We start from the raw sequence: 112,466 nt of genomic DNA, 5'->3' as shown, positions 1-112,466 counted from the left end.
CGAAACGCCCCGGTGGTGGGCACAAACTTGCCGGTGTAGCCCTGAATGCCAAACTCATAGAACTGGCCTGACGCTGTTTTAAAAGGCTGTGTGTAGCGGGCCACGGTGTGCAGCCCGTCGTTGGTGTCGCGCCGGTTCGAGCCCTGGCCGTTGTAAAGGCCCAGAGCAAACTGACCATAGTTGCCAGAGTGTTTCAGGCCTGCTTTGGAGATCTCCGAAAACAGCTTCTGCACTTCAGTGGGGGTGTAGTAATAGAACACACCCGTGTCACGCTCATCCCTGACCGCACTGTTCAAGGCATCTGCACGGTCCAGTGTCAGGCGGTTCTGGCTGGATTGCAGGTTTTCGAAACCGTATGGCACTTTGGATTGACCCACCCGGAAGCGATGAACCTTTTCCTTGTCCAGTGCGATGTCACCGTAGGCGTCGCGCAGCTGGAAGAAGTTGTTGTTGCCGGTGCCCGCGGCGGATGCAAAGTCCGGTTGAATGTAGTAACTGAACTTGTCGCCAATGTCGCCTTGGAACACCAGACGACCCCTGCGAATCAGGAAGTTGTCAACGTTGTTGGACAGGGAATTCGTGTCACCCACCGAACGGTCGGTCCACAGGTCGATGGCTTTGTCACCACCGACCAGGGTTGAATAGCGCGCTTGCACATAGCCACGAATCTTGATGCCTGAGGCTTGTGTTTTGGAGTTGTTGTCGGCAATTTTTTTGTCAACTTCCGCAAGTATCTCCTGCTTGCTCACAGGGGCAGCTTGTGGTGCTGACGCAGGGGCTGCATTGTCCACAGCGCGAAACTTGCCCATGGGTACGCGGCCTTCACCGGGCTCAGCAAAAATCTGCTTGGTGCGGGTGTCTACATACAGTTCAAGGTCGGAAGCCAGCAGGGGGCTGGCTGCGGTGATGCCCAGACTGCACACAACAGCCCAGGACAGTGTCGTTCGTACTGCTTTCATTCGTTTCATCCTCAAGCGAATACAGAAAAATCTGCGTGAGGAGAGTGTGTTGCAGTCCTGTTACAGTGCGAATATGAACAGATGAAAGGCGGAGCTACTCTAGATGAACGCGAGATGAACAAAAAGCCGGGCCTTGAGTGGAAGGTGGACTCAAGGCCCGGGCCGTGCCTCACGCATCAGCGTGCGGACTTGGCAAAGGAGCTGTTGTCAGACTTGCGAACCCATGGAGTGATGACTGTGCCGTCGCCCACACCCACATACTCATACTGATCCATCTTGGCCTGCATTTCCTGACGGCTGGCCTTGCTCAGGGGGGCCTCGAACGTCACCACTGTGGCGTCGCCTTGGAATCCGCGGTCTGCAGGCACTTGGGCCAGCACTTCAGCGCGGGTCAGGTTGGATTTCAAGTTGGTCGGTGGCAGGTAGGTGCCATCGCCGTTGGGTGTTCCGAAAGCGTGGGCTGTACCCATGGTGACCATCAACAGGGCCAGTGTGCTTACAGTGCGTGTGATCATGGTGTTACTCCTTGGTGGTTGATTTTCAGTTCACGACACGTTTGTCGTTGAGATCATTCTGCGATTGCTGGCTGACTGAACGCTGCGCAGTTTCATGAATGTCAGACATGCGTTGTATGAACAGAAAGTGAACGTCAACCCGGCTTGGTTGAGCTTTGATATCGTGTCCCCGTTTCTTCAAATGATGAGAAAAGAAATGGGAATGATTGGCGTTAACAAAGACAAGTGGTTGCGGAGCTGCTTGGGTGTAACCCCAGCGATGCTGGCCTGCACCTTGGCACACGCCAATGAGCCACCCGTTGAGCCCAAACCGTTGGCCACAGTTCAAGTGATTGCAATCGGTGGTGACGCTGAACCGTTGGGCAATGCGCAAGTACTGCAGCAGGCGGACCTTGATCGGTCCCGGGCCTTCACCGTCAATGAGGCTTTGCGAAAAGTTCCAGGCTTGAATGTGCGCGATGAGGAAGGCTTTGGTCTGCGGCCCAACATCGGTTTCCGGGGTTTGAACCCAACACGTTCCACCAAAGTGACCTTGCTTGAAGACGGGCTTCCTTTGGCCTATGCGCCGTATGGTGACAACGCCAGCTACTACCACCCACCGATTGACCGATACGCCCGGATTGAAGTGCTCAAAGGCGCCAACACCCTGCGTTTTGGTCCACAGACCATCGGCGGCGTGATCAACTATGTGACGCCTGAGGCGCGCCAAGCGCCCGGCGGCTATGTCCAGATGGCCGCTGGTAACCGAGGGTTCAAGAATCTGCGAATGAACTGGGGCAACGGGGGGTTCGCGGCTGATTTCACCCGCAAGGCTGGTGACGGTGCGCGCGACAACACGCGGCATCAACTTGATGATTTAAACCTGAAGTACACGGCAGCCTTGAATGATCAACATGCGTTGACCCTGCGCGCGAACCTGTATGAAGAGCAGTCCACAGTCACCTACGCAGGTTTGACTCAAGCGGAATTCGAGCGGCAAGGGCCGCGTTACAACCCCTTCAGAAACGACGAGTTTTCAATTTTCCGGACGGGCTTGTCGGCTACGCATGACTTTTTGCTGGACTCGCAGACCACATTGACCAGTAGCGTGTATTACTCCCAATTTGACCGCGATTGGTGGCGGCAAGCCAGCAGCAGTCAGGATGCCCAATGTGGGCCTGCATTCAACCAAGCCCGTTTGGCAGGCGATGTGGTTGACCCCGGGGTCTGCAATTCCGTTCAAGGGCGCTTAAGGTTTTATGAAACCTGGGGTGTTGAGCCTCGCCTGATCGCGCAGAACAGCTTGGGCGAGTTTCAGTTGGGCTTGAAAGCGCATGTGGAGACGCAATCGCGTCAGCAGGTCAATGGCCTTGGCCCCAACGCACGCACTGGGGCGCTGTCTGAAAACAACGCCCGCGAAACCACAGCCTTCGCTTTCTTTTTGTCCCAACGGTTTGATTGGGGCCCTGTGAGTGTGACACCCATTGTGCGCCACGAGTCGATTGACGTTCGGCGAACCAACAGGCTTAACGGCACAGGAGGGCAAACAAGCCTACAAGCGGTGTTGCCCGGCTTGAGTGCCGATTGGCGGCTGAACCCAAAGTGGACTGCGTTTGCGAGTGTGCATCGTGGTTTTGCACCGCCACGTGTGGAGGATTTGATCGGCGTCTCGGGCACCGTCACCGAGGTGGATGCCGAGGAGTCTGTTCAGTTTGAGGCGGGTGCCAAGGGCAAGCTGGGGGACAACGGCTGGCTGAACGCCACGGTCTTTCGAAATGATTTCGACAATCTGATCGCTGTGGGTTCCATCGCTGGCGGCAGTACCCCGCTATCACAAGGCCAGGCGCTGTTTCAGGGGTTTGAGTTGGACCTCAAGAGCATCATTGCCCAGGGGTGGAGCAGCAAAGTGGCCTACACCTGGTTACCCGAGGCCCGTCAGAGCACCGCATTTCGTAGCGTGGTCGATGGCAGCGCAGTGGGCTTTGCGGGTCGTCGTCAGCCCTACGCGCCCGAACACACCTTGACCGCCGCGTTGCGCTACGAGCAAGGGTGGGTGGCGACAGAACTCGAAGCCCAGCACATTGGCCGTCAGTTTTCTGACTTTGCCAACACCGTGGCTTCAAGCCCGGACGGGCAACGGGGTGAAATACCCGCCAATACCCTTTGGAATGCGTCGGTGAACATTAAAGTAGACACCTCGACCACGGCCTTCATCGTTGCCAAAAACCTGCTGGATACTGTGGCGATCGTTGACCGCACCCGGGGCATTTTGACGGCAGTGCCTCGGTTGATTCAATTTGGAGTGCGCTACCAGTTCTAGCTGCCCAAAACAAAAACCCGCCCAGGGTGAGGGGGCGGGTTCCTGCGCACAGAGCGGTTACGCGCTTACTGGGCTTGGCTCGCTGTGGCCGTTGCGGTTGGGCTGGATTTCCTGACCCACGGGGTGGCGGTGGTGCCGTCACCTGTGCCCACAAATTCGTAATTGTCCATTTTCCGCTGCACTTCATCACGGCTGACTTTGCTCAGCGGTGCTTCGGCTGACTTCACCGTGCCGTCGCCTTGAAAGCCACGGTCGGCCGGAATGTTCGACACCACATCAGCGCGCTTCAGTGTGGATTTCGCCTTGGGGGGTGGCAGGTAAGTGCCGTCACCATTCGGTGTGCCAAAGGCGTGAGCAACGCCCATGGTCGAAAATGCGATCAGCAGTGTGCCCAATGTACGTACAACCATGATGTTCTCCTTGTGAATCTCAGTTTGGGGTGTGTAGCGACAACCTTGTCGTTAAGAGCATTGTGGGTGGGTGAACTGACAGCACCCACCGCATTCCCATGAACAAAGGCCGATGGTTGTGTGAACAGAAGATGAACAAATGAAGGGAGGGTGTTGAACTTTAATCAATCGTTTGATACATTTAATCAATCGATTGATTTAGAGATTCACATGACTCGAAGCGCTACGCCTGTGAATGTGCGCGCTGCACTGGTTCAAGCGGCACTTGAAATTTTTGCGGAAAAGGGCTTTGAAAGCGCCTCTACGCGGGAAATTGCCGACCGTGCCAACACCAATATTTCCTCAATTCGCTACTACTTTGGCGACAAAGCCGGGCTGTACCGGGCCGCGTACACCGAGCCTTTGTCGGGTGCTGATTTAACCCCACCCCCCGACCTGTTTGAAACGCACAGCCTTCAGCAAGCCTTGGAGATTCTGTACAAGGCGTTTCTTGAGCCCTTGAAGCATGGTGAAACCCTGCGGCTGGTGATGAAACTGCACTTTCGGGAAATGATCGAGCCCACCGGGGCTTGGGAACAGGAAATCGACGCGGAGATTCGCCCCCATCACCACATGCTGGTTCATGCGCTAAGCCGCCGTTTCGGCTTGGAGAAACCCGATTTGGATGTGCACCGCCTTGCGTTCTCCCTGGTGGGCATTGCCGTGCATTACATGATTGGTCAGGACTTGGTCGATGCTTTTTGCCCTGCGGTGCTGAAGTCCCGCCGGGCGGTGGATGTGTTGGTGCAACGTTTGGCTGGGTATGGCTTGGGTATGGTCCACGCCGAGTACCTGCGGCGTGGTTTGCCCGTGCCTGGCGACTTGCTGGCCAGCCTGTCAGCCCAAGGGGGTGCGCAATGAAGTGGCGTCCTTATGCTGTGCTGGGCAGTGTGGCCTTGTTGCTGGCCTTGTCCGCCTGCAGCCATTTTCAGCGGCCAGCCACCAAGCCACAGGCCGCATTGCCTGCGCAGGCTGTGCCCGCTGCGTGGTTGGCGTCGCCTGTTCCCCAAACCGCAAGCAGCACCCCCACAGCGCAACCCATTGAAGACCCACTATTGGCCGCCCTGCAAGCGCGTGTGTTGGCCAACAGCACCAGCCTGGCGCAGGTCAAAAACAACGTGGCCACGGCGCGGGCTGCGCTCACCAGTAGCCAAGCCAACGCTTTGCCGCAACTGAATGCCAATGCCTCGTTCAACCGCAGCGCATCAGGCTTTCTGGGCAACGTGTTCATCAGCAACCAATCGCAGGCCGGGTTTCAGGCCAGTTGGGAACTTGACCTCTTCGGTTTGATTGCACGCCAGTCTGAGGCGGCCCTGGCCCGTCTTCAACAAAACGTCAACCTGATGGCTCAGGTGCAGGAGTCGCTTCGCTCCGAGACTGCGTCCCTGTTGGTGCAGCGCCGCCTCTGCGAGGCACAGTTGGACATGCTGAAGCAAGAGTCAGCCTCGGCAAAGACTGTGTTGTCAGCGCTTGAAAAAACCCGCGCTGTTGGCTTGCGCAGCGAAAGCGATGTGTTGAAGTTCAAGTCACAGGTGGTGGATTACGACAACGCAGTCACCCAACAACAAGCCAGCTGCGACGCACAGGTGAAAGCGCTGGTGGCTTTGAGCGCCTACCCTGAAGGCGAACTGCGCGCCTTGCTCAAGCCCGCCCATGGGCTACTGCCCAAGGCTACGGTTGCACCCGTGGTTGTGGTGCCTGCCGATGCCTTGTCCAACAGGCCAGATGTGCGTGCCTTGTTGTGGGCCGTGGATGCCGCCAGTGCAGACTTGGGTGCAGAGCAAGCCGCCCGATACCCCCGCCTTAGCCTGAGTGGCAGCATCGCCCCCACCCGGTTTGAAAGCGCCCAATTCGGTTCATTCAACTACCGCGCATGGAGCATTGGGCCCAGCGTGTCGCTGCCCGTGTTCGATGGTGGCCGACGCAAGGCCAGCATTGAAGCCGCCAAGTCCGCCTATGAACTGGCTCGACAAGAGCTTGAAGCCAAAGTGCGTGACGCTGTGAAGGAAGTCGAACAGGCCTTGGTGGACCTGAACTCACAGGACCAACAGTCCAAGGTGCTTCAAACCTATCAACGCGACTTGCTTGCGCAAACCCGCCGTTCAGAACAGCAGTTCACCGTGGGGCTCATCAATGGCCTTGACCTTGAGCAGGACCGTCGCAACCAATGGGCCGCCCAGCGGCAGGTCAATCAAAATCAGGCTGCTCAAATTCTCGCCATGCTGAATCTGCATCGCGCTTTGGGCGGCACTTGGGCTTATTCGGAGTAAACACATGAAGCAGTTTTCTTATTCACCGCGTACCCTTTGTGTCCTCGGTTTGGGTTTGCTGTGGGCGGGTGTGTCGGCGGTGAATGCAGACACATCCAATCCCAAAGCCGCCGTCAAACCTGCACTGTCAGTGCAATTGACTGAGGCCAAATCCAGAAACCTCACAGTGTCCATTCAGGCCAATGGTGCTGTGGCCCCTTGGCAGGAACTGGTGGTTGGCAGTTTGACCAGCGGCCTTCGGGTGGAAGAGATTGGTGTGGAAGTGGGGCAGGTTGTGAAGAAAGGCCAAGTGTTGGCCCGTCTGGAAGACGACTCGGTGCGTGCAGATTTGGCGGTTGCACAGGCCACCCTGATGGAAGCACAAGCCAACCTGGACGACCTGCGCGCCACAGCCGACATGGTTCGCCAACTGGATGCACCGGGTGCACTCAGCCAGCAGCAAATCAACCAAGCCTTTGCCAATGAGAAGCTGGCCCTGGCCCGGCTTAAGTCCGCCCAAGCCCAGGTGGCCCAGCAGGAGCTGAGGCTGAAGAACACCCGCCTGTTGGCACCGGACGACGGGGTGGTGTCTTCACGCAGCTTGGTGGTCGGCAAAATTGCCAACCCCGGCGAAGAGTTTTTCAGGCTGATTCGCCGTGGCCGCCTTGAATGGCGGGCCGAGTTAAGCGACGGCGACCTGGCCCGTGTTCGCAAAGGGCAGGCTGCGGTGGTTCGGCTGGATGCCCAATCCATTCGAGGCACTGTGCGTGCTGTGTCGCCCGCTGTGGACAGCCAAGCGCGTGTTGGCTTGGTCTATGTAGACCTCCCTTCTACCGCAACAGGCCTAAGGGCAGGGGCCTATGTCAGCGGCCAATTGGAATTGGGTCAGCAACCCTGCTTGGCCATTCCTGCCACAGCGGTGGTGGAACGCGATGGCTTCAGTGCCGTGTACAAAGTCAACACACAAACCAACCGTGTACAGCGCATCAAAGTGCAGTTGGGTTCGCGGCAGGGGGATTGGGTGGAAGTGCGTTCAGGCCTGACCGCTGGCGACCAAGTGGTGCAGTCGGGTGTGGCTTTTCTGGCGGACGGTGACTTGGTGAAGGTGGTTCAATGAACGTCTCTGCGTGGTCCATCCGAAATCCGATCCCGGCGATCATGCTGTTTTTCATGTTGACCCTGGCGGGTTACGCCGGGTTCAAGTTCATGAAAATTCAGAACTTCCCCGACATCGACTTGCCCACCGTCATGGTCAGCGCCAGCCTGCCCGGGGCTTCCCCGTCGCAACTTGAAAACGACGTTGCCCGAAAAATCGAAAACTCCGTGGCCACCTTGCAAGGGGTCAAGCACATCACTACAAAAATTCAGGATGGGCTGGTCAGCTTGATGATCGAGTTCCGTCTGGAGAAAGACACGCAAGAGGCTGTGGACGATGTGCGCTCAGCCGTGTCCCGTGTTCGGGCCGACTTGCCGGGCGAACTGCGCGACCCAGTCATCAACAAACTCGACCTGACCGGTGCGCCGATACTGGCATACACCATCCGTTCCGACCAAATGGATGAAGAAGAGTTGTCCTGGTTTGTGGACAACAACATCACCCGTAAATTGTTGGGCGTGAAAGGCGTCGGGGCCGTGACGCGGGTGGGTGGGGTGACCCGGGAAGTGCAGGTTGAACTGAATGCGGCACGCCTGCTGGCCTATGGCATTACTGCGGCCGATGTATCTCGCCAACTGAAGGCCACTCAGCTTGAATCAGCAGGCGGGCGTGCCAACTTCGGCACCATCGAACAACCGCTGCGCACCCTGGCCACCGTGGGCAATGCCGACGAGCTTCGCCGTTTTCCGCTGGCCATCAGCGGCGGTCGAACACTGGTGCTGGGCGATGTGGCCGACATACGCGACACTGTGGCCGAACGCCGAAGTGCAGCGCTGCTCAATGGCAAACCGGTGGTGGGTTTTGAAATCACGCGCAGCCGTGGGGCCGGTGAAATTGAAGTGGGGCAAGGCGTGAAAGCGGCGTTGACCGAATTGCTGGCGCAACGGCCCGACGTGGAACTGACCGAAGCATTTGACTTCGTCACCCCCATTGAAGATGAATTCGAAGCCAGCATGGCCATGCTGTACGAAGGGGCCATTTTGGCGGTGGTGGTTGTGTGGCTGTTCCTGCGCGACTGGCGTGCCACCTTTGTGTCGGCAGTGGCGCTGCCGCTGTCTGTCATTCCCACTTACATGGGCATGTACTACCTCGGCTTTTCTTTGAACGTGGTGACCTTGCTGGCCATGTCGCTGGTGGTGGGTATCTTGGTGGACGATGCCATTGTGGAAGTGGAGAACATTGTTCGCCACCTGCGCATGGGCAAAACACCCATGGAAGCCGCCCGCGAAGCCGCAGACGAAATTGGTTTGGCAGTGATCGCCACCACCTTCACCTTGATTGCCGTGTTCTTGCCCACCGCATTCATGAGTGGTGTTGCAGGCAAATACTTCAAACAGTTCGGCTGGACAGCCGCCATCGCCGTGTTTGCTTCCTTGGTGGTTGCTCGGCTGCTGACGCCCATGATGGCGGCTTACATGCTAAAGGCCGCACCCAGCCACGACGAGCCTGAGGACGGGCCAGTGATGCGCCGTTACCTGGTGTGGGTGCGTTGGTGTTTGAAGCACCGCCTGCTCACCTGTGTCTTCACGGCCCTGTTTTTTGTGGGCTCCATGGCCTTGGTGCCCTTGCTGCCCGCAGGCTTTGTGCCGCCCGACGACGTGTCCCAAAGCCAGGTGTACATTGAACTTCAGCCGGGCACCACGTTAAGCCAAACCACCCAGGCGGCCGAGCGTGCCCGCGAGTTGGTGATGAAAGTGCCGCACGTGCGCAGCGTGTACACCACCATTGGTGCGGGTGCGGCGGGCTCGGACCCATTCGCCAGCCTTGGCGGTGGCGAGGTTCGCAAAGCCACGCTGACCATTCTGCTGGACAGTCGGCAAGAACGTGAGGTGGTCAAGCAGGTGATTGAACGCGGAATGCGGGAAGCCCTGCAAGACTTGCCCGGTGCCCGGTTCAAAGTGGGCTTGGGCGGGTCAGGCGAAAAGTATGTGCTGGTGTTGACCGGTGAAGACGGGAAAGCACTGGCTGAGGCAGCCCAGAATGTGGAGCGTGACTTGCGGTCCATTCCGGGGTTGGGGTCTGTTGCGTCCAGCGCGGCCCTGGTGCGGCCCGAGCTGTGGGTGCGCCCCAACCTGGCCAAAGCGGCGGAGTATGGGGTGAGCACCCAAGCCATTGGTGAAACCCTGCGCGTGGCCACACTGGGTGATTACGACGCCGCCCTCAGCAAAATGAACCTGGCCCAGCGGCAAGTGCCCGTGCTGGTGCGTTTGGATGAACAGGCGCGTGGCTCAGTGGACGCCTTGCGCAACCTCAAAGTGCCGTCCAGCAACCCAGCCATTGGTGCTGTGCCCTTGTTCATGGTGGCTGATATTCAAAGCAATGCAGGCCCCGCCGTCATCGACCGGTACGACCGTTCGCGCAACGTGACCTTTGAAATTGAATTGTCGGGCCTGCCACTGGGTGAAGTGACGGCGGCGGTGCAGAAACTGCCCGCCATTCAAAACCTGCCCATGGGCGTGAAGCAGCAAGACGTGGGCGACGCCGAAGTGATGGCCGAATTGTTCAGCAGTTTCGGCTTGGCCATGCTCACCGGCATTGTCTGTATTTTTGTGGTGCTGGTACTGCTGTTTCGCGACTTCATTCAACCGTTCAGCATTCTGGCCGCGTTGCCACTGTCCCTGGGTGGGGCTTTCGTGGCGCTGTTGGTGGCGGGGAAAAGTTTCTCCATGCCCTCGCTGATTGGCTTGATCATGCTGATGGGTATTGCCACCAAAAACTCCATCCTGCTGGTGGAATACGCCATCGTGGCCCGCCAAGAACGCGGCATGAGCCGCTTCGACGCCCTCATCGACGCGTGTCACAAGCGAGCCAGACCGATTGTGATGACCACCATTGCCATGATCGCCGGTATGCTGCCCATTGTGGTGGGCCTGGGCGGTGCGGACAACAGCTTCCGCAGCCCCATGGCCATTGCCGTGATTGGTGGTTTGATCACCTCAACCTTCCTCAGCCTGTTGGTGGTGCCTGTGGTGTATACCTTAATGGACGACCTCGAGGGCTTTTTGGGCAAAGCAAAAAGGTTGTGGGTGCGTGGTTCTGCAAAGGCTGATGGAGCGCTGTAATGGCTTGGATTTACCTGATTTTCGCAGGCCTTTTTGAAATTGGCTGGCCCGTGGGGTTGAAAATTGCCCAGCAACCCGAAACCCGAGTGGTGGGCATTGCCGTGGCGGTGTTGTTTATGGTCATCAGCGGCTTTCTCTTGTGGATGGCCCAACGCACCATCCCCATAGGAACCGCTTACGCCATTTGGACCGGGCTTGGCGCAGCAGGCACCTTTGTGGTCGGTGTCTGGTATTTCGGGGATGCGGCTTCGCTCACCAAATACATCGGTGTGGCGCTGATTATTGCGGGGGTGGTGACGTTGAAGGTGGGGTCTTAAACAAATATATGTGAGGCCCGTCGGTGCTTGATACTCGGGTTGACCTGCCTTGCGAAATTTAACGAATGGTGGATTTCATTGATTTCTTGAGGGGCGCTCCCATCCTGCATCGTACTTACCCATAGAAATGGTCACCAAGTAACGCTGTTCATTCGGATGGCGGTTGTCCTTATAGCAGCTTGCAACCACCATCAACTGATACTTCGGGCTCGCATCCCAGTGCGTGCTACTTGCAGAGCAATTCTTAAGCTCATCAATCCATTTTTGGCTATTTTCGTAAGCTGGGTAGTCCACAGGATCGAACAAAGTCCAGCCCGATTTTCTCCATTGGTCCTGCAGGTTCAAAATGATGTTGAGGGCGTCTTGAAGGGGGAGGGGCTCCAGTTGGGGGGACATACGGATAAACTCAACTTTCCCCTTGCCATCAAAGGAGACTGTAAAAAATTTCGCGGGTGGAGTGATGAAGCTGTACTGGGTATCCGCGAAACGAAGGTAAGCAAGTTGCTTGGGTTCTCGATACCAATTGTGGCCAGGAATCTCATCACCGATTGTTGCCGTAGAGCGCGCCTGCATGTCCTTCCAAGGCTCACCGATGATCAGCGCGATTTCTTTGGGCGGAGTCAAGTAGTCGATAGCCTGGCAAGCACCGGCATAAGTCAGCACCACTAGCAGCACAGAAAAAAACCAATGCTGTTTAGCCCAAGTCAAAAGCTGTTTTGCGTTGTTCATCGTATTGGACTGCCTTGCGAAATTTCACGGATGGTGAATTTAATCGCTTGCGGAAAGGCCTTTCCAGACCTTTGTCGTACTTGCCCATGGAAATCGTCACCAAGTAGCGCTGTTCATTCGGATGGCGTTTGTCTTCATAGCATGTAGCCACAACCATTAACTCATACTTTTCTCCGGCATCCCATTGCGTAGTTCTTGCCCGGCAGTTTTTTAGCGCATCTATCCAAAACGGGGCGTTCTCGTAAGCTGGAAATCCAACGGGGTCATCCAAGTCCCAGCCCGATTTTCTCCATTGGTGCTGCAGGTCCAAAATGATGTTGAGGGCGTCTTGAAGGGGAAGGGGCTCTACTTGGGGGGATATACGGATACTGTCAATCCTCCCTCGATTAAAACCGATTGCAAAAAACTTCGCGGGCGGTGTGGTAAAGGCGTATTGAGGATCTGCGAAACGAAGGTATGCGCGGTCAATGGGTTCTCGAAACCAAATTTCATCGGGGATGTCATCACCGATTTGTGCAGTGGAGCGCGCCTGCATGTCTTTCCAGGGCTCACCGATGATCAATGCGATTTCCTTGGGTGGGGTGAGGTAGTCGATGGCTTGGCAAGCACTGGCATAAGTCAGCACCACCAGCAGCACAGAAAAAAACCAGTGCTGTTTAACCCAACTCAAAATCCGTCGTGCCTTGTTCATCGGATCGGGCTGCCTTGCGAAATTTCACGGATGGTGAATTTCATCGCTTGCGGAAAGGCCTTTCCACATCTTTGTCGTATGGACCCATAGAGATGGTGACAAGATACCGCTGTTCATTTGGATAGCGTTTGTCTTCATAGCATGTGGCCACCACCATCAACTCATACTTTTCTCCGGCATCCCAATAGGTACTGTCCGCTGTGCATTTCTTTAGCTCCTCAATCCACTTTGGACTGTTCTCGTAAGCTGGAAATCCAACGGGGTCATCCAAGTCCCAGCCCGACTTTCTCCATTGGTCTTGCAGGTTCAAAATGATGTTGAGAGCATCTTGAAGGGGAAGGGGCTCTACTTGCGGGGATATACGGATAAACTCAACTTTCCCCTTGCTGTCAAAGGAGACAGTAAAAAATTTCGCGGGAGGAGTGACGAAGCTGTACTGGGTATCCGCGAAACGAAGGTAAGCAAGTTGCTTGGGTTCTCGATACCAATTGTGGCCAGGAATCTCATCACCGATTGTTGCCGTGGAGCGCGCCTGCATGTCCTTCCAGGGCTCACCGATGATCAGCGCGATTTCTTTGGCTGGCGTGAGGTAATCGATGGCTTGGCAAGCACCAGCATAAGTCAGCACCACCAGCAGCACAGAAAAAAACCAGTGCTGTTTAGCCCAAGTCAAAAGCTGTTTTGCGTTGTTCATCGTGTTGAGCTGCCTTGCGAAATTTCTCGAACTGCCTTTTTAATCAATGAGCCTCAAACCAAGGTCGAGCAATGGCCAAATTGATCAGGAAGCGTTGTTCGTTGGGATACCGATTGTCCTTAAAGCAGATAATGCCCACGGTGATTTGATACCGCTTCTCGGCTCCAGAGTTCCAGAAGGTTGTGTCTGCTCGACAGGCGGTGATCTGCGATTTCCAGTGCTCGGTGTTTTCATGTGCAGGGTTGTTTTTTGGGTCAACGACCACCCAGCCACCTCGTCGCCATTGCTCTTGAAGGCTTAATACGATGTTGAGCGCATCCTGAAGGGGAAGGGGCTCTACTTGGGGGGACATGCGAATACTGTCAATCCTCCCTCGATTAAATCCGATTGCAAAAAACTTCGCGGGTGGTGTGATAAAGCCGTATTGAGGGTCTGCGAAACGAAGGTATGCGAGGTCAATGGGTTCTCGAAACCAAATTTCATCGGGGATGTCGTCACCAATTCGTGCAGTGGAGCGTGTCTGCATGTCTTTCCAAGGCTCCCCGATGATCAGCGCGATTTCCTTGGCTGGGGTGAGGTAATCGATGGCTTGGCAAGCACCGGCATAAGTCAGCACCACCAGCAGCACAGAAAAAAACCAGTGCTGTTTAACCCAACTCAAAATCCGTCGTGCCATATTCATCGGATCGGGCTGCCTTGCGAAATCTCACGAATGGCTTTTTCAATCTGTAGCCGGGTTGGGCTATTCAGCAAGGAATGAAATTGTCGTGCTGCACGGAGTACAAACGGCATACGCTCGTCAAAGTTGGCTAGGTTAGCCGTTGCGTCTCTGCTGAATTCGATACTTCGGCCATCGGATACAGGTTTGCATTGATTGGCAAGTGTTAGCTGAACTTTCTCTTCAAAGCCGAAGGATATACCAGTTACATAGGCAAACGAAGTGGCTGCTTGATTACCTCTAAGCAAGGCAGCCATCAGACCATCGTCGTAAATGGTGGGCTGTAGGATGTTGAGCTGTTCATGACGCGCCAACAGGCGGACGCTTTCAAAGATATCCCCGCGCTCGATCGCCTCAAATGCAGGAATAATTTCAGGAAAAGCAAAGCCAAATTTAACTTTATCGGGTACAGTCCAAAGCACGGGAAACTTCGGATTACTGTCAATTTTCGTACGAATCCCCATACATTTCTTCATCTCCGCCAACCCACGCTTGGCATAAAACATATGCAGCGGGTAAATGTCCAGAAATAGCGTTGTGTTGCCCAGTGCCAAGGTGTCATACACATACTTCACTCCGCTCCCCATCGCAGCAATCGACCCGCTTACCATACCCGCCCCAGCTTGTTGCGCGGGTTCCAGAGCGACGTTTCTAGGAGGGGTGGCCATCCGTTGCCGCTCACGAAGGCTGTTCATGTTGTCTGCCGCATGCAGCAGCCCACAGCCCACCTGCTTGGACGCAAAGGCGGCCAAACCCGCCCATTCAAAACGCGGATCGCTGAGCCACAGGGCGGCATAAGCGGCATTGATTCGCCTGTTGCGGGCGATGGGGTCGGCAATCAACACACCGCCCGGTGCCACAATGCGCTCGGCCTCGCGTTGGTAAATGCGCCACAAGCAGTCGCAGGTGAGTACCGGTACTTCAGCCACCCAGCGGTCTTGGCCGTCGTAGGCCAGGGTGTTGTGGCAACCGCAATCGTCGAGGTCGCGGGTGCCTTTGTGCAGGGCCATTTTGTCGCTGGCCAGGCGTTGAAAGGTTTGGCTCATGGGGCGGACTGCACCACCAACGTGGCTTCAATGGTTTTCTTCACCAACAGCGGCGCGGTTAAGCCGTTGCTGTCAGAGTGGCCAGTTTCCTGCCCGCCATTGGACAGTTTGATGGTGTAGGGCACACCTGCCAAGGGCTCGCGGGTTTCATGATGGCGCAGTTTGAATTGCACCACCCGCTCATCAGGCTGCTGCGCCAAAGGGCTGATCGGCAACTGTTCGGGTGGCAACTGGGTGTTGTGGCCGGTCATGGTGCTGTGCACGGTACTGGCTTGCGAGGGAAGAAGGCTGGCCCCACAGGCTGTTTTCATGCCCGCATAGGCCAAGGGTATTTGGTTGAAGGTGTGGCTGGGGTTGCCTTCCACAATGGGGAACACGCCTTTGCATTTGGGGCAAGCCACCTTGTGGCCCAAGCCCGCCACGGGCCTGCCTTCCACCACATACACCGGAAAGCCCTCCAGCACGGTGCCCCCGTGGCTTGTGGTGTCGCCTAAGCGGATCATCAAGGGCATGGTCGTCGCGTTCCAAACGTCGAAACCTCCAACGCTAGCACGGCACTTTGCTTGATCAAAAAGGCATCACCCGCTGTGGGTGGTGAGGGTTGGTTCTGTACTGGGCCTAGGCAGGTGGCCAGGAACACAATCTATTAATCGATAGTGAATTCTAGGGCTACAGAGTTGTGCAAGTAGGATGTTCTCGCGGGGAGTCTAAAAGTGTGAGTTGAAGTGAGTCAAATTTACGGAAACCACGCTGTATTCTTGCATACGAGGTGCTGACCTGGCTTACTAGACTGCGTACGGCATGAGTTTTCTCAATCGCTTGTACGGCGATGAACACCCGGAAACAATGCGGTGGAAAGGGCCGCCATTTCTCAATCGCCTGTGCGGCGATGAACTCAACGTGACTGAGGCAATCGAAGAAGGTCCATTTCTCAATCGCCTGTGCGGCGATGAACTTCCTAGTGGCATGCCACAGGATGTCGCTGATTTTCTCAATCGCCTGTGCGGCGATGAACGTGACGCTGTACCAAAAGCACGGCTGGCAGATTTTCTCAATCGCCTGTGCGGCGATGAACCCTCAAGGCTGTCACCTTGGGTAATAGCTTCATTTCTCAATCGCCTGTGCGGCGATGAACATCCGGCTCTACCGCTGCGTCAAGAACCACTTTTTCTCAATCGCCTGTGCGGCGATGAACTGTACGCAGCCTCAAACGCTGCTTGATCTTCTTTTCTCAATCGCCTTTGCGGCGATGAACATACTGAAGCTCACAATCGTGCCGCCACGGCGTTTCTCAATCGCCTGTGCGGCGATGAACGATCCGGGGTACAGGCCGGTACCGGTCGGGTATTTCTCAATCGCCTGTGCGGCGATGAACGAGAATCTGCAGTTTGGGTGCTGGGAGAATCGTTTCTCAATCGCCTGTGCGGCGATGAACGCGCCTCTGACGCAGGCCGAGTATGACCTTATTTTCTCAATCGCCTGTGCGGCGATGAACGTGTAAATCCTCTATCGCAGCCACGGTGCAAATTTCTCAATCGCCTGTGCGGCGATGAACCTGCAGCTTCAGCAGGCTGCCGATGTTTCACATTTCTCAATCGCCTGTGCGGCGATGAACCGCTGGGTTTACTGCGTGAGCAGCTTGAGTCGTTTCTCAATCGCCTGTGCGGCGATGAACGCAACGGCTTCACCGTGACCGGCGAGAGCGCCTTTCTCAATCGCCTGTGCGGCGATGAACCCATTCATTGTGCTTAGAACAAACTGCGGATCTTTCTCAATCGCCTGTGCGGCGATGAACTACAAACGCTCTTCCATCACACCAAGGCGCGTGTTTCTCAATCGCCTGTGCGGCGATGAACATCATGGCCATCAAAGGCATGTAATCGGGCAGTTTCTCAATCGCCTGTGCGGCGATGAACGCCAAGGTGCTGCGCGCCCATCTGCTGAGAATTTTCTCAATCGCCTGTGCGGCGATGAACATAATCCAGTGCTGCGAACCCTCACGGCGCAATTTCTCAATCGCCTGTGCGGCGATGAACCCCACATCACCGTCCAGCTTCGGATATGTACGGTTTCTCAATCGCCTGTGCGGCGATGAACCGGGCCGCGCCCGATTCAAACTGTTCGCTCCAGTTTCTCAATCGCCTGTGCGGCGATGAACGAGCAGTATGTGCGGAACCGGAGGGGGGAGAATTTCTCAATCGCCTGTGCGGCGATGAACGCGCCTCTGACGCAGACCGAGTATGACTTGATTTTCTCAATCGCCTGTGCGGCGATGAACTTCAAGCCGGTAGCTTTTGAAACTTCTGCCGTTTTCTCAATCGCCTGTGCGGCGATGAACGTATCGTCGGGATCACGAACGCGAACCAGGTATTTCTCAATCGCCTGTGCGGCGATGAACAGCATCATGCTATCAAATTGTTAAAGAACTTCAGCAACTTAGCTGAAAAAGAGGGATAAAACCTTCGACTTGAGGGTGGATATGCAAGTCATTGATTTTTGGGTATTTTTTCTGGAAGCTCAGAAATGAAGTTCATACAATGGTCCAACACATGGTACTGAAGTGCCAGTTCAATGATTCTTGCCCTGAACTTGTTATCAGGTGTGTTTCGAACGCCTGCATCAAAGGCAGCCGGCATCACTAACCAATCCTTGAACAGGTCGGCAATATCGAAGACCAAGGCGCCACGGCGCGTCTTTCCATGAAGTACGGGCAGAAAATAGGGGACCCCCATGCCATGCAGGGAGACTGCCGCATAGCCATAGGCCAGGTAATTGCCATGATCAAGAAATGCATTGACCCGTTGAATGGGCGTCTCTTTTTTCTTCGCACCGGCGGTTCTGGTGAAGTCGCTGAGGCGAAATGATGCGGCAAGACATGCGTAGAGGCCTTTGGCATACGATGCCTCCGCCATTAAAAGATCTGTGTTTGATTGGCAGGTGGCTATCCTGGATTCGAATGAATCAAACAGCGCCTGAGGCACTTCAAGGTTAAGTTTTGGGAACATTAGCCGGTTCCAGTCAATTCGCCTTTTCAGTAGGACCTGTCCCATCGCAGTGCGTTTCTCTTCGTTTTGCCAAAGGGCAAACCACCGTTGGGCGTGGTCGGTCGGGCGATATTCGTCCTGCGGTAAGAGGAATGTAACATCCATCTCCGCAAACAGCGGTGAACCCCCCGAGCCGCAAAAACCGAGAATTACATTGGATTCGGACAGTTTCCTGACTGCTGCATCGGTGACTGATGTTCCTTTGCCAAGCAGGATGAACGATGTATAAGCGAACATGTTCAAGGTAGAACACATTCGCTCTTTTTGAAATCATGACAGCCTGAGGCCTTTTCTCAGCCTTCATGGCAGAACGGGTAAGGCAATGATCTGAGTTGGACGGGATACACCATATCCGTTGGGCTCGCCTGTGTCCGATTGGGTGGCATGAATTCTCTCAAGCCGAAGACAAAATTGCTTGCCAGTAGAGCTCAAAATTTTGATGTATGGCAGCGATTGAGCTTTGGCCATGAAGGCCATTTTTCTTTGCGCTCGGGTCTCCCTGATTTTGTCCAGGCCAATACCCTTGCGGTCTTTAATCACACCGCCACCAAAACTGTGATGAAGTAGAGCGTGATATCCCTTAACCTCTTTCACCGTTCTAATACGTCCACCTTCTACCTCATCTTCAAACCAAGAGCATGCTTCAATCGAGTCGTAGAGTTGATTCAATGAGTTTGATTCTGAACCAAATACACGAATGCGATCGCCCAGCGAAAACCCTTCTCGCATCCATTCCGGGAAGTCGATGGCAAATTTGACGTTGGTTTGAGTGGCGCCAACATGCAGGGCACGGATGAGTCTTCCGAATCGGTCCCAATTCGTGATTTCGTCCGCAGATGGCCGCAACTTCAGGTCGAAGTAAGACGAGCAGATCATTTGTCAGATTCCTCGCTGAACACGCCACCACGGATGATCAAGCCAATCAGGAAAGCGGCGTCTGTGTTGAAACTTTCGGTTGGATGCATGCTATCGATCTCTGGCAGCAAGGCCTTGGAGCCCGATTTTTTGCGTTCAACTGAATTCAGTTCCAAGCTGGCGCCGTTGGGCTCGATGGCAATCGGTTTGCCATTGAAACCTGGGTACCATGTATCGATGGTTTTGATCGCATTGCTGATCTTCTGATCCCTAAGCGCTGCATAGCCCATGCGTATCATGTCCGCAGCAAACTCCCCGGCACTTTCTCCATCTTTTGCCGCTGTTCCTAAAATAGCGCGCAAGTCTGAAACCGAGATGGGGTCTACTTTGTACAGTGAGCGAGCAAACCCTTGAGGTTTTCCGGTGACCATATTTTGGCTGGGAAAGACCTCTACAGCGCCTGTGAATCCGAAGTTCACCTTCCCTGTGACTTTCAAGGGAATCATTGAACCCGTTAGTCCAGCGGCAATCACGTCGTTTGCCAATTCGATTTCGTCCTTGGTGTAGCAATCGAAGTCACGCTGCCGGGTTCCCTTTGAGGTGTAGCTCACTCCCCCCGCACTTGCTTCAACAGTGACATCCCCCAGCATTTGGTTGCGCCAAAGCCAGCGCCCATTCAGTATGTTTCTTGCCATGCGGCGGCATACCTCATCAAACTCGGCAACGCCTGGTTTGAAAAATCGTGCGATGAAGCTGTTGAGATGCTCTCGGTAGTGGGAGTCTGCGCAAGCAAAAAGTAGGCTGTCCGCAGGCAGGGTACGGTAGTTGAAGCGGACCACTAGTGCAGAGGCATCTGGGTCGGTTTTGGCAGTTTCTGTACGTTGAATCAGCCCTGGGGTTTTGCTCTCATCTTTTGGGTTGATATTGATTCCTCGAATGCCATGGCGTACCACGTTGATCGGGATAAGTGTTTGTTCTCCGCCCTTCTTTTCAATCAATGAAAACATCATTCCGTCAGTCAGAATGAAGCCGCGTTGGGAGGCAAGTACCGGGGGCATTTTTAAAGTCATGAGGGGCTCTCTTACGTGGGGTGGGGTTATTGGGCAGTGATTTCTTCGGTGCGTTGTGGGGCCAGTTGAATACTTGGATTGTTGGTCACCAGAAATTCGTCATTCACCCATCCGAATCGCCAAAAGTGGTTGACATTGATGAGGCCATTCTCCTTGGCTTGGCGAATGGGGACGAATTGCAATAAGCCAATTAGATGTTCCGCATAGGCATGGTCGCAGGGTATGCCTTGAATGTCCCGGCTACCACTGCGGGCCACAGGGCTTGCCAGAAGGCTGTAGCCAAGATTGACGGGCACTGTGAACGGGTTGATTGTATGGCTGGTGAGCTGAAGAAGCCGCTCTGCAGGGTTGGTCGACACGGAGTGCGCTTTTTCAGGTGGTTCCTTCAGTTGGTCCGAGGCGTCGTTCAGCCAATAACCGGTTCGCAGCTGTTTGCTCAATTCGTCCAGCGAATCAAAGCACCCAACGTGAAGTCGTTCTTCATTGATCTGTCCGCCCGCAAACCGCATGGTGTATACAGCAGATTTAACCTGTTCTTTGTCGACGCCATTTTTGCATGCCAGCAGGATGGACCACTTCAGATCAGTCAGGGCCATGGGCTGCAAGGGCGTGGCTTGCGGTTTGGCAATGCTGTCGAATAAGTAAGCACCTCGGCGTTGAACAAGCACAGGGTCGAGGTAGCCGTCATTTTTGGTGGGGTATTCAATCCAGGGGCGGTGGTCATGGTGGATAAGCCCGACACCCGTAATGCCAAGTTGTTTGTTCAGTTTCATGTCAAGTGCATGCATGGCCATCACCGCTGCAAACACCGGCGCAGGCGTTATGAATGATGGGCTTTGGAGCATGTTTGCCTTGGACACTTCAACATAGAGTTGGATGTAAGTCATCATGGTTCGCTTCATTGAATCGGGGCTGAGAGCGTTTTAAGAATGGCAGCGGTGGTTCTTTCACGTTCTACCGTACTCATTGGGAACCCGCTGTTGAGCCTTAACGCAGCACGATTCAGGATTGATGTGATCGTGTCTGCCAAGGCGCTCATAAATTCTTGGCCGAAGTTTCCGTTCACTAGAAACAAATCTAGGGCGGGTATGTCATTTGCTTTGGGCCGCAGTCTGTTCAGCAGGTCTTTATTGATTTCCTCTTCAACACCGTCAACCTCGATGAGCCCTTGCTCCAGGGCGGCTGAAAACGCTTTGGCCTGTGTGTAGGAAGAGCGTGCAATTTGCGCAAGCTGGCCCGTTGCCAAGACTTCTACGGCTTTCATTGACACGGAGTCATGCAAGGCTGCAGAGGACTCCATTGAGGCCAATTGAGCAAAGAAGCCTTTGATCAAATTGGAGTCGATGGATGGTTTCCAATGCCCTCGATACACAAAGTGATAAGCAGTAGACACCGCTTTGCGCCGCATGGGTACATTGAAGTAAAGGGGCCTTTGAAATGCCTGGTGTGTCCAGTGAATGGTGGCGTTTCTGGGGTTTGCCCCCCCAATTTCAAACTTCAACTTGTTGGGTTTGAATAAAACAGGTGCTGCTTCCTTTTCTGTTTGAGGCTGCGCCTGTGGTGTTGACGGCTTGGCTTCATGGAAAGTGCGCCATTGTTGGTAGAGTGTTTCAGCTGCGTCACCCACCACCACGCTAATGCCTGCACTACCCATTGGACTCAAGGCGATATAGGAATCCCCCGAGGGAACAAGTATTTGCTTGAGTCGATGGTCTACTGATGAGTCTTCGTTAAGTCGGGCGTGTTCGATACCCTCCGCAATGCCTTCTTGGATTGCGTTGAGAATGGCTGACGGTATTCCGGCTTGGACAACCATTGGATCCTCAGACATGATCTTGACCAGTCGCTGATAAACGCCTTGAGAGTCGTTCTTCTTTTGATCCAACGGAATGTTGATCGACGACGCAGCCAGTGAACGCGCGGAAAGATGAGGCAGTGCGGTCGGTTTATTGGCGGCAAACGAGCTGCCTTTGGCTGATGAATGAATGAGTTTGGCTGAAAAATGAGTGGCGAACTCGCGGGTTTTTCGGGAAGCCAGTGCTTTGGCATCTTTTGGCTCTATCGCCGCGATGAGCTGAGTTGCAAAGCGTTCAGCACATTCGATGTAACTTTGGGCTGATTTTTCATCCCCTTCAACAGGTTCTCCAGGCATGGCCTCTACGAATGAATCGTATAGCCCAAACAAAGTGAGTCCGAAGCTGATCTCCGGCCGGTTTGCCACAATGATGGCGCATGCGTGTCGGGTGTCCGCTGCGCAGAGAAGGTCGTCAACTTTCAGTTTGATGTTTCGTTTTGGGCCGCTTTTGCACAGGTCCGCCAGCAGTCCGTAATGCGAGTTTTGAAGCAATAGCTGGGCTTGTTCTTTGTTCATGAGGAGGTGGGTGTGTGGGCATCGAAGAAGAGCTTACACAAGTTGATATCGCATTGCAAACCAATAGATATTTTCAAAACGAAAATATAAACCAAGAAAATGCTATATTATTCATTATGAAAGAGACATTCGATCCAATAATTTTTGTCTTGAGACGGGCCTGGACGCTTGGAAAGTGCGACCGGGAAGCGGTTGACCGCGCATTTGGAACTGGAGGTTCGCCCGCTAGGGCTTCCAAAATTCTTGGCGATGCGACAAGGCATCCTTCTGGTTCCTTGATGTGGGTCAAGCGGGTAGGCGTGGTTCCGAAACACGGTGCAGCTTGTCCCGCTGAAGCATCAATTGATCTGATTCTCGAGAAAATTGCTCGTGGTGAGCCCCCCCAATCCACTGGAATTTTCGACGACGATGGGGTTGGAATCGTCCGGCCCAAGATTCGGGCGCTATCAACCCTGTCGGAGGCGGCAACCAGGGTGGTTGTGGAGGGGGCACTCAGGGATGAGCCGATTCAAATTCTTTACGTCGGGCTAAAAAAAGACGAAACAGCCAAGTGGCGGACAGTATGGCCGTGCACTCTGGAATACACCGGGAAAGGTTTTCGCCTGCATGCACATGATTTGAATGACCCTGAAGCCCAGTACCCCGTGAAGCTCTTCCTATTGAGTCGGATCCTGGATGCCCAGAAACTGGATGTGAAGGCGACCAAGAAGTCGCTTGATCAGAAATTCGTGAGGCGAGGTCATATTGGTGCAGACGTCAGCGTTCATGTATCACTCAATCAACTGTTAACCCCCGATCAGGAGAAGGTGGTGAGGCATGAGCTTGGGATCAATGCGAGCGGAAAAGTTCGAATACCGCGTCATTTGCTGTATGAATTCCGCAAGGAGAACGAAGGTTTGAAGTCTTCGGCGCTCCAAGTGTGGCCGTTACTCAGCAGTGTAGTAGTCGGTGAGTAGCGCATGCATGTCGTTTTTATCTCCAACTGCGAACTGAAGGCGTTGCCGCGGACACGGGCTTTGCTTGATCGCTATGCCTCTCGAATTGGGGACAGGCCTTGGTTTACGCTGATTACACAAGATGCGCTTGATGAGGTCTACAGCGCCTCAAGAAAGAGTGCCACACGGCAAACGTCAATCGCCTGTTATCGAAACGATTCCGTCTTGGGTATGAGGCTTTTGTGGGTGGTAGGGAACAATAAATCCTATGACATCCACGGGCGTTTCGCGGTATCAACGCAGACCAAAGAAACCCTCAGAATGCCGAGTTATTTGCGGCTGGCTGCTTTGGTCGCACAGTTGGCCGGGTATGTTCACGACCTAGGCAAGTTGACGCAGTGGTTTCAAGAAAAGCTGTGTAACAGCACAATGCCCATAGGTGCAAAAGGGAAAAGTAGCACACCGCCACTGAAAGATTACATTCGCCATGAATGGATTTCGGCCTGGATCATGAAACGGCTTGAAAGTGCTGAGGCGCTCGATAGTGAATTCATTAACCGCGTTTTCTCGGACTGGTATAACCAGCGGTCTGCTTATTTCCCAGCGTTTAATCAGCCCACCCCGTTGGAGCGCAAGGTTACAGGGGGGCTGTCTGCGATGCGTTGGGCAGTAGCCACGCATCACGGCGCGGTGGGTGGGGAACTACAATCTGGGGCGATCAACTGTTCCAGGCACTTGAGGCCGACCGACAATACCAATCAAATCAAAAAGAATCTGACTCTTTACGGGGCTGGCGATTTCGATGTTTTTAGTGGGGGGGTGGTAGACAAGAAACGATGGGCCGAGCTTTTCTCAAAAATCAACGCGCTAACTCGTCGTATATCTGCTATTCAAAGGGATGAGTTGGCGTGGGAAGGCGTAATGGTCGCGGCCAGGGCCGCACTCATCATGGCCGATCACAAGGTGTCAAGCGAACCATTTCTGGGTTCCAGGGAGGCAAAAATTGCGTATGCCAACACCAAGCAATCCAGCGAGGTCGGTTCTAAACCATCGCGCCGATACCTGGACCAGCCCTTGTCTTGGCACTTACTTGAGGTTGGGCATAGGGCTCCTCAGTATTTGAGGATTCTTGCCGGCGACGAGTTACCCGCCATCGATCCATTGTTGGTTCAGGCATTTCTGACTGACCGGGCTGCAAGCGACTCAAGATACGCATGGCAGGACAGAGCTGCCGACGCATTGTCCTCACTCACCGAGTCGACCGGCAAACTGGTGTTCAACGTCGCTTCCACTGGGGCAGGTAAGACGCTTGGAAATCTTAAGCTGGCCATGGCTGCGCGCCCCCGGAGTTGTCGAATCGCTGTAGCGTTTAACCTAAGAACGTTGACGACACAAACCTATGATGCCTTCAAGCATCACTTTGAGTGTTTACCCAGTGACATTCAGCCCTTGTTTGACCGCAACTTTGCCTGTTTGGTAGGTGGCAAAGAAGCGCCTCGAGACCAGGCAGTCGAAGACGAGGATGACTTGGACTCAAGTGAGGAAATTGAGCTTGAAGGTGCGTCAAGCCTTGAGCCCCCGTCTTGGATGAACAAGTTGGCTGCGGACAGTGCATCGACGACCCTCAACAATAACCTGATCAAGTTGCTTGTCGCCCCTGCCTTAATCTCCACAATTGATTGGATTGTGTCCAGCGGCGAGCCGGGTCAGCAGGACAGGCATGCAAAAGCATTGATCAGGGTTGCAAACAGCGATTTGATCCTGGATGAGGTGGACAGCTACGATCCAATAGCAGCGGTTGCTGTCATGCGTGTTGTGAAAGTGGCTGCAACCTTCGGTAGAAATGTGATTGTCTCCAGCGCGTCGCTTAGTCCTGAGCTTGCATGGGGGATAGCCACTTCTTATGAAGCAGGAAGGCGTGTTTACAGTGCAATGATGGCTCAACCGCATCAGTGGGCCCTCAGCATTGTTCACGATACGCCCGACTTCTCAACTGTCACGCTTGAGAACCCGGATTTAAGCAAGGCTGATGCTTTCTATCGGACTACCATGAAGGAGTTGATGGCCAAAGTTAAATCTGGGCCTCATACCAAGCGTTGGGCAATGGCTGAGGTGACTTCTTTTGATCAAATGAAGTCAACGATTGCAGACAATGCCGAGCGCCTTCACTCCAGTTTCTGTATATCCCCGGAGGGCATGGCCTGTCGTATCTCGATTGGTTTAGTCCGGGTGGCCAATGTGAACCCCTGTATGGACATTGCTGAGTATCTGAGGGCTGATACGCGCGAAAGGTTCATCGTGACTGCATACCACAGCAGAGACGTCAAAGCGCGTAGGTCATTCAGGGAGCACTGGATGGACCAAATTTTGGACCGACGCGACAATCGTTGGCTAGATGCCCTGGTTCAAGTTTGCCCATGGGTGAAAGACTTCAAGGGCGATGTGCGATTGATTGTGGTGGCTACACCGGTTGAAGAAGTCGGTAGGGATCATGATTTTGATTGGGCAATCATCGAGCCATCCAGTATGCACTCCATCATTCAGACGTCTGGGCGAGTCAATCGCCACAGACGAGTGCCCATAGCGGATGACTTGTCCAATATCGTGATTCTTTCCAAAAATGTGCGGGCGCTGAATAATCCAAATGCGGCGTGTTTCGTACGCCCAGGGCTTGAGATCAAGGACTCGGCCGCGAATGTAGCCACACACCCCTCTTACGACATGGCTGATTTGCTCATGACCGAGGAGGGTAGCTTCATGCATGTAGTCAACGCATCCATGATTTTTGATGAAGGGCAGAACAGGACACAATTTGCCCTGTGCGATTCAGCAGGTGTCAAGCTGGTCATTAATAAGGTGGAGCAAATCCTTGGTAGAAGCCGTGGGTTTGAGAGTGCCTTCATGATGGCTGGCTTTGCGTCAAAATATCCGCTTCGATCAAGGGAAGATGGTTTTCTGGATTTTGACTTGAGAATCGACATGGCGAATCGTGAGTTTTTCTACGTGAAATCTCCGGGGCGGCGAAGTGCGAAAGACCGATTGAGTAAGGCACCGGATGGTAGGGTCCTGGTGGAAGCGGTTCCTGAGCGCACTTGGCTTTGTGGTCAGCTAAACCCGTCAATGGTGCACGAGGCCTCAATCAAAGTACCGGAATCGAAAGAGCTGACTGGTATTCGCGTGTTGTGGTCTGGCATTAAGGTGTAATACCCCCACTTTGTTTACCTCGTTCGCCCTCGCCTAATCCACTCGGCAGTGTTCTTCATGGCCAAGCGATAGCGTGCGCAGTTGTAGGGCTGAAGCGCTTCCAGTTCTTCCTCAAGCATGTTGAAAAACACAGTGCTGTCGGGGGCGGGTATGGCCATTTCAGATTTCACCTGCGTCAGTGTTAAGCCATAGAACACGATGTGGCGAATGGCCTCACCCAATTCATCGCGGTACTTGACCCGTAACGGGTCGGGGCCACCCATCGCTTCAATCACCACCTGGTAGCGTTCAATGGAGCGGCGATACGTCCATTCAAACAACTCCGCCGCCAAGGTGACATCACACTGCTCGTACACCGCCAACATGGCCAGGGCGTAATCCTGCTGAACAATGTCCAAGAACGACAGCGGGGCGCAGTTGCAGAGCATCAAAGGCATATTGGCCGCCAAACGGCTGGTGCGCTTGTTGCCGTCCACAAACGGTTGAAGGTAAGCAATGTTGACCCACAGAAAAAATGCGGCCTCCACCGGGTTGTGTATTTCACAGGCCTTGCTGACGATCTGAGTCAGCATGTCCTCCAACAGTTGCGGTGCTTGGCTGGGCAGGTACACCGTGTCCTGAATGTTCACAATTCTTTTGCGAATGGCACCCAGGTCGTTGGGGTCGTCCAGTAAGTCGCGCATCAACATGCTTTGAAGGTTGCGCAGCACAGGCACCGTGATGCCTTCAGTGGGCACTGCGTCGACCAAAAACTCGATGGCCTCTTTGTGGTTCAGCAGCATCACTGAATCCCGATCGGCATATTCGGCTCGGCCCTTTTCAAACAGCTCACGGGTGTCGAGCAGGCTTTTTCTGTTGCCTTCCAGCCGTGAAGATGACCATGATAAATCAATCAACAACTGCTCAAGCACCTTGCGTACATAGGTGCCAGCGGGCAGTTGGTCTTTCGCCCTGCCAGCATTGAACAATTCAGTGGCCAATTGTGGCGGGAGCAGGCTGGATTCATTGGGCGTGTATCCCTTCACGAACGACCGCTGATAGGTAATCGGTTTTCGGGATCCCAATGGTTTGGACAGTGCTGTGACAATTGCCCGTGCATGCCTGCTCCACTGAAAGCCCGCTGATGATTCCTCCGCAGTGTTGCTTGGTGTTGCCTTGGGGCTTGCGCGGCTTGTTGGGTGGCTGTGGTGTTGAGCTTGATCAGACAGTGAGTAGGCAGTTAATCGACCTGCGCCGGACCTGACCAGTTGCCCGCTGTCGACAAGCCTGGCCAGCGCACGGTTAACCGTGGGGCGAGGGCGGTTAACCTTGAGTTGAATCAAGCCAGCCGATGCACCATCCACGTTGGATTTCCCGAGTTTTGCCACGCAGGCCAGAATGGCATTGTCCAGGTCGGTGGTGCTCATTGGTTTCTTCTCATCATTTGTTGCTTATCAATAATGATAAATTATCATTTGTGATAAGAAAAGGGGCTTCCCTCAGCCTAAATCATGGGGAAGCAGGTCGTAATTGTTTATGCCCCAACTGTGCCAGCAGGACATACCAAGTCCATGCTGATGACAGTTGTCGATGCTGGCCTTGCCTTACCTCGGAAAATGCGTGACGTCCGAGAACACCTTCACCAAGTGGTCGTACACCACCCGAATGCGCGCAGGCACAGGGCCCCGCTGGGGGCGGTACACGTTCAGCGTCCATGGTGTTGGGGCCAGTTTGGGCAGCAGCTCCACCAGTTGGCCGGTGCGCAGGTGGGGAATGGCGAAGTAGGCTGTCAGTTGGCCAAAGCCCATACCCGCCAGCACGGCTTGCACCTCGGCCCGCCCGTCAGTGGACATGAACACCGGGGCCTTGGGGTGCCACTGCCGCCCCTCGGACAGAAACCACGGCCACGGCCTGCCGGTGTTTGGGTCCAGCGTGACTGTGGTGGGCTTGTTCTCCAGGTCGTCCAGGTTTTTGGGTTTGCCCACGCGGGCAACAAGGCCCGGTGTGCCCACAATCAAAAACGGGATGTTGCACACCGTGCGGGCCACGAAGCGGCTGTCGCGCATGAAGCCCACCCGAAGACCAATGTCGATCTGCTCGTCCACCACATCGCTGACTTGGTCCGATAGCCGCACATCAAACCGCAGACCCGGGTGCAGCCCGGCCAACTCCGCCAGTGGGGGAACAAGGTAACCGTCACCCAGTGTGGACGGGGCGGCAATGCGCACAAGGCCAGTGGCTTCTTTGTCGCCCTTGTGTTGGGTGGTGCGAAACAGCTCATCAATGCCCTGTACCCGGCTTTTGGCGGCGGTGGCCAAACCCTCGCCAAAGGTGGTGATCTGGCTTTGCCGCGTATTGCGGTGAAACAGCAGCTCACCAAACTGCCCTTCCAATTCCTGAATGGCGCGGGTGACAGCCTGGGGCGAAATGCCCAAACGCTGGGCAGCCTCCTTGAAGCTGTTTGCCTCGGCGGCTGCACAGAAAATTCTCAGCAATTCCAGACGATTGGCCAAGGCGGCGCCCTCACAACACGGTGCAATCAATTATTCCACATTCAGGAATTATGAACTCAAATCAATTTCATTTATTTGTGTGCTGGTTCTTGGAATACTCACCCCTATCGCGAGAACGGCTCGCACCCAACTGGAGAACACCATGAGCACATTGATTGAAGGCAAAGTTGTTGTAATTACCGGGGCCAGCAGCGGCTTGGGCGAGGCCACAGCCCGCCACCTAGCAGCCCTTGGGGCCAAAGTGGTGTTGGGCGCACGGCGCACCGACAAACTGGCAGCCATCGTGAATGACATTATTCAGGCAGGTGGCCAAGCCGTGCACCTGAAAACCGATGTGACCCAACTGGCCGACATGCAAGCCTTGGTGGGCATTGCAATTCAAGCGTTTGGCCGCGTGGACGTGATGGTGAACAACGCTGGCCTGATGGCCATTGCACCCATGGAGCAGGCCCGTACTGACGAATGGGACCGCATGGTCGATATCAACATCAAAGGCGTGCTGTACGGCATTGCCGCCACCATCCCTGTGTTTGAGAAGCAGGGCAGCGGCCACATCATCAACATTTCATCGGTGGCTGGCCTGAAAGTGTTTGCGCCGGGCGGCACCGTGTATTCCGGCACCAAATTTGCAGTGAGCGCCATTTCAGAAGGCCTACGCCAGGAAATGGCGGGCAAGGTGCGCGTCACCTCCATTGAGCCGGGCGCTGTGGACAGCGAATTGAAATTCGGATCGGGCGATGAAGCCAGCCGCAACTTCGTGGTCGACTTCTACAAGCAAGCCATTCCAGCCAGCGCCGTGGCCCGCGCCATTGCCTACGCCATTGAGCAACCCGCCGATGTGGCCATCAATGAAGTGGTACTGCGGCCTACCGTGCAGCAGTTTTAAGGGGGTTAAGGGCAACAGGCTTGGGTTCAACCAATCAAGCTGGCTGATTGCTTACTTCAATAGCTTTTCTGCAGCTTGGTTGGTCGGTTTGTGCGAAAGCAGTTGTTGCCCAAATTCACATGAAAAATGCTGCGCAGGTTGTTAGGTGTTTCATGGTTGTTTTTGTGGATGTCGTGGTTGTTCTTGGCTTATGAGTCTTTGCGTTTGCGGGCGAGTACGCCCCCAGCAATGGCGCATGCAAGCGAAGCAATCTGAATGATCAGCAACGAGATCATGTAGTAAGGGCGAGCGTATTTATCTCCCGCGAACTTCAAAGGTAGAAAGCTAGCCCTTCTCTTACTCACCAAACGCAGGTGCATTGGAAACATTGATTGGCTTCAGCGGAAGCTCTTATCTCTCATCCATTCAAAGTGCTGGTCCGACCTGTGCAGATTCCTCTGAGGCATTACAGCACCTCAGTGACCTACTGCTGAATGCGCTCTTGGTTGCGACAGCTCCTAGGACTCGAATCCAGATCTCCGTTGGGACAGGGATACCGAGCGGAGAGAACCAAGCCTGGGACGAATACAAGTCCGATCCCCGTGAGCGCAACATAAATGCCAAAGACTTTGATGCTGGTACTGGCTGGCTGCATGGGGCTCTCCGTTGTGAATGAAGCGCGCTTGGTGGGGTTGGGCCTAGTAGCGAAAGGGTAGATGGGGCTTTAGTGCTGCCTAGCGTTCTAGCTATCCGGCACGCCGCCGAAAGGCGGAGCGTCCGTGTTGAGCGAAGTGTTAGCTGGCAGCCGTTCGTATGCATCGTACGGCGCAAGGAGCGAAAAGTCGTTCAGATCAAGGCATGCGAACTTAGAGCCTTCGTATGAGAGAAGGGGGCGGCCAAAGTGCGCCACATACTTAGGTTCATGTCTAGGCCAAAGAACGTTGATAGGCAAAACGTTCGCATGAGGGTAAACCTTAACCACCTGTGGGGGGCCACCAATGGCATCAAAATCTGGGGACTCGCTCATTTCAGTTAAAACCTCTAACGGCTCCATGTCGAGATGCCCGGTAGTGAGCTTCTTTCTCTCTTGTAGTTTTTGATAGAGACTTCAAAGCGTCGGGGATATTGTCTCCAATGAAGAGGAAAGGCTTTGTACCTTTGGTCCGCTTCGTATGAAAAGAAAGCGGATGATGATTGAACTGCTTTGCCGCCTTATCAAAGTGCAAAGACCATGCCTGAAATTTCTGGAGCTTAGTGGAATAACCAGCGAACAATAGCCTGAAGTCGGTTGGGTCAATTCCACTGGTTCCCTTCGGTAAGTCCGTGACAAGACTGCACATGCTGTTGATGACCTTAATGAAGTGCGGACGGAGATCCGTAATATCCATCTCCCTCGATAGGGCTTTCTCGTAATTCAGAATTGCATTGACCAACTGCAACAACACTGGATACGCAAAAGCAGTATCGCCACAGAAAGCCAACACTGAGTCTTTTCTTGCCAATGGGAAAACTTTTGGACAGCAGTCCCATCGGGCGCCAAAAGATAGCCTGCTATCTGAGGCCACAACGAGTTGGTCTCCACTGGGTAATTGTCTAATCCAAGCTGCGACGAGCGTCATGGGCTGATAGCTAATGTTTGAAATCAGGGGTAGCCGGAGCCGCAGGCGAAGAGAACCACAAGCGCAGCTTGTGGCTGTCTCTCTCGATGGAATTGTTAGGTGGTGAGTGTTTGCAAATACTGGTTTGTATCGAATTCTTTAAATGCCCAAGCATACTGAAGCCGCGATGGATGGCGGGGATGAGCGGACTTTGTTAATGGACCGAAATGCTGCCAACACGTGCCGTGCTTTTTCAACCGCTCAATCAGTTCTTTTGTGGCTGTAACGAAGTAGTCTCTCGCGCGAATACTTTCTCCCCACGCGGCCCAGACTACTGGATTTGGTTCAGCAGCAATGAGTGCTTCTATCCGATTTATGTTTTCTGAAAACGCCTCGGGATCTACTTCAACTGGCAAGGCGTTGTAATCGGTTGAGCGGATGGGGTAGAGGTTGAGCATGACAAAACCATTGAAGCCATTTCGCTGCGCGGCATCTTCGACTTTTGCAACAGTCGTGTCGGACTTATCCTTCGTCGCGGTGCTTGGGTTAAGCCCAATGGTGAAGAGTTTTCTTGAGCCGCTTTTCCCAAGAGTGAAGCGCCAAAGATCATTGTGCGAGTTGGAGTAGATGTCATACATGGTAAGCACCTAACGTGAAGGTAACTGGCCTCGCGCAGCTTTTCGTGCAAGGTCCGTATTGACCGCAGGGTTAGCCGTCATTTCTCCTCCGTGAGTTGTTTGAGGAGATCACTGGAAATCTTCTGTTCGTAGTCGCCATAGGTCGTTCCATCCTTTAGGCGCCAAGCATCTCGACCGTTTATTGCGTAACCGACAAGCACGGCAGCTGCTTGTGACGGACTACTAAAGAGTTGATCCTTAGTGAGCCGCAATTTGCCATTGGCTGGCTCCAACGTTCCTGCCAATAGCAACTTCTCTCTCAGCGCACGATAACCACCCGAGAGACTTCCTTGTGCATTTGTGATTGCTTCCGAGCCAGCAAGTACGACTAGACCTTCGTCCGTTCGCTCAGCCGTTGCGCTGATACCTCCGATGTGCAGAGCAAACAAGACGGGCACAAAAGTTTCGGGTTGGAGTTCGGGTGGTTTAATTTCACCCTGCTGTGGTTGCATTGGGGCTTTGCTATCAGCAAATGCGGAGGTATGTGCAGGCTGGGTGTACGGATCCAGTACACGGTGCCCCAGAACTCCGAGAAGAGCACGCACCGATATCAGATACTCTTCCATCGAGTCTTTATCCGCACGCGGTAGAGCAGGAAGCTGAGGTGACGCAGTGTTTGTGACCTGATATCGGTTTGCTGATGAAGCAAGCTGAATAAGGCGCGACTCAAGGTATTTGACATGCCCCTTCGTTAGGTTGTCGTCCTTGCTTGTGAATGCAATCAACTCACTCCAAAAGTTCTTGCCGGTGAGATGCGCAGATAGACGATCAAGAACCACCTCGGACTCTCCGATGTAAACCGCATCTTCACCGGACTCTTCATTGGTTCCAAGCAGAAAGTACACCCCGGGACGTTTGATCTCACCCCAGTCCTTCAACTCGGAAAATCGTGGCCTGGGGCATGCTAGCGCTTGGCCAGACCAGTTCGTGATCTCGGCATGACGTATCCCGGTCGAGGTTCCGTCGGCGAGATAAATCCGAATCTGCTTACCCATATCGTATGACTCGAAAGCTAAGTATGGCCCGTAACGGCTAACGTTTGAGGCAAGGGGCTCGCGACAATGGTGGCACAAACCTCGTTATTGATAAACATATCATAGAAGTACCTTTTGGCCAGTCCCGCTTGGCTGAAGGGTTAGGTACGGCGCGTAGAACAGACATACCCTAATGAAAGCTCAAGAAAACTGACGACTGGAAGCACGTATTCAGCCACCCACGCCACTCTTTGAGCGGGCAGCAGAGGCCTGGGGATGGTTTGCCAATCCGTGGGAAGTGAATAACCAATCGAAAACGATATTGACTGCGCCAGCGATGCAAGGGCAGATAAGGCTACGAGTGATGCGGATAAGCGCAAACCTCGGCTGAAAGCTAGGGCTGCTGCAATAAACCAGACCGTAGGGGCTCCCCAGATTAGGCAGCTATAGAGGATGCTGGACTCGGTTTTCATCACTTGTACCTAACGCCCCGGTTCAGCGGCGGGCCGCGCAGCGGTACGTCCGCTGCAACCGGTTGTCATGCCGTAGCATCCGAAAAATGCAATCACTGACCTGGCCAATCCTCGGGAACAAGCGCTGGGGGTTTAGTCCACGGTTTCTCGACCAGCGCCTCTTGGAACCACTGATCGCGAAGGTTTGCATGCTCAGTAACGATCAGTTGGAATCCTTGAACATCATCTTGGGTGAACTTCAGCAACAACTCGAACAGCCGGCGCACAGCATCAAGGTCGGCGTCGGATTCCGTCTTCTGCACAGAACCATCAGCATCCCTGTAGACCTGCTCAGAAGGAAAGTAGACCTGGGTTGGTTGGTCAATCAACAGGAAGCGCGGAATCGGACGGTTATTTTGCGCTGCGAATAGATGCAGGGCGAGCAGTGCTGACAGATGATAGGCCAGATGGTTCTCGCCGCCACCGGTCCTACTCATCGGCACAGGACGCTCGGGTCGATCGAAGATTATTGTCAATTGCTGCAGGTTGAGCCGCGCAGGGTAAGGACCGAACTCGGCGTTGAACTTCTGGACGTATCGCGACACCTGTGCGGAGATGTTGTTAAGGATCGAGGTCAGGCGTTCGCTGCTATCGTCAGCACCGATCTGCTCCTCAAGCAGCTTAACTTTGTTGCTGAGACGGCGATTCTCCGCTTCCAGTTTAGCAAGATCCTCATTCGGGAGGAGCGTTTCCAGGAACAGGCTGATACGGCCGATCACGCGCGCGGCCGCGTTGTGGCGGGTACCCATAAGGGCGATGACTTCGTTGGCCGAAATCGCCGAGGATAGCTCCGCTTCCTTTCGCTTGATATCGCCCGCGATGGCATCCGCTTTACCGGTCAGTTCGGCAAGGTAGGCTTCGAGCTTGGGGCGCTGGCCGGTGGCAATGCGCAACTCTTTGTCGAGAGATGCCAATTCCATGAGCAGGACGACGGCGACCGGGGATTCCATCGCCAAGTTTTGCTCGCTGAACGGCCATTGCCATTCGCCGTTGTCGGGGTTCTTCGGCAGTGCCTTGATTGAGGATAGCCGGTCTATCTGTTCGGCGGCCTCGTTTTCGTAGCCGCCCGCCCGCTTGGCGAACTGTCGTGCCGAATCAATCCGGGCCTGCATATCACGGCGATCCTGACGCAATTTTGCCAGATCATCTTCCAGAAGCGAAACCCGGCTGCCGTCGTCGTCTGGTAATGTTTCGGGCTTCCACGACAGCGCCAACCTCAATGTGTCGATGATCCCGTCGACATTCGGGTTCTCGTCAGTGTTGCCGATAACCCCGACCGTTTTGGCTTCCGAGTAGAGGCCGATAGCCTGTACATGCGACGTATCGACGGCGTCGCGCGCCTGCTCCAGCTTCTTGTTGTTGATCCTCAGATCGCGCTGCGCTAAGCGCAGTTTGGATTCTAGCTCGTAGCGATCGTGGGAGGAGACACCAAGCAAGATTGGCAACGTGTCGCGGATCGCCTGCGGTTGAAACTGCTCGTTCTGGCGATAGAAAAGTTGATCCTTATTAGCGACCAAACCCTGCTTTTGGAACAAGTAGTAGAACGTGTGTTTGACGTTCGCGTCGTAGCTATCGCGGCTGTGGTCAAGCGCCACTTCGGTACGGTTCTCGGGAATTCCAAGCAAGCGCGACAGCAGATCGACGATACTGTCATCGTCGGTATTGACCGCCAGATCCTTGAACTCAGGCACCTGCAATTGAGCACCCCTTCGCAACATTGCCGTGCTGCAACTAGCGCCACCTCCGGGCGGGGTCGGCTTGGCAATCAGCACCTGTTCTTTCTCGAACTGGTAGATCACGGCGAACCAAGACACTTTGTCACGGATGATGCCTTCCGGGACGTTAAACGACGAGCGTCCCATGCAGTATTCGATGATCTCGGAGAGCGCAGACTTGCCGGTGGAGGAGCGGCCGGTAATGACGTTGAGTCCGTCTACCTTGAATTGGAGGTCACGGCGCTGGCCGTCATGGCTATAGACGTGGATGGATCTGATCTTCATGGACGAATCCCGAAAGTCGTATAAACGGTCGCCCGGTCGGCGATGCGTGCAAATTCCTTTCCGACGATCCGCGCCACTTTCTGGCAGGCGACGGTTTCGGCGGTTCCGTCGACGCTCTTGCGGACCTTCTTGGGTACGGTCTGGATGCGACCGTCGTCTGTGACGGCGATACAGCCCCGTTCCATTAGCAGACCGAACCCCTCGAAGGCATATGGCAGCAACTGTGTAACTCTGTCGGCAAAGCCCACCATGATTTGCTGATTCTTCTCTGCGGTCTTTAGCAGGTAGCTGCGTGGACTGCCGGCGATTACCTCACGAGAATCCTTATGCAGGCACAGGGGCAGCACAAGCAGCGACAGAGAGAATGGCATGCCGCGAGCGTCTTCTTCCTCGTAGCCGTGCAGGGCGCGGAACAAAACTAAGCCGCAGAATGCAGGGTTGAACAGGTTCCGAATTTCAAAGGGGCGCTGATCCCATTGCTTCACGAGGCCACCCCAAGGACTTTGCCAAGGCGGTCGAGGAATCTGGGATGCCAGTAGACCTTGGGTTCGGGGGTGGAATCCGCCAGGATGTGGAAGCTGCCACGAAGGACAAAGGGCTCCGTCACCCGCGCGCGAATGCGTAAACATTCGATCTTACCAGTCTCAAATTCCGCCCAGTTGTAGAGGGTCGCGCCGGCTTCGCGCAGTGCTTCTTCCGCGCTGTCGTCCTTCAGCTTCTCGAAAGTGACATCCCTGTAGCGTCCCCACTCCTCGGTGAGGCGATCTTCGTAGTCCTCGACCTCTCCCAACACAAGCAGGTTCTCGCGCGCCCACGCCGACCGTTGTTCGAAAGCTCGGTAATAATCCAGAATTGCACCTCTGATCCTATTGGAGGAAATACCGATCTCGCGCAGTTGCGCCACGAAAAGGCGCGGATCTGTATCAGCGTCAATCTCTTCGATGGGCCGCTTTCCGCGAAAAGTGATAGGCAGGTTATCCGCCTTGTATTCCTCGGCGAAGTTTGAGAGCTTGTCCGACACTTCGTAACCGAAGATCCCCTCCGGCTCAGCGCCGGTCAAATGCTTGATCACGACATCGTTCCACCAGCCTTCCAGCCGCTCGAAGACAAACTCGCGGTGCTCGCGCCTGATGGGCCGCATATGTTTGTCTTTGATTAGTGCCGGGATGTCGCCTATGCGTGGGCTGCCATCGAGGATCAAGATGCGTTCGAGAAAATCCTGCTTCTCGGGGTCACTTAGTTCGTTGAATGCTATGGCTATCGGAGTGATGAGTTGCGATGTCGATTCGGCAAGCGCCGCATCGGCCAGTTCGGTGAGCGTTGGCGCATCACGGGACGCGACAGGCTGATCAGGGAGAAGGCGGACAAGGAACGAGCCGGTGGACACAGTGCTAGTGGTGAACAGGAAAAACCGCAGGTTCGATGCAGCGCGGCCATCTGTCTTGTACCGCACCAGCCAGATGTTGACGGACTTCCAGAAATCCGTCGACAGGTCGGTCAACCTATCGCCAACCGCTTTGTGTTTGAGTGAGGCCAGAGACTTGCCGCCGTCGCCGTGGATAAAGTCGAGGTCGTCGTCCTTTTCTAGGAAGATGGCAGTATCTTCCGGCGATTGAAGCAGTTGTAGCAGGGCAAGACGTGCTTGATAGATGTATCCCAAGCCTTGCTCGCCGGCGGAGTACTTGTCAATGGTTTTCCCTGTCATCAGTTCAATCGCTCTTTAGCATTGGTACTCCACAAAGGACGCTCGATTCTCGCCGGCGTAACTCGATATATCGAACAATATTGGCGATAATCTTTTATCCGAACAAATCATCGCGCGCTTCATATCGTATTAATTTCAAGCGCTTAGACTGCCTTTGATCAAATAAATCAACACCGTAAATCGCACTCTTAACTACCACGGTAAACCAAAATCGCAAGAACCGGAAGCGTGGCAATCCCCCCACTCTTGTGATTAGTAGCGGAGGGCTGTGGTGCGTGAGGTAAGGGAGACTAACTTTTGTCTATTGACTGTACGTGGGGGCCAGATGGGTGCCAACTCAGCCAGAAATGAAAAAGGACCTAGCCGCTCTCGCGTCTAAGTCCTTGAATTTTGGTGGGTCGTGCAAGATTCGAACTTGCGACCAAAGGATTAAAAGTCCTCTGCTCTACCGGCTGAGCTAACGACCCGTGGTAAAAACCGTAGCGGCTTCAACCAAAGACCGCGATTATGGTCAAAAAATCGGGTTTCGTCAACCCCCTGTGTGCTGTTGCACAACAGGAAAACGCATCAGGCGTTGTCTTTGCCGTAGGGGTTGGCAATGCGGAAGCGCTTGAGGATTTCCACTTCCTTGGTTTCCATCAGTTCGGCCTGGGTGTCTAGTTCGTGCACATAGCCCTGCGCGTGCAGGCAGCCGTGCACCACCAGGTGGGCCAGGTGGTCGATGGGGTTTTTGCCTTGTTCTTCGGCTTCTTTTTCCACCACGGCGGGGCAAATCACGATGTCGGCCATGAAGGTGGGCAGGCCCGATTCATTGCCCAGGTCGGGCAGTTCCATCGGGAAGGTGAGCACGTTGGTGGCGTAGTCTTTGCCACGGAATTCATGGTTGAGCTGGCGGGCTTCGTCCACGCCCACCATGCGAATGGTAATTTCCGAGCGGTCCATGAAGCAGGCTTTGGCCCAGCGGCGAATGCGGGCGTTGTCCACCTCAGAAAACGGCGGGTGGTCGGCCTCGGGGGCCCACTGGATGGCAATGCTGACGGGCACGGGGCTGTCGCCGGTTTTGCGGGTGTTCACGGTTGCGGGTCCTCTTCAAGGTCGAGCTTGGGGCTGCGGCGTTCCGGGTTGTTGAAGCGCTCGTACGCTTCCACGATGCGGGCCACCAGCGGGTGGCGCACCACGTCCTGCGCGCTGAAGTAGGTCATGGCGATGCCTTTGACGTCGCGCAGCACATGCTGGGCCTGCACCAGCCCGCTCTGCTGGCCGCGTGGCAAGTCGATCTGGGTGACATCCCCAGTGATCACGGCTTTGCTGCCAAATCCGATGCGGGTCAGGAACATTTTCATTTGCTCGGGGGTGGTGTTCTGCGCTTCGTCGAGAATGACGAAGGCGTGGCTGAGGGTACGCCCGCGCATGTAGGCCAGTGGCGCAATTTCAATGACATTGCGCTCGAACCATTTCTGCACCCGGTCGAACCCGGCCAAATCGTACAGGGCATCGTACAGGGGGCGCAGGTAGGGGTCTACCTTCTGGTTCAGGTCACCGGGCAGAAAGCCCAGGCGTTCACCCGCTTCCACGGCGGGGCGGGTCAGCACAATGCGTTTCACGGCGTCGCGTTCCAGCGCGTCCACGGCGCAGGCCACGGCCAGGTAGGTTTTGCCGGTACCGGCAGGGCCTATGCCAAACGTCAGGTCGTGGTCCAGAACATGTTTCAGGTATTCCTTCTGCCGTGCGGTGCGGGCTTGCAGGTCGCCCCGTTTGGTGCGCAGCACGGGGGTGTCGTCCACAAACTGTTGCACGGCGGGGGCTTCGCCATTGGCGGGCTTGGGCGCGGCGGCCAGTTGTTGGGTGCTTTTCAGTTCCACCAAGGCCAGTTGTATGTCGTCCAGCGTGACGGGTTTGTCGCTGCGCTCAAAGAAGTGGTTGATGAGCAGGATGGCTTGGCGGGTTTGGTCCTGCGCGCCTTGCACATTCAGGCTGCCGTTGCGGCGGGTAATTTTCACGTCCAGCGCCTGTTCAATGGCGCGAAGGTTGCCGTCTACGGGGCCGCACAGGTTGGCCAGTTTGGCGTTGTCGTCGTCGGGGGCCTGCCAGGCATTGCTTTTGAATTTCATGGGTGCTGCGGTGAAGGGTGATGGGCCATTGTAAGCAATCAGTACTCCAGTTCCTGATGCTGGGGCGGGAAACTGACACGCATCAGGCAACCGGGGCGGTTGGGCTGGGTGCTGCGGGGGTTGTCGTGAATGCTGACGGTGGCGCCGTGTTGGTGGGCGGTTTCCTGCACGATGGCCAGCCCCAGGCCGGAACCATCTTCGTTGGTGCCCAGCACGCGGTAAAAGCGGTCGAACACCAAGGCGCGTTCGCCGGGGGGAATGCCGGGGCCGTCGTCTTCCACCTCAAGGCGTATGCCGTCGCCGCTGTGGCTGTCGTCCACTCGCACAGTCACCAGGCTGCCGTCCGGGCAGTAGCGCAGGGCGTTTTCCACAAGGTTTTTCAGCATTTCTGTAATCATCAGCGCTTGGCCTTTGATGTACACGGCCTGGTCTGGCAGCTCGGCCCCCAAGTCAATTTGCCGGTTCATGGCTTCGGGCACAAAGTCGCGGGTGACGCTGCGGGCAATGTGGCACAGGTCAAGCTGTTCCACTTTCAACACGGATGGGGCTTCGGTGCGGGCCAAAGCCAGCAGTTGGTTGACCAGCCGGGTGGACCGTTCGGTACCCACTTTCAGGCGGCGCAGGCTGCGGGCGCGGGCGGATTGGTCGGGCTCGTCGCTGAGCAGTTCAACTTGCATGCGCAGGCCCGCCAGTGGGGTTTTTAGCTGGTGCGCGGCGTCGGCCACAAAGCGCTTTTGAGTTTCAATGGTGTGGGCCAGCCGTTCCAGTTGTTCGTTCAGGGCGGAAATCACCGGTTCCAGTTCTTCGGGGGTGTCGTCGGTGTGCAGCACGCGCAGGTCGTCGGGTTTGCGTCGGCGTATGGTGTCCAGCAGGTTGTTCAGGGGGGCAATGCCGCGCGACAGGCCAAACCACACCAGCAGCACGGCAATGGGCAGAATCACAAACTGCGGCAGGATGACGCCTTTGATGATGGCGTTGGCCAGTTGCTGGCGTTTGCCCAGCGTTTCGGCCATTTGAACCAGCATGAAGCGCTCGTCGCCCACGTCGGGCAGTTCAATCCACAGGTGGCCGGCGCGCAGGTCTTCGCCGTTGACCACCAAGTCGCGGAACACGATGACGCCAATTTCTTCAGGCTTGCGGGCCGGCACGGGCAGGGTTTTGGCGTTGCCCAGCAGGTATTGGCCGTTTTTACCGACGATTTGAATGCGGTATTTGTCGGTGCCGTCGGCCTGAAGTATTTCAAAGGCTTGGGGTGGCAGCTTGAATTGGTGTGAGCTGGCCTGCACGGCCACTTCTTGGGCCAGGGCGGTGATTTTGTCGTCGAGCAGGTGGTCGAAGGGGTCGTTGGCGATGGACTTGGCCACCAGGTAGGTGACGCCAATGCTCATGGGCCAGAGTATCAGCAGGGGGGCGAGCATCCAGTCCAGAATTTCCCCGAACAGGGAACGCCGCTGGGTTTGACCCGATGCGAGCGGGTTGCGCTTGTACCAGGCCAAATGCTGCTCCGTTTACCCGTGGCTTTGCGCCTGTGCAGCGGTGCCCTGCGGTTCGCGGTCCACGTACTTTTCCAGGCAATAGCCCAAACCCCGCACGGTGGCAATGCGCACCCCGTTGACTTCGATTTTTTTGCGCAGGCGGTGGATGTACACCTCGATGGCGTTGTTGCTGACCTCTTCGCCCCATTCGCACAGGTGGTCCACAAACTGTTCTTTGCTGACCAGGCGGCCTACGCGTTGCAGCAGGATTTCCAGCAGGCCGACTTCGCGGGCGGACAGGTCGATCATGTCGTCGTTGATGTAGGCAATGCGGCCCACTTGGTCGAAGGTGAGGGGGCCGTGCTTCCAGATGCTGGCCCCGCCGCCAGAGCCCCGGCGGGTGAGGGCGCGCACGCGGGCGCTCAGTTCCTTCAGGTCGAAAGGCTTGGCCATGTAGTCGTCGGCCCCGGCGTCCAGCCCTTGCACGCGTTGCTCCACGCTGTCGGCAGCGGTGAGAATGAGCACCGGCATGTGGTTGTTGCGGGCCCGCAGGCGGCGCAGCACTTCAAGGCCGCTCATTTTGGGCAGGCCAAGGTCGAGAATGAGCAGGTCGTAGCTCATGGTGGTGAGCGCTGTGTCGGCATCGCTGCCGTTGAACATGCAATCGACTGCATAACCGGCCTGCCGCAGGGACTGTGAAAGCCCTTCTGACAATAGGTTGTCGTCTTCTGCCAAGAGAATCTTCATCACCTGTCTCCTCGTCCGCACACCCGTGTTGTTCCGGGTTTGGTGCTTTGTTGTGTGGGGTTATTGCGATTTTACCGCGAATACCCGGGCGCTAGGGTTTTTTACTGGGCGCCGTTCAGGGCCTGCGCTTTGGCTTGGGCAATGGCCTGTTGGGTGGCTTGGGCTTCACGTGCGGCGGCTTGGGCGAAGTCGGCGCCGCTGCTGGCGTACAAAATGGCGCGGGACGAGTTGATGAGCAAGCCCCAACCTTCGCTGCACAGGCCGTGTTTCACAGTGTTTTGCAAATCGCCGCCTTGGGCGCCAATGCCGGGCACCAGCAGGGGGGCATCACCCACCAAGTGGCGCACGGTGCGAATTTCCTCGGGGTAGGTGGCCCCCACCACCAGGCCAACTTGCTGGTGCGGGTTCCAGGGCCCTGTGGCCAGTTTGGCGACGGTTTGGTACAGCGGCTCGCCCGCTTCGGTGTTCAGGAATTGCAGGTCGTTCCCGCCGGGGTTGGATGTGCGGCACAGCAAGAACAGGCCACGGTCGGGGTAGGCGTGGTAAGGCTCGACAGAGTCGTGGCCCATGTAGGGGCTGAGGGTGACGCTGTCGGCGTTGAAACGCTCGAAGGCTTCGATGGCGTATTGTTTGGCGGTGGCACCAATATCGCCACGCTTGGCGTCCAGCACCACGGTGGCGTGCGGGGCCAGTTCGCGGATGCGGCCAATGATGTTTTCCAGAGCGGCTTCGGCCCGGCAGGCTGCAAAGTAGGCAATCTGCGGCTTGAAGGCGCAGGCGTACTCGGCAGTGGCCTTCACCACTTCAACACAGAACCGTTCAATGTCCGCCGGGCTGGCGGTGTAGCCTTGCGGCATGCGGGCCCGGTCTGGGTCCAGCCCCACGCACAGCATTGAATTGCTGGCCTGAAAACTGGCGCGTAGGCGTTCGGGAAAGGTGGTGTAAGGTGTGGAGAGGCTTTGGCCCATGGTCGGCGCTGTCTGGCGGTCTTCAATGACGGAATTGTACAGATTAATGATTCGTCACACGCCCGCCCGCCGTTCAGATTGCCCGGCCCAGTTCAGGGGGCGGGCCTTAGACGACTTTGGGGATGGGGCGGCCGGTGAGTTCGAAGTAGGCGAGGCCGAGCAAGGAAAGGATGATGCCTGCAATGGGTATGAAGACGATGAACCACATGTAGAACTTGCTTAAAAGGACCCAATAGCGAGGGCTGTCCAGGCTGAGGTCATAGGCTTTTCTCCGCCGTGCAAAAAACTCGAATGCTGTCAGTTGTGCAATGGCCAGCGTGAGGTAATAGCGAAATGGAAAATGTTCGAAAAGCAAGTCATCGCCATCATTGAAATGGGGCTGGCGGAAGTACTTGGAAACAATGTGCTTGGGCACTAAATACGACATGATGACTGTGCCGACGATCAAGCACGGGGCGGCGTAGACTGCATACACGAAACCGTATAGCAAGCAGAAGTCCATGACTCGGTCGATCATGTTCATCTTATTTGCACCATGTGTTCAACAACCTGCCATCTTTAAATCCAAAGATGTCGCCCTTAAGGTTAAAAACGCTACCTCCGAGTAGTTCACCTGCCATTTTGCCGCCGTATGCACTCGCACTGCTGATGATGATTGCACCTACCCAACCTACAGGTGTAGCCATCGCAGTCACTGCTACGCCAACCACTGCACCGGTGAATAGCGACACGGCAAACCCCCCAATCTCTTTATAGGCTGCACTCACTTTGTCTTGCTGCGGTGTGGCCGACAGTTTTTGACAGGTCAGCGCAGCGTCCACCACGGCCAAGGCAACGCCAGCCGTCTTTGCGCCGCTGGTCACTTGGCGTATGCGTTCGGCCGCGCTGATGGTGATTGTGTTGGGCCGCAGGCTTTGTGGCACACCGTTGTTCAGCGCATCGCCCACCGTGTGGCCATTGAACATGAAGCGTTCAAGAGGCCCCATCCGTTTTTGAATACGGCGGGTCACTTCATCCATTCGCGCATCAAAGTGATGAAGAATGTCTTTGCCTTGGCCGTGTTTCAGCAGATCGGCTTTGCCCTGTGCCCAACGGTTAAAGTCAAGAATGTCCGCTTGCAAGTGGCGGCCTGTGAGGGTACTAACGGTACTGGCACCAATGCCCAGCCCGGTGCCCACCGTACCCATCACCTCATTGAAGCCGAGTACAAAACGCATGGCTTCCACCTCGGCCGGGCTGCGTGGTGCCACTGCTTCAAGCCGTACTTTCGACCCGGCAAGGGCCGGTTTGTCTTGGTTCAGTTTGGCCAGGGCCAGGCGCTGTGCGTCCCCCCGCAAGGTTGCGCCCGGGTGCAGTGGCACGCTGGCCAAGTAGATTACCGAGCGGTGCAGCGGTTTGTGGGCGTTGGCAATTTCAGGGTTGATCTTCAGGTGCAGGGCCAGCAGGTCGGGCAGGCGGGCGTCCACCATGGACAGGCCATACACTTTGCACAAGGTTTGGGCCAGGGTGTCGCCGGGTTCGGGCAGCCACAGGCCCAGTTGGGCGGCGGCAGGGCCATGCAGTGAATTGCTCATGAATGTTGCGCAACGGTTCAAAAGCCACAAGCCTAATGGCTGGGCCCTTGGCCGCCAAAAAACGGTCAGTCTGCATCACTCGGTGGAGGGGTGCATAATGTCCTGGCGGTGGTGTTGGGCTTCACATCAACCTGGCCTGTGCATGAACCCCTTCGCTGGACAGGTGGCTGTCCAGGTGCAAGCCCATACGGACACCCACGCGGTTTTGCTGTTCTGTCCGTTCGTAAATGCGGAACGAGGTGGGTTCATACGAGGAGGGGTGTTCCAGCACGCGGCGTATGAAGTCGGTCACTTCAGCGGCTTGGCTGCGGGCTTGGGGGCTGTTTTCCAGCAGCAGGGCTTGTTGCAGGGTGGCCAGTTGGTTCACATGGTTAACCACTGCGGCTTTCAGTTCCGCGCGTGCGCCATAGCTGCGAATGGTGTGTCGTTGGGCGCGCACTTCGTCAAGGAAGTCCATGATCTGTTGGTGGGCTTTTTCCGGGCTGATTTTTTTGGCCTGTGCCCGCGCATGTACCCAACTGCCGAGGTGGTCCAGCACGGCCTGTTCAAATTCAGAGTGGTTGAGGTATTCCACTTCCATGAAGGACATGCCGTGCAGCAGCCCGTCTTGCCGCACAGTTTCAAGCCGCACCTGTTGGCCAGACACGGCCCAGTCCACCGACACGCCGAACAGTTCGCCGTGCAGGGCGTTGAAGCGCACGTCGTTGTGGGTGACGGGCAAGCGCAAATCGACCCGTGCACCCGAGCCCAGTTTCAGATGTTTCCCGATGATGCGTTTGTCCACGGTGATGGCGCCCCGGGTGTCCTGAACCTGACGGCTTTGCCGGGTGGTGAGTGTGGCCCCCGTGTCTGCTGAGGCAGCCAGCCGCAAGGGCCCCGCACCCACGCCGACGCCTGCTTCCAGGCTCACGGAATGAGCCTGATTGGTGTCGGTGTAACGGTCGATCACACTGACTGACAAGTCAGGGTACTTGGCCAGCAGGCTGTTCAATAGGCCGTCGCGGGGTTGGTAGCCGGGTTGGCTCCAGGTTAGCAGGTCATCCAGCAGGGCTTTGAAGTTGCGGCGCAGGGATTCTTCCTGCCCACGGATACGCGGCAGGCGAAGCGCGATGCCTTTGTGCTCCATGGTTTCATGCGCAATCGCCTGCACGTCCAGCCCGGCGGTCAGTTCGGTGTGGCCAAACTTCGGGCCCACGGCAGCGCCTGCACCGGCCTGAACGCTGCGGCCTGTGCTGGAGTACAGCAGCAGTTCGAGGTTGTAAGGCGGCATGGCCAGTTCCAGTCCGGCTTGCCGGGCGCGCAAAATTTGCAGGTTCAGTTTGAGACGCACCACCATGGCGGTGAGCAATTGGGTGAGGGTGCCCGTCAGCCCTTTGGTGTTCAGCCCGATTCGACCACCCTGGGACCACCGCATGCGGGACGCGCCCTGGATGTGATCGACCACGTGGTGGAATTGACGGCGAATGAGGTCGCGCCGGTCGAGCCAATGTTTGCCGCGAAGTGTGGGTGCGTCGGGGGTACGGTCGCCGCCACGGTCTGCGCCTTGCAAGCCTTGCAGAGCGGCCCGAAGCGGGCTTTTCTTGATCAGGGGCACCAGCCGGGTCCAGAAGCCGGGCTTTTCCCAGCGCTTCATCCACACCCCCAGTTTCCTCAACCGCGCTTCAATCAGTTCGCGGTCGGCATCGGTTTTGGCGGTGTGCAGGTTATTGCGCAACGCGGTCATGGCGGCGGTGTGTTCAGTGGGCTTGTACCGGAGCAGGTCGACCGCACCCTGCGCGGCTTGTTGGGCCACGGAATGGGCACTGGCGAACAGCAAGGTGGATGGAAAGTAGCTGGGCATGTGCCCTGTGTCTTGTTGAATGCTGACGCAGGCCCGGCCCAACAACTTGAGCAGGGCCAGTTGGTGGGGGTCGGAGGGCAGGGCGGTGTGCCCTTGGGTGCGCAGCCATTCCAGCCCGGCGGGCAGTGCGGCCAGCGTCATGAATTGTTGCCAAACGCGTTGTTCTTCGGGGCTGACGAACAGGCCCAAGCTGTGGTCATGGAGGTTACGCATCGGGTTGAACGACAGGAGGGCCTGCCATTGGGCCTCGGTGTTCAAGTTCAAATGCCGCTGGGCCCAGGCCCGCATGGATTGGTTGAGGTTGAGGTCGGCCACCATGCTGGATGGCAGGCATGGCGCTGGCGGAACCACCCCACGGGCCAGTGCTTTGCTGGCGGCGGTGGCTACAGCCCCGGCGCGTTTGGCCGAACGCCCCATGGCGCGGCTGATGGTGCGTGTGCTGTCAGTCCATGGGGTGCGCCAGCGCAGCTTTTGAAGGCCCAGTTGAATGGGGCCGAGCACTGGGTTGCGGTTGGCGTCGATGGCATACAAAGCTTGGCGTGGCATGGGGGTGTGGGCTCAGTCAGGCGGCGATTAGGGGTTTTTGCGCATACCCTATCGACAGGGCATGCCCGGTGAGAACAACGAAATTCTTCTATGCTTATGGCTTGTTCACAGTAAGGCGGGGCGCTCATGCAAAGCGGTAAACAGGTGTTGTCGGCTTGGCAGGTCCAAATGCTGCTGGGCATGACGGCGGTGTGGGGCCTGAATTGGCCGGTGATGAAGTACGCCGTGATGCATTACCCGCCGCTGAGTTTCCGTTTCTTCTGCATTGTGTTGGGCATTGTGGCCATGTGGGGGCTGTCGCGGGTGATGTCCGTCAGCCTGGCTGTGCCCCGGGCGCTGTGGCCACGGTTGATGATGCTGACCTTGCCCAACATGATTGGTTGGCATGTGTTCTGTGTGTTGGCGGTGAAGGAGCTGACCTCGGGCCGCGCGGCCATTCTGGGGTACACCATGCCGGTGTGGACGGTGCTGTTTGGTTTGCTGTTCAAACACCCCGTGGACCGAAGGGGCTGGCTGGCCCTGTCCATGGCCATGGTGGCGGTGGTGTTGTTGTTGAGTGCCGAATTTCAAGCCATTGCCGGAAGCCCGCTGGGTGTGGTGCTGATGCTGGTGGCCGCCGCCTGTTGGGGCCTGGGCACCACCCTGATTCGTCAATACCCCCTGCCCGTGCACCCCTTGGCTTTTACGCACTTCATGATGTGGCCCACTTTGCTGGCCATGGGGGCTTTGGCTGTGGGCTTGGAGGGTTTGAGCCTGGCCACCCTGCCCACGACCTGGCCGCAGCTTTGGCCCATTGTGTACAACGCCTTGGGGGTGTTTGCTTTTGCCCAGGTGGGCTGGTTCAGTTTGGCCAAAACCTTGCCGCCGGTGGTGTCCAGTTTGTCGGTGATGGTGATTCCGGTGGTGGGGGTGATGTCGGGTGCGCTGTGGCTGGGCGAAGCCCCGCATTGGCCTGACTTCCTCGCCCTGGCCTTCATTCTGGGTGCCATGGTGGTGGTGTTGATGCCCAAAAAGGCCCCCCGGTAATACTGCATTCCTGTAATAAGAACAGAAGTTTTTATTCGTTCAAAATATAAGCCGGGTTTCCTAAGATGCTCCCACTGCATCATTACTTCAAGGATTCCCATGTTGTCCAAGACTCTGAACAAATCCCTCAAAGGCCTGGGCCTGGCGGTTGCGCTGGCCCTGGGCTCCACAGCTTACGCGGCTGACATCACGTTGCTGAACGTGTCTTACGACCCTACCCGTGAGTTGTATCAGGAGTTCAACCCCGAGTTTGCCAAGTACTGGAAAGAAAAGACTGGCGACAACGTCACCATCAAGCAATCCCACGGTGGTTCTGGCAAGCAGGCCCGCGCGGTGATTGACGGTATTGACGCCGACGTGGTTACTTTGGCCCTGGCCTACGACATTGACGCGATTGCCAAGGAAAGCAAAAAGCTGCCCGCCAACTGGCAGAAAAAGTTGCCCCACAACAGCTCGCCCTACACCTCCACCATTGTGTTTTTGGTGCGCAAGGGCAACCCCAAGGCCGTGAAAGATTGGGATGATTTGGTGAAACCCGGCATTTCCGTGATTACCCCCAACCCCAAAACCTCGGGCGGTGCCCGCTGGAACTACCTGGCAGCCTGGGGCTATGCGCTGAAGAAATTCGGCAATGACCAGAAGAAAGCCCAAGACTTCACCGCCCAGTTGTTCAAGAACGTGCCGGTGCTGGATTCGGGTGCCCGTGGATCCACCAACACCTTTGTACAGCGCGGTATTGGCGATGTGTTGCTGGCTTGGGAAAACGAAGCCCTGTTGTCCATCAAAGAGTTGGGCCCGGACAAATTCGACATTGTTTACCCCTCGCTGAGCATTCTGGCCGAGCCCCCCGTGGCTGTCGTACCGGGCAATGCTGACAAAAAGGGCACCACCAAGGTGGCACAGGCTTACCTGGAATTCCTGTATTCCCCTACAGGGCAGCGTTTGGCGGCATCCAACTACTTCCGCCCCATCAAGCCCGAACTGGCCAAGCCTGAGGACATCAAGAATTTCCCCAAGCTGAAGCTGTTTGACATCGACGACGTGTTTGGTGGCTGGGAGAAAGCCCAGAAGACCCACTTCGACGATGGTGGTGTGTTCGACCAAATCTTCAAGCGCTGAGCTGGAGAGCGATGATGCGTCCGGCCTTGTGTCTGACAGTGCCCGGCCTGCACGGCAGTGGGGCCGACCACTGGCAGACCTGGGCCGAACGTGAAATTCCCAACTGCAGGCGAGTTCAGGGCATCGACTTTGAACAGCCTGTAGTGGCCGCTTGGGCCGATGCAATTCGGCAGGACATTCGGCAGGTGCCGGGCGATGTCATTCTGCTGGCCCACAGTTTTGGGTGTTTGGCGTCGGTGTTGGCTGTGGCCGACCACGACACCAAAGTGTCCGCAGTGGTGTTGGTGGCGCCCGCTTCGCCCAAACGGTTCGGCCCATCCGGCCTGTTGGAACAGGGCAAGGGCAGTTCCCTGGTGCCGTCAGCCCATGTGGACCTGACTGCCTGTTTGCCTCTGACCCCCCTGCCCATACCCGGCGTGTTGCTGGGTAGTGAAAACGACCCTTGGATGACTTCAGAAGACGCCAGCCACTGGGCCCACATTTGGGGCCTGAAGTGGGTAAGCCTTGGTAACGCAGGCCATGTGAACACGGCCTCAGGCTATGGGCGTTGGCCCGCAGTTGCCCGCTTGGTTGAGTTGCTGCGTGAGCGTTTAACGCCGTTCCCCTTGGGTGAGTTTGGTGAGCAAGGCGAACGTCTGTCCAAAAACCGATTCTCTGCCCTGACCAAAGCCCGCCGATTGACCCGTGAAATATTGATTTGACATGAGTACACCCACCACTGACCCAGCCGACAAACCCGATTCCCAGGCACTTGGCAAAGTGAAGCAGGCGGTTGCCCGCTTGCCTGCCAAGCCTTCGGATGAGCGTGCATTCTGGCGTAATGCCGATGGCCGCGTGTTTGGGCGGTTTCAGGACCAAGTGATCACCAGCCGTTTTTTGCCGATTCAGGACTTGGAAACTGGCGAGCTGATTGGGCATGCTGCCGCCACCGAAGACGAGGCAGGCCAGCCAGTGGAACTGGACTTGGACAACCTCGACAGCAACACTTTCATTGCCAGCGACCGGTTGTTGCGTGCTTTGCACACCTTGAATTACTACGGCGTGTCACCACTGCCTGTACGCCTTTACCTGGACGTGAATCAGCGGTTTTTCACCTCGGTGGTGGACAACCACGGCAAGGCCTTCCGCTTGCTGATTGAATCGCTGGGCTTGGGGGCAGGGCACTTTGTGATTCAGGTGGTGGCCAACGAGTTGACTGACCTGAGTACCTTGGCCTTTGCCGCTGACAATTACCGGCGCAACGGCTTCCTGACGGGCTTGCACGCCCGCACGCCACTGGAGGCGAACAGCCTGATTGCGCAGATTCGCCCCGATTTTTTGTCGCTGTGGCTGAACGCCCAGTGGCCCATGTCCAGCCTTGCTGAATTGCGCAAGGCGGCCGACCAGTTCCATGTGGAATTGATTGCCCGCCATGACACCCCCGACACCAGCTTATATGCCGCACGTCAGGCTGGCATTCATTTCGCGCTGCGCCCCCATTCTGTTGAACCTGCTTGAACACTAGGACATGAACATGAACAAGAAACCTGCCTTCGCACGCTGGATGACCGGTGCTGCCTTGTTGTTGGCCATGGTGCCCGCTTGGGCCGCGCCAGATTCCTTGCTCAATGTGTCGTACGACGTGTCACGTGAGTTGTACAAGGACATCAACCCCCTGTTTGCCCAAGAGTGGAAAGCCAAGGGCAATGGTGACTTGCAGATCAAGCAGTCCCATGGGGGTTCAAGCAAGCAGGCTTTGTCGGTGGCTGCAGGGCTGGAAGCCGATGTGGTGACCATGAACCAGCCCACCGACATTCAACTGCTGGTGGACAAAGGCTTGGTGGGCGCAGATTGGCGCAAGCAGTTCCCCCATCAGGCCACGCCTTATTCCACCGTCACAGTGTTTCTGGTGCGCAAGGGCAATCCAAAGAACATCAAGGATTGGTCGGACCTGACCCGCAATGGCCTGTCGGTGATTGTGCCCAACCCCAAAACCTCGGGGAATGGCCGTTACACCTACCTCGCTGCTTGGGGCTATGCTTTGGACAAAACCAAATCTGAGTCCAAAACCCTGGAGTTTGTGAAAGACATTTTTGAGAATGTGCCTGTGTTGGATGGTGGAGGCCGGGGTGCCACCACCACCTTCACCCAGCGCGGTGTGGGCGATGTGTTGGTGACTTTCGAAAACGAGGCCGTGTTGATTGGCCAGGAAGTGGGGGCCGACAAATTTGACGTGGTGTACCCCAGCTTGTCCGTTGAGGCAGCGCCCCCTGTGGCTGTGGTGACCGGGGTGACTCAAAAGCGGGGTTCCGATGCCGCAGCACGCGCTTACCTGAACTTCCTGTTCACGCCCCAGGCCCAGGAAGTGATTGCCCAGAACCACTTCCGCCCCCGTGATTCCGCGGTGTACAGCAAGTACGCCAAATCCTTCCCCAAAATCAAGACTTTCTCGGTTGAAGAGCGTTTGGGCAGTTGGGAAGCAGTGAACAAGACCCATTTTGCCGATGGCGGCTTGTTCGACCAGATTTACACCAAGAAGTAAGTTCACCGTAAAGGCCAGCCTTGATGGCTGGCCTATATCTAGTTTTGTAATAAGCAAGCAATTTTTTGATCGTTCCTCATCTAAGGCGCCTTGCTTACACTGAGGCAACTTTGGGCCTTTCGGCCTGATCGTCCATTCAATATAGGTTGTATCGTGTCCGCATCTCCGTTATCGAGTGCATCGGCCCGGCGCGTCCTGCCTGGTTTCAGGCTGACCCTGGGTTATGCACTCACTTACCTGAGCCTGATTGTGCTCCTGCCCCTGTCGGCTGTGTTCGCCAAAACCCTGACCATGGGTTGGGCCGACTTCTGGGCTGTGGTCAGCAGCCCCCGCGTGGTGGCTTCCTATGAACTGTCCTTCGGCACCTCGCTGTTGGCGGCCTCCATCAACGCGGTATTCGGCCTTTTGTTGGCTTGGGTACTGGTTCGTTATTCCTTCCCCGGCAAGCGGATTGTGGATGCCTTGGTGGATTTGCCGTTTGCCCTGCCCACTGCAGTGGCAGGCATTGCGCTGACTGCCCTGTACGCCGGTAACGGTTGGCTGGGCCAGTATCTGGAACCCTTGGGCATTCAAGTGGCCTTCAAGCCTTTGGGTATTTTGGTGGCGTTGATCTTCATTGGTTTGCCTTTTGTGGTGCGTACCGTGCAGCCCGTGCTGGAAGACATGGAGACCGAACTGGAAGAAGCGGCATCCAGCCTGGGTGCCAACCGCCTTCAAACCTTCAGGCACGTGATTTTGCCGGTGGTGTTTCCTGCGCTGCTGACCGGTTTTGCTTTGGCCTTTGCCCGCGCAGTGGGCGAATACGGTTCGGTGATTTTTATTGCGGGCAACATCCCCTTGGTGTCTGAAATCACGCCCTTGATGATCATCACCCAGCTTGAGCAATACCACTATGCCGGTGCCACTGCGATTGCCGTGGTCATGCTGCTGATTTCATTTGTCCTGTTGCTGATCATCAATGGTCTGCAAGCCTGGACAGCCAAACGAACCGGGAGGGCATGAGATGTCTGGCGCCGCTGTAGCCCTGCGGGTGTATTCCTCCCGCGCAGAACGACTCCAATCCAGCGCGGCCACCCGCGAATCCGGTTGGGTGCGTGTGGTCCTGATTGCCATTGCTTTGGCTTTCTTCACCGTGTTTTTGCTGATGCCGCTGTTTGCGGTGTTCGGTGAGGCTCTTCGGCAAGGCTTTGAGGTTTACGCAAATGCCTTGATCGATTCCGAGACGGTGTATTCCCTGAAGCTGACTCTGTTGGCTGCAGCCATTTCCTTGCCATTGAACCTGGTGTTTGGTGTTGCAGCTGCGTGGGCCATCGCGAAGTTTGAATTCCGCGGCAAGCATTTCCTGATCACACTGATCGACTTGCCGTTTTCGGTGTCGCCTGTGGTGGCTGGTTTGATTTACGTGCTGCTGTTCGGTGCGCAGGGCTGGTTTGCCCCGCTGCTGCAAGCTTGGGACGTCAAAATCATTTTCGCGGTGCCGGGCATTGTGTTGGCCACCGTGTTTGTGACCTTCCCCTTCGTTGCCCGTGAATTGATTCCGCTGATGCAGGCCCAGGGCAAAGACGAAGAAGAAGCCGCTGTGGTGCTGGGCGCCCGGGGTTGGCAGACCTTCTGGTACGTCACATTGCCCAACATCAAGTGGGGTTTGCTGTACGGCGTCATTCTGTGTAACGCCCGTGCCATGGGTGAGTTTGGCGCGGTGTCCGTGGTGTCGGGCCACATCCGTGGTGAAACCAACACACTGCCCCTGCACGTCGAAATTCTGTACAACGAATACCAGTTCTCCGCAGCGTTTGCGGTGGCCTCTTTGCTGGCTTTTCTGGCCCTGATCACCCTTGGCATCAAGACCTGGGTTGAACACAAGGCAGCCCAGCAAGGCGCGCATTGATCACTGCTCAACAAGGAATCACGCATCATGAGCATTCAAGTTAGAAACATTCAAAAGCAGTTCGGTGACTTCACAGCGCTGAACAATGTCAGCCTCGATTTCAACAGTGGTGAATTGGTGGCGCTGTTGGGCCCATCGGGCTGCGGCAAAACAACGTTGCTGCGCATAATCGCCGGCCTTGAGCATGCCGACAGCGGCGTGGTGATTCTGGATGGCGAAGACACGTCAGCCACCCACGTGCGCGACCGCAATGTGGGCTTTGTGTTCCAGCACTATGCGCTGTTCAAGCACATGACCGTGTTTGACAACGTGGCCTTTGGCATGCGCATGAAACCACGCAGCCAGCGCCTGAGCAAAGCGGAGATTGCGGACAAGGTGCACAGCTTGCTCAAGCTGGTGCAACTGGATTGGCTGGCGGACCGTTTTCCGTCGCAGCTCAGCGGTGGCCAGCGCCAGCGTATTGCCTTGGCCCGCGCCTTGGCCGTCGAGCCCAAAGTGTTGCTGCTGGACGAGCCCTTCGGTGCGCTGGACGCCAAAGTGCGCAAAGAACTGCGCCGTTGGCTGCGCCGCCTGCATGATGAGTTGCACATCACTTCGATTTTCGTGACACACGACCAGGAAGAAGCCCTGGAAGTGGCTGACCGCGTGGTGTTGATGAACCAAGGCCAGGTTGAACAGATTGGCACGCCCGAAGAGGTGTACCAGCACCCGGCCACCCCCTTTGTGTACGGCTTTTTGGGTTCGGTGAACCTGTTCAAGGGCCGCCATCTGGATGATGGCGTGCAGGTGGGTGATGCCCGCTTGGCCAAAGCAGGCACCGTGGTGCACAAGCCGGGCGAGCTGGAGCAGGGCGCTGAAGTGTTGGCTTTTGCGCGTCCCCATGAAATTGACATTCACACCGAAGCCGGGTTTGATGGCGGTATTCCTGCCCGTGTGGTGCGCCTGTTGCGCTTTGGCTTGAGCACTCGGGTTGAGCTTGATTCTGTCGGAGACGGGCCGGTGCAGCACTTTGATGTGGAAATTGATGCGGCTCAAACCGTGAGCCTGAACCTGCAGGAAGGCCAAGTGGTTCGCTTGTCGGCCAAAGCCTTGAAGGTGTTTGAACAACCCACAGCGGCGGCTGCAGGGGCCTGAGGCGTATGAACTTTCAGCAACTGCGCATTATTCGGGAGACCGTACGCCAAGGGTACAACCTCACCGAGGTGGCCAACAGCCTGTACACCTCGCAGCCCGGTGTGTCCAAGCACATTCGCGACCTGGAGGAAGAGCTGGGCGTGGAACTGTTCATCCGCAAAGGCAAACGGTTGATCGGTCTGACTGAACCCGGCAAGGAATTGCTGGTGGTGGTGGAGCGCATGTTGCTGGATGCCCGCAACATCAAGAACCTGGCCGACCAATACAGCAGCCGTGATGTGGGCCTGTTGACCGTGGTGACCACACACACGCAGGCCCGTTATTCTTTGCCCACCGTGGTGAGCGCATTCAAGAGCGCGTTTCCGAAGGTACACCTGCGGATGCACCAAGGCAGCCCGCGTGAAATTACCCAAATGTTGCTGGATGGCCAAGCGGACATCGGTATTGCGACCGAAGTGCTGGCCCACATGGATGACTTGATTTCATTCCCTTACTACCAGTGGCGCCACAGTGTGGTGGTGAAGAATGACCACCCCCTGCTCAAGCTGAAAGCACCTACTTTGGCCGATGTGGCGGAGTACCCCATCATCACTTACCAAGAAGGCTTTACTGGCCGGATCAAGATTGATGAAACCTTTCAGGCCCAGGGTTTGAGCCCGGACATTGCCATCTCGGCGCTGGACTCTGACGTGATTAAAACCTACGTGGAGTTGGGCCTGGGCGTGGGCATTATTGCCAGCATGGCCTACAACCCGGCCAAGGACAATGGCCTGACCCTGCTCGACCTGGGTGACGTGTTTCCGCTGAACACCACCAGCATTGCGGTGCGCAAGGGCCATTACCTGCGCTCGTTTGCCTGTACGTTCATTGAGCTGTGCAACCCGGACATGACGGAAGAGCGCTTGCAGTCCCTCCTGAACGAACGCCTGCAGGATTGAGGCGGGCCGTGCGGCTACAATGGGTGTTGATGTTGTACTTTCCCAGGATTAACCCATCATGACCGCACGCATTCCCGAATTCCCCGTTGATGAGCAATTCACCGCCCGGTGGTCGCCCCGTTCATTTGCTGCAGACACCCTCAGCGCCGAGCAACTGAATTCCCTGTTTGAGGCCGCGCGCTGGGCACCTTCGGCCAGCAACACACAGCCTTGGCGCTTTGCGTATGCATTGCGGGGTGATGCCCATTGGGCTGGCTTTGTAGATTGCTTGGTGCCTGCCAATGCGCGATGGGCGCAGAACGCTGCAGCACTGATTGTGGTGCTGTCCAAAACCCACGCACCCAAGAAAGATTCCACTGAATTGGCGCCCCTGAAAAACCACGCACTGGACACCGGCGCGGCTTGGGCCAACCTGTATACACAGGCGCACACCCTGGGGTTGGTGACGCACGCCATGGGCGGGTATGACGATGCCAAGGTGCGCACCCTGTTGAACGTACCCGACCATTACGCAGTGCAGGCCGTGGTGGCCGTGGGGCGTCAAGGCCCGCGCGAAGCACTGCCCGAGGATTTGCAGGGCCGTGAACAGCCGTCAGGCCGGAACCCCGTGTCGGCCTTCACAGGCCATGGACGCCTGAACTGGGACTGATCAGTTCTTGAAGTATTTTCGCGAGCGGTACACCAGCGCTTCACCCTCGCGGAAGTCGCATTTGATGACTTCGCCAATCATGATGGTGTGGTCGCCTTCCTCGTAGCGGCTTTTGATGCGGCACTCAAAATGCGCCAGCGCATCGGGAATCAGTGGGCATCCGCCCAAGCCTTCCTGCACGGTCAGCCCCGCAAAACGGTCACCCTTGAAGGTGGAGAAGTGGGCGGACAAGTCTTGCTGCTCAGCCGCCAACACACTGACCCCGAAATGCTCCGCTTGGGCAAAGGCGTCGTTGTTGCTCGACTTCTTCGACAGGCTCCACAGCACCAAAGGCGGGTGCAGGCTGACCGAATTGAACGAATTGGCGGTGACCCCGGCGTAGCTTCCGTCAGCCTTGCGGGTGGTGATGATGGTGATGCCGGTGGCAAATTGGCTCAACGCCTGACGAAACAAGTGGGCGTCGAGTTCGGCTTCGCCGTCCCGTTTTTCGCCACGGGTGAAATCACCCGACTGCGGACGGGCATCCTCGTTGTTGTTCATGATGCTTGGAATGAAAGGACTCCCTGCATTGTGCCAAAGCTTGGGGCGCTGTGCCGTTCACAATCCTGAATCTTCCTTCCAAATTCCCGGTGTTCGTGTATGTGCTTGAAATGATTTACACTATCGGCCTTTCCAAGCCTATGGCCTTTGCGCCACCCCCGCCGTGAGTTCATCTGTGTCGCCTACCCTGAGTTATCGCTTGAAGTCCACGTCGGGCAAGGCCCGCCGCGGCGAGATTGTGACGGCGCACGGCGTGATCCAAACCCCGATTTTCATGCCCGTGGGCACCTACGGCACGGTGAAGGGCATGACCCCGCAAAACCTGAAAGACATTCAGGCGCAAATCATTCTGGGCAACACCTTCCACCTGTGGATGCGCCCCGGCCTGGACATCATGGCCAATTTTGGTGGCTTGCACCGTTTCATGGGCTGGGACGGCCCCATCCTCACCGATTCCGGCGGCTTTCAGGTGTTCAGTTTGGGGGCGATGCGGAAAATCAAGGAGGAGGGTGTGCATTTCCGCTCTCCGGTCAACGGTGACAAGCTGTTCCTGACGCCCGAGGAAAGCATGCGCATTCAGACGGTGCTCAATTCCGACATCGTCATGATTTTCGACGAATGCACGCCCTACCCCGCCAGCGTGGAAGAGGCCCGCAAATCGATGGAAATGTCCATGCGGTGGGCGAGGCGTTCCCGCGATGCCTTTGACCAATTGGGCAACACCAATGGCTTGTTTGGCATTGTGCAAGGGGGCATGTATGAGCACCTTCGCGATGTGTCGCTTGAGGGCCTGACCGACATCGGTTTTGATGGCTACGCGATTGGTGGTTTGTCGGTTGGGGAGCCCAAAGACGACATGCAACGCATTTTGGCCCACACTGCGCCGAAACTGCCGGTGGACAAACCCCGTTACCTGATGGGCGTAGGCACGCCCGAGGACTTGGTGAATGCGGTGGGGCAGGGCATAGACATGTTTGACTGTGTGATGCCGACACGCAATGCCCGCAATGGTTGGCTGTTCACGCGCACTGGCGACATCCGCATTCGCAATGCCCGTTTCCGCAATGATGAACGCCCATTGGATGAGGAATGCGGCTGCTACACCTGCCGGAATTTCTCGCGGGCGTACCTGCACCATTTGGACCGCAGCAAAGAAATACTCGGTGCGCAGTTGAACACCATCCACAACCTGCACTACTACCTGGACTTGATGGATCAAATGCGCTCGGCGATTGAATCCGATTCATTCGACACTTGGGCCTCGGCGTTCCATGCCACACGTGCTTTGAGCAGTGACTGAGCCTGACTGTTGAGGCTGGCGCCGAAGCGTTGAGCCTCTCGGTTCAAGTTCACCAATTCCAGCATGTGCGGGCTGTGGCCCAACATCACTTCCACCAGTTGTCGCGAGGTACGCACTTCCCCGTCAGGGCCGTTGCGTTCGCTGCCCAGCACAGGCACTTCGGGCGACCAGCGCGCTTCTTCGATGCAATGCAGTTTGCCCACGGCCAAACCCAGCAAGCCGTGCTCGGTGGGCACAATCAGAATGTTGCTGCCGGTGCTCAGCGTCTGTCTGGGTAAGCCCAAGTGCTGTGCAAGGTCCAGCACCGGAATCGCCCGTTGGCGGTGGGTGAGTATGCCTCTAAAAGCCTGATTGGCCGGGAAGGCCTCTTTCACACCCCGGTAAGACAGCACCTCGGACACTTCTTCGATGGCTGCGGCGAAGTTGTCCCCCATCTCGAAGACGATGACCCGCCGCCCCGGCGCATGGGCAAGGCCTTGGCCCGCATGGGTTTGCTGCGTGTGCTCGGACCGCTGCTTGTCTTGTTCCGCCTTGAACACCACGGCGGACAGTTCTTCAAGGCTGCTGTCACTGACCAAGCCCTGGGGGTTGATGATGTAGAAGTGGGCTTCGCTGTCCTCGTGGGGATAAATGGCGCTATGTGCGATGGCATGGCTCAGCGCATGAGGCTGCAGCAGCGGTACGGCAGGCAGCGGTATTTGCTCAGCAGGGTTGGTGCGCACAATGTCCATGATGTGGTCGATCAGCACCGCCACAGCGCCTTCGGTACACCGCAACACAAAGGCCTGTTGCACGCCCACCCTTTTGTTGACCCCCCCCGGGCGTTCAAGTCCCAGGTAAGCAATCAGGTCGATGGCTGGAATTTCACGACCCCGGTAGAGCACATTGCCCCGGTAGTGTCCGCGAGCCATGTCAGTGCTCAGAATTTCGGCCTTGGGCATGGTGGTTTCTATGCCGCTGGGGTCCACCGCGAACAACAAGTCTTGGCTGCGCATCAGCAACAGCGGGCTGGTGCGTTGGGCGCCATGGATGTCGCCGGTTTGGTCGGTGTGCAAGCCTGTGCGGTTTGTCTGGCCCAAGCGTGCATGGGGAATGTGCGGAATCGACAGCAGTTGTGGGGCTGACAGCGCACTCACCAGTTGACCAGACACGGCATTGAGCAGGCTGCCCACCACCACAGGTTTGTCGCCTGTGCTGCTGTCCAATGGGTGTAAATCCTGCTCATGCGCGTTGAACAGGCAATCGACTGAACTGGCTGTCAGGCCGAGCAGGCGCTGCTCATGCTCCACGATGACCACGCAGTCGTCGGTGCTGGCTGGTGTGCTCAATTGAAACAGGCGGCGCAGGTCGAGCACGGGGATGTGGATACCCCGCAGGTCCAGCGCGCCCAGAATCAGTGGGCTTGAACAGGCCATGGGCAGCAGAGCCCGGCAGGGAACCACTTCCCGAAGCTGGCTCATGGGCAGGGCCAGCTTCACCCCATCCACATGGAACGCGCCCCAGGGCTGGGACTTGTGCAAGGGCTCACTCATGCCGCAGCCCTTTTCTGGGTGACCACGGCCAGTTCTTCAATCAGGTTGGCCAGTTCCTTGGCCAGCTCACGCTGGGTCTGTATGCGGTTGACCACCTCGCCCATGATCTCGCTGGTGTTGCCCAGTGTGGAGGAGATGTGTTCAAACTTGCCGCTGACTTCCCCACTGCAACTGGCGCTGTCGCTGACTTGGGCCAGTGATTCCTCAATCAGTGTTGCAATTTCTTTGGCCGCGGTGCCGCTGCTTTCAGCCAGTTTGCGCACTTCAGAAGCCACCACAGAGAAGCCCACGCCATGTTCCCCGGCCCGCGCAGCTTCAATGGCGGCGTTGAAGGCCAGCAGGTTGGTCTGGTTGGCAATGTCGGTCACGGTGCGCACTATCTCGGCCACTTTGGTGGTGTGGGTGTGGGTGGAACTGATGGCGGCGTTCACCTTGCGAATTTCGCCTGTGCCTTCCTTGGCCCAGTCCAGGCTTTGTTGGGCCGCTTTGGACACAAGGCCGGAGTCTTTGGTGATCATGTCGATGCGGTCCATGATTTGCACCAGGCTGCGTCGCATCAGTTCGGTTTTCTGGTTGATGCTTTGTTCCAGTTGCACTTCCTTGGTCACGTCGTAAGCGTACTTGACGATTTTCAGCACTTTGCCGTTCAAGTCCAGAATCGGGTTGTAAGTGGCTTGAATCCACACATCGCGGTTGAATTTGCCCACGCGGTGGAAGCGCCCGCTGATGAACTCGCCTTCGTTGAGTTTTAGCCAGAAGTCGCGGTATTCCTCGCTTTGGGTGTATTCCAGCGTACAGAAAATGCTGTGGTGCTGGCCTTGAATTTCCCGCAGGGTGTAGCCCATGGCATTGAGGAAATTCCGGTTGGCATTGAGCACACGGCCATCAAGATCGAATTCGATGACGGCCTGGCCCAAGCCAATGGCGGCCACTTTGGCCTCGAATTCCTGATTGCGCATTTTGGTGTCGGTGATGTCGCTGGCAAATTTCACCACTTTGACCAATTGGCCGCGCGGGTCGTAGATGGGGTTGTAGGTGGCCTGAATCCAGATTTCCTTGCCGTTTTGGGCCAGTCGTTTGAACTCGCCTTGAAAGTATTCACCACGCCCCAACGTTTCCCAAAAGGCTTGGTATTCAGAGCTTGCGGCATATTCAGGGTCTACAAACAGGCGGTGATGGCGGCCCTGAATTTCTTCCAGCGTGTAGCCCATGAGTTTGAGGAAGTTGCCGTTGGCGGTGAGTACCTTGCCGCTCATGTCGAATTCGATAACAGCTTGAGCACGGTCGATTGCCCCAAGTTTGCCTTGTGCATCCATTTGCAGGTTTTTGCTGGCAGTGATGTCCTGTTTCAGGAAGAGGACCTTGATCAGTTCGCCGCCCACACCGAACACCGGGCTTCGGGTGCCTGTCAGCCACACTTCTTTGCTGTTGGCGCCTCGCAGTCGCAGTTCGCCGGAGACCGAGCGGCCCTCGCGCAGTTGGTTCCATTCCTGCAGGTAGTGGTCCGAGCCGCGGTCCTGCTCAAAGTAGAGGAAGGTGTCCTGTTTGCCCATCAACTCGCTGTCGCTGTAGCCCAGAGTGCTTTTCATCAACTCATTGGCAAACATGATCTGCCGGTCCGCATTCAGTTCAAGAATGCAGTTGCTTTTGGACATGGCATCCAGCTTGGCCTGGGTTTCATTGTTCCTGAGTTTGTTTTGGGTGATGTCGCTACAGAATTTCACCACCTTGACCGGGTTGCCATCCACGCCTTTGATGGGGGTGTAGGTGGCGTACAGCCAGATGGTTTTGCCCTGTTTGTTGACACGCTGGAACTCACCCGCTTTGAATTGGCCTGCACCAAGCTCGCGCCAAAACAGCTCGTATTCATCGCTCATGGTGTAGCGGCTGTCACAGAACATCCGGTGATGCTGCCCAACCACTTCTCTGATTGTGTAGCCTGTGGTGGCTAAAAATGCGTCATTGGCGTACAGAATGTGACCCCGGAGGTCAAATTCGATCACCGCCTGTGTGTTTTCAATCGCCTTTAGCTTGCACTCGTCTTCCAGAGTTTTTTGCTTGTGGCGGGTGATGTCCATGGCGATTTTGACCACTGACACCAGTTGTCCATTCTCGTCTTTGACCGGGCTGTAGCTGGCAGAAATATAGACAGGCTCTCCCCGGGCATTGCGGCGCAAAAACTCGCCGCTGAGCACTTCACCGTTGCGCAGCCGCTCCCAAAAGGCGCGATAGTCCGGGTCATTGGTGATGCCTTCGGGGCAAAACATGCTGTGGTGTTTACCCACAATGTCGTCAAGACTGTAGCCGAACGTGTCCAGAAAAATCGGGTTGGCAAATTTGACACGGCCGTTCAGGTCAAATTCGATACAGGCCTGGCCCATCAACAGGGCATCGAACAGTTGGGCTTTGAGTGGGGTGGTGGGGGCGTGATCGATGTGATCCATGGGACAGGTCCTTATACAGTCAGCGTTAGCCGTCCCATGGTGGTAGGGGGGGCGGGTTTTTCACACCCCCGAAATGATCAGAATTGCATGACTCCATCCTCTGGGTTGACCTTCTCAGGTGACTGGGTTGAGGCCCTGTCAACCCTGTCTGATATTGGTCAGCCTCGTGTAAGGCGCGTCTGGAGAATACAGGGCAGCTAAGCTCGGAGGGATGTGACCCAATATCCGTTGTCTGGTTTACAACAATGAGACACACAATGCGAGCAAACGCTCGGAAAACCCAGTGAATTGATTTCACTGGGTTTTTTTATGGGCTTTCCGGGTTGGAGCAAACAGTCGAATAATCTGGCGCAGCGCCAGTGGATGAATCGTGGTTCAATGCCCTTGTTGAGGGTTGGGCGTGTTGCCCGGCAGTGAATCGTGGACTTCGCGAGGCAAGTAACGGTTGACTAGCCACAGAACCACAGTGATCACAATCAGGTCATCGGTCAGGCCCAGCCACAACAGGATGTCAGGCACCAAGTCCAGCGGGCTGACCAGGTAAACCAGCGAGGCCACCATCAGCGCTTTGATCCACAGCGGTGTGGCCTGATGCCTGAACGCATGCCAAAGCAGCCGGCCATGCGTGCGCAGGGCTTTGAGACGGGCCCACAGCGGAACGAATCTGGACAACATGAGCAGCACCCCACAAACAGGACAACAACAGAGGGTCGACGTGATTCAAGCACCATTAAGCATACAGCGAAGCTGCCACATTCCTGTGAATGTGAGCGAGTGTTTCAGCGCATTCATCGGGCTGAACCCGCAGGAATACATTCACCACGATGCCATCATCGCACCCATCACTGCAATAGACCGCCCTGGCGGCCATTCGTTCACCGAGATTGGTGACGAGCAATTCATCGACTTCAAAGGCGGGTTTCGCATTCGCGAAGAGTTGCTGGCCTTTGTCAAGGACCGGCAGTTTGTTTACCGGGGCACTGGCTTTACCCAACCCTTGCTTACCTGGCTTGATCATGCCAAGGGCTCGTTTGAGTTTGAAGCCGAGGGCGAGGGCACACGGCTGACCTGGCGTTACACCTTTTACCTGAAGGGGGCGTTGGGCAATGCGGTACGCCGCGCAGTGTTCAACACAGTCATTGTCAATTTCATCTGGGACAGGATGATGACCCGCACGCTGTCCAACCTGACCCAGATCATTACCTTGAGAACATTGAATACAGGGAGAACGGAATGACCCACCTGATTCGCAAGCAATGGGCCGTGTTGTTGGCCGCCGCCGGGCTGGCGCTTGGCATGGGCAACACCGCTTGGGCACAAACCAAGGGGGCGGCCGAGCCTTCGATTTGTGTGTTCGACTATTTGGGCTCCAAAGGCCCAATTGCTGGCTTGGCCAATGAATACGCGCTGGAAGGGCGCAAGAATGGTTACGGTTTCAAGCCTGTGGTGTACACCAACGAAGCCGTGGCCGCCAAAGATTTTGAGGTCGGCAAATGCGATGGCTTGGTGGCCACCGGGATTCGCACCCGCCGGTACAACAGTTTCACAGGCAGCCTGGACGCCATTGGCGCATTGACCAACTACGAGTCCGTGTTGCTGACCCTGAAAAGCATCGGCAGTGGCCAGTTGCAAAGTGTCATGGAGCAGGGTGACTACGAAGTGGGCGGTGTGTTGCCTTTCGGTGCTGCCTTCATTTTCGTGAATGACCGCGACATCAACACCCTGGCCAAGGCGGCCGGAAAAAAGGTGGCCGCCCTGGCGCATGATGAATCGCAGATCAAGCTGATTGAGTCGGTGGGTGCGCAGCCTGTGGCGGCCGATGTATCCAACTATGGTTCGCTGTTCAACAACGGTGCTGTGGATGTGATTGTGGCGCCCTCAATTGCCTACCAGCCACTCGAGCTGTACAAGGGCATTCGCAAGCGCGGTGGTGTGGTGCGCTTTCCCGTGGCCATGGTGACTTACCAGATCATTCTGCGCAAATCGAAATTCCCTGCAGGATCGGGTTTGAAGCTGCGTAAGTTTGTGGCTCAGGAAATGCCCAAGGCCTTGGATGCAGTCAAGAAAATTGACAAGCTGATTCCCGAGAAATACTTCATGGATTTGCCGGACAAAGACCGTGCCGATTATTTCCGCATGATGCGGGACGCCCGGATTGCCCTGTCCAAGGAAGGGGTTTATGACGGATGTGCCTTGCGCCTGATGCGAAAGGTGCGTTGTGTCGTGGACGGCACTGCGGCAGAATGTGGGCTGCCCGAAGAATACAAAGTGGCGCCGACCTGCCCGGTGCGCCCCTGACCGAGACCCATGACCCAGAAGCACGACGACACCCACCTCACCGAAACTTGCATCAGCACCACCCGCGTGTTTGATGGCCAATTGATGAAGGTCCACCAGGACCGGGTGCGTCTGCCCAACGGGGCTGAATCGGTGCGCGAGTACACGGTTCACCCCGGCGCGGTCATGGTGCTGCCCATTTTGCCGGATGGGCGCTATGTGATGGAGCGCCAGTTCCGCTACCCGCTGCACCAGGTGTTTCTGGAATTTCCGGCCGGCAAGATTGACCCGGGCGAGGACCTGGAAGCCACCGCGCATCGAGAGTTGCTGGAAGAAACCGGCTACCGCGCGGAAACACTGGAGTACCTCACCACCATCCACCCCGTGATTTCCTACTCCACCGAGAAAATCGCCTTGTTTGTGGGCCGTGGTTTGACCCTGCACGAACGCCACCTGGACGACAACGAGTTTTTGGACGTGGTGCTGGTGGAGCCTTCAGAGTTGCTTCGCCAGATCAGGGCGGGCGAGGTGACGGATGTGAAAACCATCATCGCCGCCCTGTGGATGGAACAGTTCAGCCCCGCTTGATTCAGCGGGTTGTTTCAGTAGCTTGTTTCAGTGGCCAGCCAGAAGGATAATTGCGCCCAAGGCAATCCGGTACCACGCAAACACGCTCAGGCTGTGCCGCCCCACGAAGTTTACCAAGGCACGCACCACCAGCAAGGCTGACACAAAGGCGGCAATGAAACCGGTGGCAATCAGTCCAACGTCGCTGGTGCTCAGCAAGGCATGGTGTTTGTACACATCGTAAGTGGCTGCGCCCAACATGGTGGGGATGGCCAGAAAGAAGGAAAACTCGGTGGCGGCTTTGCGCGACAAACCGGACAACATGCCACCAATGATGGTGGCCCCAGAACGGGATGTGCCGGGAATCATGGCGAAACACTGCGCAATGCCAATGCCCACAGCCTGTTTCCAGCCGATGGCGTAAGGGTCGTCAATACGAACTTGTCTGGGCCGGGCTTCCACGGCAAAGATAATCAGCCCACCCACAATCAAGGCCACAGCCACCACGGTGGGCGTGAACAGCACTGCCTTGATGGCACTGATGAACAGGGCCCCCAACACCGCCGCCGGGAAGAAGGCAATGATGACGGCCAGGGCAAACCGTCGGGCAGTGGTGTCACCGCTGAACAGGCCACGAAGCAGTTCCACGATTTTGTGGCGGTACAGCCAGCACACCGCGAGAATGGCACCGAGCTGGATGACCACCTCAAACACCTTGCCTTCGGTGGAGTGAAAGTCGATCCATTGACCAATCAGGATGAGGTGGCCTGTGCTGGAGATAGGCAGAAATTCGGTCAGGCCTTCAACACAGCCCAGCAACAGGGCTTTGAGCAAATTCAGGAATTCGGGGGTCATTCGGGCTGGGGCTCCAAGGTGGAACCTGTGATTTTACGCCGGCAAGCCCTGCACAAACACGGGCCAAGCCTGAAACACCAAGCCCAGCCATCCGGCCACGATGGCAGAAGCAGACATACCCCCCAAGGCGGAACTCAAACGTTGCAGGGGGCCACCTGCAAACACGAACGCATTCACCCCGAACGCGCGGAAGAGGTAGGACAGGGGGTTGACCCACGCGCCAAACACCAGCGCCAGAACCGCCCAGCGGGGCACTTCAGCAAGGGCAAATGCCTGCACAAAACCGCTGGCCAGCGCCAGCATGAACGACAGCATCAACCAATCCAGGTGGGCTGCGCCCAGTTGCCTCAGGTTGATGGATTTAATCGGGTTGCCTTCGGACACCCGCTTGACCAAGGTCAGCATGGCAAAGCCCAGCAGGCAAGAAAACACAATGGCGAGCGCGCCACTCATCAACCACAATTGAGACGCTTGCAGGGCAGTCATGGCCGGGGTTCCATTCAACATTGATGGAGCAGATGGTAATGGCCGATGGGGTTCAAGCCAACGGCTGATGCACAATTAGTCCGATTCTCGGCATGGAGGCCAAGGTGCGTTACGTTTTCTGGGGTGTGGGAGTGTTCTTGGTGATGTGCCTGGCGTGGTGGTGCTTTCAAACCCCGCGGCATGACCGTCAGTGGGCCGATGACGTGGCGCGCTTACTGAGGGCGCGCGTGGATGGCCCGGTGGTTAAGCTGGAGAATGTGCGCCATTTTGAGTGGCGCAGCGAGACTGACTACACCGCGCATTGGGAAACCCAGCAAATCGACCTTCGGGGCTTGGCGTCGGCAGACCTGCTGCTCAGCTACTGGATGGGGCCGCACATTGCGCACACGCTGGTCAGCTTCGGGTTTGACGATGGGCGTTACCTGACTTTCTCGGCCGAAATTCGCAAGGAGCAGGGCGAGGCGTTTTCCGCCTTGAAGGGCTTTGTGCGCCAGTACGAGGCGGTGTTGATCGCCGCCCCGGAGGATGACCTTGTGCAGGTGCGCACCTCCATGCGGGGTGAAGATGTCAGGCTGCTGCGACTGAACATACCCCGCGAACAGTTACCGGCCTTGTTTATGGCCTACCTGAAGCGCGCCGGGCAGATTGAACAAACGCCCGAGTTTTATAACACCCTCACCAGCAATTGCACCACGGTGGTGTGGGACATTGCCCGCACCATTGCCCCTGGGTTGCCGCTGGATTGGCGGGTGTTGGCCTCGGGCCATTTTGATGCGTATGCGTTTGACCAAGGTGGGTTGACCCCGGGATTCTCGTTTGAGGAGTTGCGCGCCCGTGGCCGCATCACCGAACGGGCCCGCGCGTGGACAGCAGCCCGTCAGGCAGGCCGTGTGCCTGACCTCAGCTTTTCGCAGGCCATACGCATTGGGGTACCCGGCGCAGATGGGGAACGCAGCGCAGTGCTGGCCCTCAACGGCTTGGCATCGCCTGCCGGTCGATGATCACGTAGTGTTTTTTGACCCTGTCCAGCACTTCAAACACCCCGGTGAATTCGGCGGGAATCACCCCTGCGTCACCCGGCCCGAAGGCTTTCACCACCCCTTGTGCATTCGTGATTTGCAGACGGCCCTCCAGCACATGAAAAAACTCGTCCTTGCCCGGTGCAAATTCAATGCGCCAAGCGCCGGGTTCGCAGGCCCACACACCGCAGGACACCCCGTCTGACTCGTAGTGGTTCCAGGTGCTGCGCAAGGGGTTGCCTTGCACCAAGCGGTCTGGGCGTGGGTGGTCATAGGCCACAGGGGTGTGCGATTCGGCAAATACCGTCAGTTGTTGGCTCATGGGCAGGGCGGGGGTAATTTCGGACACGATCCATTGTAACGGATGGTCATGGACACCATCCCAGCCCCCGAGGTTCAAGCGTTTCGGTATGCTGGCAAAGTGTCTACCGCGTATTCCTGTCCAAAGCCATGTCTGCCCATGCCATTGCATTTCCCGTCACCTACACTCGCACACTGGCGCGGGAGTTGTCGCTGGACACACGCGGGCAGCAACTGTTGCTCAAGGGCACGCGCCTGAATCCGGATGATTTGGTGAAGCTCAATGGCAGCATCGACATGGACGCGCAGTGCCAGATTGTGCGCAACGCGCTGGAGTTGAGCAGCGACCCTGCCTTGGGTTTGAAATGGGGCACTAACCTGCACCTGGCTGCCCATGGCCCGTTGGGTGCGGTGATTGCAGCAGCCCCCAACCTGGCCTTGGCCTGGCGCGCCACGCGGGAGTTTCACGACATTCTCGGCGGGTTTGCCTCGCTGGACGGCGAAGTGCTGAGCGACGCCTTCGTGGTGAATGTGTCGGTGAACATGCCTGCATCGGATGTGACGCGTTTTTTTGTGGAAGCGGTGGTGTCCACCCTCATCAAGCACCTGGGCATGATCATTGGGCGTGCCGACCCCGCCTTGCGGATTGAATGGTCATACCCTGCGCCACCTTACGCAGACGTGTATCGCGGTTTGCTTCACGCACCCTGCGTATTCAAGGCGGCCCGCACACGCATTGTCATTCCGCCTGGCCTAGCCACACTGCCCAACCCCATGGCGGACCAAGACACCTATGAGTTGGCCCTGAACCGCTGTGAGCAGATCCGCTTGGCGCGTATGGCACCCAAGAAATGGTCGGCCCAGATTACCGACCTGCTGCAACGCAACCCTGGGCAAATCTGGAATTGCGAGGAAGTGGCCCAAAGTTTTCACATGTCGTCCCGAACCTTGATGCGGCATTTGCAGGACGAGGGCATTACCTATCAAGCGGTGCGCGATGCCGAATTGTTGCGCCAAGCCCGCCATGGGCTTGAAAACCCCTTGAACACCGTGGAGTCGGTGGCCCATGCGCTGGGTTACCAAGAGGCCTCCAATTTTCGGCGTGCCTTCAAGCGCTGGGTGGGTTTGTCACCCCAGCAGTACATCGAGAAACACCGCAAAGGCGGGTAAATTCCGCCAAGCTGTCGCAAATTACCCCCCTTGTTGTCGCCCTTGGCCCTGTGCACAAGGCGGGCCTGCCCGGATGATGGACGGTATTCACCCAACACACATCCAACAACAGGGAAGAGGGGCACATGGCCAACCGCTATTTCAATGAGACGCACGAAGAAGTGCGCCGCAACATTCGCCGCTTCGTGGACCGTCACGTCAAGCCGCACATCAACGAGTGGGAAGAGGCGGGCTCTTTCCCGCGTGAACTGTACCCCTTGGCGGGCGAAGCGGGCATTTTGGGCATCGGCTTCCCCGAGGCCTACGGCGGCACCTTTGAGGGCGATGTGTTCATGACCCTGGTGGCCACTGAAGAGCTGTTGCGCGCTGGGTCCGGTGGCTTGTTCAGCAGCTTGATGTCACTGGGCATCGGGTTGCCCCCGGTGGCCAAATGGGGCAGCCCGGCCCTGAAAGAGCGTGTGGTGCCCGCCGTGTTGCGCGGCGAAAAAATCATGGCGCTGGCGGTGACCGAGCCGGGCGGCGGTTCCGACGTGGCCAACCTGAAAACCCGTGCGGTGGACTGTGGTGACCACTACAAAGTCAGCGGCTCAAAAACCTACATCACCTCGGGTATTCGGGCCGATTACTATTCGGTGGCGGTGCGCACCGGTGGCGAAGGGTATGGCGGCGTCAGCCTGTTGCTGATGGAAAAAGGCATGCCCGGCTTCACCACAGGCCAGCCCCTGAAGAAAATGGGCTGGTGGTGCAGCGACACTGCAGAACTTTTTTTTGACGAGGTGGTGGTGCCCAAAAGCAACCTCATCGGTGTCGAAAACGCGGGTTTCCTGATGATCATGCAGAACTTCGAGGCCGAGCGCCTGGGCTTGGCGGTGTATTCCAACGTGCTCTCGGAACTGGCTTTCAACGAGGCCCTGGCCTACGCACAAGGCCGACACGCCTTTGGCAAGCCGATTGCCAAGCACCAAGTGATCAAACACAAACTGGCCGACATGGCCACGCGCCTTGAAGCCAGCCGTGAATTCACCTACAGCGTGGGTGCACGCATGCAGGCGGGTATTCCTTCCCTGAAGGAAGTGGCCATGGCCAAGAACTTTGCCACTGCCACGTCGGATTACATCACTTATGAAGCCGTACAGATTTTTGGAGGTATGGGGTACATGCGTGAATCGTTGGTGGAACGCCTGTACCGCGACAACCGCATCGCCTCCATTGGTGGCGGCACCTATGAAATCATGAACGAAATCATCAGCAAACAACTGGGACTGTGAGGACCACCCCCATGATCGCCAATTACCCACTGAGCTATTTGAAACTGCACTGGCCCAACATCCGTTCCATGGGGTGGGCCGCCCTGCGCAACGCCAACCCTGTGACACGCCCCAAGGCCTTGCCTGCACTGCCCTTGCACATGGAGTCGCGGGTGGACGCATTGCCCAACGGGCTGATTGATGACTACGCTGCATGGGCCGGTGCCCCCGCAAGCCGATACGCCAGCACGGTGCCCCTGCACCTGTGCAGCCAATGGGCCATGCCCATGCTGGCCGAACTGGGGCGCAATGCACCCTACAACCTGCTGAGCCTGTTGAACCAGGGCCTGCGCATGCAAGTGCACAGTGCCACGCCCCGCAATGAAGCCCTGCATTTGGTGGGCACCTTGATGGATGTGACCGAGGAGCCCGACCGCGTGCGCATTCACACCCGCATCGAGGCCTTCAGCGTGGATGGGCAACCACGGGTCACTTTGGACAGTTATTCGACCGTGCCGCGTGGCCGCCCGCAGAAAAAAGCAGCGCAGCCCAAGCGCAAGGAGCCCGAGTTCACAACCGTGGGGCACTGGAACGCCAGCGAAGACGACGGTTTGCGCTTTGCCATGCTGACCGGCGATTTCAACCCGATTCACACCCTGAAGGCGGTGGGCAAACGCACCCGCTTCAAGGGTTGCATTCTGCATGGCTTTGGCCAATTGGCCCGCAGCTTGGAAACCCTGCACAACGGGGGCCACTTCTTCAGCGACTTGGATGTGCGCTGGATCAAACCTTTACCCTTGCCCAGCAACAATTTGTCGGTGCAAGTGGCCAAAGTGGCTGACGCCGAGGGTTATCTGGCTTTGCGGGTGTTGTCCGAAGGGGCTGATGTTCACATGGTGGGGCGTTTCAAGCCCGCAGGTGATGACTCAGGCTCAGGCGATGAGCCCAAACCCAAACGCAGCCGGAGTAAACGCGCATGAAAAACCCCAATCAACCCGTGATTGTGGCGGGCCTGCGCACGCCATTTCTGGATTCTGGCGGTGCCTACGCCCCCTTGATGACGTATCAGCTGGCGGCTGAATCGCTCAGTGCCGTGGTTGAACGCACGGGTGTGGACACCGGAAGCATCGGGCTGGTGACCATGGGCACCGTGCTGCATGAAATTGAAACCTCGAACGTAGCGCGTGAAGCCATGCTGACCGCGGGACTGCCGGCCAACATTCCCGCCTACACCACCTCCATGGCAGGCTTGTCGGCCAGTGTGGGTTTTGCCAACCTGTGCGACATGATTGCGCTGGGGCGCATTCAAGCCGGCTTGGCCGGTGGGGTGGAGAGTTTTTCCGACATTCCCATTCGTTATGCACAGCCTGTACGCCGTGCGGCCATGAAGTTGCGGCAAGACAGTTCAGCCCGCAATGTGCTGTCCGTGTTGTCGGGTTTCCGCCCCAAAGATTTGTTGCCCGAAATGCCCAAGGGCACGGACTTCACCACCAAGATGACCATGGGCCAGTGCACGGAAAAGATGGTGCGCAAATTCAAGGTGAGCCGGGAAGCCTGCGATGACTTCACGGTGCGCAGCCACCGGCTGGCCATCGCCGCCCAGAAGGCGGGGTATTTCAACGACATGGTTTCTCCCGTGGTGCTGAAGCAGTCGGGCGTCACCGTCACCGATGACAACACCCCCCGCGCCTCATGCACGGCTGAGTCTGTGGCCCGCCTCAAGCCGATTTTTGACAGGCAGCAAGGAGTGGTCACCGCCGCTGGCTCATCCCGCTTTACCGATGGGTCGGCCGCCTTGCTGGTGATGAGTGCCCAGGCAGCCAAAGCCCAAGGCTTGGTGCCCATGGCTGAAGTGGTCGATTACCAGTTGGCTGCCGTCAATGACCTGAACAGCGAAATGCTGTTGGGCCCCGCCGTCAGCATTCCTGCCCTGCTAAAGCGCAATGGCTTGCGCATGTCCGACATTGATGTGTGGGAACTCCACGAAGCCTTTGCTGCTCAAATTCTCGTGAACCGGGCCTGCCTGGCCGACCCCCGTTATGCCGATGAATACCACGGGGGTGACGCACCCGGCGAGCTGCCGATTGACCGCCTGAACACCTGGGGGGGCTCATTGGCGCTGGGTAACCCGTTTGCAGCCACTGGCATTCGCTTGCTGACCACCGCTGCGCACCGCCTGAACCGGGAGTCAGGGCGTTGGGCTGTGGTGTCCAGTTGTGCAGGCGGTGGCTTGGGTGCTGCCATTCTGCTGAGAATTCCCGGCTGATTCACCACCCTGATTTGAACAATTCAAAAAACATCAAAACACAACACCTCGGAGACACACCATGAGCCCTACCCAGTCGCCCGCCCGCCCGCATTTTCCAACCCTGCTTCACTGCCTACAGCATTGGGCCAAAACCATGCCCAATCAGGTGTATTTCACCCAGCCCATGGCGCCGGGTGTGGTGGTGGACTTCACGTGGGCACAGGTGTATGACCAGGTGGCGCGCATGGCGTCTTACCTGCAGTCGTTGAACCTGCCACCGAAAAGCAACATCGCCATTCTGGGCAAGAACAGCGCGCATTGGATCATGGCTGACCTGGCCATCTGGATGGCCGACCATGTGTCCGTGCCCATCTACCCCACAGTCAACGCGGAAACGGCGGCTTATGTGCTGGAACACAGTGAAGCCAAGCTGTTGTTCATCGGAAAAATGGAAGAGTTGTGGCCCGTGGTGGAAAGCGGGATTCCGCGTGATCTGCCTGTGGTGACTTTGCCCTTGGGCCCAAGCCTTCAAGCGCCCGAGTGGAATGCGCAGGGGTGGGAGACTTTGGTGAGCGCCCATGCCCCCACCACCACCCCTGCCCAGCGCACGGAAGACGAGATGGCCACCATCATGTACACCTCGGGCAGCACCGGCAACCCCAAGGGCGTCATGGTGCGTTTCGGCGCGATGACCCGCTGCCTGCAAGGCACCGCAGAAATCTACGGCATTAACCCCACAGACCGCATGTTGTCTTATTTGCCCCTGGCCCATGCGGCTGAGCGTGCAGTGGTTGAAACAGGCTCCTTGTTCTTTGGTTTCCACGTGTACTTTTCACTGGGGCTGACCACTTTCATTGAAGACTTGCGCCGTGCGCGCCCCACGCTGTTCTTCTCGGTGCCCCGCTTGTGGACCAAGTTTTACAACGGCATCTGCGCGAAAATTTCACCCCGTGTTCAGGCGGTGCTGTTTCGCATTCCCATCCTGTCACGCATCATCAAAAAGAAAATTCTTCACCAATTGGGCTTGGGCGATGTGCGGTTGGCACTCAGTGGTTCGGCGCCCTTGTCCACCAAATTGATCGAGTGGTATCGCGGCCTGGGCCTTGAGTTGCTCGAAGGCTACGCGATGACGGAGAACTTTGCGTATTCCCATGGCAACCGCATCGGCATTGCGCGTGTGGGGTATGTGGGTGTGCCGTTCCCCGGCGTGGACTGCCGCATCGCCGAGAACGGGGAGGTGCAGGTGAAGTGCCCCACCATCATGATGGGCTATTACAAATTGCCCGAACTGACCGCAGAAACGTTCACCGACGATGGTTATCTGAAAACCGGCGACATGGGTGTGATCGACGAGATGGGCCGACTGAAGATCACTGGCCGCATCAAAGAACTGTTCAAAACCAGCAAAGGCAAATACGTGGCGCCGGTGCCCATTGAGAACCGCTTGATGGGACATGCCTTGATTGAAGCCGTGTGCGTGACAGGGCCTTCCTTGTCTCAACCCATCGGTTTTGTGATGTTGCCCCTGGAGGAGCACCAAGCAGTGGAGGCCAACCCGCATGAGAAAGAACGGGTGCGCGAGGAAATGGCAGCCTTGCTGGACAAAACCAACGCGGCGCTGGAGCCCCATGAGCAGCTCAGTGCGCTGATTGTGGTGAAGGACCTGTGGACCATGGACAACGGCTTCCTCACGCCCACCATGAAAATCAAGCGCAACATCATCGAAGCCCACTACCTGCCCAAGGTGGAGCAGTGGCTGGTGCAAAAACAGCCAGTGGTGTTTGAACTGTAAACCGGCACCCAAACCAACCCGCAACCCTGAGCCCATGCACACTTAATGACCAATCGGTCATTAAGTGCTTGCAGCGCTGTTTTTTCAGGCGTATAGTTTACTGGTAAATAGTAACCCAGTGAACAAATGCGAACCTACCCACCCCGTCTCGACTCCCTCATCACCAGCCTGAGCCGCGTCAGCGCGCGTCAGGAGAACTTCCCCTTTGACACCGTGTTGCTGAATCGCCTGATTCATCTGGCTCAGCGTCAACTGGAAGCGGAGTTGTCTCAAGTGCTGGCCCAAGAGGGTTTGCTGGTGTCTCACTGGATGGTGTTGGCCCTGCTGTTCGGCGGGGATGCTTTCAAGCGCCGCCCTCAGGAACTGTCCATGGCGATCGGCCAGTCCGGCCCCAACACCACCAAAACCACCACCTTTCTTATTGAGCGTGGCTGGGTACTTCGTGTTCCAGACCCCGACAACAAACGCAGTTGCTGGATGGTGTTGACTCCCGAGGGGCAGGCCTTGGTCAAGCGGCTCATGCCCGTCATTTGGGCCCGTTATGAAGCCAGCCTCAGCCCGCTGAGCCCCGCCGAGAAAAACACCATGATTGAACTGCTCTTGAAACTGTTTGCAGCAGGAAGTGAAGCACCATGAAACAACGACTCATTCCCCTTTTGTTGGCCAGCAGCCTTGCGGGTTGCGCGTTGCCGCCCAAGGCAGGCCCAACAGACCTGGACACCTTGCCCAACTGGGTTCAGACCCGAAATGCCCAGGCTGACAGCAGCCAGCCTGCCATCGAATTCACAGCCCAACGCTGGTGGGACAAGGTCAATGACCCAGCGCTCAGTGCATTGATTGAAGCGGCCCTGAAGGACAGCGCTGGTGCACGGGCCGCCGCAGCCAAAGCCGATGCGGCGCAGGCTCAACTTGGAATCCAACGGGCTGAGCAGTTACCGACGCTGGGTTTTCGGGGCGAGGCCAATCGGCAGGAACTGAGCAAAAACTACTACGTGCCCCCCCAGTTTGGCGGGGTGCCTTTGGACATTGGCCAAACCACCTTCAATGCAGGCTGGAACCTGGACCTGTGGGGCCAGCAACGCAAAGCCATTGAAGCGGCCATGGGCGAACTCAAGGCGAGCCGGGCCGAGCAGGCCATGGTGTCGCTTCAACTGTCCACACAGATTGCCAAGGCCTATGTGCAATTGCGTTACGCCAACACGGAGCTGGCCGAACTGGGGCAGATGGAGGCCCTTCGGGCTCAGATGGTGAGCCTGCAACAAACAAGGTTCGAGCTTGGGCTGGACAACGGCACAGGGCTTGACCAGGCGCAGGATGCCTTGGCCCAAACCCGGCAGTTGTTGGACCAAGCCAATGGCCTTCAGTCACGGTTGCTTGCAGCACTGGACAGCTTGGTTGGCGACCCCGCCATCACCAAAGCGGCGCTACAGAACCTCAAGCCCGGATTGCCCGAACCCCTGTTGAATTACAGCAGTAACCAACCCATCGCGCTGAGCCTGTTGACCCGTCGCCCAGACTTGCTCGGAGAACGGTTCCGCGTTGAAGCCGCCGCCGCCCAAGTGGATGCGCAGCGCCTCGCCTTGTTGCCCAACGTCAACCTGCAAGCCTACTTGGGCACGCAAGCCATTGGCTTTAACAAATTGAGCGATGTGGACAGCAAAGTGGCCTTGCTGGGTGGTGTGGTGCAGTTCCCCATCTTTGATGCCGGAAAAATCCGCTTTGCCACCGAGGCCAAACGGGCGCAGTTTCAGGCCTTGAAGGCGCACTACGAGGCCTCCATCACCAACGCAGCACAGGAGGTGATTACGGAAGTCATCACCCTTGAGCAATACAAGGCTGAGGCGCAGCGACAGGATTCCCGCACAGACAGCCTGAAGCGCCAGATGGAGCGCGCCCGTCAGCGGCGCGAACTGGGGTTGGACTCCGCCATGCCCGCCATCGAAAGCGAATTGGCTTGGCGTGCCCAAATTCTTCGAAACCTGGACCTTCAACTCAAAGCCTTGGGCAACCAGATTGACCTGGTCAACGCCTTGGGTGGCGGCTTCCAGATGAACAACATTCAAGGTGAACAATCATGACTCAAGAAAAATCCAGCCAACGCAAAAAAGCCATCGCTCTGTTTCTGGGTGCCGCACTGTTGGGTGTCGGTGCGTGGGAAGCCTACCACCTGGCCTTTGGGCGATACACCGAGGAAACCGACAACGCCTATGTGGCCGGTGACCAAGTGGTGGTGTCCGCACAGTTGGGCGGCAGCGTAACCCGGGTATTGGTTGATGACAATCAACCGGTGGCCGCTGGTGCACCCTTGGTGGAACTGGATGCCACGGACGCTCAACTGGCGCTGACCCAGGCAGAGGCGCAATTGGCTGAAACAGTCAGGGCTGTGCGCTCGCTGTACGACCAAGTGAACATCAACAAAGCCGGTGCGATGAGCCGGGAAGCCGACATTGCCCGTGCGGGTGACGATGTCAGCCGCTTGGAGGCAGAGAACGCCCGGGTTCAGCAGGACTTGTCGCGCCGCGAGGCTGCGTTCAAGCAAGGGGCTGTGTCTGCCGAGGAACTGGAACATGCACGCAGCAGTGCAACCCAGGTGGCCGCGCAACTGTCGTCGGCCAAAGCAGCGCTGAAGCAGGCCCAGGCCGGGTTGACTCAAGCCCGGGCCACATTGGACGCGGCCATGAACCAGACCCGTGACGTGAATGTGGCCAACCACCCCCGTGTACAGCAGGCTGCTGCCCAACTGCGCGTGGCCTATGTGAACCTTCAACGCACACACATTGAAGCCCCCGTTGGTGGGCAGGTTGCCAAACGCAGTGTGCAGCCCGGTGCGCGTGTGGCCGCCGGTGCACCGCTGCTGACCGTCATTCCGCTGGATGCGCTGTGGGTGGATGCCAACTTCAAGGAAAGCCAGTTGCAACGCCTGCGCGTGGGCCAACCCGTAACGCTGGAGGCGGATGTTTATGGCGGCTCCGTCGTCTACCACGGCAAAGTCGCTGGCCTGTCGGCTGGCACGGGCAGCGCGTTTTCCTTACTGCCTGCCCAAAATGCCACAGGCAACTGGATCAAGATTGTGCAACGCGTACCTGTGCGCATTGCCCTGGACCCAGCCGAGCTGCAAAAAGCCCCTCTGCGGGTGGGCCTGTCCATGCGGGTGGAAGTGGACACCCATGAGCAGAATGGGGCCCAAGTGGCTGCGGCTGGTGCGGTGAACCGCCAGACAGCCGTGTTTGACGAACAGTCGAAAAAAGCGGACGAGTTTGTACAAAGCCGCTTGAACAGGGAGCTTCGCGGATCATGAACCCACAACCATTGCCGGCCGGACAGCGCCTGTGGGCCACCCTGGCGCTGGGCATGGCCTCGTTCATGAATGTGCTGGACCTGACCATTGTCAACGTGTCCATCCCCAATATCTCAGGTGATCTGGGCGTGGCCCCCGGGCAGGGCACCTGGATCATCACCTCCTACGCGGTGGCCGAGGCCATCATGCTGCCCATGACGGGTTGGCTGGCTGGCCGCCTGGGGCAGGTGAAGTTGTTTGCCCTGAGCACTTTCATGTTCACCATGGCGTCTTTGCTGTGTGGCATGGCCCCGACCTTTGAAATTTTGCTCATGGCCCGTGTGCTGCAAGGTGTGTTTGGTGCAGCCATGATTCCCATGTCCCAGACCTTGATGTTGTCGGCCTATCCGCCCGAAAAAGCAGGGCTGGCCACGGGTATCTGGGCCATGACCACCGTGGCGGCGCCCATCATCGGCCCTTTGTCCGGTGGTTGGTTGACCGACAACCTCAGTTGGCATTGGGTGTTTCTGATCAACCTGCCTGTGGGTCTGTTGTGTCTGTTTCTGGTGATTCCGATTTTTCGCAAACGCGAAACACCGTTGCGAAAACTGCCGGTGGATTTGGTGGGGCTGGGTTTGCTGATTGTCGGTGTGGGTGCTTTGCAGATTATGCTGGACAAAGGCAACGAACTGGACTGGTTTGAAAGCCCCACCATTGTGGCCCTTGGTTTGGTGGCCATCGTGGGTTTGGGGGTGTTCATCATTTGGGAATGGTACGAAGACCACCCCTTGGTTGATCTCAAACTCTTCACGCGGCGAAACTTCGCAGTGGGCATGGTGTGCCTGTTCATCGGCACCATAGCCTTCTTTGGGTCGACCGTGGTGCTGCCCTTGTGGCTGCAAACTCAAATGGGCTACACGCCCACTTGGGCTGGACGAACCATGGCTTTGGGCGGTGTGTTGGCGGTGTTTTTGGGCCCGATTGTCGGGGCCAACATCGCCAAAGTGGATGCGCGTGCTGTGGCCAGTTTTGGTTTCACCATGTTTGCCATCTATGCCTTTGTGTGTGCGCGGTTCACACCCGATGTGACTTACGCCACGCTGGCCAGCACACGGTTGATCATGGGGGTTGGGGTGTCCTGCTTCTTCCTGCCCCTCATCACCATCAGCCTGTCGGGCATACCGCCAGAACGCATGGCGGGCGCGTCTGGTTTGAACAGCTTTGTGCGCAACATGGGGTCCAGCGTGGGTACTGCGGTCATCACTTCCCTGTGGGAACACAAAGCCACCGAACACCACGCCCGGTTGGTTGAAAACGTGAACACCGCTTCTGACTCAGCCATGAACTACCTAGGCACCTTGCAGGGCACCGGCATGAACATGGATGCAGCGCTGGCCACCACGGACCGTTTGATCAACCAACAGGCTTACCTGCTGTCGACCAATGCGGTGCTGTGCCTGTGCGGCATCATGATGTTGGTTTTGGTGTTACCCATCTGGTTGGCCAAAGGGCCATTCTCAAGGGTGGCAGCGGATCATTGATGGAGGGGCGGTCGAAGGCTCTGATCAGGCTGGGAGCCCGATCAGTTCCCGCGTTTCATCATCTCAAAGAACTCATTGTTGTTCTTGGTCTGACGAATCTTGTCCATGAGGAATTCCATCGCCGCAATCTCGTCCATGTCATGCAGCAAGCGGCGCAGCACCCAAATCTTCTGAAGCAGGTCTGGCTTGATGAGCAGTTCTTCGCGGCGTGTGGACGAACGGTTGATGTTGATGGCTGGGTATACCCGCTTCTCGGCCATGCGGCGCTCGAGGTGGATTTCCATGTTGCCCGTGCCCTTGAATTCTTCGTAAATCACCTCGTCCATGCGGGAACCGGTGTCCACCAAGGCAGTGGCGATGATGGTCAAAGAGCCGCCTTCTTCAATGTTGCGGGCAGCACCAAAGAAGCGCTTGGGGCGGTGCAGGGCGTTGGCGTCCACACCACCGGTCAACACTTTGCCGGAAGAGGGCACTACGGTGTTGTACGCACGGGCAAGGCGGGTGATGGAGTCCAGCAGAATCACCACGTCACGCTTGTGCTCAACCAAGCGCTTGGCCTTCTCAATCACCATTTCAGCCACTTGCACGTGGCGGGTGGCGGGTTCGTCGAAGGTGGAGGAGATCACTTCGCCACGCACTGAGCGTTGCATCTCGGTCACTTCCTCAGGCCGTTCGTCGATCAAGAGCACGATGAGGGTAATGTCGGGGTGGTTGGAGGTGATGGCGTGGGCCACGTGTTGCAGCATCACGGTTTTACCAGACTTGGGTGGGGCCACCAGCAGGCCACGCTGGCCCTTGCCGATGGGGGCCACCATGTCGATGATGCGGCCTGTGTTGTTTTCTTCACCGCGCATCTCGCGTTCCAGCTTCAGGGGCTGGTTCGGGTGCAGTGGTGTCAGGTTTTCAAACAGAATTTTGTGTTTGCTGGCCTCGGGCGGTTCACCGTTGACCTTGTCCACCTTCACCAGGGCGAAATAGCGCTCGCCATCTTTGGGGGTCCGTACCTCACCTTCAATGCTGTCACCAGTGTGCAGGTTGAAGCGGCGAATCTGGCTGGGGGAAATGTAAATGTCGTCCGGGCTGGCCAGGTAACTGGTCTCAGGGGAGCGAAGGAAACCGAAGCCATCGGGCAGCACTTCCAGCACGCCGTCTCCGAAAATCTGTTCGCCGTTTTTCGCACGTTTCTTGAGAATGGCGAACATCAGCTCCTGTTTGCGCAGGCGGTTGGCATTCTCAATTTCAAGCCCGGCCGCCATTTCAAGCAGTTGGGACACGTGCTGGGTTTTCAGTTCAGAAAGGTACATAGAGGTGTGCAGGTGAGGGTGGCGACAGCCACAGAGAATTCAGAGGACAACAGAACAGGGAGTAATTGCTGGTTTTTTTAGTCAGGCCCGGTTCGCTGCCGGGCCTGTTTGTACATTGTATTACAGTTGGCTGTCAATGAAAGCAGCCAATTGGGATTTGGACAAGGCCCCCACTTTGGTGGCTGCCACGGTGCCGTTCTTGAACAGCATCAAGGTGGGAATGCCACGGATGCCGTATTTGGCAGGCGTTGCGGAGTTTTCGTCCACGTTCATCTTGGCGATCTGCACTTTGCCGTTGTAGGTGCCAGCCAGTTCGTCCAGGATGGGGGCGATCATCTTGCAAGGGCCACACCATTCGGCCCAGTAATCAACCAGTACGGGACCTTGGGCGTTCAAAACTTCCGATTCAAAGGTGTCATCGCTGACGTGTTTGATCAGGTCACTGCTCATGGAAATAAGTCCTTTCTTCGGTGGATGCGACCCGCGGGGAAGGGGTGCCGGTCCGCTTTGGCGGTCAACGCGCGGGACCGAAATATTCCGGGTTAAGAAAATGCTACTCTGGATGTTACAGCGAAAAGCCGCCCCCTTACAAACCTGAATACGCTATCTGCGGACAAACTTCTGAAATTCAAGCCCTTTGCATGCCGATTTACAACGCTTTGGACACCCAAGCCCTCTTTGAACTGGCTTTGAACCGCGCCCGCGAGCGGGGTGTCGCCCTGCCTCGGGTGTTGTGGGTCATGCCCCGGGTTGAAGCAGCCCAGGCCTTCAAGGCCGCTTACCGCAATGCTTTGGGCGAAGGGGCGTGTGTTTCCCCCCACATTCAGACGGCTGACCGGCTTAGCCAACCCCGTGCCCAAGCGCCGTGGTGGGCCTTGAAAACCCAATTGGTCGCCATTTTGCAGGGCCTGCCCCAGTTGACCCATGGCCTGGCGGCCGCCCAAGTGTGGGCTTTGGCCGAGGAATACCTGCAATTGGCCTGCCGCTGGGTGTGGACCCGGGCCAGCGCCGGGCAAGCGTTTGAGGCACATTTGGAGTCCAACCGCCTTGCGGGTGAGGAAGGGCAGGTGGTGCTGCAATTGGCCCAGGTGTATCAGGATGAACTGATGGCCTTGTGGCAACCGCCTTCGGTGGGGCCCAATGACGTTGACTTGGTGGTGTGGCTGGACGACGGCGAATTGCTGCCCGGCCACTGGTGCCGCCACTTTTTGCCCAACAGCCCGGTGGAGCGTTTGGTGTTGAACCCCGTGCAGGGCCCTGCGCCTTGGCAGGCCCTGGCTGAGCGTTGGCATGCAGGGGGTGAGTGCCCGGTGAGTTTGTCCTTGGCCCCCGATGAAACCGCGCAGGCCCACCAGGCGGCCCACATGGTGCTGAATTGGCTGAAACAAGACTCGACCGACACCATTGTGATTGCGGTGCTGGACCGCCTTGCAGCCCGCCGCTTGGTGGATGTACTTGACCACCACGGCCTGAAAGTGGATGACCGCACCGGTTGGCGCCTGTCCACCGCGCGGGTGGCTGGCTGGCTGGACCAGTTGATGACCGCCTGGGTGCAGGACGGCCAGTTGCTGCGCATGCCAGGCCCCTTTGGCGGGGCAGACTTGCCCATGGACCTGCCTTGGGCGCGAACCGGTGAACGAACCCTGGCGGATTGGGCGTCGGCCTGGGTTCAATTGATTCAGAAGCAGGGGGCAGACACCTTGCTGCATGGGGACGAGGCAGGCCGCATTCTGTTGCAAGGCTTGCGGCAAATGCAGGCTTCCCCCAGCGAACAGGTGTGCAGTCCTGCAGATTTTCTGGCTGCATGGCGGCATTGGGCCGAGCAGGAGCGTTTCCGCCCTGAAGACATCGAAAGCCCCGTGCGCATGGTTCCCCTCTTGTCCACCCGCCTGCGCCCATTGGGCCGAGTCTTGGTGTTGGGCTGTGCCCAGTCGCATTTTCAGGAAAGCCCGCCGGGCTTGCTGCCGCCTGCGGTTGCCATGGAATTGGGTTTTCCTGGCCCACGGGCCAACCGCATTCAGCAGATTTCTGCCTTGTTTGAATTGTTCAACACCGCCCGGTGTGTGCAGTTGGTGCATGCCAGCCAGCAAGGCGGCCGCAGCGAACCGTTGTTGCCCGAGTTGATGTGGCTGGACTTGTTGCGGGTTCAATCGGGGGCCGAGGCGCAGCGCAGTTGGCGATCCTCCTATGCTTCACTGATAGTGGAAGCCACTCAGACCGAGCCTTTGCCCTTGGACCTGCAGGCCTTGCCCAACGGGCGCTCGGTGCCGGAACGGCTACGGGTGACCGCGCTGGATGACTGGGCCCGTTGCCCCCTGCAGTTTGGCCTGAAGCATGCCTTGCCCTGGCCCCGTCAGCAGCAGGACACAAGCCCGGATTTTTATCGGCTGCGCGGGATATTCACCCACAGAGTGCTTGAGCGGCAGGCTCATCGGGTGAGCCTGAGCGATGCTGACCTGAGCAACCTAGAATTCTGGAAAACCACCCTGGATGAATCGCTGGATGAAGAATGGGGCAAGCTGAGTCTGGACGAACAAGCTGTGCTGCACCCCTTGCTTCAAACCCTGCGCGCCTTGGTGCCACGATTGGCAGGACGGGTCATGGCCCGGTATTTGGAAGGCTGGCGTGTGACGGGCACTGAAACCCTGGTGCAGGGGGAACTCACCCTGAGCGGCCTGAAGCGTAGCCTGCCCCTCAGTGGCCGTGTGGACCGGCTGGAGAAACGGCTGAATGACGGTCAGGTGATGATCACCGACATTAAATTCAAAGCCTTGGGCAATGTAAAAAAAGCCGCAGCGGACCCACTGGCCAACCCCCAACTGCCTGCGTATCAAGTGCTGACCGGGCATCCCCATGCGCAGCTCAGTTACTTGGCTATTCACAATCACGATGTGGCTTGGGTGGACATTGCCCCGCCAGAAGACCCCGCGTTGGATGGGTCTTGGGGGCAGGCCCTCATGGCCGACCTGGATCGGCAACTGTCGCTGTTCTTCAGTGGGCAGCAGAATTGGGCTGCCCAGCCCGGCGACCACTGCAGCACTTGCGATGTGCGGGGCGTTTGTCGCCCTGACGAGCGCCTGATTCAAGTTGCCTCAATCGACGATTCAGGGGTGGAAGAATGAGCACAGTGTCGGTTTCCCCTTTGGTGCAGGTGGCGTGTGACCCCCATGCCAGCGTGGTGGTGGAGGCGTGTGCGGGCAGCGGAAAAACCTGGTTGCTGACAGCGCGTCTGTTCAGGTTGATGTTGGAAGGCGCCAAGCCTGAGGAAATTCTGGCCATCACCTTCACGCGCAAAGCGGCGCAGGAGATGCAACACCGGGTCCACGAGTTGTTGCGCCAATGCGCGCTGGCGGACGATTCCGCCTTGTCCACCTTGCTGCTGGAAAGGGGCGCGCAGGACACCCCGGAGACGCGCGCCCGTGCCCGTGCCTTGGCCGGTGAGGTGTTGACCAGCCCACGCGGCATCACGATCAACACCTTCCACGGCTGGTTCACTTCCCTGTGCCAGTTGGCCCCGCTGTCCAGCGGTTTTTCACGCCACAACGAGCCGACCGAACAGGTTGAGTTCTGGACTGATCAGGCCATTGATGCACTCAACCGCGAGGCGGTGTCTGCAGGCTCAGACGATGAGCCTGTGTTGCAGGCTTTGGCCGTGTTGGCCACCCACCTGGGCCGCGAGGGGCAGAGGTCTGTCTTGCAGCAGGCCTTGTCCAACCGTGTGGCCTGTGAATTGGTGTTGGCCAACCCTGATGCACTGGCGCTGGAAGACGTGTTTGGGCTGGACCACACCCAGCAGTGGCCACAGGCCTGCCTGTTGGACCCAGCGTTTCGGGATGACCTCATGAACTTGGCCCGTGGTTTGGGGTTCGGCACGGAGACTCAAGCCCGACAGGCCAATCAACTCGAAGAAGCCTTAACCCGCCTGAATGGTGCTGGCCTGGGCGATGCAGATGTATTGGAATTGGCATGGCAAACCATTCGGTCCATGTTGCTCACCGGCAAGGGTGAACCGTCCAAAAAAGTGCAAAACCTGACCAAGCCACAGCGAGAGAAGGGTGGTCTTGATGATGGCACTTACGCCGATTTGGTGAGGCGCCTTCAGACCACTGCAGCGGTGGCTTTGCAACGTGAGCGTGATCAAATCGATTTGGCCTGCACCCAGGCCTTGATGGTGGTGCTGCCCCCCTTGTTGCGCACCTATCAGCAGGTTAAGGCCAACCATGGCCTGTGCGATTTCGATGACCTTGAAGCCACAGCCATGAAGCTGATGATGGACCCTGAGCAGTCGGCGTATATGCTGCAAAAGCTGGATGCCCGGGTGCGCCATGTGTTGATTGATGAGTTTCAGGACACCAACCCGGTTCAATGGGCCATCCTCAAATGCTGGCTGGACGAGTATGGTCAGGCCGACAAGCCCACCGTGTTTCTGGTGGGCGACCCCAAGCAGTCCATCTACCGCTTCCGCCGGGCAGAAGCCCGTCTGTTTCAGGCGGCGTCGCAGTGGTTGCAAGCCGAGTATGGCGCGCAGCACTTGGCCTCAGACAGTACCCGCCGCTGCTTGCCTGCTGTGGTGGAGGTGGTGAATGCTGCGTTCACCCAAGGCCAGAACTGTGGCAACACAGAGTTTCGGCCCCATCAAAGCTTGGCTGCCGATTCCAAAGACGTTCAACCCGCACTGACCCTTTATCCCCTCGTGGACCGCACCGCAGAAGGCGAGCCTGGCGAGGGCCGCAGGGTGGTGGACGTGTTGTTGAGCTGGCTTGCCCAAGGGCGCATTGAGGGGCTGCATCAAGTGATGGTGTTGGTTCGGGCCCATGACAGTGCGACTGCCCTGATTGCCGCGTTGCGCGAATCTGGCCTGAACTATTCCCTCAAGGACAGGGGCGAGCGTTATCAAACCTTGGTTTGGGACGACACCATTGCCTTGCTCGCAGTCTTGATGAATCCCGATGACAATCAACACCTGTTGGAGCTGTTGCGCAGCCCGTTGATGGACTTGCACCCCAGCCACCTCCAGGCCTTGATGGACCACGCCGAGCAAGCCCGCGATTCAACCGTGTGGGCCACCGTGGTGCGTTTGGCTGGCTTGCAACAGCAGCCATGGGTTGATGTGCATCAACGCATTGCCCATTGGTATGCCTTGGCACACACCCTTCCCCTGTTCGAGACCTTGTCGGTGGTGATTCATCAGACTGGCGCGCAGGCCCGTTATTTGGCCAGTGCCAATGCCCGGGAAAGGGCGTTGGTGGTGGGCCATTGGGATTGGCTTAAAGCCTGGGCCCTGAATTTGAACAAAGGGCGCTTCCCGGATTTGCAGTATGCATTCAATGAGGCGGTGAGGTTGCGCCAGTACGGCGGTTCGGACGGGGAGGGCAGTGAACCCGCCAAGAACGTGCTGCGCATCTACACTGTTCACTCGGCCAAAGGCTTGGAGGCTGACCATGTGTGGCTGCTGGATGCCAACAAAGTCAGCACGGGGGGCGGTGGCAGCTCCGCAGGCTTGTTGCTCGACTGGCCGCTGGAACAAATCAGGCCGCGCTCGGTGACCGTGATGCAGAACACGCGCAAACCCAGTTTCGCGCGTGCGCAAGCCTTTGATCAAGACGTACAGGCCTTCGATGCGGAGGAGGACCACCTGCTGTATGTGGCGTTGACCCGTGCCCGTTGCTCGGTGCATGTGAGTGGGGCCGTCAGCAACCGGGTCAATGGCCCCATGTGGTATCCGCGGCTAATGGCCCTGGGTTTGGGGCATCAGTCTGACTGGGTGCAAGCCCCGCACACCTCACTGGGTGCCTTAAGCGTTGCGGCCAGCCCATCGGCCGCTCAGGGTGAATTGTTTGCTGCGGCGCAAATGGTGCGATGGGTGCAACCTGATTGCCCGCCGCTGGCTGCTTTGGCTGAACCGATTGGACAGGTTCGCCCACGGTTGCGGGGCCCCGAACTGCTGATGGGCACTGCTTGGCATGCGGCCATGGAGCATGTAGACGAACTCGGCGAGCTTGGTGATTTTGAGCCCTGGTGGCAACAGCGCTTGCTGGATTGCGAATCCGAGTTTCTTGACCTTGAGCCCGACCAACTGGCGCAGGTCAAGGCCGTGTGCCAGGCTGTGCTGGCCTTGCCCACCTTGAAGCCTTGGCTGGCCGGGGCCACACAGGCCTGGAATGAACTGGAGTGGACCTTGCCCAATGGCCGCCTGTTGAGGGCCGACCGGGTGGTTCGCTTGCCCGGCCATTACCTGGTGGTGGATTACAAATGGTCTGTGGACGAGTCCAACCGGCCAGGCTATGTGGCCCAAGTGCTTGAATACGTGGCGCTTGTGGACCAAACCCTGGGGGCAGGGCAGGCACTGGGGCCTACACAGGCGGTGCTGATTGACCGGCATGGGCAGGTTCACCCCGTGGGTTCGGTGTAGAATCCGGAACTGGCGGGCCTCCCCGCATGGCGTAGCGGCCAACCTGGTCAGGTCCGGAAGGAAGCAGCCACAACCGTGAAGTCAGTGCCGGGGTTCTGGCTCGCCTTTTCATTTGGGGATCATTGCGCATGTCTCAAACTGTTTCTCAAGCCTTGGCTCGAAAGTGGCGCCCGCGCGATTTCGAGTCTCTGGTTGGTCAGGACCATGTGGTCCGCGCGCTGACCCACGCGCTTGAGAACCAGCGCCTTCACCACGCCTACCTGTTTACAGGCACCCGGGGCGTGGGCAAAACCACCATTGCCCGAATTCTGGCCAAAGCAGTCAATTGCGAGCAGGGTATCAGTGCCCGCCCATGTGGCCGCTGCCAGGCTTGTCTGGAAATTGCTCAAGGGCGGTTTGTGGACCTGCTGGAAGTGGATGCCGCCACCAACACCCGTGTCGATGAAATGCGGGCCCTGCTTGAAAATGCCATGTATGCCCCCACCGCTGGGCGCTACAAGGTCTATGTGATCGACGAAGTGCACATGCTGTCCACCAGCGCCTTCAACGCCATGCTGAAAACGCTGGAAGAGCCGCCGGGCCACGTGCTGTTCATTTTGGCCACCACCGATCCCCAAAAAATTCCGGCCACTGTGCTGTCCCGTTGCCTGCAGTTTGGTTTGCGCAACCTGGGGCCCGATTTGCTGGCCCGCCACTTGGCCCACATTCTTGAACAGGAAGGCGTTAGCCACGAGCCTGCTGCATTGCGCCTGATTGGCAAAGCCGCGCGCGGCAGTGTGCGCGACGCCCTGTCGCTGACCGACCAAGCCATTGCTTATTCAGCGGGCCAGGTGTCGGAAGCCACGGTGCGCCAGATGCTGGGCAGTGTGGACATGCGCGTGGTGAACCAAATTCTCGGCTGTTTGGCCCAGCGGGATGGTGCTGGCCTGGTTGCCTTAAGCCGCAGCTTGGCTGAAACCGGCGCCCCCTATGCCGCTTTGTTGGATGAACTGGCTGCTGTGGCCTACCGTTTGTCGGTGGTGCAGTTGGCAGGCATGGAGGCCGATGAAGACCCGGACGAAGCCGCTTTGATGGCCCAGGCTCAGCAATTGAGCCCAGAGGATCTTCAACTGATTTACCAGATTGCCGTACATGCCCGGGCTGAGCTGCCCTTGGCCCCCGATGATTCAGTTGGCTTTTCCATGGCCTTGTTGCGCATGTTGGCCTTTCGCCCCGGTGGTGCCGCCCCGGCGCTGAGTGCTGGCCCCGCCAATTCAGCACCGGCCCCTGTGGCCCCCCGCCCGCAGGTTCCATCTGCCCCCTTGGTGGCCAAACCCGTCGCCGTGTCAGCCCCGGTGGTTTTTGAAGCCCCCAAAGCTGTGGTGCCGCCGGTGGCGGTGGTGTCTGAGCCTGCAGTGGCGGCGGCCAAAGCACCTTCCGTGGCCCCGCGCAGTGCACCGGCCCGCCGGCCTTTGCCCGAGCCTGCCCAATGGCCCGATGAGTCGCAACGGATTGACGCCAAAGGTTTGGTACGACAGGCTTTGGTGCAGGCTGAGTTGTTACAGGTTCAGGCCGACGGGGATACCGCCGTGTTCCAGTTGCGCACTGCCATCAAAACCTACACCGATGCCAGCATGGTAGCCCGCGTGGAAGCGGCGCTGAGTGAGCATTTCGGGTGCACGGCCCGCGTGCAGTGGAGTGTGGGTGAAGTGCAGCAGACCGCAGCAGCCGTTCAATCCGAGAACCGCAAGCAGGCCTTGCAGGCGGCGCGGCAATCGCTGGACGACGATCCATTTCTGCAGGACATCAGCCAAATGATGGGTGCCTCCATCGTGGCGGGTTCCGAGCGTTCATTGACCGATCAGGGCCCCGCCGACGTGTGACCCTGACACACCCAAGGAGTACAAAACCATGATGAAGGGACAATTGGCCGGCCTGATGAAACAGGCCCAGCAGATGCAGGAAAACATGCAGCGCATGCAGGCCGAGATCGGCAAGCTCGAAGTTGAAGGGGCTTCCGGTGGCGGCTTGGTCAAAGTGGTGATGACCTGTAAACACGATGTGAAGCGCGTGACCATCGACCCCAGCCTGCTGGCCGATGACAAAGACATGCTGGAAGACCTGATTGCTGCCGCATTCAACGACGGTGTGCGCAAGTCCGAAGCCCTGATGCAGGAAAAAATGGCCTCCGTGACCGCTGGCTTGCCCCTGCCACCCGGCTTCAAGATGCCTTTCTGACCTGCAGTGATTCCAACAAAGGGCTGACCCCATGAACCGGCGTGTGTCTGATCCGTTTGTGGACCTGGGCCCTTTGGCTGACTTGGTGCAGGCCCTCAAGCGCCTGCCCGGTGTAGGGCCGAAGTCGGCCCAGCGTTTGGCCTTTCACCTGTTGCAGCACGACCGCGATGCCGCAACCGGCCTGGGGCAAGCCCTCTTGGGGGCGGTGGCGCAGATTCGCCATTGCCGCCGTTGCAACAGCTTTGCCCACGACGAGTTGTGCGGCATTTGTGCAGACACCAAACGCAACCCGGCCCTGCTGTGTGTGGTTGAAACCCCGGCGGACCTGGCTGCGATTGAAGCCACTCACACCTTCAATGGCTACTACTATGTGCTGATGGGCAAAGTGTCCCCGCTGGATGGGGTGGGCCCTGAATCGCTGGAATGGCCACGCTTGGCGCACCGGCTGGATGAAGCTGAGCTGGAGGAAGTCATCTTGGCCACCAACTTCACCAATGAAGGCGAAGCCACGGCTGTGTTTCTCACGGACCGCATACGGCGTTTGGGCTTGAAAGTCAGCCGTTTGGCCCGTGGGGTGCCGATTGGTGGCGAACTGGAATACACCGACCCCACCACAGTGGCCCGTGCGCTGCTCGACCGGCGCGTGCTGGGCAATGAGACGGAATGAACCCCCGATGAACACCCCTCACACCACCCCCGCTTCTTCCGAGGCACCCACAACCCCTGCCGGCCCCCTCCAGGGCTTGCGCGTGGTTGAACTGGGCACCTTGATTGCAGGCCCGTTTGCCAGCCGCATGATGGCCGAGTTTGGTGCTGAGGTCATCAAGGTTGAAACGCCGGGCAGTGGTGACCCCATTCGCAAGTGGCGGGTGTTGCATGAGGGCAATTCCCTGTGGTGGGCGGTGCAGGCCCGCAATAAAAAATCAATCACCCTGAACCTGAAAGCGCCAGAAGGGCAGGCGGTGTTGCGCCAGTTGCTGGCCAGTGCCGATTTTCTGATTGAGAATTTTCGCCCCGGCCAACTGGAAAAATGGGGCTTGAGCCCGGCTGATTTACAAGCCCTGAACCCACGTCTGATTGTAGTTCGCCTCAGCGGTTATGGGCAGACTGGCCCTTACAAAGACCGCCCAGGTTTTGGCGCCATTGCTGAGTCGATTGGTGGCATGCGTTACCTGAGCGGCGATGTGGACCGCCCTCCGGTGCGTGTCGGTATTTCGATTGGAGATTCATTGGCCGGGCTGCACGCGGTGATTGGTGCCCTGATGGCTTTGCAACACCGCCACCGCACAGGGCAGGGCCAGGTGGTGGATGTGGCGCTGTACGAGTCTGTGTTCAATATGATGGAAAGCCTGTTGCCCGAGTATGATTTTGCGGGGGTGGTACGCCAGCGTTCGGGGGCCAGCCTGCCGGGCATTGTGCCGTCCAACACTTACACCTGCGGTGACGGGGGCTACATTGTGATTGGTGGCAACGGCGATGCAATTTTCAAACGCCTGATGACTGCCATAGGCCGTGAGGACATGGCCAACCACCCGGGCATGGCCACCAACGATGGCCGAGTGCAACACACTGCGCTGATTGATGAAACCATTGCCCAATGGTGCCAAAGCCGACCCATTGATGAGGCGGTGGCCGTGCTGGAAGAGGCCGACGTGCCGGTGAGCAAAATCTACAGCATTGCCGACATTGTCAAAGACCCTCAATTCCAGGCCCGAGGCATGATCGAGGAACACCCTTTTGCAGGTGGCCGCAGCCTCAAAGTGCCGGGGGTAGTGCCCAAGCTGAGTGACAGCCCGGGGGGCACGCGCTGGTTGGGCCCTGAACTGGGGGCGCACACGGACGAGGTGCTGGCCGGTTTGGGCTACGACGCAGCCACCATCGCCCAATACCACACGCAAGGTGTGGTGTAACCCACCCTTACTCGTAGACGAGGAAGGTTTGCTCCTTGCGGTCATAGGCGACCAATCGGTTGGGGGTGACGGACACAAACATCACGGAACTGAGCTTGCCCGATGCGTCGGTGCAGTTGACCTTGGCGGTCACCAGCACCTTGCGCGGGTGAATCTGGCTGTTTTTGACCGTCAGTGCCTGGGCCTGTGGCGTTTTCTGGTTCAGTGTTTTCAGCAGATTGCCAGGCACCTGTCGGTCAAACACGATGGTTTTGTTGCCGCTGCACACCTCGCCGTGGCCCACTTGAAGTCGACCTTCTGGCCCCAGGTCGATGGTCGAGCCGAGTTTGGAATCCAGAAACTGAGTATTTGATGGGCTGCACCCGTGGGCGCAGTGGTAGCTGGCCAAAGTCCAGCGGGTTTTGGAAAATTCCGGCGGGGCATCAGCCAGTGCGACTTGACTGAACCCAAGGGTAGACAGCAGGGTGAGGGTGGTGTGCAAACGCATGCAGCGCATCTCCTGTTCAATGGCACCGTTCAAGCATAGGTGCCGCAGGAAATGCGCTGCAAATGGTGAGTCGGGTCTGCCTTGGCTTAAACCCTGTGGTTCAGGCCTTCAGCAATCCATCCAGTGTCTCGGAATCCTTCACAAAGGCGCGGATGCCTTCGGCCAGTTTTTCAGTGGCCATCGCGTCGGCATTCAGGGCAAACCGGAACCCGGCTTCGCCATCAGCAAAGTGCTGCGGGGCTTGGGCCTGCGCCCATTCGGGGGTGAGGTCTACGGTCAGGGGCACGTCACTGGCTTGCAGTTCAGCCAGCAGTTCGGGGCTGATGGTCAGCAGGTCACAGCCTGCCAAGGCCTTGATCTGACCAGAATTGCGGAAGCTGGCACCCATCACTTCGGTGCGGATGTCGTTTTGTTTGAAGTACGCGTAAATCTGGCGAACAGATTTCACGCCCGGGTCATTCACCCCGGCATTGGCCGCTTCATCCCATTGAGCGCCCGCGGTTTTTTTGTACCAGTCGTAGATTCGCCCGACAAAAGGGGAAATCAGTTGAACACGGGCCTTGGCACAGGCATGGGCCTGAATGCCGGAAAACAGCAGGGTCAGGTTGCAGTGGATGCCTTCCTGCTCCAGGCGTTTGGCGGCCTGAATGCCTTCCCAGGTGGAGGCTATCTTGATGAGCACCCGCTGTTCGGTGTTGATGCCCTCGGCCTTGTACAGTTGCACCAAGCGGCGCGCGCGGTCCACGGTGGCTTGCGTGTCGAATGACAGGCGCGCATCCACTTCGGTGGACACCCGTCCTGGAATCAGGTCCAGAATGCGTTGACCGAATTCGACCAATAGACGATCGGTTTGAAGGTCAATGCGGTCGGTGCTGAAGCGTGATTTGATGCCGTCCAGCAGCGGGCGGTACTCGGCTTTTTGAACCGCTTTGAGGATCAGCGATGGGTTGGTGGTGGCGTCTTGGGGGCGGTAGGCCGACATGGCCTGAAAGTCACCTGTGTCGGCAACCACGGTGGTGACCTGTTTGAGTTGGTCCAGTGTACTGGGCATGGCAGTGTGTCCTGCATTGGAAAGTCAAGGAATACCCCGCAAAGTATAGGCTTTTCTGTCCGCTGTTTTCCTTGCGATGGGGTAAGCTGAGCAGCATCACTTTCCACACAGGTGTGGCTGACATGTCGGATGAGCAGTACGACCGGGCAAGCGTGCCCCAACAGGCGTTGATCAATCACGCCCAATGGGACCGGCTGACCAGTGAATTGGGCTTGCCCATGTTGCTGGAATTTGTGGATGAGTTTCTGGATGAAACCCAGGCCCAATGGATTGATGTGGTGCTGGACCCAGCGGCCATGGACCCCAAGTCCTTCCGCTCCATGGCCCACAAGGCGGCTGGTGCTGCAGGCACCATCGGGCTTGCGCGCCTTCGCCATGTGTTTCTGTGTATGGAACACAACCCGATTGGCCCAGACACCATGTATTTTCTCGAAACCTTGCCCGCTATTCTGGGTCAAACCCGCGCATGGGTACAATCGTTGAATTGACTCGAATTGAACGCTGAACAGCGGTTGGGGTGTGGATGATGTCCAAGGCGAAAGTGGCCATGGCGGGTGTGTTGCTGAGTGCTGCGGCACTGGGCAGCGCCTTGTATGTTCAGGAAGTGATGCAGTGGTTTCCCTGTCCACTGTGCATTGTGCAGCGTTATGCCTACTTGGTGGTGGCCAGCGGTTTCTTGTTGGCTTTGTTCAGCGCGCCGCATGGGCTGATGCGCAACTTTGCGCAGGCTGTTGCTGGCTTGGGCGCAATCGGTGGGGCAGGGGCCGCGTTTTACCATGTGTGGGTGTTGGCCAACCCGGCTCAGACTTGCGGTGTTGACCCGCTTCAGCTCAAGCTCAATGCATTGCCTTGGGTGCAGTGGTGGCCCGCTATGTTCACGTCAGATGGTTTGTGTTCCGATGTTTACCCGCCCTTGTTCGGCTTGAGCCTGCCCTTGTGGAGCGGCTTGGGCTTTGTGGCAGCCTCGTTGCTGACCGGTTTGCTGGTTAAAGCCCGCCGGTAAGCGCATCGTTCAACCGCAGGTGGGTACGGTCAAGGTACCGGCCTCGGTCAGCACCACCCAGTCGCTCGCCGACTTTTTGGGCGCAGCTGCCCGTTCCAGTTCTTCCATGTACGCCAGCAGGGCCCCCAAGGCGGGCATTGCCTTGGGGTTGCCACTGCTTTGCACGGCGTGCAGCACAACGGCCAGCGCATCATCCAGTTTGTTCGACATGTCCAGCCCAGTGTCACGGTTACGCACCGCCAAGGTGTGTGGCGCGCAGGTGGCATGGGCTGTTGTGGCGTATAAATGGATGGCTTGCATGGTGTGTGCGTCCCTGGTTTCCGTGAAAACAGGTTCGCATGGTGGGGCAGGGGGGCATATTCAAATTAAGGGCGATTTTTCCCTGCAGTTTGGCCCATGACCCGTGCGGGTTGCCCAGGGTGGGGGATCAAGTTTGTGGGCCAGACACCGTCAAATCCGATGTTCATAGGAGCCCCTGACATGTTGATTAATCTGCCCGATCCGGAAGTGGTCAAGCCGCTGTTGCAACGCAAGTCTCTGACGCCGGATCAGATCTATTTGTCCAATGGTCAGCGCTTTGGGTCCTCCAAGCGTTTGGGCAACGAGCCTTTGGTGGTGCTGGAAACAGAGTTGGGCCGCTCCACGGTGCTGTTTCTGCAGGCGCGGGCCGTGTTTGATGAATTAACGTGCTGTTACAAGGTATTGGCCAAGGCGCTGACAGACGAAGATCCGGACACCTTTGTGCCGGTGATGGATGAGTTGGCCAGCAAAATTCGCCACTTGGCGGAACACCATTTTGATTTGGCGTATGCGTATCTGTCGTGGCACACGGCGGACGATTACCCGGTGATGCACCATGTGCTGGTGGCCTTGACGGTGTACAGGGTGGGGGCCAACAGCGGGCGTTTTGCGCCTGAGGTGCTGGATTCCCTCATCAAGGCGGCGTTGTCGATGAACATCAGCATGCTGGGCCTTCAAGCCCGTTTGCGTTCGCAGACCGAGCCATTGAGCCGTGACCAACGGGAAACCATCCGCAAGCACCCGGAGCAGGGTGCCAACAAGCTGGGGTTGTTGGGTGTGCGCGATGAAATGTGGCTGGACACGGTGCGCCTGCATCATGAACTGCCTGATGGCAGTGGTTACCCTGCACAGATCAAAAACGAACATTCGGGGTCGGTGCTGCTGGGTGTGTGCGATTCTTTCAATGCGCGCATGGCTCAGCGTGAGTACCGAGCCAACTTCACGGCGGAGCAAGCGGTGAAGGACTTGTTTGCCCACGGCAACGCCTTGTCCAGCGACTTCACCGCCATCATTCTGGAAGAACTGGGTATTTACCCCGCAGGCAGCTTGGTGCAACTGGCCGGGGGTGCCATTGGGTGCAGTTTGATTCGCGGAGAGACAGCCATCACCCCCACGGTGCTGGTGTTCAAGAACATTCCCAATGGGGGCACCGCACCAGCCTTGATGGACACTGCACGCGAACAGAATGCGGTGAAGTTTGCGCTGCCCCGAAGAGACTTGGGCCGTTTGCCCGGTTTGCTGGAGTTGTTGGGCAAGGCGGTGTGAGCCGAGTGCACGCCCCGTGGGCGCTTTAGGCCATGCGTATGCTGGCCACAGTGAGGTTGCCCACGCGGTTCAGGCCCAACGTCCAGTGATGGCGGCCGGCAATGCGTTCGGCCACGGCCAGCCCGATGCCTTCGCCCGGGTATTCGTCGTTGCCGTGCATGCGGTGAAACAGTTGAAATTTCTGGGCCTCAAAAGCCACATCAAACCCCACGCCGTTGTCGGTGATTTCCAGTTCTGTGGGGCTGACCAAGCGCACGCGTATGGTTGGGTTCTCGACTTTGGCCGAGAACTTGATGGCGTTGTCCAGCAGTTCCTTGAGCAGACGGATCACCAGTTCCTTGTCGAAACGGAACAGGCCCTGGGCTTCGAGATGAATCAACGGTGCCGAGTCCGGGCAATGCAGGTTGATCGTCTGGTTCAAGGTTTCAGCCAAGTCATGGGTTTGCAGATTCATCGGGCAAACACTCATGCGCAGGTAATCGAGCAGGCCATCAATCAGGACACCCATGCGCTGCCCGTTGCGGCGGATTTCCGACAGGGATTGCGTGGCGGCCTGCGGCACTTCGGGGCCCAAGTCGTCGGCCAGGAAAAATGAGTAGGCGTCAATCGCCCTCAAGGGCGCCCGGAAATCGTGGGCAATGGTGCCGGACAGCCAGTTGATCTGGTTCAGCAGGGCCTGGTTTTCGCGCAGTTGTTCCAGGGTTTGCCGGTCCAGTTCGGCGGTCAGTTGTTGGTGCAAGGCCTGCAACTGGTCCAGGCTTTGTTGCTTGTCGCGCAGGCGGCGTGACCAGCGTTGTTCATGCTCGGCCAGCAGGTTGGTCAAGCGCGTGTCTTGGTCCCGAAGTTGCCCACGCAGTTGACTGACCATGGCTTCGGTGGTGTTCAGTTTGGATTCCAGTTGCGCATGGTCAGCCTGCAGGCGAAGGAAGTCCTCTTCGGGGCGCAATTGCACGCCGAACAGCGATTTCAACGCTTGCAAGACCCAGTTCAGCATCCGCTGACCCTTAGCGTCCACTAACACCAGTGATTTGGCTGCCTGAGCCGGTTTTGGCTTCCTTGGTCCCAATGGCATCGACATAGGCTCGGTAGGCTTTGCCTGCAGATTCTGCGCGATAGGGTTCCACTTCGCCTCGGTTGATGCCTTGGGCTTGCTCAGTCAGCCATTGCCGTGTGGCCTGGCCGGTCAGGTCGTCGGGCTGGCCTTCCAGCCGGTGCGGAAAGGTTTTGTTATCAGCAGGGGCTGCGTCTTGTGCCCAAGCCGTCCCAACACAGGCGGTGAGGGCAAGAGCCAAGAGTGGCGTTCGGATCATCATGGGTTGACTCCTTTGGATTCCAGGCGTTTTCGGATCACATTGGCCTGGGCGGTGACCTTTTTTCGGGTGCTGTCAGTCCATTTCAACTGGTCGGCAATACTTTGCGCCAACCCGGTGTCGCCATACACCAAACCCCACAGTGCGAGGTTGGCGGTGGCCGTTGGATTTTCACCATTGGCCAGTTGGGTGGCTTTCATCAGGTTGTTGTAGGCCTCGTCTTTTCGGCCAGTCAGCAGGTACACCAAGCCGAGGTCGGTGTACGCGTTGATATTCAGCGGGTCGGACTGTGCGGCTTTCTCGAACCGCTGGGCAGCCGTACCCAGTTCATCTTTGTCCACGGAAACTTTGCCCAAGCCGTACCACAGCGCCCCGGTTTGCTGGCCCGGTGTAGCACCGTTCAGCAGTGTGCGATAGGCCAGTTCGGCTTTGTCCAGTTGTCCGGTTTTCCGGTAAGCGCCCGCGCGGATCAGTCGGCTTTGGCGGTTGGCACCCCACCTCTGGTCGTAGGCATCAAGGTGCGCCAAGGCCGCATAAGCGTTGTTCTGGCTCATCATGTCCTGCACCAGTTTAAGGTGCAGGTTGCGTTCACGTTCGGCGTCCTTTTTGGGGTCGATGGGGGCGCTGTCGGCGGTTTTGGCCGCTTGGTCGGCGCGGATCATGGCGTCTTGTGCGGCGGTGGCGTATGCAGTGTTGGGTGTTGCATCAGGCTCATTGCCGAATACACCCACATTGCCACCACCTTGGTTACTGGCGCAGCCCGCCAGTGCGGTGGCCAGCAACATCGCCCAAAGCGATGGTCGTTCAGCGCTGCGTGTGAGGTACCCGTGGTTCATCATCCCCCCATCCGTTCAAAGGCATTCATGATGGAAATGATACCGGGCCCACCCGCCACAATCAGCAGTGCAGGCAGCATAGTAATGACCATCACTCCAGTGAGCTTGACAGTGAGCTTGCCCATCACCTCTTTGGCACCTGCTCTTTCCTTTTCAACCAGTCGTTCTGAAAACTGCTTCAGCGGTTCTTGAACCGCACCTCCAAACTTTTCAATTTGGGTGATCACTTGCACGAAGGAGCGGAATTCGTCGCTGGTGTAGACCAGACTGATTTTTTTCAGCACCGCATTCCAAGGCACACCCGACTGCACCTGCACCTGGGCCTTGTGCAACAGGCGCCCTGTGATGGGCACCAAGTCTTTCAGTTGGGTGGCCATGATTTCGATGGACTGGTCCACACTCAAGCCCACGCCCTGCAGCAAACGCATCACATCGACGACTGCCACCAGTTCTCGTTCAAAGGCCTGCTCACGGGCCTCGGCGACACTCTTGAGTATCCATTTGGGCAGCATGAAGCCGATGCCCAGGAAAGCAATCAGACGAACCATACCTTCTGGGCCCAGGTCGGTGCCTGCGCCGTGATACAGCCCTAAAGTGAGGCCCAACAAGGCCAAGCTGACTCGAATCAACACAAAACGGTTCAAGTCTTCATCAGTACCTAACCCCGCTTTGCCCAGCAGTTTTCGGTCCTCTTTGTCCACGAAGGATTCGAAGGCTTTGGTTTTGGCAAAGGCCATGCCCAGGCGGTCGATTCGGTTACTCAGGGCCACCGTGGACACTTGGTTGCGGGACCCGGTCGTCATTTGAATACGCCGCCGGTCTTCAAGGAACTCATCGATGCGTTTTAAGGCTTCGTCTTTTTTGCTGCTGTCACGGAGCAGTGACCAGGCAATCGCCATCAAACCCAGGCCCATCAACACGATGGCCCACAGCAGGTAAGGGTTGGCATATAGGGCAGACAACATGCTGGGCTCCTACAGGCTTTTGACCATGCGGTAAATGATGATAGCCCCCGTGGTTTGCAGTACCCCAGCACCGATCAAGAGTAAACGGCCTGTGCCGTCCTGCCACATGGTGGACAGGTAAGCAGGGTTCAGGGCGAGGATAATGCCAGCCAGTGCCGGCACCAAGGCACACATGAACATGGCTGAGGTGCGGGCCTCGGAGGACATGGCCATCAATTCCTTGTGGTGTTGTTCCCGGTCGCGAAGGTATTGGGCAAGCCGGCTCAAGAGAATGTCGCTTTTGCCACCGTAGTTCAGCGCAAGCGTCACCACCGAGGCGATCAGCTTGAATTCCGACAGTCCGTAAACGCGGGCAAGGCGGTGCATGGACTGGTCCAGTTCCAGCCCGGCGTACTGCATTTGTACGGCCATGCCCAGGGCCTCACGCAAGGGCTGTTCCGCATTTTCAAGTGCGGTGTTGAAGGACACGGTGAGGCTGTAGCCCACGGCACTGACACGCACCACACCATCGAGAAAGGCGGGCAATTGACTGAGCATCAGTTGCTTGCGTTTGCGTTGTTTGGCCAGCACCCAGCCAGTGAATAGAAGAATCAGCAAAATCAGAACGCCGACCGCGCTGCCCGAGCCACGAATTCCAAATGTCAGGAAGGTGGGCACCAAAAAGAACGCGCTCAGTTTGAAAGCCAGGGGTTTGTCCAGCCGCAGGCCGGCAGAAATCAGGTTATCTGACAGCCAACGGGGCACGTACTTTTTCTTCAGGGGGTCGTTTTGCAGTTGCAGCGGGTCCAGCGAATGACTCAACGCCCTGTCCAGCCGGGACTGCGCGATTTCGCGTGATTGTTGGTCCTGCCCTTTGCTCAGCAGCAGCAGGGCAACCGACAGAAACACCAAAGCAATGGCAATGAGGCCGAAGGTCATGTCAGGCGCACGTGAGCAATTTTCGGGTTCTTGGGAAACGGCACCACGGGCACCCAGTTGTCCAATTCCTGACCTTCTGGGCCGAGGCGGCTTTCGTGGCGGTACAAATCCTGAAGCAGGATGTTGTCGTCCACAATGCCGGCCACTTCAGTGATGCTGTAGATGCGGCGCTTGCCCGAGGGCAGGCGAACAATTTGCACAATCAGGTCCAGCGCGGAAGCGATTTGCCGACGCAAGCTCATTTCATTGCCTGTGAACCCCGCAAAGCCTGACAACATTTCCAGGCGGTGCAGGCAGTCGCGGGGGGTTGAGGCGTGAATGGTGCCCATGGACCCGTCGTGGCCTGTGCTCATGGCCTGCAGCATGTCCAGCACCTCGGCGCCCCGAACTTCACCCACTACCACGCGGTCGGGTCGCATCCGCAGGCTGTTCTTGACCAAGTCCCGAATGGATATGGCACCAGCGCCTTCATGGCCACCGGGCCGGCTTTCGAGTCGAACCACGTGGTGGTGATTCAATTGCAGTTCTGCAGTGTCTTCAATGGTGATGATGCGCTCGCCCGGTGGAATAAATTCGGCCAGCACGTTCAACATGGAGGTTTTTCCAGTGGACGTGGCGCCACTAACCACCAGGTTGCAGCGTTTGCGCACCGCTTCGCGCATCAATTCATACACACGGACATCGAAAGTGCCCAGTCCCATGAGGTCTTCGGCCCGCAGTGGTGTGCTACGGAACTTTCGGATTGAGACCACGACGCCGTCTCGCGCCAGCGGCGCAATGATGACATTGATTCGGCTGCCATCGGGTAGACGGGCATCCACCATCGGGCTTGATTCATCCAGACGACGGCCCAGTGGTGCCAGAATTCGGCGCACAATGCGCAGCAGATGGGTGTTGTCCGTGAAGCGGGCTTGCACCCGTTCCATGCGCCCCAGCTTGGAGACGTACACGTCCTTGTAGCCGTTGATCATGATGTCTTCAACGGTGGGGTCGGCGAGTAGGTCTTCCAGCGGACCAAAACCGGCGATTTCCTTGAACAGTGAATCCGCCACGTACGCGACTTCAGTGTCGTTCAGCGGAATCTGTTTGCCGTAGATGAGTGTTTGTACTTCGCCCCGAATGAATTTCTCCAACTCGGCCGAGCTCATGCCCGCGAAGGTGGCACCTTTCTTTTCAATGAGGCCGAGCACATGCTCATGTGCCATTTCCTTGACGTCATGAATGACCCGGCTGTCCACTTCAGACAGCTTGGGCGCAGCGAACTGCAAATCGGCCGGGTTGATGACCGCAGGCCCGGATGTGCTGGCCGTGCTGACGGTAGCGGGTTGATTGTGGCCGTCTTGCCCAAATTCGATTTCGCTCATGATTTGAACCACTTCTTCAAGGTGGCCCCCAAGTCGATACCGTCACTGGCATTTTGCTTGGTGCCATGGGTTCGGTGGATGATGCTGGCCACTGCTTTGGCGTAGGGGTCACGCGGGTCTGCGCTGGACAGCACTTGCCCGGCATTGACCGCATTGATCAATGCTGCACGGCGGTCCGGCAGGGTATGAACCCGCTCTACATTCAGCTTTTTGGCAATCGAGTCGGCGTCCAAGGCCACGTCCTTTTGATAGGGTGTTACCACCAAATCAAAGGTGCGTGAGGCCACGCCTTTGTCGTTCAATGCTTTGATGAGCTCAGCCGCCGTCACGATGCCGGGCACGGATTGGGGCGTGAGCATCAGGGTGGCATCGGCACTGCGAAGCAGGCTGGATACAAATTCCAGGTTGGAGAATCCACACAAATCAATCACGATGTTCTCGAAGAATGATTTGATCAGGTTCAAAAAGCGCAGCGCGTCATTGGCTGAAATGTCGCGCAGTTCAGCCAGGTTTCTGGGCAGGGTCAACATGGCCACACCGGTCACCGGGTTCTTGCGGAACGCGGTTTTGGCCAAAGTGGCGTCGAAGCGTTTGAGGTTGCGCACGCATTCAACAAAGTCCATGGCACCTTGCTTGTCTTCACAGGGCAAATGCACCATGCCGTCGCCCAGCGGTAGGCCAAAGTCCAGAAGCAAGGTTTGGTCTTTGCCCAGTTTGGCCAATTGCACCGCCAGGTTTACGGCCAGTGTGGTGGCGCCAACGCCTTGGCGCCCGCCCAGCACCACCAGCGCGTAGCCTTTGCGTTCCTGTTTGATTTGCGGCGCTGTTTCAACAATGCCGGTCAGCGACTTCACCACCTCGCCCGGGCTTGAGTCCAGCCCAAGGAAGTCTTTCACCCCCGAACGCAGGGCGGTGACCACCGCGTCTGTGGAGTCTTTGGAGCCCATCGCCACCACGGGCAAGTCGGGGGCGATGTCTTTGAGTTCGCGCACCACCACGCTGGGGTCCAGGCCCACCTGCGGCGAGAAGTCGACCACAGCCATGGAAGGTGAAACCAAGCCAACACGCTTGGCGATGTCGGAAAAAGTACCGGATTCCCGAACCAGCATGAAGCGGTCACCCACCGCGTCGGACAACCAAAGCCAGTTGGCGTCCGAGGCGCTGATGAACAGAATTCTGGGCAAAGAGCTCATAGGCATGGTGCTGCCTCAGTTGGTGCTGAAGCCGGGCACAGGCTCACTGCCGGAGGGCAGGAACAACTGGCTCCAGACGCTGCGAGGGCGCATGCCCACGTTTTGGCCGGGTAGTGGCAACTTGGGCGCATCGGCAGCACGTGGCTTGACGAAGCGAGGTGTGACAATGATCAGCAGTTCTTTGTCTTCTCGGCTATACGTGTTGCCCTTGAAGAAGGCGCCCAGAATGGGCAACTCAGACAGCCATGGCAAGCGGCTGGCGTTGGCAATGATGTTGCGGCTGATCAGCCCGCCAATCACAAAACTTTGGTTTTCGCCGAGTTCAACAGTGGTGTTGGCGCGACGGGTCAGGATGGCCGGAACCAAAATGCCCTGAATCGAGGTGCCCCGGGAAAAGTCCAAATCACTCACTTCCGGAGACACCGACAGCGCAATGGTTTTGTTTGACAGAATGGTGGGGCGGAATGTCAGGCCGATACCAAAGTTCTTGTACTGAATGCCAATGGTGCCGTTACCGGAAGGCACCGGAATTGGGATTTCACCACCAGCCAGGAACGAGGCTTCTTGCCCGCTTTGTGCGATCAGCGAAGGCTCGGCCAACACCTTGGCATACCCATCAGCCTGAAGAATATTCAGGCTGGCAGTGAGGTCCCCGGCCCGGTTGCTTAAAGACAGGCCGAATGCATTTGCAACGCTGTTGGAAGTCAGGGGGTTGGCGATCTGGTAAATGAATTCGCCGCCGCGGAAGTTGCCACTGAGGTTCAGCCCCAGCCGTTGCAGTTCGCTGCGTGTGAACTCAACCACCTTCACATCCACTTGCACGGTGCCGCTGGTTTGCAGCGTCGCCTGGTCAATCAACTCCGCTGGTGCTTGACCTTGGGTGGCCCTGGTCAGGCTTTCTCGGCCTTGTTGGTAACTGCGCACATCGGGGGTGGAGCCCGACAGGGTCAACACCTGGCCTTGTGTGTCCAGTTTCAAATCCTTGATGGCAGAAATGGTTTCAGCGGCTTTGCCAGTGACTGACACATTGATGACCCGGGCCGCAGTGGCCCCTTTGTCCCAAATCAGCAAAGACGTAGAACCTGTTTTGAGGCCGGTGACCAGCACCCCGGCTGACTTTCGGCCTTTGTCTGTGGGGTTGAGCACTGTCACCGAGGCGATGGCTGGGTCACCAATCGAGACCCGGGCAGGCACAGCGGGCAGGGTCACCACTTTTTGAAAGCCGGTGCTCAGTGTCAACACGAAGGGGGCTTCTGGTCCACGGTCTGTCGTGTTGGGGCTCATTGGTTGAGCCTGCGGTGTGGGTGTTCGTGCTCGCTCAACTGGCTGAATAGCCGAGCTGTTTTTTGCCGGTGTGCTGGCCGAAATGTTGGCCAGGGTAATCGTACGGTTTTGGGCTTGAGCCGATGAGCCCCACTGAACAGGCGCAGCCAGCATAAGGCCAATTGCAGCCGCTACGGTCAGCTTACGAATCTGAATTGTTTTTTTCATCGCGCTTTTTCCCGAGAAATTTCACCCCCACGAATCACCTCGACCGAGGTGCCGCCACCGTCACCTGAGGGCCGTGGCACGCCAGTGGCTGCGCTGGAGCGTTTGTCTTTGTTGTTGTTGGCGTTACCTGGCTCAACGGTGTTGGCCAAAGACATTCCCGCGTAAGCCTTGTCTGTTTCCGAAGGTGGGGCGACCGCTTGACTGGCTAGACCTTTCTCAGCTTTGGGCTTGACCGGCTTGAGTACAGTGTCTGGCATGGGGTACTTGCTGGGGTCTGGCAACTCTTCGTCTTTGGGGTTGCGAATGACAATGAACAACTCGCCCTGACTTTGGGCCAGCGCCAGCGTGTTGACGTCTTGTACAGGCACTTCAACAGTCACCGCGCGCAGTTGTTGTGCACGGCGGTTACCACTCCTGTCGTTGGGGTCTTCAGCGTTGTTGGTTGATTCTGGTGCGTTCACCAGTTGCGAGCCAACCGACAAAACCCGGAGTTTGGGCTGAACGAGGCGAGACACCGTACGCTCGATTTCCTGGTTGTTTACGCGAAACAGCGAGAAGACATCCACAAAGTCACCGGCCTTGATTTTCGAGGTGGCCATGTTGTTGTCATCCAGTCGGAGTGCGAAAGCTCGATAGCCCTCCCGCACTTCGGCCGCTACGGCACCAGACTCAAAATACTGTGCAGTGACTGGCAGGCCCGAACCGATGTTAAACAATGGCTTTTTGCCCACGGCCTCGTTGACGTCTTTGTAACTGCCTGCAGGAGCAATCGCAAATCGTTCAACCTTGAGCATGTCCATCGTGATCACTGTGCCAAACGGAATTTCCTGAGTGCTCACCACCACGGGCACGCGCTCAATCTCCTGCTTGAGGGTTTCGCCGCCTTTCTTGGCACCTTGACCCGACAAAAAGGCCAGCACCAGGAAAATCATTCCTAAACCCAGCAGCAGTAGTGCAAGTATTTTTGTTTTTCCAGACATGTGCGTGTGCCTTTGAGATTCAGGTTAGATGCCTTCACTTGTTTGATAGAGAACTACCGCGCTCGAACTGAGCTGTCGCGGGAACAGCTGACTGGCAAATGGAATACTGGACAGGAATGGGTTTTGCGCCAGCACAAAGGTTCCTTCAAACTGCAGACAGCTCAAAGAGGGATTGTTGCCAGCGCCCAGTGCATTTCCGCAATCGGTGGGGCCGGTTAACTGTCGTGTTCTAAAGCCAAAACCCGCTGGATAGAGTGCGCCGGGCAGGGAGGCTTGAAGCAGCTGCCGTGCAGCAATTTCTGGGGTGGTTGCGCTGCCGACAACGGCGACGGTACGCGCACCTTGGGACACAGCCGAGCTGAGGCTGTGCTGCACCATAAACACCACGCTATAGCCGATGATGGCGAACACCACCGTCAGTAGCACAGGCATGATCAGCGCCATCTCAATCAGTTGGGCGCCTCTTTGTCTATTGGACAAAGCGCGCGCCAGAATTGAAAAGCGCCAAGCCTTTGTTCGGGAAGTCCCGTGCTTGGCGCTTGGCATAAGGCGATGCAGGTTCATGATGTTCACGCTGCAGGCCAGCCCGGAATCAGGGTGTTCCGTCCAAAGCGTTCAGGATACGGTCGAATACACCGTCAATTCCAACGCCCAGTGCGTTGATGGCAACCACGGAGGCCACCACGATCAACGCGGCCAGAACGGCATACTCAATTAGAGATGCGCCGTCTTGCTTGTGTTTAACCTGCAAATTTCGTTTAACAATCTTGCTCATTCGTGAACTCCTGGAAAGGGTTAACCTCGGTGGCATGAGTCCATGTTAGGCGCATGCCCGTCGATCAAAGTGGGGATCAGGACCCCCAAAAGGGTGTTAATTCCCACTTTGCTGGCAAGGGGTGTGGGCGGCACAACCGCTACAGGCCTAGTATGTGTCACCCAAAATAAGTAACCCTTGTCAGTTAGGATAGTAACCTGAAGTCTTTCGATTGTCCGTAAACAACCCTGAAACGCGCCTTGCTGCGCCGTCATTCATGCAGAAAACACCATTTCCAGCGGGTTTGCCCGCCACAATGATGAATTCCCTGCAAACCTTGATCGGTTTGGCGATGGGGGGCGTGCCCGAGCCCAAGGAGACTGGCCCGGCCTTGCGCCCTTACGAGCGTTCGCGTGAAATCACCCAAAAAGCTTGTGCCAAGGCCGCCGCAGTGTCAGGCAGCCTGTCGTTGCCCGTGGGGCCCTTGGGGATGTTGACCGTCTTGCCGGATTTGATGCTGGTGTGGCGTATCCAGGCCCAAATGGTGGTGGACATTGCCGCCGCTTTTGGCCATGACGAGGTCATCACCCAGCAAGACCTGATCACCTGCCTGTTCCAGCACGTGGCCGGCACGGCGCTGAGGGAGTACGAGAAGGCCATTCCGATCGAACAGGTGGACTACTCCGCTCGATCTGTGCTGGATTTGATCGATCAATTCACCCGCAGCGGCAGTCGTGATGTAGCCGTGAGGGTAACCAAACAGATTGGCTCAGCGTTGTTCGAGCGGGTTGCCAAACGTGCGGCTTCGCGCATTGTGCCGTTGGCCGGGGCCGCCATCGTATCGGCCTACGCCGCGCTGGACACCAAGGAAGTCGCCCGCACCGCCGTCGAGCGTTTTTCCGGTGAAAAGCTGCCTGCCCGAAAAAACCGCAAAAACTTTCCGCGCGCGGAAGAAATGTTCAACGTTGACCGCACCAAAGACATCACCATCGACCCGCTGGACCCCCAGTAGGGTTGACGTCCCGAATTGAGGGCCTGAACCCCTTCAATTGACCGCATGGGGGGCTTGTGACCCTCGACCTCCGGTGCAATACTGCCTTTAAGAATCGCTGCACCCCACAAGGACCTGCAGCGCTTGAACCCGAATGGACTCACCCGTCCCCGGAGGTCATTGGCATGAATGCACCGCACCCGCCAGTCCTGGCTCATCTGCACACGGCCCTTGAGGGCGTTTCCCTGAATGACAAATACAGCCTGCCGCAGGGCCGGGTGCTGCTCAACGGCGCTCAGGCACTGGTTCGGCTCATGCTGATGCAGGCCGAGCGGGACCGCCGAATGGGCCTGAACACCGCAGGCTTTGTGTCGGGGTACCGTGGTTCGCCATTGGGCGGGGTTGATCAAGCCTTTTGGGCCGCGCGCCCAGCGCTGGAATCGGCCCGCATTCACTTCCAACCCGGCCTGAATGAAGACCTGGCCGCCACTGCGGTGTGGGGCAGTCAGCAAACCACCCTGTTCAACGATTCCACCGTGGATGGCGTATTCGGCCTGTGGTACGGCAAAGGCCCGGGCCTGGACCGCAGCCTCGACGTGTTTAAACACGCCAACGCAGCGGGCACATCGCCCAAGGGTGGTGTGTTGTTGGTGGCCGGCGACGACCACGCCGCCAAAAGCTCCACCTTGCCGCACCAGTCTGACCACGTGCTCAAGGCAGCCATGGTGCCGGTGCTGTTTCCCAGCTCCATTCAAGACATGCTCGACATGGGCCTGCTGGGCTACGCGATGAGCCGTTATGCCGGTGTCTGGGTAGGCTTCAAGGCCGTGGCTGATGTGGTGGAATGCACCGAAACCGTGGTGATTGACCCCCAGCACCAATCGGTGCTGATGCCCACGGACTACACCCTGCCCGAAGGCGGCTTGAACATCCGCTGGCCCGATTCACCCTTGGAGCAGGAAGCCCGCATCCTCGATCACAAACTGTACGCCGCACTGGCCTTTTGTCGGGCCAACCGCATCAACCACACTGTGATGGACTGCCCCAACGCCCGCTTTGGCATAGTGGCCACGGGCAAAGCCTACCAGGACACCGTGCAGGCCCTGCGCGATTTGGGCCTGACGCCTGAGCGTTGTACCCGCTTGGGCCTGCGCCTCTACAAGGTCGGCATGGTGTGGCCTCTGGATGCCTTGGGCATACGCGAATTCGCCCAAGGCCTGCGGGAAATTCTGGTGGTGGAAGAAAAGCGCCAGTGGGTGGAATACCAGATCAAAGAGGAGTTGTACGCCTGGCGCGAGGATGTACGCCCCAAGGTGTACGGCAAATTTGACGAACGTGTGGCCGAAGATGGGCGGGAAGGCGGTGAGTGGTCCATTCCACAAGGCGACTGGTTGCTGCCCAGCCACTACGAGCTTGACCCAGCCCTGATTGCGAAGGCGATTGCCCGACGCTTGATGAACCTGGGCGTACCGCCTGACATTCAGCAAGACATGCAGGCCCGCTTGGCCGAGATGGATGCCCGCCGCAGCGTGTCCACCCCCAACCACAACACAGTTTCACGCAAGCCTTACTTCTGTTCAGGCTGCCCGCACAACACCTCCACCCAAGTGCCGGAGGGCAGCCGGGCCACTGCAGGCATTGGTTGCCATTACATGGCGGTGTGGATGGACCGGAACACCCACACCGTGACTCAGATGGGCGGGGAAGGTGTGCCCTGGATTGGCCAGGCGCCTTTCAGCACCACCCGCCACGTGTTTGCCAACTTGGGCGACGGCACTTATTTCCATTCCGGCATTTTGGCCATTCGCGCCAGCATTGCAGCCGGGGTCAACATCACCTACAAAATCCTCTTCAACGATGCCGTGGCCATGACAGGAGGGCAGCCGCTGGATGGCACTTTGACGGTGCCCCGTTTAACGCGCCAACTGGCTGCCGAGGGGGTTCGCCGCATTGTGCTGGTCAGCGACCAGCCCGACAAACACCGTGTGCGCAAGGCCGATGACCCTATGGCCCAAGGGGTGGAGATTGTGCACAGACGCCACTTGGACCGGGTGCGACGCGAACTTCGGGAACACCCCGGCACCACCGCCTTGGTGTATGAACAGACTTGCGCTTCGGAAAAACGCCGACGCCGCAAACGTCGCGACCCAAGCACAGGCCTGCCGGCTTACCCCTTGCCCACGCAACGGGTTTACATCAACCCACGGGTCTGCGAGGGCTGTGGGGATTGCTCCAAAGCCTCCAACTGCCTGTCGGTGGAACCATTGCCCACCCCTTGGGGCGTGAAGCGCACCATCAACCAATCCACCTGCAACGCCGACCTCAGTTGTCTCGAAGGTTTGTGCCCAAGCCTGGTCACCGTGCAAGGGCAACCCCGGGTTGCCGCGGGGGGCCTGAACCGGGCAGCTTTTGAGCACAAGCTCGGCCAGTTACCCGAACCGAATTACCGCATTCATCCGGATGCCTTCAACGAACGTTTGCCCATCCTGATGGTGGGCGTGGGGGGCACTGGTGTGGTCACCATTGGGGCCTGGCTGTCGATGGCTGCGCATTTGCACGGGTTCTCCGCGCTGGCGCTCGACATGGCTGGCCTGGCCCAGAAAGGCGGTGCCGTGTATTCCCACTTGCAGTTGGCCCGTCACGACCATCAACTGGCCTCCTCCAAAATTCCTGTGGGCGAAACCCGCGTGATGATCGCTGGCGACCTGATCACCGCCGCCCAACCGCAAACCCTCGAGCTGTTGCATGACCAAGCCTGGGTGGTGGTGAACACCGACACCTCGCCCACGGCCGATTTCATTCATGACCGCAATTGGCAGGCACCGCACGACACCCTGAAGGCTGACTTGGCCCGCGCCCTGCACACCCCGGCCCAATTGCACGCAGTGCAGGCTCAGTCCATTGCGCTGCGGTGCCTGGGCGATGCGGTGTATGCCAACCCCTTGCTGTTGGGCATGATGTTCCAGCTCGGCGCCTTGCCCTTGTATGTACAGGGCTTGCGGCGGGCCATCGAACTCAACGGCGTTCAGGTCCGCAACAACCTGCTGGCCTTCGAGCTGGGCCGATTGCTGGTGCATCAACCGGATGTGCTCTCCAGCCTTGTGCAACCGTCATTGCCTGGCGCAACGGCAGTCAGCCCATTGCCTGAAACGCCCAAAGCCACCTATGCTCGCCTGCGTGCTGAACTGGTGAGCTACCAAAATGAAGCCTTGGCCCGACAATTTGAGCGGCTGACCATGCCACTGCAGGCCCCCATGGAGCGAAGCGCCCAAAGCCGCTTGTGGCAGCGCCTGTGCAACAGCCTGTTTCGGGTGTTGGCCTACAAAGACGAGTTTGAAGTGGCCCGTTTGCACATGGACCGCGAGTGGGAGCGTGCTGTACTGAGTGGCTTTGAGCCCGGTGCCAAACTGGTGCGCCATGTGGCACCTGAGTGGATGGGGGCTTCGAAAAACCCGTCCGGCGGGCCCACGGTGCGGCCAGCGAAGATCAGCTTGGGGCCATGGAGCCGTCCGCTGTGGTGGTTGCTGGCGCGTCTGCTTGGCCTGAGGGGCACGCCATTGAACCCCTTTGCTCATTCACAGGACGCTAAAAATCAGCGCATCTTGCGTCAATTGTTTGAAACCCTCTGTCTTCTGATGCAAAATGACCCTTCCATGTTGCGGCACAGCAAGCAGATCGAAGCCATTCTGAGCCTCTTTGATGACGTGAAAGGTTACGGTCAGGTCCGGCAGTCAGCCTTTGCCCGAGTGATCAACCCGCTTCGCACAGCCGTGGCTGAATTGGAACACCTGGAGCATCATGAACAAGGCCGACACCAAAACACCGAAGAAAAAAGAGGGCAAGCGTTCTGAAAAGGTGCTGCCCGATGCTTTGGTGCCCGAAAGCCAATGGGAGATTCTAGGCCAGGCCTGCATGGTCAACGGCAAACCCGTTCGGCTGCGCCAGTGGCCCACACGCTATGGCGACATGCCCAGCAAAGAAGACATGAGTGAGCGCATCGCCCAACTGTCTGGCCGTCTCGATTCACTGCTGACTTGCCTGTACGCCCAAGGTGAACGAAAGCTGCTTGTCATTCTCCAAGGCCTGGACACTGCGGGCAAAGACGGCGCAGCGCGCGGCATAATGCGTGCTGTTCACCCCATGGCCCTGCGCATGGTGTCATTCAAAGTGCCCTCTGCCGCTGAAAATGCCCACGACTTTTTGTGGCGTGTGCATCCCCACGTGCCGGGCGCTGGCCAGTCGGTCATTTTCAACCGCTCGCATTACGACGCGGTCATCATGCCGACCATACAGGGCGAACTTACCCCTGCCTTGTTGGAGCAGCGTTGTCGGCAAATCAACGACTTCGAACAACTGCTGGTGGAAACCGACACCACCGTGCTGAAAATTTTCCTGAACATTTCCCGCGAAGAGCAACACGCCCGAATGATTGAGCGCTGGGAAAGCCCGGAGAAGCGCTGGAAGCTGACGGCTGCCGACCTGCAGTGCAACGAGAATTACAGCCTTTACGCCAACGCCTATGAACAGGTGCTGGAGCGCACCTGCACTCAGCATGCGCCTTGGTGGATCATCCCCGCGGACCACAAGGGCTTTCGGAACATGCTGACCGCCGAAATCATGGTGGGCACCCTGGAGCGCATGGGTTTGGCTTGGCCAGAACCAGACCCAATTGTTGCAAAAAGTGAATTCTGGAAAAAATCGCCCCAGTAGAAATTTTCTTGTCAACCGGTTATTCCGTTCTGCCGTTTTTGAGTGACCTTAACCACCTTTCGAGGTCATTCATGAACATCAAGTCCAGCTCCCGCAATACCCTCTTCGCCGTTTCCATGCTCGCGCTCACCTCCAGTGCCTGGGCCATTGGTTTGGGCGTGAATGTTGGAGTGGGCGCCAAGGCAGACACCTCTGCCGCAGAAGCCAAAGTACAAGCCAAAGTGGATGCTGGTGCCTCGGCGGATGCCAAGGCCCAAGGCAACGCCCAAGCCGGTGCGGCTGCTGACCTGAAAGCCAAAGGCAAAGACACCGTGTCTGAAACCAAAGGCCAAACCAAAGCCGCTGTAGGTTCAACCGTGGGTGCAGGCGTTGGCCTGGCCACAGGTGTGACCGGCAAGGTGCTGGGCGGAGTGGGCAAGGCACGTGGCAGCGTTGATGCTGACGCGGCTGCCGGTGCGCAAGCAGGCGGTGGAAAACTGGAAGCGGGCGCCAGTGTGAAGGCCAAGGCCGGCGCCAACTGATTGAGCCGTATTGATTGAATTCTGCATGCCGCACCCGTGGGTGCGGCACTTGCGAAGTTCTCTGTGCCAGACCTGCCTAGTGCAACAGGCAGTTAATCCGCAGGCTTTGGGTCCGCTCAGAGTTTGCGGATTTTTTCCAAAGTGGCAGTGGTTGAGCGTTCATGCTCAAAGGCGATCGACAGTGCCTTGCCACCCCAGCCTTGAACTTCAGGTGCGCCCACCATCTTGTCCACGGGCCAATCCCCGCCTTTGACCAGTACATCGGGCTTCGCGGCCAGAATGGCGTTCAAGGGGGTGTCCTCTTCAAACACCGTCACCAGCGCTACACATTCCAGCGCGGCCAGTACAGCCATGCGGTCGTCTTGCGAGTTGATGGGGCGGTCAGGGCCTTTCCCCAGTCGTTTCACTGAGGCATCAGAATTCACCGCCACAATCAGGCTTGCGCCTTCCTGCGCGGCTTGGTCCAGGTAGGTGACGTGGCCACGGTGCAACAGGTCAAACACCCCGTTGGTGAACACCACGGGCTTGGGCAGGTTGGCTGCGCGGCGGGCCAATTCCTGGGGGGTGCAGACTTTGCTGACAAAGCGCGCAGGTTTGCCGGTTGAACTCATAACCGATAGGTCCGGTGAAAGATTGACATCAGGCAGCCTGTCCCACTGCATCATCACCACCACCCAAGCGGCTGGTGATTTCTTTGCGGTAGCGGTTCAAGTCCTGCACCGATTCGAACGTGCGCTCGAACAGAATGCTCATGTTGTGCAGAATCCGCTCGATCACCTTCTTCTCCCAATCGGAGTTGAAATTGATCTGCCCATCCAGCCAACGCTCCAGCCAATCCGGGTCGGGAAGACGGCTTTGTACCGTGTCGTTGGGGAACAAAGCCTTGTTCACATGAAGGTTCGTGGGGTGCAGGGGTTTCTGCGTGCGCCGGGCCGAGGCCATCAGCACGCCAATTTTCGAGAATGCTGCGCGTGCTGAATCCCCCACATCCTGCAGGGCTTTTTTCATGTAGCGCAGGTAGGCTCCGCCGTGGCGGGCTTCGTCGTGCGAAATGGTGCGGTAAATGTGCTTGATCACCGGTTCTGTGTGCCAGTCGCTGGCGCAACGGTACCAGTGGTTCAGGCGGATTTCCCCGCAGAAGTGCAGCATCAGGGTTTCCAGCGGTGGTGCCGGGTCGAATTCGAAGCGCACTGCATGCAGTTCTTCTTCCGTGGGCAGCAGGTCGGGCCTGAAGCGACGCAGGTATTCCATCAGCACCAGCGAGTGCTTCTGTTCCTCAAAGAACCAGATGGACATGAATGCGGAAAAGTCGCTGTCGTGGCGGTTGTCGCGCAGGAACATTTCGGTGGCAGGCAAGGCTGACCACTCGGTGATGGCGTTCATCTTGATGGTTTGTGCCTGCTCATCGCTTAGCTTGCTGCCATCAAACTGGTCCCATGGAATGTCAGATTCCATGTTCCAGCGAACCGATTCAAGTGACCGAAACAACTCCGGATAAAGCATACTGCCTCCGCTAACCTGTGTTTTCATACTTTTGTTATTTTAACAAGACATGTCATACAGGGCATGAACCTTTGATGACAAAGGCGGTTTCGCCCGTCAACCTCAGGATGCCCCCTGTTTTTTGAGCCACCGCATCAAGCCACCCAGCAGGGGCAATTTTTCATACAGCTCTTCGGCGGCATCCCAGTAGTCCCTGTGGCTTTGGACCAAGCCTTCGCCATTCAGTTGCACATGGGTGCACCCCCGGCAGCACTGAACCTCTCCCTGCCGGTAACGCTTCATTTCAAACAGGAAATGCCAACCCAGAAACACCTGCCCGCCTTGTTCAAAGGCGGTGTGCACCACAAAACGAGGGTTGTTCACCTGGGTGAACATGTGGGTGAAGATGTGGCGTATGTCCTCAATTCGGTTGACCTCATTGAAGGGGTCTTTGAAGTACGCATCCTGTGCATACAAGGCAGGCAGCTCATTCACGCTGTTCGGTGTCAGGTGCTCGAAAAAGTCGATCAGCTTGCGCACCGGGGCGCTGAGCGACTGCCGGTCCAGCGAGGCCAGGGGCTTGGTTTGGGCCATGCGGTTTACTCCTGTGCGGGGGCTGCGGGTCGAGTGGCACGCCCAATTGCCTTGAAATACAGCGAATAGGGCAGGATTCGAAGCAGGTGC

General features: G+C 57.4%; 107 protein-coding genes, 1 tRNA gene and 1 other RNA gene (2 of these 109 running past the window's edge). 49 read left to right on the top strand and 60 right to left on the bottom strand.

Annotation, left to right across the window (positions count from 1 at the left end; translation table 11 throughout):
* A protein-coding gene (locus tag ACK4FF_RS07960; RefSeq protein ID WP_409707081.1) for a porin crosses the window boundary here: on the bottom strand, positions 1 to 959 show its 5' portion. Its footprint begins 511 nt before the window's first position; only the first 959 of its 1,470 coding nucleotides appear in the window; it begins with the start codon at positions 957 to 959; its stop codon lies off the left edge, out of view.
* A gap of 176 nt (positions 960 to 1,135) precedes the next feature.
* Positions 1,136 to 1,474, bottom strand: a complete 339-nt coding sequence (locus ACK4FF_RS07955) for a hypothetical protein (RefSeq protein WP_409707078.1) — start codon at positions 1,472 to 1,474, stop codon at positions 1,136 to 1,138.
* A 94-nt stretch (positions 1,475 to 1,568) separates the two neighbouring features.
* On the opposite strand from ACK4FF_RS07955, the gene ACK4FF_RS07950 reads away from it, so the two are divergent.
* Positions 1,569 to 3,773 (top strand): TonB-dependent receptor family protein, encoded by a 2,205-nt coding sequence (locus tag ACK4FF_RS07950; protein ID WP_409707075.1) that lies wholly within the window; start codon positions 1,569 to 1,571, stop codon positions 3,771 to 3,773.
* 65 nt (positions 3,774 to 3,838) lie between these two features.
* Here ACK4FF_RS07950 and ACK4FF_RS07945 read toward each other — a convergent pair whose 3' ends face one another.
* Positions 3,839 to 4,183 carry a hypothetical protein gene (locus ACK4FF_RS07945; RefSeq protein WP_409707072.1) on the bottom strand — a complete coding sequence of 115 codons (345 nt, stop codon included), beginning with the start codon at positions 4,181 to 4,183 and terminating at the stop codon, positions 3,839 to 3,841.
* 210 nt (positions 4,184 to 4,393) lie between these two features.
* Here ACK4FF_RS07945 and ACK4FF_RS07940 point away from each other — a divergent pair, with 210 nt between their 5' ends.
* Genes ACK4FF_RS07940 through ACK4FF_RS07920 form a run of 5 tightly spaced genes read left to right on the top strand, consistent with a single transcriptional unit; the run spans position 4,394 to position 11,006 of the window.
* Positions 4,394 to 5,083, top strand: a complete 690-nt coding sequence (locus ACK4FF_RS07940; RefSeq protein ID WP_409707069.1) for a TetR/AcrR family transcriptional regulator — start codon at positions 4,394 to 4,396, stop codon at positions 5,081 to 5,083.
* Positions 5,080 to 6,492, top strand: a complete 1,413-nt coding sequence (locus ACK4FF_RS07935) for an efflux transporter outer membrane subunit (protein WP_409707066.1) — start codon at positions 5,080 to 5,082, stop codon at positions 6,490 to 6,492. The genes ACK4FF_RS07940 and ACK4FF_RS07935 overlap by 4 nt, the downstream gene beginning before the upstream one ends.
* A 4-nt stretch (positions 6,493 to 6,496) precedes the next feature.
* Positions 6,497 to 7,588 (top strand): efflux RND transporter periplasmic adaptor subunit, encoded by a 1,092-nt coding sequence (locus tag ACK4FF_RS07930; protein WP_409707063.1) that lies wholly within the window; start codon positions 6,497 to 6,499, stop codon positions 7,586 to 7,588.
* Positions 7,585 to 10,689, top strand: coding sequence for an efflux RND transporter permease subunit (locus tag ACK4FF_RS07925; RefSeq protein WP_409707060.1), 3,105 nt, complete (start codon positions 7,585 to 7,587; stop codon positions 10,687 to 10,689). The genes ACK4FF_RS07930 and ACK4FF_RS07925 overlap by 4 nt, the downstream gene beginning before the upstream one ends.
* Positions 10,689 to 11,006 carry a DMT family transporter gene (locus ACK4FF_RS07920; RefSeq protein ID WP_409707057.1) on the top strand — a complete coding sequence of 106 codons (318 nt, stop codon included), beginning with the start codon at positions 10,689 to 10,691 and terminating at the stop codon, positions 11,004 to 11,006. The genes ACK4FF_RS07925 and ACK4FF_RS07920 overlap by 1 nt, the downstream gene beginning before the upstream one ends.
* 75 nt (positions 11,007 to 11,081) lie before the next feature.
* On the opposite strand, the gene ACK4FF_RS07915 is transcribed toward ACK4FF_RS07920, so the two are convergent.
* From ACK4FF_RS07915 to ACK4FF_RS07890, 6 genes are all read right to left on the bottom strand, one after another.
* On the bottom strand, positions 11,082 to 11,735 hold the full coding sequence (locus ACK4FF_RS07915) for a hypothetical protein (RefSeq protein ID WP_409707054.1): 654 nt from the start codon (positions 11,733 to 11,735) through the stop codon (positions 11,082 to 11,084).
* A complete protein-coding gene (locus ACK4FF_RS07910; RefSeq protein ID WP_409707051.1) occupies positions 11,701 to 12,372 on the bottom strand; it encodes a hypothetical protein in 672 nt (223 codons plus the stop codon). Before ACK4FF_RS07910 ends, ACK4FF_RS07915 begins: the two co-directional genes overlap by 35 nt.
* Positions 12,373 to 12,466: 94 nt before the next feature.
* Positions 12,467 to 13,120, bottom strand: a complete 654-nt coding sequence (locus tag ACK4FF_RS07905; RefSeq protein ID WP_409707048.1) for a hypothetical protein — start codon at positions 13,118 to 13,120, stop codon at positions 12,467 to 12,469.
* 43 nt (positions 13,121 to 13,163) lie between these two features.
* The gene (locus ACK4FF_RS07900) at positions 13,164 to 13,802 is read right to left on the bottom strand and encodes a hypothetical protein (RefSeq protein ID WP_409707045.1); all 639 of its coding nucleotides are present in this window, start codon (positions 13,800 to 13,802) and stop codon (positions 13,164 to 13,166) included.
* Entirely contained in the window at positions 13,799 to 14,848 is a 1,050-nt protein-coding gene (locus ACK4FF_RS07895) for a DUF2515 family protein (RefSeq protein ID WP_409707042.1), read from the bottom strand. The genes ACK4FF_RS07900 and ACK4FF_RS07895 overlap by 4 nt, the downstream gene beginning before the upstream one ends.
* Positions 14,849 to 14,880: 32 nt before the next feature.
* Positions 14,881 to 15,396: a PAAR domain-containing protein gene (locus ACK4FF_RS07890; protein WP_409707039.1), complete on the bottom strand. Its 516-nt coding sequence runs from the start codon at positions 15,394 to 15,396 to the stop codon at positions 14,881 to 14,883.
* 289 nt (positions 15,397 to 15,685) lie between these two features.
* Between ACK4FF_RS07890 and ACK4FF_RS07885 the strand changes: the two genes are divergently transcribed.
* Complete coding sequence (locus tag ACK4FF_RS07885; RefSeq protein ID WP_409707036.1) at positions 15,686 to 16,105, top strand: hypothetical protein; 420 nt, start codon at positions 15,686 to 15,688, stop codon at positions 16,103 to 16,105.
* Complete coding sequence (locus ACK4FF_RS07880; protein WP_409707033.1) at positions 16,074 to 16,385, top strand: hypothetical protein; 312 nt, start codon at positions 16,074 to 16,076, stop codon at positions 16,383 to 16,385. Before ACK4FF_RS07885 ends, ACK4FF_RS07880 begins: the two co-directional genes overlap by 32 nt.
* Before the next feature lie 270 nt (positions 16,386 to 16,655).
* On the opposite strand, the gene ACK4FF_RS07875 is transcribed toward ACK4FF_RS07880, so the two are convergent.
* From ACK4FF_RS07875 to ACK4FF_RS07845, 7 genes are all read right to left on the bottom strand, one after another.
* Complete coding sequence (locus tag ACK4FF_RS07875) at positions 16,656 to 16,961, bottom strand: hypothetical protein (RefSeq protein WP_409707030.1); 306 nt, start codon at positions 16,959 to 16,961, stop codon at positions 16,656 to 16,658.
* 35 nt (positions 16,962 to 16,996) lie between these two features.
* Positions 16,997 to 17,290, bottom strand: coding sequence for a hypothetical protein (locus ACK4FF_RS07870; RefSeq protein WP_409707027.1), 294 nt, complete (start codon positions 17,288 to 17,290; stop codon positions 16,997 to 16,999).
* A gap of 80 nt (positions 17,291 to 17,370) precedes the next feature.
* Positions 17,371 to 18,165, bottom strand: a complete 795-nt coding sequence (cas1f, locus tag ACK4FF_RS07865) for a type I-F CRISPR-associated endonuclease Cas1f (protein WP_409707884.1) — start codon at positions 18,163 to 18,165, stop codon at positions 17,371 to 17,373.
* 63 nt (positions 18,166 to 18,228) lie between these two features.
* The gene (gene cas6f / locus ACK4FF_RS07860) at positions 18,229 to 18,804 is read right to left on the bottom strand and encodes a type I-F CRISPR-associated endoribonuclease Cas6/Csy4 (RefSeq protein ID WP_409707024.1); all 576 of its coding nucleotides are present in this window, start codon (positions 18,802 to 18,804) and stop codon (positions 18,229 to 18,231) included.
* A complete protein-coding gene (gene csy3, locus ACK4FF_RS07855) occupies positions 18,801 to 19,853 on the bottom strand; it encodes a type I-F CRISPR-associated protein Csy3 (RefSeq protein WP_409707021.1) in 1,053 nt (350 codons plus the stop codon). Before csy3 ends, cas6f begins: the two co-directional genes overlap by 4 nt.
* 26 nt (positions 19,854 to 19,879) lie before the next feature.
* Positions 19,880 to 20,743, bottom strand: a complete 864-nt coding sequence (locus ACK4FF_RS07850) for a hypothetical protein (RefSeq protein WP_409707018.1) — start codon at positions 20,741 to 20,743, stop codon at positions 19,880 to 19,882.
* 8 nt (positions 20,744 to 20,751) lie between these two features.
* Positions 20,752 to 22,224 (bottom strand): hypothetical protein, encoded by a 1,473-nt coding sequence (locus ACK4FF_RS07845; protein ID WP_409707015.1) that lies wholly within the window; start codon positions 22,222 to 22,224, stop codon positions 20,752 to 20,754.
* Between the two features lie 14 nt (positions 22,225 to 22,238).
* Here ACK4FF_RS07845 and ACK4FF_RS07840 point away from each other — a divergent pair, with 14 nt between their 5' ends.
* Together ACK4FF_RS07840 and ACK4FF_RS07835 are read left to right on the top strand one after the other, a co-directional pair.
* Positions 22,239 to 23,180 carry a hypothetical protein gene (locus tag ACK4FF_RS07840; protein WP_409707012.1) on the top strand — a complete coding sequence of 314 codons (942 nt, stop codon included), beginning with the start codon at positions 22,239 to 22,241 and terminating at the stop codon, positions 23,178 to 23,180.
* Between the two features lie 3 nt (positions 23,181 to 23,183).
* Positions 23,184 to 26,363: an HD domain-containing protein gene (locus tag ACK4FF_RS07835; RefSeq protein ID WP_409707009.1), complete on the top strand. Its 3,180-nt coding sequence runs from the start codon at positions 23,184 to 23,186 to the stop codon at positions 26,361 to 26,363.
* Between the two features lie 14 nt (positions 26,364 to 26,377).
* Here ACK4FF_RS07835 and ACK4FF_RS07830 read toward each other — a convergent pair whose 3' ends face one another.
* Both ACK4FF_RS07830 and ACK4FF_RS07825 read right to left on the bottom strand, forming a co-directional pair.
* Complete coding sequence (locus ACK4FF_RS07830; protein ID WP_409707006.1) at positions 26,378 to 27,769, bottom strand: Fic family protein; 1,392 nt, start codon at positions 27,767 to 27,769, stop codon at positions 26,378 to 26,380.
* Between the two features lie 177 nt (positions 27,770 to 27,946).
* A complete protein-coding gene (locus ACK4FF_RS07825; protein ID WP_409707003.1) occupies positions 27,947 to 28,855 on the bottom strand; it encodes a LysR family transcriptional regulator in 909 nt (302 codons plus the stop codon).
* Positions 28,856 to 28,997: 142 nt separating this feature from the next.
* On the opposite strand from ACK4FF_RS07825, the gene ACK4FF_RS07820 reads away from it, so the two are divergent.
* Positions 28,998 to 29,741, top strand: a complete 744-nt coding sequence (locus ACK4FF_RS07820; protein ID WP_409707000.1) for an SDR family oxidoreductase — start codon at positions 28,998 to 29,000, stop codon at positions 29,739 to 29,741.
* 1,007 nt (positions 29,742 to 30,748) lie between these two features.
* On the opposite strand, the gene ACK4FF_RS07815 is transcribed toward ACK4FF_RS07820, so the two are convergent.
* The 15 genes from ACK4FF_RS07815 to ACK4FF_RS07745 all read right to left on the bottom strand — a co-directional run bounded on the left by ACK4FF_RS07815 (position 30,749) and on the right by ACK4FF_RS07745 (position 46,447).
* On the bottom strand, positions 30,749 to 31,339 hold the full coding sequence (locus ACK4FF_RS07815; protein WP_409706998.1) for a hypothetical protein: 591 nt from the start codon (positions 31,337 to 31,339) through the stop codon (positions 30,749 to 30,751).
* 95 nt (positions 31,340 to 31,434) lie between these two features.
* Positions 31,435 to 31,956 (bottom strand): DUF1643 domain-containing protein, encoded by a 522-nt coding sequence (locus ACK4FF_RS07810; protein ID WP_409706995.1) that lies wholly within the window; start codon positions 31,954 to 31,956, stop codon positions 31,435 to 31,437.
* A 77-nt stretch (positions 31,957 to 32,033) separates the two neighbouring features.
* Positions 32,034 to 32,990, bottom strand: a complete 957-nt coding sequence (locus ACK4FF_RS07805) for a GIY-YIG nuclease family protein (protein WP_409706992.1) — start codon at positions 32,988 to 32,990, stop codon at positions 32,034 to 32,036.
* 544 nt (positions 32,991 to 33,534) lie between these two features.
* Positions 33,535 to 35,481 carry a DUF3732 domain-containing protein gene (locus ACK4FF_RS07800; protein ID WP_409706988.1) on the bottom strand — a complete coding sequence of 649 codons (1,947 nt, stop codon included), beginning with the start codon at positions 35,479 to 35,481 and terminating at the stop codon, positions 33,535 to 33,537.
* Positions 35,478 to 35,966 carry a three component ABC system middle component gene (locus tag ACK4FF_RS07795; RefSeq protein WP_409706985.1) on the bottom strand — a complete coding sequence of 163 codons (489 nt, stop codon included), beginning with the start codon at positions 35,964 to 35,966 and terminating at the stop codon, positions 35,478 to 35,480. Before ACK4FF_RS07795 ends, ACK4FF_RS07800 begins: the two co-directional genes overlap by 4 nt.
* Positions 35,963 to 37,186: an ABC-three component system protein gene (locus ACK4FF_RS07790; RefSeq protein WP_409706982.1), complete on the bottom strand. Its 1,224-nt coding sequence runs from the start codon at positions 37,184 to 37,186 to the stop codon at positions 35,963 to 35,965. Before ACK4FF_RS07790 ends, ACK4FF_RS07795 begins: the two co-directional genes overlap by 4 nt.
* 391 nt (positions 37,187 to 37,577) lie before the next feature.
* Positions 37,578 to 37,653, bottom strand: a tRNA-Lys gene (locus ACK4FF_RS07785).
* Between the two features lie 100 nt (positions 37,654 to 37,753).
* Entirely contained in the window at positions 37,754 to 38,260 is a 507-nt protein-coding gene (gene ybeY / locus ACK4FF_RS07780) for an rRNA maturation RNase YbeY (RefSeq protein ID WP_409706979.1), read from the bottom strand.
* Positions 38,257 to 39,297: a PhoH family protein gene (locus ACK4FF_RS07775; RefSeq protein WP_409706976.1), complete on the bottom strand. Its 1,041-nt coding sequence runs from the start codon at positions 39,295 to 39,297 to the stop codon at positions 38,257 to 38,259. Before ACK4FF_RS07775 ends, ybeY begins: the two co-directional genes overlap by 4 nt.
* A gap of 38 nt (positions 39,298 to 39,335) precedes the next feature.
* Positions 39,336 to 40,793, bottom strand: a complete 1,458-nt coding sequence (locus tag ACK4FF_RS07770; protein ID WP_409706973.1) for a sensor histidine kinase N-terminal domain-containing protein — start codon at positions 40,791 to 40,793, stop codon at positions 39,336 to 39,338.
* Between the two features lie 12 nt (positions 40,794 to 40,805).
* Entirely contained in the window at positions 40,806 to 41,519 is a 714-nt protein-coding gene (locus tag ACK4FF_RS07765) for a response regulator (RefSeq protein WP_409706970.1), read from the bottom strand.
* Positions 41,520 to 41,620: 101 nt separating this feature from the next.
* A complete protein-coding gene (pyrF, locus tag ACK4FF_RS07760; RefSeq protein ID WP_409706967.1) occupies positions 41,621 to 42,487 on the bottom strand; it encodes an orotidine-5'-phosphate decarboxylase in 867 nt (288 codons plus the stop codon).
* A 106-nt stretch (positions 42,488 to 42,593) separates the two neighbouring features.
* On the bottom strand, positions 42,594 to 43,010 hold the full coding sequence (locus tag ACK4FF_RS07755; protein ID WP_409706964.1) for a hypothetical protein: 417 nt from the start codon (positions 43,008 to 43,010) through the stop codon (positions 42,594 to 42,596).
* A 1-nt stretch (position 43,011) separates the two neighbouring features.
* Complete coding sequence (locus tag ACK4FF_RS07750) at positions 43,012 to 44,061, bottom strand: hypothetical protein (RefSeq protein ID WP_409706961.1); 1,050 nt, start codon at positions 44,059 to 44,061, stop codon at positions 43,012 to 43,014.
* 121 nt (positions 44,062 to 44,182) lie between these two features.
* Complete coding sequence (locus ACK4FF_RS07745; protein ID WP_409706958.1) at positions 44,183 to 46,447, bottom strand: hypothetical protein; 2,265 nt, start codon at positions 46,445 to 46,447, stop codon at positions 44,183 to 44,185.
* Between the two features lie 126 nt (positions 46,448 to 46,573).
* Between ACK4FF_RS07745 and ACK4FF_RS07740 the strand changes: the two genes are divergently transcribed.
* The 10 genes from ACK4FF_RS07740 (at position 46,574) to ACK4FF_RS07695 (ending at position 55,722) form a co-directional block, all read left to right on the top strand.
* Positions 46,574 to 47,473, top strand: a complete 900-nt coding sequence (locus ACK4FF_RS07740; RefSeq protein WP_409706955.1) for a DMT family transporter — start codon at positions 46,574 to 46,576, stop codon at positions 47,471 to 47,473.
* 99 nt (positions 47,474 to 47,572) lie between these two features.
* Positions 47,573 to 48,592 carry a sulfate ABC transporter substrate-binding protein gene (locus tag ACK4FF_RS07735; RefSeq protein WP_409706952.1) on the top strand — a complete coding sequence of 340 codons (1,020 nt, stop codon included), beginning with the start codon at positions 47,573 to 47,575 and terminating at the stop codon, positions 48,590 to 48,592.
* 11 nt (positions 48,593 to 48,603) lie between these two features.
* Entirely contained in the window at positions 48,604 to 49,293 is a 690-nt protein-coding gene (locus ACK4FF_RS07730) for an RBBP9/YdeN family alpha/beta hydrolase (RefSeq protein ID WP_409706949.1), read from the top strand.
* A gap of 1 nt (position 49,294) precedes the next feature.
* Positions 49,295 to 50,089, top strand: a complete 795-nt coding sequence (locus ACK4FF_RS07725; RefSeq protein ID WP_409706946.1) for a hypothetical protein — start codon at positions 49,295 to 49,297, stop codon at positions 50,087 to 50,089.
* Between the two features lie 16 nt (positions 50,090 to 50,105).
* A complete protein-coding gene (locus ACK4FF_RS07720; RefSeq protein ID WP_409706943.1) occupies positions 50,106 to 51,113 on the top strand; it encodes a sulfate ABC transporter substrate-binding protein in 1,008 nt (335 codons plus the stop codon).
* Positions 51,114 to 51,266: 153 nt separating this feature from the next.
* Positions 51,267 to 52,115 (top strand): sulfate ABC transporter permease subunit CysT, encoded by an 849-nt coding sequence (cysT, locus tag ACK4FF_RS07715; protein ID WP_409706940.1) that lies wholly within the window; start codon positions 51,267 to 51,269, stop codon positions 52,113 to 52,115.
* Between the two features lies 1 nt (position 52,116).
* A complete protein-coding gene (gene cysW, locus ACK4FF_RS07710; RefSeq protein ID WP_409706937.1) occupies positions 52,117 to 53,001 on the top strand; it encodes a sulfate ABC transporter permease subunit CysW in 885 nt (294 codons plus the stop codon).
* 27 nt (positions 53,002 to 53,028) lie between these two features.
* Positions 53,029 to 54,135: a sulfate/molybdate ABC transporter ATP-binding protein gene (locus ACK4FF_RS07705; protein WP_409706934.1), complete on the top strand. Its 1,107-nt coding sequence runs from the start codon at positions 53,029 to 53,031 to the stop codon at positions 54,133 to 54,135.
* 5 nt (positions 54,136 to 54,140) lie between these two features.
* Positions 54,141 to 55,073 (top strand): CysB family HTH-type transcriptional regulator, encoded by a 933-nt coding sequence (locus tag ACK4FF_RS07700; RefSeq protein WP_409706931.1) that lies wholly within the window; start codon positions 54,141 to 54,143, stop codon positions 55,071 to 55,073.
* A gap of 58 nt (positions 55,074 to 55,131) precedes the next feature.
* On the top strand, positions 55,132 to 55,722 hold the full coding sequence (locus ACK4FF_RS07695; protein ID WP_409706928.1) for a nitroreductase family protein: 591 nt from the start codon (positions 55,132 to 55,134) through the stop codon (positions 55,720 to 55,722).
* On the opposite strand, the gene ACK4FF_RS07690 is transcribed toward ACK4FF_RS07695, so the two are convergent.
* On the bottom strand, positions 55,723 to 56,262 hold the full coding sequence (locus ACK4FF_RS07690; RefSeq protein WP_409706925.1) for a flavin reductase family protein: 540 nt from the start codon (positions 56,260 to 56,262) through the stop codon (positions 55,723 to 55,725). It abuts the gene before it with no gap.
* 175 nt (positions 56,263 to 56,437) lie between these two features.
* Here ACK4FF_RS07690 and tgt point away from each other — a divergent pair, with 175 nt between their 5' ends.
* Positions 56,438 to 57,562: a tRNA guanosine(34) transglycosylase Tgt gene (gene tgt / locus ACK4FF_RS07685; RefSeq protein ID WP_409706922.1), complete on the top strand. Its 1,125-nt coding sequence runs from the start codon at positions 56,438 to 56,440 to the stop codon at positions 57,560 to 57,562.
* Here the strand turns inward: tgt and ACK4FF_RS07680 are convergent.
* From ACK4FF_RS07680 to ACK4FF_RS07670, 3 genes are all read right to left on the bottom strand, one after another.
* Positions 57,478 to 59,094, bottom strand: a complete 1,617-nt coding sequence (locus ACK4FF_RS07680; RefSeq protein WP_409706919.1) for a chemotaxis protein CheW — start codon at positions 59,092 to 59,094, stop codon at positions 57,478 to 57,480. The genes tgt and ACK4FF_RS07680 overlap by 85 nt on opposite strands.
* The gene (locus ACK4FF_RS07675) at positions 59,091 to 61,538 is read right to left on the bottom strand and encodes a PAS domain S-box protein (protein WP_409706916.1); all 2,448 of its coding nucleotides are present in this window, start codon (positions 61,536 to 61,538) and stop codon (positions 59,091 to 59,093) included. The genes ACK4FF_RS07680 and ACK4FF_RS07675 overlap by 4 nt, the downstream gene beginning before the upstream one ends.
* Positions 61,539 to 61,913: 375 nt before the next feature.
* Complete coding sequence (locus ACK4FF_RS07670; protein ID WP_409706913.1) at positions 61,914 to 62,213, bottom strand: YkvA family protein; 300 nt, start codon at positions 62,211 to 62,213, stop codon at positions 61,914 to 61,916.
* Between the two features lie 40 nt (positions 62,214 to 62,253).
* Between ACK4FF_RS07670 and ACK4FF_RS07665 the strand changes: the two genes are divergently transcribed.
* The 3 genes from ACK4FF_RS07665 to ACK4FF_RS07655 are packed head-to-tail and all read left to right on the top strand — an operon-like array spanning position 62,254 to position 64,403.
* Complete coding sequence (locus ACK4FF_RS07665) at positions 62,254 to 62,775, top strand: SRPBCC family protein (protein ID WP_409706910.1); 522 nt, start codon at positions 62,254 to 62,256, stop codon at positions 62,773 to 62,775.
* The gene (locus tag ACK4FF_RS07660; RefSeq protein ID WP_409706907.1) at positions 62,772 to 63,836 is read left to right on the top strand and encodes a putative solute-binding protein; all 1,065 of its coding nucleotides are present in this window, start codon (positions 62,772 to 62,774) and stop codon (positions 63,834 to 63,836) included. Before ACK4FF_RS07665 ends, ACK4FF_RS07660 begins: the two co-directional genes overlap by 4 nt.
* Positions 63,837 to 63,845: 9 nt before the next feature.
* The gene (locus ACK4FF_RS07655) at positions 63,846 to 64,403 is read left to right on the top strand and encodes an NUDIX domain-containing protein (RefSeq protein ID WP_409706904.1); all 558 of its coding nucleotides are present in this window, start codon (positions 63,846 to 63,848) and stop codon (positions 64,401 to 64,403) included.
* A 27-nt stretch (positions 64,404 to 64,430) separates the two neighbouring features.
* On the opposite strand, the gene ACK4FF_RS07650 is transcribed toward ACK4FF_RS07655, so the two are convergent.
* Together ACK4FF_RS07650 and ACK4FF_RS07645 are read right to left on the bottom strand one after the other, a co-directional pair.
* Positions 64,431 to 65,237 (bottom strand): undecaprenyl-diphosphate phosphatase, encoded by an 807-nt coding sequence (locus ACK4FF_RS07650; RefSeq protein ID WP_409706901.1) that lies wholly within the window; start codon positions 65,235 to 65,237, stop codon positions 64,431 to 64,433.
* A gap of 33 nt (positions 65,238 to 65,270) precedes the next feature.
* Positions 65,271 to 65,723, bottom strand: coding sequence for a hypothetical protein (locus ACK4FF_RS07645; RefSeq protein ID WP_409706898.1), 453 nt, complete (start codon positions 65,721 to 65,723; stop codon positions 65,271 to 65,273).
* Between the two features lie 104 nt (positions 65,724 to 65,827).
* Here ACK4FF_RS07645 and ACK4FF_RS07640 point away from each other — a divergent pair, with 104 nt between their 5' ends.
* Positions 65,828 to 66,724 carry a DUF4105 domain-containing protein gene (locus tag ACK4FF_RS07640; RefSeq protein ID WP_409706895.1) on the top strand — a complete coding sequence of 299 codons (897 nt, stop codon included), beginning with the start codon at positions 65,828 to 65,830 and terminating at the stop codon, positions 66,722 to 66,724.
* Here the strand turns inward: ACK4FF_RS07640 and ACK4FF_RS07635 are convergent.
* Positions 66,693 to 67,064 carry a cupin domain-containing protein gene (locus ACK4FF_RS07635; RefSeq protein WP_409707881.1) on the bottom strand — a complete coding sequence of 124 codons (372 nt, stop codon included), beginning with the start codon at positions 67,062 to 67,064 and terminating at the stop codon, positions 66,693 to 66,695. The genes ACK4FF_RS07640 and ACK4FF_RS07635 overlap by 32 nt on opposite strands.
* 128 nt (positions 67,065 to 67,192) lie before the next feature.
* On the opposite strand from ACK4FF_RS07635, the gene ACK4FF_RS07630 reads away from it, so the two are divergent.
* The 9 genes from ACK4FF_RS07630 to ACK4FF_RS07590 all read left to right on the top strand — a co-directional run bounded on the left by ACK4FF_RS07630 (position 67,193) and on the right by ACK4FF_RS07590 (position 78,317).
* Positions 67,193 to 68,212: an AraC family transcriptional regulator ligand-binding domain-containing protein gene (locus tag ACK4FF_RS07630; protein WP_409706892.1), complete on the top strand. Its 1,020-nt coding sequence runs from the start codon at positions 67,193 to 67,195 to the stop codon at positions 68,210 to 68,212.
* Positions 68,213 to 68,337: 125 nt separating this feature from the next.
* Positions 68,338 to 69,480, top strand: coding sequence for an acyl-CoA dehydrogenase family protein (locus ACK4FF_RS07625; protein ID WP_409706888.1), 1,143 nt, complete (start codon positions 68,338 to 68,340; stop codon positions 69,478 to 69,480).
* Between the two features lie 11 nt (positions 69,481 to 69,491).
* Complete coding sequence (locus ACK4FF_RS07620; protein WP_409706885.1) at positions 69,492 to 70,439, top strand: MaoC/PaaZ C-terminal domain-containing protein; 948 nt, start codon at positions 69,492 to 69,494, stop codon at positions 70,437 to 70,439.
* The gene (locus tag ACK4FF_RS07615; protein WP_409706882.1) at positions 70,436 to 71,725 is read left to right on the top strand and encodes a thiolase family protein; all 1,290 of its coding nucleotides are present in this window, start codon (positions 70,436 to 70,438) and stop codon (positions 71,723 to 71,725) included. Before ACK4FF_RS07620 ends, ACK4FF_RS07615 begins: the two co-directional genes overlap by 4 nt.
* 61 nt (positions 71,726 to 71,786) lie before the next feature.
* A complete protein-coding gene (locus ACK4FF_RS07610) occupies positions 71,787 to 73,499 on the top strand; it encodes an AMP-binding protein (protein WP_409706879.1) in 1,713 nt (570 codons plus the stop codon).
* Positions 73,500 to 73,625: 126 nt separating this feature from the next.
* Positions 73,626 to 74,135, top strand: coding sequence for a MarR family winged helix-turn-helix transcriptional regulator (locus ACK4FF_RS07605; RefSeq protein ID WP_409706876.1), 510 nt, complete (start codon positions 73,626 to 73,628; stop codon positions 74,133 to 74,135).
* The gene (locus ACK4FF_RS07600; protein WP_409706873.1) at positions 74,132 to 75,577 is read left to right on the top strand and encodes an efflux transporter outer membrane subunit; all 1,446 of its coding nucleotides are present in this window, start codon (positions 74,132 to 74,134) and stop codon (positions 75,575 to 75,577) included. The genes ACK4FF_RS07605 and ACK4FF_RS07600 overlap by 4 nt, the downstream gene beginning before the upstream one ends.
* Positions 75,574 to 76,797, top strand: a complete 1,224-nt coding sequence (locus tag ACK4FF_RS07595) for an HlyD family efflux transporter periplasmic adaptor subunit (RefSeq protein WP_409706870.1) — start codon at positions 75,574 to 75,576, stop codon at positions 76,795 to 76,797. Before ACK4FF_RS07600 ends, ACK4FF_RS07595 begins: the two co-directional genes overlap by 4 nt.
* Entirely contained in the window at positions 76,794 to 78,317 is a 1,524-nt protein-coding gene (locus ACK4FF_RS07590) for a DHA2 family efflux MFS transporter permease subunit (RefSeq protein ID WP_409706867.1), read from the top strand. Before ACK4FF_RS07595 ends, ACK4FF_RS07590 begins: the two co-directional genes overlap by 4 nt.
* Positions 78,318 to 78,358: 41 nt before the next feature.
* On the opposite strand, the gene rho is transcribed toward ACK4FF_RS07590, so the two are convergent.
* Both rho and trxA read right to left on the bottom strand, forming a co-directional pair.
* Entirely contained in the window at positions 78,359 to 79,621 is a 1,263-nt protein-coding gene (gene rho, locus ACK4FF_RS07585; RefSeq protein ID WP_409706864.1) for a transcription termination factor Rho, read from the bottom strand.
* Positions 79,622 to 79,741: 120 nt separating this feature from the next.
* A complete protein-coding gene (trxA, locus tag ACK4FF_RS07580) occupies positions 79,742 to 80,071 on the bottom strand; it encodes a thioredoxin TrxA (RefSeq protein WP_409706861.1) in 330 nt (109 codons plus the stop codon).
* A gap of 191 nt (positions 80,072 to 80,262) precedes the next feature.
* Between trxA and ACK4FF_RS07575 the strand changes: the two genes are divergently transcribed.
* From ACK4FF_RS07575 to ACK4FF_RS07545, 7 genes are all read left to right on the top strand, one after another.
* Complete coding sequence (locus tag ACK4FF_RS07575; RefSeq protein ID WP_409706858.1) at positions 80,263 to 82,743, top strand: RecB family exonuclease; 2,481 nt, start codon at positions 80,263 to 80,265, stop codon at positions 82,741 to 82,743.
* A complete protein-coding gene (locus ACK4FF_RS07570; RefSeq protein ID WP_409706855.1) occupies positions 82,740 to 86,033 on the top strand; it encodes a UvrD-helicase domain-containing protein in 3,294 nt (1,097 codons plus the stop codon). The genes ACK4FF_RS07575 and ACK4FF_RS07570 overlap by 4 nt, the downstream gene beginning before the upstream one ends.
* 11 nt (positions 86,034 to 86,044) lie before the next feature.
* Positions 86,045 to 86,141, top strand: an RNA gene (gene ffs / locus ACK4FF_RS07565) — signal recognition particle sRNA small type.
* A 20-nt stretch (positions 86,142 to 86,161) separates the two neighbouring features.
* Positions 86,162 to 87,895 carry a DNA polymerase III subunit gamma/tau gene (gene dnaX / locus ACK4FF_RS07560; protein WP_409706852.1) on the top strand — a complete coding sequence of 578 codons (1,734 nt, stop codon included), beginning with the start codon at positions 86,162 to 86,164 and terminating at the stop codon, positions 87,893 to 87,895.
* 28 nt (positions 87,896 to 87,923) lie between these two features.
* Positions 87,924 to 88,250: a YbaB/EbfC family nucleoid-associated protein gene (locus ACK4FF_RS07555; protein WP_409706849.1), complete on the top strand. Its 327-nt coding sequence runs from the start codon at positions 87,924 to 87,926 to the stop codon at positions 88,248 to 88,250.
* A gap of 31 nt (positions 88,251 to 88,281) precedes the next feature.
* Positions 88,282 to 88,917 (top strand): recombination mediator RecR, encoded by a 636-nt coding sequence (gene recR, locus ACK4FF_RS07550; RefSeq protein WP_409706846.1) that lies wholly within the window; start codon positions 88,282 to 88,284, stop codon positions 88,915 to 88,917.
* A gap of 7 nt (positions 88,918 to 88,924) precedes the next feature.
* Positions 88,925 to 90,160 carry a CaiB/BaiF CoA transferase family protein gene (locus ACK4FF_RS07545; RefSeq protein WP_409706843.1) on the top strand — a complete coding sequence of 412 codons (1,236 nt, stop codon included), beginning with the start codon at positions 88,925 to 88,927 and terminating at the stop codon, positions 90,158 to 90,160.
* 7 nt (positions 90,161 to 90,167) lie between these two features.
* On the opposite strand, the gene ACK4FF_RS07540 is transcribed toward ACK4FF_RS07545, so the two are convergent.
* Complete coding sequence (locus ACK4FF_RS07540) at positions 90,168 to 90,647, bottom strand: hypothetical protein (protein WP_409706840.1); 480 nt, start codon at positions 90,645 to 90,647, stop codon at positions 90,168 to 90,170.
* 100 nt (positions 90,648 to 90,747) lie between these two features.
* Positions 90,748 to 91,698: a transaldolase gene (tal, locus tag ACK4FF_RS07535; protein ID WP_409706837.1), complete on the bottom strand. Its 951-nt coding sequence runs from the start codon at positions 91,696 to 91,698 to the stop codon at positions 90,748 to 90,750.
* A gap of 122 nt (positions 91,699 to 91,820) precedes the next feature.
* On the opposite strand from tal, the gene ACK4FF_RS07530 reads away from it, so the two are divergent.
* Together ACK4FF_RS07530 and ACK4FF_RS07525 are read left to right on the top strand one after the other, a co-directional pair.
* Positions 91,821 to 92,186 carry a hypothetical protein gene (locus tag ACK4FF_RS07530; RefSeq protein ID WP_409706835.1) on the top strand — a complete coding sequence of 122 codons (366 nt, stop codon included), beginning with the start codon at positions 91,821 to 91,823 and terminating at the stop codon, positions 92,184 to 92,186.
* Between the two features lie 35 nt (positions 92,187 to 92,221).
* The gene (locus tag ACK4FF_RS07525; protein ID WP_409706832.1) at positions 92,222 to 92,701 is read left to right on the top strand and encodes a disulfide bond formation protein B; all 480 of its coding nucleotides are present in this window, start codon (positions 92,222 to 92,224) and stop codon (positions 92,699 to 92,701) included.
* Between the two features lie 9 nt (positions 92,702 to 92,710).
* On the opposite strand, the gene ACK4FF_RS07520 is transcribed toward ACK4FF_RS07525, so the two are convergent.
* Positions 92,711 to 93,001 (bottom strand): hypothetical protein, encoded by a 291-nt coding sequence (locus tag ACK4FF_RS07520; RefSeq protein ID WP_409706829.1) that lies wholly within the window; start codon positions 92,999 to 93,001, stop codon positions 92,711 to 92,713.
* Between the two features lie 180 nt (positions 93,002 to 93,181).
* Here ACK4FF_RS07520 and ACK4FF_RS07515 point away from each other — a divergent pair, with 180 nt between their 5' ends.
* Entirely contained in the window at positions 93,182 to 94,267 is a 1,086-nt protein-coding gene (locus ACK4FF_RS07515) for an HD-GYP domain-containing protein (RefSeq protein WP_409706826.1), read from the top strand.
* A 25-nt stretch (positions 94,268 to 94,292) separates the two neighbouring features.
* On the opposite strand, the gene ACK4FF_RS07510 is transcribed toward ACK4FF_RS07515, so the two are convergent.
* The 11 genes from ACK4FF_RS07510 to ACK4FF_RS07460 are packed head-to-tail and all read right to left on the bottom strand — an operon-like array spanning position 94,293 to position 104,099.
* Entirely contained in the window at positions 94,293 to 95,261 is a 969-nt protein-coding gene (locus ACK4FF_RS07510; protein WP_409706823.1) for a sensor histidine kinase, read from the bottom strand.
* A 10-nt stretch (positions 95,262 to 95,271) separates the two neighbouring features.
* The gene (locus ACK4FF_RS07505; protein WP_409706820.1) at positions 95,272 to 95,580 is read right to left on the bottom strand and encodes a hypothetical protein; all 309 of its coding nucleotides are present in this window, start codon (positions 95,578 to 95,580) and stop codon (positions 95,272 to 95,274) included.
* On the bottom strand, positions 95,577 to 96,416 hold the full coding sequence (locus ACK4FF_RS07500) for a tetratricopeptide repeat protein (RefSeq protein WP_409706817.1): 840 nt from the start codon (positions 96,414 to 96,416) through the stop codon (positions 95,577 to 95,579). Before ACK4FF_RS07500 ends, ACK4FF_RS07505 begins: the two co-directional genes overlap by 4 nt.
* Complete coding sequence (locus ACK4FF_RS07495) at positions 96,413 to 97,378, bottom strand: type II secretion system F family protein (RefSeq protein WP_409706814.1); 966 nt, start codon at positions 97,376 to 97,378, stop codon at positions 96,413 to 96,415. The genes ACK4FF_RS07500 and ACK4FF_RS07495 overlap by 4 nt, the downstream gene beginning before the upstream one ends.
* Before the next feature lie 9 nt (positions 97,379 to 97,387).
* On the bottom strand, positions 97,388 to 98,296 hold the full coding sequence (locus ACK4FF_RS07490) for a type II secretion system F family protein (RefSeq protein ID WP_409706811.1): 909 nt from the start codon (positions 98,294 to 98,296) through the stop codon (positions 97,388 to 97,390).
* Complete coding sequence (locus ACK4FF_RS07485; RefSeq protein WP_409706808.1) at positions 98,293 to 99,660, bottom strand: CpaF family protein; 1,368 nt, start codon at positions 99,658 to 99,660, stop codon at positions 98,293 to 98,295. Before ACK4FF_RS07485 ends, ACK4FF_RS07490 begins: the two co-directional genes overlap by 4 nt.
* A complete protein-coding gene (locus ACK4FF_RS07480; RefSeq protein WP_409706805.1) occupies positions 99,657 to 100,859 on the bottom strand; it encodes a CpaE family protein in 1,203 nt (400 codons plus the stop codon). The genes ACK4FF_RS07485 and ACK4FF_RS07480 overlap by 4 nt, the downstream gene beginning before the upstream one ends.
* A 9-nt stretch (positions 100,860 to 100,868) precedes the next feature.
* Positions 100,869 to 102,344: a type II and III secretion system protein family protein gene (locus tag ACK4FF_RS07475; protein WP_409706802.1), complete on the bottom strand. Its 1,476-nt coding sequence runs from the start codon at positions 102,342 to 102,344 to the stop codon at positions 100,869 to 100,871.
* The gene (gene cpaB, locus ACK4FF_RS07470) at positions 102,341 to 103,324 is read right to left on the bottom strand and encodes a Flp pilus assembly protein CpaB (protein ID WP_409706799.1); all 984 of its coding nucleotides are present in this window, start codon (positions 103,322 to 103,324) and stop codon (positions 102,341 to 102,343) included. Before cpaB ends, ACK4FF_RS07475 begins: the two co-directional genes overlap by 4 nt.
* Positions 103,325 to 103,348: 24 nt before the next feature.
* On the bottom strand, positions 103,349 to 103,888 hold the full coding sequence (locus ACK4FF_RS07465; RefSeq protein WP_409707878.1) for a TadE/TadG family type IV pilus assembly protein: 540 nt from the start codon (positions 103,886 to 103,888) through the stop codon (positions 103,349 to 103,351).
* Positions 103,889 to 103,916: 28 nt separating this feature from the next.
* Complete coding sequence (locus ACK4FF_RS07460) at positions 103,917 to 104,099, bottom strand: Flp family type IVb pilin (RefSeq protein ID WP_409706796.1); 183 nt, start codon at positions 104,097 to 104,099, stop codon at positions 103,917 to 103,919.
* A 256-nt stretch (positions 104,100 to 104,355) separates the two neighbouring features.
* Between ACK4FF_RS07460 and ACK4FF_RS07455 the strand changes: the two genes are divergently transcribed.
* The 4 genes from ACK4FF_RS07455 to ACK4FF_RS07440 all read left to right on the top strand — a co-directional run bounded on the left by ACK4FF_RS07455 (position 104,356) and on the right by ACK4FF_RS07440 (position 110,300).
* Positions 104,356 to 105,090 (top strand): hypothetical protein, encoded by a 735-nt coding sequence (locus tag ACK4FF_RS07455; RefSeq protein WP_409706793.1) that lies wholly within the window; start codon positions 104,356 to 104,358, stop codon positions 105,088 to 105,090.
* Positions 105,091 to 105,254: 164 nt separating this feature from the next.
* Complete coding sequence (locus ACK4FF_RS07450) at positions 105,255 to 108,920, top strand: indolepyruvate ferredoxin oxidoreductase family protein (RefSeq protein ID WP_409706790.1); 3,666 nt, start codon at positions 105,255 to 105,257, stop codon at positions 108,918 to 108,920.
* Positions 108,868 to 109,779, top strand: a complete 912-nt coding sequence (locus tag ACK4FF_RS07445; RefSeq protein WP_409706788.1) for a PPK2 family polyphosphate kinase — start codon at positions 108,868 to 108,870, stop codon at positions 109,777 to 109,779. Before ACK4FF_RS07450 ends, ACK4FF_RS07445 begins: the two co-directional genes overlap by 53 nt.
* Positions 109,780 to 109,850: 71 nt before the next feature.
* A complete protein-coding gene (locus ACK4FF_RS07440) occupies positions 109,851 to 110,300 on the top strand; it encodes a hypothetical protein (RefSeq protein WP_409706785.1) in 450 nt (149 codons plus the stop codon).
* Positions 110,301 to 110,416: 116 nt separating this feature from the next.
* Here the strand turns inward: ACK4FF_RS07440 and rfaE2 are convergent, their stop codons facing one another.
* The 4 genes from rfaE2 to ACK4FF_RS07420 all read right to left on the bottom strand — a co-directional run.
* A complete protein-coding gene (gene rfaE2, locus ACK4FF_RS07435; RefSeq protein ID WP_409706781.1) occupies positions 110,417 to 110,911 on the bottom strand; it encodes a D-glycero-beta-D-manno-heptose 1-phosphate adenylyltransferase in 495 nt (164 codons plus the stop codon).
* A gap of 28 nt (positions 110,912 to 110,939) precedes the next feature.
* Complete coding sequence (locus ACK4FF_RS07430; protein WP_409706778.1) at positions 110,940 to 111,803, bottom strand: ferritin-like domain-containing protein; 864 nt, start codon at positions 111,801 to 111,803, stop codon at positions 110,940 to 110,942.
* Between the two features lie 102 nt (positions 111,804 to 111,905).
* Positions 111,906 to 112,376, bottom strand: coding sequence for a nuclear transport factor 2 family protein (locus ACK4FF_RS07425; protein WP_409706775.1), 471 nt, complete (start codon positions 112,374 to 112,376; stop codon positions 111,906 to 111,908).
* A 5-nt stretch (positions 112,377 to 112,381) separates the two neighbouring features.
* Positions 112,382 to 112,466, bottom strand: the end of a protein-coding gene (locus ACK4FF_RS07420; protein ID WP_409706772.1) for an SDR family NAD(P)-dependent oxidoreductase. 707 nt of this gene lie beyond the right edge of the window; the window shows 85 of its 792 coding nt (coding positions 708-792); the start codon falls outside the window, past its right edge — the gene reads right to left on this strand; its stop codon occupies positions 112,382 to 112,384.

Origin of the sequence: Limnobacter sp. (assembly GCF_046297615.1) — a bacterium.
In the GTDB taxonomy this organism is placed as follows: Bacteria; Pseudomonadota; Gammaproteobacteria; order Burkholderiales; family Burkholderiaceae_B; genus Limnobacter.
Note: the sequence above shows the minus strand (reverse complement) of the source record. Positions and strands in the feature narration are given on the sequence as shown.

Excerpts from the sequence above, each read along its gene's own strand:
- ACK4FF_RS07955 (WP_409707078.1), bottom strand. The coding sequence starts at position 1,474 with ATGATCACACGCACTGTAAGCACACTGGCCCTGTTGATGGTCACCATG.
- ACK4FF_RS07950 (WP_409707075.1), top strand. The coding sequence starts at position 1,569 with ATGAATGTCAGACATGCGTTGTATGAACAGAAAGTGAACGTCAACCCG.
- ACK4FF_RS07945 (WP_409707072.1), bottom strand. The coding sequence starts at position 4,183 with ATGGTTGTACGTACATTGGGCACACTGCTGATCGCATTTTCGACCATG.
- ACK4FF_RS07940 (WP_409707069.1), top strand. The coding sequence starts at position 4,394 with ATGACTCGAAGCGCTACGCCTGTGAATGTGCGCGCTGCACTGGTTCAA.
- ACK4FF_RS07935 (WP_409707066.1), top strand. The coding sequence starts at position 5,080 with ATGAAGTGGCGTCCTTATGCTGTGCTGGGCAGTGTGGCCTTGTTGCTG.
- ACK4FF_RS07930 (WP_409707063.1), top strand. The coding sequence starts at position 6,497 with ATGAAGCAGTTTTCTTATTCACCGCGTACCCTTTGTGTCCTCGGTTTG.
- ACK4FF_RS07925 (WP_409707060.1), top strand. The coding sequence starts at position 7,585 with ATGAACGTCTCTGCGTGGTCCATCCGAAATCCGATCCCGGCGATCATG.
- ACK4FF_RS07920 (WP_409707057.1), top strand. The coding sequence starts at position 10,689 with ATGGCTTGGATTTACCTGATTTTCGCAGGCCTTTTTGAAATTGGCTGG.
- ACK4FF_RS07915 (WP_409707054.1), bottom strand. The coding sequence starts at position 11,735 with ATGAACAACGCAAAACAGCTTTTGACTTGGGCTAAACAGCATTGGTTT.
- ACK4FF_RS07905 (WP_409707048.1), bottom strand. The coding sequence starts at position 13,120 with ATGAACAACGCAAAACAGCTTTTGACTTGGGCTAAACAGCACTGGTTT.
- ACK4FF_RS07900 (WP_409707045.1), bottom strand. The coding sequence starts at position 13,802 with ATGAATATGGCACGACGGATTTTGAGTTGGGTTAAACAGCACTGGTTT.
- ACK4FF_RS07895 (WP_409707042.1), bottom strand. The coding sequence starts at position 14,848 with ATGGCCCTGCACAAAGGCACCCGCGACCTCGACGATTGCGGTTGCCAC.
- ACK4FF_RS07890 (WP_409707039.1), bottom strand. The coding sequence starts at position 15,396 with ATGCCCTTGATGATCCGCTTAGGCGACACCACAAGCCACGGGGGCACC.
- ACK4FF_RS07885 (WP_409707036.1), top strand. The coding sequence starts at position 15,686 with ATGAGTTTTCTCAATCGCTTGTACGGCGATGAACACCCGGAAACAATG.
- ACK4FF_RS07880 (WP_409707033.1), top strand. The coding sequence starts at position 16,074 with ATGAACTGTACGCAGCCTCAAACGCTGCTTGATCTTCTTTTCTCAATC.
- ACK4FF_RS07870 (WP_409707027.1), bottom strand. The coding sequence starts at position 17,290 with ATGATGCTGTTCATCGCCGCACAGGCGATTGAGAAATACCTGGTTCGC.
- cas1f (WP_409707884.1), bottom strand. The coding sequence starts at position 18,165 with ATGTTCGCTTATACATCGTTCATCCTGCTTGGCAAAGGAACATCAGTC.
- cas6f (WP_409707024.1), bottom strand. The coding sequence starts at position 18,804 with ATGATCTGCTCGTCTTACTTCGACCTGAAGTTGCGGCCATCTGCGGAC.
- csy3 (WP_409707021.1), bottom strand. The coding sequence starts at position 19,853 with ATGACTTTAAAAATGCCCCCGGTACTTGCCTCCCAACGCGGCTTCATT.
- ACK4FF_RS07850 (WP_409707018.1), bottom strand. The coding sequence starts at position 20,743 with ATGATGACTTACATCCAACTCTATGTTGAAGTGTCCAAGGCAAACATG.
- ACK4FF_RS07845 (WP_409707015.1), bottom strand. The coding sequence starts at position 22,224 with ATGAACAAAGAACAAGCCCAGCTATTGCTTCAAAACTCGCATTACGGA.
- ACK4FF_RS07835 (WP_409707009.1), top strand. The coding sequence starts at position 23,184 with ATGCATGTCGTTTTTATCTCCAACTGCGAACTGAAGGCGTTGCCGCGG.
- ACK4FF_RS07830 (WP_409707006.1), bottom strand. The coding sequence starts at position 27,769 with ATGAGCACCACCGACCTGGACAATGCCATTCTGGCCTGCGTGGCAAAA.
- ACK4FF_RS07820 (WP_409707000.1), top strand. The coding sequence starts at position 28,998 with ATGAGCACATTGATTGAAGGCAAAGTTGTTGTAATTACCGGGGCCAGC.
- ACK4FF_RS07815 (WP_409706998.1), bottom strand. The coding sequence starts at position 31,339 with ATGACGCTCGTCGCAGCTTGGATTAGACAATTACCCAGTGGAGACCAA.
- ACK4FF_RS07810 (WP_409706995.1), bottom strand. The coding sequence starts at position 31,956 with ATGTATGACATCTACTCCAACTCGCACAATGATCTTTGGCGCTTCACT.
- ACK4FF_RS07805 (WP_409706992.1), bottom strand. The coding sequence starts at position 32,990 with ATGGGTAAGCAGATTCGGATTTATCTCGCCGACGGAACCTCGACCGGG.
- ACK4FF_RS07800 (WP_409706988.1), bottom strand. The coding sequence starts at position 35,481 with ATGAAGATCAGATCCATCCACGTCTATAGCCATGACGGCCAGCGCCGT.
- ACK4FF_RS07790 (WP_409706982.1), bottom strand. The coding sequence starts at position 37,186 with ATGACAGGGAAAACCATTGACAAGTACTCCGCCGGCGAGCAAGGCTTG.
- ACK4FF_RS07775 (WP_409706976.1), bottom strand. The coding sequence starts at position 39,297 with ATGAAATTCAAAAGCAATGCCTGGCAGGCCCCCGACGACGACAACGCC.
- ACK4FF_RS07765 (WP_409706970.1), bottom strand. The coding sequence starts at position 41,519 with ATGAAGATTCTCTTGGCAGAAGACGACAACCTATTGTCAGAAGGGCTT.
- pyrF (WP_409706967.1), bottom strand. The coding sequence starts at position 42,487 with ATGGGCCAAAGCCTCTCCACACCTTACACCACCTTTCCCGAACGCCTA.
- ACK4FF_RS07755 (WP_409706964.1), bottom strand. The coding sequence starts at position 43,010 with ATGAACATGATCGACCGAGTCATGGACTTCTGCTTGCTATACGGTTTC.
- ACK4FF_RS07750 (WP_409706961.1), bottom strand. The coding sequence starts at position 44,061 with ATGAGCAATTCACTGCATGGCCCTGCCGCCGCCCAACTGGGCCTGTGG.
- ACK4FF_RS07745 (WP_409706958.1), bottom strand. The coding sequence starts at position 46,447 with ATGCCACGCCAAGCTTTGTATGCCATCGACGCCAACCGCAACCCAGTG.
- ACK4FF_RS07740 (WP_409706955.1), top strand. The coding sequence starts at position 46,574 with ATGCAAAGCGGTAAACAGGTGTTGTCGGCTTGGCAGGTCCAAATGCTG.
- ACK4FF_RS07735 (WP_409706952.1), top strand. The coding sequence starts at position 47,573 with ATGTTGTCCAAGACTCTGAACAAATCCCTCAAAGGCCTGGGCCTGGCG.
- ACK4FF_RS07730 (WP_409706949.1), top strand. The coding sequence starts at position 48,604 with ATGATGCGTCCGGCCTTGTGTCTGACAGTGCCCGGCCTGCACGGCAGT.
- ACK4FF_RS07725 (WP_409706946.1), top strand. The coding sequence starts at position 49,295 with ATGAGTACACCCACCACTGACCCAGCCGACAAACCCGATTCCCAGGCA.
- ACK4FF_RS07720 (WP_409706943.1), top strand. The coding sequence starts at position 50,106 with ATGAACAAGAAACCTGCCTTCGCACGCTGGATGACCGGTGCTGCCTTG.
- cysW (WP_409706937.1), top strand. The coding sequence starts at position 52,117 with ATGTCTGGCGCCGCTGTAGCCCTGCGGGTGTATTCCTCCCGCGCAGAA.
- ACK4FF_RS07705 (WP_409706934.1), top strand. The coding sequence starts at position 53,029 with ATGAGCATTCAAGTTAGAAACATTCAAAAGCAGTTCGGTGACTTCACA.
- ACK4FF_RS07700 (WP_409706931.1), top strand. The coding sequence starts at position 54,141 with ATGAACTTTCAGCAACTGCGCATTATTCGGGAGACCGTACGCCAAGGG.
- ACK4FF_RS07695 (WP_409706928.1), top strand. The coding sequence starts at position 55,132 with ATGACCGCACGCATTCCCGAATTCCCCGTTGATGAGCAATTCACCGCC.
- ACK4FF_RS07690 (WP_409706925.1), bottom strand. The coding sequence starts at position 56,262 with ATGAACAACAACGAGGATGCCCGTCCGCAGTCGGGTGATTTCACCCGT.
- ACK4FF_RS07680 (WP_409706919.1), bottom strand. The coding sequence starts at position 59,094 with ATGAGTGAGCCCTTGCACAAGTCCCAGCCCTGGGGCGCGTTCCATGTG.
- ACK4FF_RS07675 (WP_409706916.1), bottom strand. The coding sequence starts at position 61,538 with ATGGATCACATCGATCACGCCCCCACCACCCCACTCAAAGCCCAACTG.
- ACK4FF_RS07670 (WP_409706913.1), bottom strand. The coding sequence starts at position 62,213 with ATGTTGTCCAGATTCGTTCCGCTGTGGGCCCGTCTCAAAGCCCTGCGC.
- ACK4FF_RS07660 (WP_409706907.1), top strand. The coding sequence starts at position 62,772 with ATGACCCACCTGATTCGCAAGCAATGGGCCGTGTTGTTGGCCGCCGCC.
- ACK4FF_RS07655 (WP_409706904.1), top strand. The coding sequence starts at position 63,846 with ATGACCCAGAAGCACGACGACACCCACCTCACCGAAACTTGCATCAGC.
- ACK4FF_RS07650 (WP_409706901.1), bottom strand. The coding sequence starts at position 65,237 with ATGACCCCCGAATTCCTGAATTTGCTCAAAGCCCTGTTGCTGGGCTGT.
- ACK4FF_RS07645 (WP_409706898.1), bottom strand. The coding sequence starts at position 65,723 with ATGACTGCCCTGCAAGCGTCTCAATTGTGGTTGATGAGTGGCGCGCTC.
- ACK4FF_RS07635 (WP_409707881.1), bottom strand. The coding sequence starts at position 67,064 with ATGAGCCAACAACTGACGGTATTTGCCGAATCGCACACCCCTGTGGCC.
- ACK4FF_RS07630 (WP_409706892.1), top strand. The coding sequence starts at position 67,193 with ATGTCTGCCCATGCCATTGCATTTCCCGTCACCTACACTCGCACACTG.
- ACK4FF_RS07625 (WP_409706888.1), top strand. The coding sequence starts at position 68,338 with ATGGCCAACCGCTATTTCAATGAGACGCACGAAGAAGTGCGCCGCAAC.
- ACK4FF_RS07620 (WP_409706885.1), top strand. The coding sequence starts at position 69,492 with ATGATCGCCAATTACCCACTGAGCTATTTGAAACTGCACTGGCCCAAC.
- ACK4FF_RS07615 (WP_409706882.1), top strand. The coding sequence starts at position 70,436 with ATGAAAAACCCCAATCAACCCGTGATTGTGGCGGGCCTGCGCACGCCA.
- ACK4FF_RS07610 (WP_409706879.1), top strand. The coding sequence starts at position 71,787 with ATGAGCCCTACCCAGTCGCCCGCCCGCCCGCATTTTCCAACCCTGCTT.
- ACK4FF_RS07605 (WP_409706876.1), top strand. The coding sequence starts at position 73,626 with ATGCGAACCTACCCACCCCGTCTCGACTCCCTCATCACCAGCCTGAGC.
- ACK4FF_RS07600 (WP_409706873.1), top strand. The coding sequence starts at position 74,132 with ATGAAACAACGACTCATTCCCCTTTTGTTGGCCAGCAGCCTTGCGGGT.
- ACK4FF_RS07595 (WP_409706870.1), top strand. The coding sequence starts at position 75,574 with ATGACTCAAGAAAAATCCAGCCAACGCAAAAAAGCCATCGCTCTGTTT.
- ACK4FF_RS07590 (WP_409706867.1), top strand. The coding sequence starts at position 76,794 with ATGAACCCACAACCATTGCCGGCCGGACAGCGCCTGTGGGCCACCCTG.
- rho (WP_409706864.1), bottom strand. The coding sequence starts at position 79,621 with ATGTACCTTTCTGAACTGAAAACCCAGCACGTGTCCCAACTGCTTGAA.
- trxA (WP_409706861.1), bottom strand. The coding sequence starts at position 80,071 with ATGAGCAGTGACCTGATCAAACACGTCAGCGATGACACCTTTGAATCG.
- ACK4FF_RS07575 (WP_409706858.1), top strand. The coding sequence starts at position 80,263 with ATGCCGATTTACAACGCTTTGGACACCCAAGCCCTCTTTGAACTGGCT.
- ACK4FF_RS07570 (WP_409706855.1), top strand. The coding sequence starts at position 82,740 with ATGAGCACAGTGTCGGTTTCCCCTTTGGTGCAGGTGGCGTGTGACCCC.
- dnaX (WP_409706852.1), top strand. The coding sequence starts at position 86,162 with ATGTCTCAAACTGTTTCTCAAGCCTTGGCTCGAAAGTGGCGCCCGCGC.
- ACK4FF_RS07555 (WP_409706849.1), top strand. The coding sequence starts at position 87,924 with ATGATGAAGGGACAATTGGCCGGCCTGATGAAACAGGCCCAGCAGATG.
- recR (WP_409706846.1), top strand. The coding sequence starts at position 88,282 with ATGAACCGGCGTGTGTCTGATCCGTTTGTGGACCTGGGCCCTTTGGCT.
- ACK4FF_RS07545 (WP_409706843.1), top strand. The coding sequence starts at position 88,925 with ATGAACACCCCTCACACCACCCCCGCTTCTTCCGAGGCACCCACAACC.
- ACK4FF_RS07540 (WP_409706840.1), bottom strand. The coding sequence starts at position 90,647 with ATGCGTTTGCACACCACCCTCACCCTGCTGTCTACCCTTGGGTTCAGT.
- tal (WP_409706837.1), bottom strand. The coding sequence starts at position 91,698 with ATGCCCAGTACACTGGACCAACTCAAACAGGTCACCACCGTGGTTGCC.
- ACK4FF_RS07530 (WP_409706835.1), top strand. The coding sequence starts at position 91,821 with ATGTCGGATGAGCAGTACGACCGGGCAAGCGTGCCCCAACAGGCGTTG.
- ACK4FF_RS07525 (WP_409706832.1), top strand. The coding sequence starts at position 92,222 with ATGATGTCCAAGGCGAAAGTGGCCATGGCGGGTGTGTTGCTGAGTGCT.
- ACK4FF_RS07520 (WP_409706829.1), bottom strand. The coding sequence starts at position 93,001 with ATGCAAGCCATCCATTTATACGCCACAACAGCCCATGCCACCTGCGCG.
- ACK4FF_RS07515 (WP_409706826.1), top strand. The coding sequence starts at position 93,182 with ATGTTGATTAATCTGCCCGATCCGGAAGTGGTCAAGCCGCTGTTGCAA.
- ACK4FF_RS07510 (WP_409706823.1), bottom strand. The coding sequence starts at position 95,261 with ATGCTGAACTGGGTCTTGCAAGCGTTGAAATCGCTGTTCGGCGTGCAA.
- ACK4FF_RS07505 (WP_409706820.1), bottom strand. The coding sequence starts at position 95,580 with ATGATGATCCGAACGCCACTCTTGGCTCTTGCCCTCACCGCCTGTGTT.
- ACK4FF_RS07500 (WP_409706817.1), bottom strand. The coding sequence starts at position 96,416 with ATGATGAACCACGGGTACCTCACACGCAGCGCTGAACGACCATCGCTT.
- ACK4FF_RS07495 (WP_409706814.1), bottom strand. The coding sequence starts at position 97,378 with ATGTTGTCTGCCCTATATGCCAACCCTTACCTGCTGTGGGCCATCGTG.
- ACK4FF_RS07490 (WP_409706811.1), bottom strand. The coding sequence starts at position 98,296 with ATGACCTTCGGCCTCATTGCCATTGCTTTGGTGTTTCTGTCGGTTGCC.
- ACK4FF_RS07485 (WP_409706808.1), bottom strand. The coding sequence starts at position 99,660 with ATGAGCGAAATCGAATTTGGGCAAGACGGCCACAATCAACCCGCTACC.
- ACK4FF_RS07480 (WP_409706805.1), bottom strand. The coding sequence starts at position 100,859 with ATGCCTATGAGCTCTTTGCCCAGAATTCTGTTCATCAGCGCCTCGGAC.
- ACK4FF_RS07475 (WP_409706802.1), bottom strand. The coding sequence starts at position 102,344 with ATGAAAAAAACAATTCAGATTCGTAAGCTGACCGTAGCGGCTGCAATT.
- cpaB (WP_409706799.1), bottom strand. The coding sequence starts at position 103,324 with ATGTCTGGAAAAACAAAAATACTTGCACTACTGCTGCTGGGTTTAGGA.
- ACK4FF_RS07465 (WP_409707878.1), bottom strand. The coding sequence starts at position 103,888 with ATGAACCTGCATCGCCTTATGCCAAGCGCCAAGCACGGGACTTCCCGA.
- ACK4FF_RS07460 (WP_409706796.1), bottom strand. The coding sequence starts at position 104,099 with ATGAGCAAGATTGTTAAACGAAATTTGCAGGTTAAACACAAGCAAGAC.
- ACK4FF_RS07455 (WP_409706793.1), top strand. The coding sequence starts at position 104,356 with ATGCAGAAAACACCATTTCCAGCGGGTTTGCCCGCCACAATGATGAAT.
- ACK4FF_RS07450 (WP_409706790.1), top strand. The coding sequence starts at position 105,255 with ATGAATGCACCGCACCCGCCAGTCCTGGCTCATCTGCACACGGCCCTT.
- ACK4FF_RS07445 (WP_409706788.1), top strand. The coding sequence starts at position 108,868 with ATGAACAAGGCCGACACCAAAACACCGAAGAAAAAAGAGGGCAAGCGT.
- ACK4FF_RS07440 (WP_409706785.1), top strand. The coding sequence starts at position 109,851 with ATGAACATCAAGTCCAGCTCCCGCAATACCCTCTTCGCCGTTTCCATG.
- rfaE2 (WP_409706781.1), bottom strand. The coding sequence starts at position 110,911 with ATGAGTTCAACCGGCAAACCTGCGCGCTTTGTCAGCAAAGTCTGCACC.
- ACK4FF_RS07430 (WP_409706778.1), bottom strand. The coding sequence starts at position 111,803 with ATGCTTTATCCGGAGTTGTTTCGGTCACTTGAATCGGTTCGCTGGAAC.
- ACK4FF_RS07425 (WP_409706775.1), bottom strand. The coding sequence starts at position 112,376 with ATGGCCCAAACCAAGCCCCTGGCCTCGCTGGACCGGCAGTCGCTCAGC.